The sequence below is a fragment of the Rhodococcus sp. NPDC019050 genome, from assembly GCF_055664235.1.
In genome coordinates this window covers 1-115,086 of the sequence record NZ_JBVOON010000004.1, presented here as the reverse complement: position 1 = coordinate 115,086, position 115,086 = coordinate 1, and the positions used below count along the sequence as shown (strand labels likewise).

Here is a 115,086-nt window from a genome sequence, read left to right as displayed (position 1 = left end):
CGACGAACCCCACGATGAATCCCGGGAACATCAGCGACGTCACGGTCATCCCCGTGGGCTCGGGTGCGTCCGGCAGCACGTGCACTGCCACTCCCGCCATGCCGGTGTAGTGCAGCGCGACCACCGCGGTGGCCATGACCGCCGCGGCCACGCTGCGCATCGCCGCGCTTTCCGTCGAACCGGACAGCCACAGGGCCGTGAGCGAGGCGACCACCCCGATCGCCACCGATCCCGCGATGTAGGGACTCTGCTGTTCGAGTTCTCCCTGTACCCGCACCGCCGACATGCCGGTGTAGTGCATGGCGGCGACCGCGAGACCCATCACCACGCCTCCCACGGACAGTCGTTCACCCGGCGACCACGACCGCAGCAGCCGCACGTTCGCCTGGAGGATCCACAGCCCGAACCAGGTCGCGCCGACCGCCAATGCGACGGAGAGCAGGGTAGGCGCCAGCGCGTAGCGGACCGGCGATCCCGGAACCGAGAAGCCCATCATTTCGATGAAGTGCATCAGCCAGACGCCTATGCCGCCGATCGCCACGCTCGCGAGGAAGGTCCAGCGGGCCCGAGACTCGGCGATCCGGGTGGCGTGGCGGGCGCATGTCAGACCCGCGTAACACCCCACGGCAGACGCGAACCAACCGAGGGCGAAGAGCCACATTCCCATGGAGAAGTGGTGGAGTTCGTGCGACATACGTCCCTTGCGGATGGCGGCACGTAACCCTCCACGGCATGCAGGGGTTACGTGCCGCGGATGGAATCAACAGTGCGACAGCGACCCCGACAGTCTCGAAGAGAATAGGTCACAAATACCCACGCCGATAGGCTGGAAGTCCCGTGGCGTGGTGTGGAACCCGTCGCGGTGCGCACAAGACGGAAGGCCCCCGCACCGACGACGCGGTGGGGGGCCTCCCGAGAAGTGCTGGTGTTACTTGAGTTCGGCGAGAACCGTGCCCTGGGTGATGGCGGAACCCGGCTCGACCGTGAGGCCGGTGACGACGCCGGACTTGTGCGCCGTGACGGGGTTCTCCATCTTCATGGCCTCGAGGACCGCGATGAGATCGCCCTCGGCGACTTCCTGTCCCTCGGTCACAGCGACCTTGACCACGGTGCCCTGCATCGGCGCGGTGACCGCGTCGCCCGACGCCTTGCCGCCCTGGCCGCCACCACGCTTGCGCGGCTTCGGCTTCTTGCGGATGGCACCGGCAGCGCCGCCGCCACCGCCGAGCGAGAACTGACCGGGCAGCGACACCTCGACGCGACGTCCGCCGACCTCGACGACGACGTTCTGCCGGGGCAGACCCTCGTCCTCGTCCTCGACGGCACCGCCCGGGGTGAACGGCTCGATGGGGTTCTCCCAGTCGGTCTCGATCCACTTGGTATAGACGTCGAACTTCTCGCCGTCACCGATGAAGGCCGGGTTCTCGACGATGTGGCGGTGGAACGGGATGACGGTGGCCAGACCGTCGACCTCGAACTCGGCGAGGGCACGTGCGGCGCGCTGGAGCGCCTGCTCGCGGGTCTCACCGGTGACGATGAGCTTGGCGAGCATCGAGTCGAACTGGCCGCCGATGACGTCGCCCTGGACGACGCCGGAGTCGACACGCACGCCGGGGCCCGTGGGCTCGCGGTACACGGTGATCGGGCCGGGAGCGGGCATGAAGCCGCGGCCGGCGTCCTCACCGTTGATGCGGAACTCGAAGGAATGGCCGCGCGGAGTCGGATCTTCCTTGATCTCGAGTTCTTCGCCGTTGGCGATGCGGAACTGCTGCCGGACGAGGTCGATGCCGGAGGTTTCCTCGGTCACGGGGTGCTCGACCTGCAGGCGGGTGTTGACCTCGAGGAAGGAGACGGTGTCGCCCTGCACCAGGTACTCGACGGTGCCGGCGCCGTAGTAACCGGCCTCCTTGCAGATCGCCTTCGCCGATGCGTGGATGCGCGCACGCTGGTCGTCGGTCAGGAACGGCGCGGGCGCCTCCTCGACGAGCTTCTGGAAGCGCCGCTGCAGCGAGCAGTCGCGGGTGCCGGCGACGATGACGTTGCCGTGCTGGTCGGCGAGAACCTGCGCCTCGACGTGGCGTGCCTTGTCGAGGTACTGCTCGACGAAGCACTCGCCGCGACCGAAGGCGGCGATGGCCTCACGGGTGGCGGACTCGAAGAGCTCGGGGATCTCCTCGATGGTCTGCGCGACCTTCATGCCACGACCGCCGCCACCGAATGCAGCCTTGATCGCGACCGGGACGCCGTACTGCTTCGCGAACTCGACGACCTCGTCGGCGTTCTTGACGGGATCCTTGGTGCCGGCCGCCATCGGGGCCTTCGCGCGCTCGGCGATGTGCCGGGCGGTGACCTTGTCGCCGAGGTCGCGGATGGACTGGGGGGAGGGGCCGATCCAGATCAGGCCCGCGTCGATGACAGCCTGAGCGAAGTCGGCGTTCTCCGAGAGGAAGCCGTAACCGGGGTGGATCGCGTCGGCGCCGGACTTGGCCGCAGCGTCGAGGATCTTGTCGAACACCAGGTAGGACTCGGCGGAGGTGGTGCCGCCCAGCGCGAACGCCTCGTCTGCGAGCTTCACGAACTGTGCGTCGGCGTCGGGCTCAGCGTAGACAGCGACACTGCCGTACCCCGCATCCTTCGCCGCGCGGATGACCCGCACAGCGATTTCGCCGCGGTTCGCGACGAGCACCTTCGTGATCTGCGCGCTGGCATGACTGGGCACGGAGCCTCCTGCTATCGATCGTTAGGTTATTTCCGTCAAGCGGCAGTCTAAGCACCAATCCGCTAGACGATGTAACCGGATGGCGTCTACACATTACGGTGCGCCCTCGAGCTTGCAACGCTACTCGCCGGTAGGTGAGACCCCCGGATCCGGGCCTCCGGCGGCCCGTGGCGGGGATGCCACCACGTCGGACATCAGTTCACGGGTCCGGTGAAGGAAGCGGAGTACGTTCGCCGCCGCGACGGGATTGTCGGGGAAACGAGCCGACATGTTCACGCCCTCCGGCGTCCGGTTGATCCAGATGTAGACGTCGTGGGCGAAGCTGCGGCTGCGGAGCGCTCGCGCGTTCCATTCCGGCCACTGCGCAGCCATCGGCACGAACCGAACGTCCATGTAGGACACGACGAATCTCGGCCTGATCGGCACGCCGAGCAACTCCCCGATCCGGTCGAACGGCACGAGCGCACCGGCACGGGTGCGACGGAGTTCGCGCGCGGCGCGAGCAGTCAGGATGACGAAATCCGTTGTCCCCGTGAGGTCGAGGTCGACCGGACGCAGGCCGACGAACCACCCCAGCGCGCCCGCCCACATCGGTCCCGTCCGGGTGTGGGAGGGCGCGATGACACGGAAATTGTCCACACCCGCCAGTTCGCGCGTCGCCGCACCGAGGCACGCGAGTACGCCGGCGAAGAACCCGGCGCCCGCGTCGCGGCACCGCGCCGCGAACACCGACGCCTGCGCGTCGTCGAACCAGCGTTCCGCCGCGCGTTGCTGCGGGAACGGGTGCGCGGGACGGGGTCCGATGGGTAGCGGGAACGACGGTGCGTGGCCGCCGCACACCTTCAGCGTGTGCTGCCAGATCCGCGCGGCTTCGTGCTTGTCGTCGAGTCGTTCGGACCCGTCGCGTTCGGCGGCGCCGAAATCGATGTAACTGCCGACCGGGAACAGCGCCGCGGGCCGGCCGGTTCGTTCCTCTTCGTACAAAGCGGTGATCTCGTGGGCGACGAGCACGATCGAGTAGCCGTCGATGATGGAGTGATCCGCGCCGAAGAACACGGTGAAACACGGTGCGGGGCCGGGCCGTTCGAGCGTCGCGAACACGTACGCGGGCCAGTGGTGCGGGGTGGTGTAGTCGTCGAACAGTCCGTGCAGGTGGTCGCGGATGGTGTCGGGGTCGCTCGGATCATGACGGATGCAGCGGACCGAGATCTTGCCCGGCGGCACGGTCCGGCGCACGAGCGGGCTGTCCGCCCGATCGGGGTCGGAGAGGCTCGTGTGGCTGCGCAGGGGTTCGTGCCGATCGATCCAGCGCTGTAGTGCGACGCGGAACTTCTCGGGGTCGATCTCGCCGTCGATCTCGAACGCGGTGCCGAGCCACGATTCCCGGCCGCCTCCGTAACGGGCACCGCTGGAACGCCTCAAATGAGCTTCGTGGATATAGGAGGCCGGTCGGCTGTCCTGCTTCCACGCGTCTTCGGGTGCGCACGGCAGCCATTCCGTCAGGACTCCTGCCGCAATGGGGTAGTCGGCCAACTCGGTGAACTGCATCGGACCCGGACTACCGCGGGCTCAAGCGCGCAGGTGGCGCTTGATGCGCGCCAGCATGGCGCTCATGCCGCGCAACCGCAGCGGGCTGACGGCGTCGGCCAGGCCCAGCGCGGAGTAGAAGTCGTCCGGAACCTCGAGGATCTCCTTCGCGCTGAGCCCGTCGAGTCCCTGGTGCAGGATCGACGCGAATCCGCGCGTGGTGGGAGCCTCGGCGGGAGCACTGAAATGCAGTGTCACGCTGCCGGGGTCGGCCGCGTCGACCGAGAGGAACAGCGGCGACTGGCACTCGGGCACGGGCTCCATCGCCGCCTCCTCCAGTTCGGGAGGCAGCGGCGGCAGTTCGCGGCTGAACTCGAGGAGCAGCTGGAGTTTGTCCTGACCGTCGACGGCAGCGAAGTCGTCGACGATCTCTGCGAGGGGTGCGGGAATGCTCATGCGACCGCTGCTGTTCCCGGCTCGTCGCCCCGGACGATGGGCACGCGCACCGCGTTGCCCCACTCCGTCCACGAACCGTCGTAGTTGCGCACATGCGGGTATCCGAGCAGGTGCGTGAGCACGAACCAGGTGTGGCTGGACCGCTCGCCGATCCGGCAGTACGCGATGACATCGGCGTTCTTGTCCACACCCGAGTAGATCTCGTCGAGTTCGGCGCGCGAGCGGAAACGTCCGTCCGGAGCAGCGGCCTTCGCCCACGGAATGGAGATCGCCGTCGGGATGTGACCGCCGCGCAGGGCGCCTTCCTCGGGGTAGTCCGGCATGTGGGTGCGCTCGCCCGTGTACTCCTGCGGCGAGCGGACGTCCACGAGCGGAACCTCACCGAGGTGCGCGAGCACGTCGTCCTTGAAGGCGCGGATCGGAGTGTCGTTGCGTTCGACGACGGGATAGCCGCTCGCCGTCGACGACGGGATCTCCAGGGTGGTGTCGCGGTTCTCCGAGATCCACGCGTCGCGCCCGCCGTCGAGGAGCCGGACGTCCTCGTGACCGAAGAGAGTGAACACCCACAGCGCGTACGCGGCCCACCAGTTCGACTTGTCGCCGTAGATCACCACGGTGTCGGTGCGGCGGATGCCCTTGCGATCCATCAGCGCGGCGAACTGTTCGCCGTCGATGTAGTCGCGGGTCACCGGATCGTTGAGGTCGAGATGCCAGTCGATCTTCACGGCGCCCGGAATGTGCCCGACGTCGTAGAGCAGCACGTCTTCGTCGGATTCGACGACCTTCATCTCGGGATGCCCGAGGTGGGCCGAGAGCCACTCGGTCGACACGAGACGAGCGGGATCCGCGTAGGCGGCGAACGACGAGTTGCTATCGGGTGCGACGGGCACTAAGAGCTCCTGGGGCAGTGGTGGCAGGTGCGCAGTCGATTCTAGGCGGTAGCGTTCGAGGACGTGACGCGCAGTCGATCCCCCCGCCCGGATCTCCGCTGTCGCGCCGACATCGACGTCCTGGTGCGACGGTTCTACGAGCGGGCCCTCGGGGATCAGGTCCTTGCGCCGGTGTTCGACGTACTTGCTGTCGTCGGGCTCGACGAGCACCTGGTCACCGTCGGCGACTTCTGGGAACAGATCCTGTTCCGCACCACCCGGTACGACGGTGCCTTCCTGCCGGTGCACCGGGCACTGCACGCCCATCACGGACTCGGCCCGGATCGCATCGCGCGCTGGCTGGAGTTGTGGACCGAGACGGTCGACGCGCACTTCGAGGGAGTCCATGCCGAACGCGCCAAGTCGAAGGCGGCGGCCATGGCCCGCTCGCTCGGGCGCTCCCTCCGCAGCTCGTTCGGGCACGACCGGCAGGTCAGACCGCGGTAGGCGCCTTCAGCTGCATCCACGCGAGGACGTGGAGTACCCGCAGCGCCGACACCGACTCCGGGAGCCCGGCCAGGTCACGCAACCCGACGAGACGCCGATGGAGCGCGCCGTCGTTGTCCCGCAACGCTTGCCGAAGAGGTTCGACGTGGGCTTTCTTCGTATCCAGCACCTCGCCGACCACGCGGTCGTAGACGGGGTACAGGCGTGGACGCTTCCGCGCGATCAGCTTGGACGCGACAGTGCGCCCGACACCCGGCACAGTCCACATCGCCGTTTCGAGTTGCACCGCAGGAGATTGCGGCGTCATCTCGTCGGCCTGGTCGACCAGATCCCGGTCGGGGCCCACGGCTGCGAGCAGCGCGGCGAACTCGTCGCGTCGTTCCCGCAGCAGGACGTCGGCACCGTCGGGCGGTACCTCGACCGAGAGAAAGGTGACGGCGACGAGGTCGTCGGAGGTGAAGACGTCGACGTCGCGGCCTCTGGTGCCGGAGGGATCCCACTCGTCCCACAGTGCGCCGCTCCGGAGCCGTCCGGTCTTCGGCAGCGGCACACGGAAATAGCGGTCGAGCACGTCGAGTGCCGCCGCGTCGTCCGCGGTTGCCAGCACCTTCGGGAGCCGGATCGTCATGTCAGCCCTCTGCGATGACTTCGAGGATGTGCTGCGCGAACCAGCGGTTGTGATACTCCTCATACGGGCCGGAGCCCTGCGCGGCGAGACGCTCGGCCAACGGGCCGATGGTGGTCTCGTCGAGCGGAAGCGCGAAGAACTGCTCGTCGGCGCCCTCGTCGCTGAGGAACCAGTCGATGACGACTGCGTCGCCGTCCGTCGCCACGTTGTCCGACTCGTGGAACTTCAGCAGGGGATACCGCATCGACAATGCGTCCGGAGACGACCCGGTCTGCTGGGTCAGCGCGGACGTGGACGTGGTCAGCACCGTGCGGTAGTCGACGGTCCGGCCGTCCTCCATGTATCGCTCGATGTAGAGCACTTCGACCGGACCGACGGCCAGCGTGAACAGCCGCTGATGGTCCGCGGTGCGGCCGGCCGCCGGGAGGCAGGTCAATGTCCACCCGGACACCTCGCACTCCGCCGGATCCACGAAGGCGGACACGAGATATCCGGCCACCAGGTCGACGACCACGTCGAAGAAGGGGTCCTGGCTCAGCAACACGAAGCTTTCTCGCGTCGCGGACCCCGCAATGTCATTCATGGCAGTCCTCGGATTCGGTGGTGGGGATGCTCCGGAACCCGATCAGTTTTCGAGAGCTTCGATTGGAATGGCCGCGTTCTCGGTCCACAACTGCGCCACCGAGATGTCGACCTGGGCGAGCAGTCGGCGCACCAACGGCAAGCCGATGCCCACCACGGACGACGGGTCGCCTTCGATGCTGTCGACGAACCAGCCGCCGAGACCGTCGAGCGTGAACGCGCCCGCGACCTCCAGCGGCTCGCCGCTCTCGAGATAGCTCTCGAGTTCCTCTTCGGTCGGTGTACCGAAATGCACGACGGTGCCGCTGTGCGCGGATGCCTCGGCGACCTGCTCGCCGTCCGCGACCCGGAGCACGCTGTGCCCGGTGAGCAATTCGGCGCTTCGTCCCGCCATCGTCCGCCAGCGTTCGCGCGCAACCTCGGCCGTGCCGGGCTTGCCCTGCAACACGCCGTCGACGAGCAGCATCGAGTCGCACCCGATGATCACCGCGTCCTTCAAGCCGCTCTCGTAGAGTGCCGGAAGGACGGCCAGGGCCTTCTCCCGGGCGAGCGCCGTGACGACCGCCTCGGGTGCGGTTCCGGACTCGAGTGCTGCCACGACGGCATCCTCGTCGACTCCGGATACCTGAACGAGCGGCTTGACTCCTGCTGCGTGCAGTACCGACAGGCGTGCGGGAGAAGCCGATGCCAACACCAGGCGGGGCATTTCAGCCTCTGTTCGGATACGAGTACGGGGAGAACGGTGCCCACTGGCGGTGCATCCGCGTCGGATCGCCCCACGTCTCGGGCGGCTTGCCGTCGCCCTCGGGTGCCGCGGACCCTGCGGCCGCCGCGAGCACCGACACGAGGGCTGCGATCTCCTCGTCGGACGGGTTGCCCTTGACGATCCGCAACGCAACGGCGAGCTCATCGGCCGAATCCGCCGCCTCGGCCGCGGGTTCCGGCTCGGCCGGTGCAGTGACCTGCCCGTTTCCGGAGGTCACCGGCACGGCGTCGGTCGCTTCGATCTCCGTGTCGGTGATGATCTTGTCCTCTGCCGTCGCCGTCACTGCGCGCCACCCGTGTGCGACGTCGCGAACTGGGTCGCTGTCATGTGGATCCCTCTCGTTGAGGTCACAGGGGAATGTTTCCATGCTTCTTCGGCGGAAGCGAAACCATCTTCCGCTCGAGCAGCCGCAGCGCGGAGACGATCTGACCGCGCGTGTGCGACGGCGGGATCACCGCGTCGACATACCCGCGCTCGGCAGCGATATACGGATTGACGAGGGTGTCCTCGTACTCGTTCTGCAACTGCAGGCGCAACGCGTCGACATCTTCGCCGGCGGCGGCCGCGTCCTTGAGCTGCTTGCGGTAGACGAAGCCCACGGCTCCGGATGCACCCATGACGGCGATCTGCGCGGTCGGCCATGCCAGATTGACGTCGGCGCCCATGTGCTTGGAGCCCATGACGTCGTAGGCGCCGCCGTACGCCTTGCGGGTGATGACGGTGATCTTGCCGACCGTCGCCTCGCCGTACGCGTACAGCAACTTCGCGCCGCGGCGGATGATGCCGTTGAACTCCTGCTCGGTGCCGGGCAGGAAGCCGGGCACGTCGACGAGGGTCACGATGGGCACGTTGAACGCGTCGCACGTCCGCACGAAGCGGGCGGCCTTCTCGGAGGCGTCGATGTCGAGGCAGCCGGCGAACTGCGTCGGCTGGTTCGCGACGATGCCGACGCTGCGGCCGTCGATGCGACCGAAGCCGATGATGATGTTGCGGGCGCGCTCCGCCTGGACCTCGAGGAACTCGTCGTCGTCGAGGAGACGGCGGATGACCTCGTGCATGTCGTAGGGCTGGTTCGCGGAGTCGGGGATGATCGTGTCGAGCTCGAGGTCTTCCTCGGTGAGCGAATCCTCGATAGCCCCGTCGATCGGATCGGTCGGCGCGGTGCGCGGCGCAGCGGCCTGATTGTTGCTCGGCAGGTACGACAGCAGGTCGCGGACGTAGTCGAGCGCGTCCTGCTCACCTTCTGCGACGTAGTGCGCGACACCGGACTTGACCATGTGCGTGTGCGCGCCGCCGAGGTCCTCCATCGTCACGTCTTCGCCCGTGACCGTCTTGATGACGTCGGGGCCGGTGACGAACATCTGGCTGGTCTGATCGACCATGACGACGAAGTCCGTGAGGGCGGGGGAGTAGACGTGACCACCGGCGGCGGGGCCCATGATGAGCGAGATCTGGGGGATGACGCCGGATGCCTGCACGTTGCGGTGGAAGATCTCGCCGTAGAGACCGAGCGAGACGACACCTTCCTGGATACGCGCGCCGGCACCTTCGTTGATACCCACCAGCGGGCGCCCGGTGCGCACCGCGAGATCCATGACCTTGACGATCTTCTCGCCGTAGACCTCACCGAGGCTTCCGCCGAAGACCGTGGCGTCCTGCGAGAAGACGCAGACGTCGCGACCGTCGATGGTGCCGTACCCGGTGACGACGCCGTCTCCGACGGGACGGTTCTCGGCCAGGCCGAAGTTGGTGCTGCGGTGGCGGGCGAGGGCATCGAGCTCCACGAAAGAGCCTTCGTCGAGCAATGCGTTGATGCGCTCACGGGCGGTCAGCTTGCCCTTGGCGTGCACCTTCTCGATGGCGGCCTCACCGACGGGAGCCTGAGCCTTGGCCTGACGATTGCGCAGGTCGGCGAGCTTGCCGGCGGTGGTGTGAATATCGGGCGTACTCGCCGCCTCGGACGCGGAGGGCTCCTGGACAGTGGTCATGGCCAGTCAGCTTAGCGAGCGTCACATACCTGTGCCGCGCCGGTCCCGGTTGTGTTGAATTATTGAACTGAAGCTACCGGCGGATAGGACGGATCACGCGAGCCTAGTCTGAGCGCATGGCCGGATCCCACGAATCGACAGATGTCGCCGCCCTGCGCGTATCCCTCGACGCCGATCGACTGCAGAGGGCACTCTCGTCGCAGGAAAACGCAGCGTTCTACACACAAGTGGAGGTCGTGGAGGAGACCGGCTCGACCAACGCGGACCTGCTCGCCCTCGCGGCCACCGGCGCCGACCGCCGGGTGCTGCTCGCCGAATTCCAGAGCGGCGGCCGCGGCCGGCACTCACGAACCTGGAACGGTGTCCCGGCGGCGCAGGTCATCGCGTCGGTGCTGTTGCGCCTGCCCGGGTGCCCCCTGAGCGACCTGGGATGGCTGCCGCTCGTCGCCGGGATCGCCACTGTCGACGCCGTGCGATCCGTCGGGGGAGTCCCGGCGCAGCTCAAATGGCCGAACGACGTGCTGGTGGACGGCCGCAAGCTCGCCGGGATCCTGGTGGAGGTCGCGTCGACCTCCCCGGAACCCGTTGTCGTGGTCGGGGTGGGGCTCAACGTGAGTCTCACCGCCGAAGAACTCCCGGTTCCCACAGCCACGTCGCTGCTGCTCGAGAACGCGACCGACCTCGATCGGACGCTGCTCGCGGAAACCCTGCTCACGGCGTTCGCCGAGCGCATCCGCGCGTGGGGACGTGCGGGATGGAACACCGCAGGACCTGCTGCCGCGTACCGCGAGCGGTGCGGCACGATCGGTCAGCGGGTACGCGCAGTGCTGCCCGGCGACACCGAACTCCACGGCATCGCCGTGGACGTCGACGACCTGGGCCGGCTCGTGATCCGGCCCGACGGCGGCGGGGAACCGGTGGCCGTGGCGGCGGGCGACATCACGCACCTTCGTCCCGCCTGACGACGACGGGGACGAACGGTCCGGCACCGGCGTGTGCCATCGTGGGCGCCATGGGATATCCCGACGACGCGCTCGCACCCGGGGAAGAGCTGCTGCTCCACCGTCATCCGCACTGGAAGGCACTGATCGTTCCGGCAGCGATCCTCCTCGCAGCGACCCCGCTCGCCGGATTCCTGCTCGGGGTGGTGCAGGCGCAACTCGACGGAGCTGCCGCAACCGTCCTGAGTGTCGCCATCCTGCTGTTGTGGGCCGTACTGGTCGGGTGGCGCTGCCTCATCCCCCTCGTCGGCTGGCTCAGCACCCACTTCATCGTCACCGACCGGCGGGTGCTGGTGCGCACCGGCGTCCTTACCCACACCGGCATCGACATTCCGATGGGCCGGATCAGCAACGTGCAGTTCCGGCACGGTCTCGTCGACCGGATGCTGCGCACCGGAACCCTGGTGGTGGTCTCGGCCGCCGACGACCCGCTCGAGTTCGACGACATTCCCGACGTGCAGCAGGTCCACGCCCTGCTCTACCAGCAGGCGTTCGACGCGCACGACCGCAACGACGGGGAACGACACGGCCTGCGGCATCCACACGAAGGGGACACCCGGCGCAAAGCGTGGTAATCCCGACAAGCGCGCCAATCGTCCGTACGCTGAACCCGTGACTGCCGTTCTACTCGCCGAAGACGACGAAGCCATCGCGGCACCGCTGTCGCGCGCCCTCGGCCGCGAGGGATACGAGGTGACGGTCGAACACAGCGGACCGGTGGCTCTCGAGCGCGCCCTCTCGGGCGACTACGACCTCCTCATCCTCGATCTGGGCCTGCCCGGGATGGACGGCCTGGAGGTGTGCCGACAGATCCGTGCCGACCGCTCCGAACTCGCCGTACTGATGCTCACCGCCCGCACCGACGAAGTCGACTTCGTCGTAGGGCTCGACGCCGGCGCCGACGACTACGTCGGCAAACCGTTCCGGCTCGCCGAATTGATGGCACGGGTGCGCGCACTGCTGCGGCGCCGAGGTTCCGGCGAACAGGAAGACGTAGTCGACGTGTCCGGGATCCGGCTCGAGCGCGCCGCCCGGCGCGTTCTGGTCGAGGGGTCCGAGGTGGCGCTGGCCAACAAGGAATACGAACTGCTGCGGGTATTGCTCGAACACGCCGGACAGGTGGTCTCGCGCGACGTCATCCTCGAAGAGGTATGGGGCGACACCGACCTCCGCGGGTCCAAGACCCTCGACATGCACATGTCGTGGCTGCGCCGGAAGATCGGCGACGAGGGCCCCGCGGGGGAACGACGCATCGCGACGGTGCGCGGCGTCGGATTCCGTCTGAACACCGACTAGCGGCCCGCTCACGTGCGAAGTCGCATCCTCAATGCGGTGATGGCCACCGTCCTGCTCGTCGCCTTGCTGCTCGGTGTCCCGCTGGCGTACACCGCCTACCTCTTCGTGGAGGACACCGCGCGCCGCGACCTGCAGGCCCGCCTCGGGCGGATGGCCGACGAGATCATCGCCCAGGAAGGCACCGCCGGCCTGATCGTCGGCGGGCTCGACACCAGTTCTCTCCGGCTGCTCGTGCCGGCGGACGGCCGGGTCGTGGTGGTCTACCCCACCCCGGAGAACATCGCGGCCCGCCTCGACATCGGCGCGCCCGTCGTGGAGTCCCCGATCGTGGAATCGCTGTCGATGGGCACGTCGGGGTCGTTGCGGATCGAGGTGCCCTCGGAAAGCCTGCGCACGCTCCAGCAGCAGGTGCTCGCGGCGGTGACGTTGCTGGTGCTGCTCTCGGTTGCCGTCGGCGCGCTGGTCGCGGTCGCGACCGCACGCCGGCTCGCAGACCCGCTCCGGGACGTCGCGGGTCGCGCTGCCCGGCTGGGCGAGGGAGACTTCCGGCCCGTGCCGCGCCGGCACGGCATTCCCGAACTCGACCGGGTCTCCGATGTGCTCGACGCCGCGGCCGTGGAGATCTCCAATCGGCTCCAGCGCGAACACGGACTGGTCGGCGACGTCTCCCATCAGTTGCGGTCGCGCATGACGGCGGTCCGGCTGCGTCTCGACGAACTGTCCACCCACGACGATCCCGCGGTCGTCGAGGAAGCCGAGGAAGCGATGGCCCAGGTGGACCGGCTCACCAGCGCGATCACCGACCTGGTCCGGCAGTCGCGCAACAGCGCGGCCGAACTCCGGACGGAGGTCTCGGTGGTGGGCGACCTCACCGGCGTGATCGCGGACTGGCGCGGCCCGTTCCAGGAGGCAGGCCGAGAACTGGTGCTGAGCGGCGACCCGGCACTTCGCTCACCGGTGACCGGATCCCGTTTGCGTGAGGCCGTGGCCGTACTCGTCGACAATGCGCTCGTCCACGGCGGCGGGACGTGCACCGTGTCGGTGAGGTACGTGGCCACGCGCGGTGACGCGACGGTGTGCGTGGAGGTCAGCGACGAGGGTGAGGGCGTGTCCGACGACCTGGCACCGCACATCTTCGAGCGCGGATTCTCCGGTGGCGGCTCGACCGGATTGGGTCTCGCACTCGCCCGGGCGCTCGTCGAAGCGGACGGCGGCCGGCTCGAACTTCAGCGTCGCAGGCCGGCACTGTTCGCGTTGTTCCTGGGCGCAAGCAAAGATCGCGAAACACCGGAGGCCGGTGCCGCGCGGGAACCGAGATGAGTGCGGCGCGTTCCCGCGCCGGAGACGTCAGGTCCGCGGGTCGTCGGTGAGTTCGCCGGGCACGTCGTCGGGGGTCATCTCCTCGGGGAAGACGAACCGCCGGAAGCAGTAGAAGCGGAACATCATCTGCAGCAGATTGCCGATGATGTACGCGCTGAAGAAGTCGGCGATGTTCTCGACCGTGAGGCTCACTTCGGGAACCCGCAGGTTGAACACGTAACTCGAGATGTACAGCGGGATGAAGGAAAGGACCACCCCGATGCCGCTGACGAAGAAGAACAGGAACGCCTCGTGCGTGCGCTCGCGGCCGCCACGATTCTTGAACGACCACTCCCGGTTGAGGATGTAGGAGCAGAGCACCGCCACGACACCGGCGATGATCTTGGCGGTCACGGGCTTCTCCGACAGGACCGTGAGCTTGAGGGTGTAGAAGATCGTGGAGTCGATGACGAACGTGGTCCCGCCGACGATCGCGAACTTGACCAGCTCGCGGTGACGAACCAACAAGTCCCGAAGGGGCTGCGGAACTCTGTTCAGGGTTTCATCAACGAATGACACTCGGAGAAGTCTACGAAACATTTGCGTGAATCCACGAACCTTGCGAGAAACTATCAGCCACGCCACAGGTTCACCGGGTGCCCGCGGGAGGTGACCGCGCCCTCCGCGCGGCGGTGCTCGCGCAGCGCCCGCGACGTGCTGTGACACCGCTGCAAGAAGCGCTCGACGTGCTGTGACAACATGGATAGCCGTGACCGGCAGACCCGAATCGTCCCCCAGATCCGACGCTCCTCGCGCGCGCACCGGCGGTATGCCGGTCGTCACCATGATCGGTGGGGGCCAGCTCGCCCGGATGACCCATCAGGCCGCGATCGCCCTCGGCCAGACCCTGCGCGTTCTCTCCGGCACCGCGGACGAGCCCGCGGCCCAGGTCAGCCCGGACGTCGTCCTGGGGAGCCACAACGATCTCGACGCTCTGCGCCGCGCCGCGACCGGCGCCCATGCCCTCACGTTCGACCACGAGGGTGTGCCCACCGAGCATCTCGAGGTGCTGCAGCGGGAAGGCGTGAACGTGCTGCCGCCGCCGCAGGCGCTGATCTTCGCCCAGGACAAGATCGCGATGCGTAAGCGACTCGGCGCGCTCGGCGCCCCGATGCCGAAGTTCGCGGAGATCACCTCCGTCGACGATGCGCTCGCCGCGACCGAGACCCTCGGTCACCCGTACGTACTCAAGGCCGCCCGCGGCGGATACGACGGGCGTGGCGTGTGGATTCTCGACGATCACGCCGAACTCGAGCGTGTCGTCGCCGAACAACTCGCTGCCGGTGTGCCGCTTCTCGCCGAAGAGAAGATCGAGTGGAAGCGCGAACTGTCCGCCATGGTCGCCCGCTCACCGTTCGGCCAGGGCGCGTCGTGGCCCGTGGTCGAGACGGTCCAGCGCGACGGGCAGTGTGCCGTCGTCATCGCACCCGCACCCGATCTGCCCGCCGACGTCGCGACGGCGGCCGAACAACTCGCCCTGCGCATCGCGGGCGAACTGGGTGTCGCCGGTGTCATGGCCGTCGAACTGTTCGAGACGCGCTCCGGCGAACTGATCGTCAACGAACTCGCGATGCGCCCGCACAACTCGGGCCACTGGGGAATGGACGGTGCGCGCACCGGCCAGTTCGAACAGCATCTGCGCGCAGTCCTCGACTACCCACTCGGCGACACCACGCCCCTCGCGCCCGTCACGGTCATGGCCAACGTCCTCGGCGCCGCCGAGGCTCCGGAGATGAGCATGGACGAGCGTCTGCACCACCTGTTCGCCCGGATGCCCGACGCGAGGGTCCACCTCTACGGCAAGGGTGAGCGCAAGGACCGCAAGATCGGGCACGTCAACCTGCTCGGCGATCCGAACGGATCGATCGACGACCCGGCGTACGTCGCGGCTGTGCGTGAGCGCGCCGAACGGGCGGCGCACTGGCTTTCGCACGCGGTCTGGACCGACGGCTGGAACGAACACACGGGAGAGAACGGTGAGTGACGTGTCGCAGGGCGCACAAGTCGGGCTGATCATGGGCAGCGACTCCGACTGGCCGACGATGGAAGCGGCCGCCGAAGCGCTCGCCGAATTCGGCGTCCGGTTCGAGGTGGGCGTGATCTCCGCGCACCGCACGCCGCAACGCATGCTGGACTACGCCGCGAATGCGGCCGGCCGGGGAATCAAGGTGATCATCGCCGGTGCCGGCGGTGCGGCACATCTGCCCGGCATGGTCGCGTCGGCGACGCCGCTGCCGGTGATCGGTGTTCCGGTGCCGCTGAAGTACCTCGACGGCATGGATTCGCTGCTGTCGATCGTGCAGATGCCCGCGGGTGTCCCCGTCGCGACGGTCTCCATCGGGGGAGCGCGCAACGCCGGTCTGCTCGCGACGCGCATCCTCGGTGCTTCCGATCCCGCGCTGCGCGCGCAGATGGAGCGGTTCCAGTCCGGGCTCGAGGAGATGGTGCTCGAAAAGGACGACGCGCTGCGCCGCAAGCTGCTCGGCTGACAGGCCACACCGTGCGGACGACGCCGCTGGCGGAACGGTGGAATCGCTGGTCCCGGTCCCATGTAGGGACGATCGACGCGCTGCTCGCCCTGCCGGTGATCCTGTTCGCCGTCACCACGGCCCTGGCCGTGGACGAGAGTTCCCCGACGGTCGTGGCGATCGCCGTCGCGATGTCCGTCCCGCTGGTGTGGCGGCGCCGGTATCCGGTCGCTGCAGGCGGGATCGTCACTGCCGCCGCGTGCGTACATCTCGTGATCCTGCCGGACCTGGGTCCTGCGCCCGTGGTCGCAGTTCCCATAGCGGTGTACACGCTCGCCGCCTACGCCCCGCGCTGGGCGGCGAACACCGCCCTCGTCGCCGCGCTCGCCGGAGGTGCCGGTGCCGGGGCGCGCTATCTGGCCCCGCCCGGCAGCACACGGCTCGACATCGCTGTCATGGTGGTGCTGGGCGCGGTCTTCCTGGGCGGGATCTGGGCGTTCGGGCGCGTGCGTGGCCTGCGCCTGCGCGAGGTGACGTCGCTGACCGAACGGAACCGGCTGCTCGAACTCGAGCGGCTCAAGGAAGCGGAACTCGCCGCCACCCAGGAACGCACCCGGATCGCGCGGGAGATGCACGACATCGTCGCCCATTCGCTGACCGCGATCATCGCGCAGGCGGACGGGGGACGGTATGCCGCCGCGCAGCGCCCGGAGGCGGCCGCGGAGGTGCTCGCCACCATCTCCGAGACGGGCCGCAGCGCCCTGACGGACATGCGGTCGTTGCTGTCGGTCCTGCGCGAGGACTCGCGCCGCGAGTTCACCACGACGCCGGGCCTCGGCGATCTCGGCGCCCTGATCGACCGGATGGGCGCCAGTGGCCTCGACGTTACGTTCACCGAGACCGGAACGCCCCGCGAGGTGTCCGACGGGCTCGGCCTGTCCGTGTACCGCATCGTTCAGGAGTCGCTGACGAACGTGCTCAAACACGCCGGACCGAGCGCACACGCCGACGTGACCCTGGACTGGCACCCAGACCGCCTCGTCGTGGAGATCGTCGACGACGGCCGGGGCGCGGCCGCGCTCGTCGAGTCTCGGCCCGGAGGCCAGGGGCTCACCGGCATCGACGAGCGGGCACGGTTGCACGGAGGCACTGCCGTGGCCGGGCCGCGCGTGCGAGACGGTGGTGGGTACCGTGTCCGCGTCACACTCCCGACCTAGGCTGATCGACGTGTCCCATCCCGCAGTACCGATCCGCGTCTCGCTCGTCGACGACCAGCAACTCGTCCGCGCGGGGTTCCGCATGGTCCTCGAATCGCAGCCCGACATCGAAGTGGTGGCCGAGGCGTCCGACGGCGCGGCGGCCGTGGCCGAACTCGCCCGGGTGCACGCCGACGTCGTCCTGATGGACGTGCAGATGCCCCGGGTCGACGGGATCTCGGCAACCCGGACGTTGCTCGCCGAACCGGAACCACCGAAGGTGGTCGTACTCACCACTTTCGACAACGACGAATACGTCGTGCAGGCGATCGCTGCCGGAGCCAGCGGATTCCTGCTCAAGGACGCGCCTCCCGAGGACCTGCTCGACGCGGTGCGGACGGTGTACCGGGGTGACGCGATCATGGCCCCCCGCGCGACGCGGCGGTTGCTCCGGCACATCTCTCCGATCCTCGACGGATCAGCCCAGCCGACTACGCGGACGGAGGTTCCCGACGACCTGACGCCCCGTGAACTCGAGGTCCTCGTGGCGATGGCGCACGGGCTGACCAACGGCGAGATCGCCGATCGGTTCGTGCTGTCGGAGGCAACAGTGAAAACCCATGTGGGCCGGGTGCTCGCGAAGACACGCTCCCGCGACCGGGTGCAAGCGGTGCTGTTTGCGTTCCGGGCCGGTCTGGTGCGTCCCGACGAATTGCTCGACGCGAGCGAGTAGGCCCACGGTCGGACCCGGCGCGGCGGTGTGTCCTACCGTGGCATGACCCCGGTCCGCATGAGGATGGTGCCGCGCTCCGATGTGCCGGCGGCGGCGTATTCCTACGGTCGAACCATGACAACATCCGATCCTTTTCCGCCGGCGTGTTCGGCGCACGACGTTGTGCGTGTGTACGGTCGCGGCGACGCCGAAGTGCGTGCCCTCGACGGGGTTTCCGTCACCTTCGAACGCGGCCGGTTCACCGCGATCATGGGTCCGTCCGGATCCGGTAAGTCCACTCTCATGCACGCGCTCGCCGGCCTGGACGAGGTCGACGCGGGGCGTGTGATCCTGCACGGCGACGGGAATCGGAGCGACGTCGAGATCAGCGCCGCGTCGGATGCGGTCCTGACCGCGTTGCGGCGGGACCGCATCGGGTTCGTCTTCCAGGCGTTCAACCTTCTCCCCGTACTCACCGCCCGCGACAACGTGCTGCTGCCGATGCGTCTGGCCGGAACCCGCCCGGCGCCCGACTGGTTCGACGAGGTGATCGGCCGTCTCGGTCTCACCGAACGACTGGACCATCTACCGCACGAGATGTCGGGCGGGCAACAGCAACGGGTCGCGGTCGCGCGGGCGTTGCTCGCGAAGCCCGACGTCATTTTCGCCGACGAACCGACCGGCAACCTCGATTCCCAGTCGGGAGCCGAGGTGCTGTCGCTGCTGAGGTCGAGTGTGCGCGACACCGGGCAGACCGTCGTGATGGTGACCCACGATCCGGTCGCCGCGTCGTACTCCGACCGCGTCGTCCTCCTGTCCGACGGCCGACTCGCCGGTGAAATCTCCGATCCCACAGCGGATTCCGTCCTGGAAACGATGCGCGATCTGAGCGTGGGCCCGGTGTCGGTCGGATGAGGCACCTCGTTCTCGCCCAAGCGCGGGCGCACCGCGGCAGATACGTTGCATCCGCCCTTGCCGTCGTTGTCGCGGTGGCCTTCGTCGTCGCCACTCTCGTCCTCGGCAGCACCGTCGACGCCGCGATCACCAAATTCACCGCCGCGCAGTACGAGGGCGTCGCCGCGGTCGTCACCGAATCCGGGTCCGATCTCGACCCCGAAGGGGTGCTCACCGCGATCTCGGCAGTCCCCGGCGTGGAGTCGTCCTCTCTCGATGTATCGGGTCCCGTCCGGATCACCGGCTGGGACAGCGGCAGTTTCAGCACCGCATCGACGCTGGCCCGCGACCCGTCTCTGCGCTGGCAGCAACTCGCCGACGGCCGCTGGCCGACGGAAGCCGACGAGGTCGTGGTGGGCGCGACCGCCGGCGCCGCCATCGGTGACACCTTGACGCTCACCCGGATCGACGGCGACCCCGTGCCCACGCAAGTCGAGGTGGTGGGCACCATCGACCTCGCCGGATCACCCTGGGCGCTGGATCCACGTCTCGTGTTCGGCGACTCCACACAGGTCCGGGCCTGGGTAGGGGAGTACATCGACTGGGAGGTGAGGGTCGCCGGCCAGGGAGGCTCCGCGCTCACGGACGCACTCGCTGCGGCGATTCCCGGTGCCGAGATCTCGACCGGTGCCGACCGGGCGAGCGCTGTAGCCGGAAGCTACGTCGGCGACATCGAACTTCTACGCAACGTTCTGCTGTGTTTCGCTGCCATCGCCGTGGTGGTCGCCGGAATGGTCATCGCCAACACCTTCGCGGTCGTGCTCGCGGCCCGGACGCGCGAGTTCGCCCTGATGCGCTGTGTCGGTGTCACTTCGGCGCAGGTTCGCCGCAGTGTGGGCGCGGAGTCCGTGATCGTCGGCTTCGTCTCCGCGATCCTCGGTGTGCTGGCCGGATACGGTCTCGCCGCGATGGTCGTCGTGGGGGCGCGTGCGGCGGAGGTGCCGATTCCCCTCACCTCCGTCGCGGTGAGGCCCGGCACGATCGGCCTGGGCCTGGTCGTCGGCACCGTGATGACAGCGGTGGCCGCGTACGGTCCCGCGCGGGCCGCGACGCGCGTGTCCGCGATGGCCGCGTTGCATCCGCTCGAAACGCAATCGGAACCGGTCCGCGACTCCTGGATCCGCAGGGCGTGTGGGTTCCTTGCCCTCGTCGGTGGTTCGGCGCTCCTCGCGATCGGAGTTGCGACCGTCAACGTGCTGATCGCGTGTCCGGGTGGGTTGCTGCTGTTCGTAGGCGTCATCCTCTCCTCGCGCCGCATCGTCCCCGCGCTGGTCGGGGCAGCGGGGCAGGCACTTGCACGGTTCGGCGGTCCGGTTGCCGCGCTCGCCGCAGGTAACGCACGCCGCAACCCGCGGCGCACCGCGTCGACCGCGACCGCACTGTTCATCGGCGTGACACTGACCTCCACGATCGTGGTGGGCATCGGCACGCTCGAGGCGGGAGCGCCGATGGTGATCGACGAGAACCTTCCTGTCGACTTCGCGGTGACGCCTGTGCCCGACGCATCGGGCGGTGCGGTGGACCGGTTCGTCGCGCTCGACGGCATTCGCTCGGGTACCACGGTCGCCCGCACGACCGTCGACCTCGGCGACACCGAATTCTCCGTGCTGGGAGTGGATCCGGCGACAATCGCCTCAGCTGTCCGAATCGACATCCGGTTGCCGGAGCCCGGAACGATCACGCTCGGGCGTTCGGCCGCCGAGACCCTCGGAGTGGGCGACGGTGAGGCGATCACGGTCCGAGGCGACGTCGGGGCACGCGAACTGACCGTCGCGGTGACCGATGCCGGTGTGCCCGAACTGGTCACGCTCGCCGACCTCGAGACCGTCGCCACCGCGACCGCCGACACCGTGTGGCTGCGTTCGGACGACGGTCTGACGGACGACGGACTCGTCGCCCTGTCGGAGGAGGTCGAGCGGGCGGCGACCGAGATCGCACCCGGCAGCGAGGTCTCGGGTGCAGTGGCGAACAGGCAGATGCTCGGGAAGGTGTTCGACACGATGTTGCTGATCGTGGGCGGCCTGCTGTCGATCGCGGTCCTGATCGCGATCATCGGTGTCGGAAACACCATGGCGTTGTCCGTGCTGGAACGACGCCGTGAGACCGGGATGTTGCGCGCGCTGGGCCTGTCCCGCGCCGGGGTGCGGAGTCTGCTGATCCGGGAAGGCCTGATCATCGCGGGCGTCGCGTCGGTGCTGGGGGTCGCGCTGGGTCTGCTGCTCGGTGCCGCCGGAACCGCGTCCGTGATCGGGGCGGGTCATCTCACGCCGGGCGGCGTGCCGTGGGGGCAACTGTTCGCCGTTGTGGCGGCCGGCGGCATTGCGGGTGTGGTTGCGTCGCTGATCCCCGCACACCGCGCCGGACGGGTGTCTCCGGTGGCGGCCCTGAGCGGTTAGCGGCCCAGACCGGTTAGCGGCCCAGACCGGTTAGCGGCCCAGACCGGTTAGCGGCACTGATCGGTCAGCAGCACTGACCGGTTGGCAGCACTCCGGGTGGCCGATCCGCCCGATCGCTAGGCTCGGAACGTGCGTGACGAACGCGGGGTTCCGAGCCGAGCGGTGCGTGCATCGCGGGGTGTGCCGTCGGTGCGTATCGCCACCGCGGCGGCGCTGCGCTGGGCGAAACTGTGGGGCGGCACGGTGACCTTCGACGACGGGTACGGCATCTACGTCTGCACGGGAATGCGCGGCGGCTTCGCGCGCTCGGGTACGACCGTGGGCGGGGTGTTCCTCACCTGCGCCCGCCCGACCCGCCGGGTGGTGCGGCACGAGGCCGTACACGCCGACCAGTGGGCGCGCTACGGCCTCGCATTCGCGGTGCGGTACTGGTGGGAGGAAATCCGTAACCCCGGCTCCCGCAACAAGTTCGAGATCGAAGCCGGTCTCGCGGACGGCGGCTACCGGACCCGCGACGAACCGCCTTGCGACTAGCGGGCGCTCACCCGTCGAGACGTACGGTCACCTTCTCGCTCGCGACCCGCCGTTCCTCGGCGGCCGGGTCGGGGTTCGAGACCTGCACCAGCGACGCGCCTGCCGCGAGCACCGCGAGCAGGGTGGCGATCAGGTCGTCGGGCGTCTCCCACGACCGCGACGAGAGCACCCGGTCGCCGCCGCCGATCCCGGCGTTCGACGCAGCGAGTCGCGCCGCCGCGAGAACATCTGCGGCGGAACGGCCGTCGAGCGCGACGCCACCGTCACCCGCCGAGCGGAACTGGTCACCGTGCACGCGGACGTTCGTCGCGTAGTCGGTGACGCCTGCGGGCAGATCCTTGACCGGCGCGCCGAACGCGTCCAGCGACAGTGCCGCCACTTCCGCGACGTGGTCGACCTCGGAAAGACGCCCGGGAGTCACGAGCGCGACCTCCGCTTCGTCGGCGGGTTCGAGGACGACCTCGGCGCCCGCCCACCACGTGCCGAGAAGCACCGCTGCGGTCTGCCAGTGCGCGGGCAGAAGCACCGCCACGCGCGCGCCGGGCATTGTTCCGAATTCGTCACGCAGCAGGTTCGCGGTCTTCGCGGCCCAGTTCGCCAGCGTGATCGCCGACAGTTCGATCCGGCCTCCCGTTGCGTCGTCGTACCAGGTGATACGTGGCCCGGCAGGGTCGGACGAGAGGATCGGGTCGAGCAGAGCGTCGGTCAGGGTGGTCACATCTACCTCGTTCTTCGGGCGGTCGGAGTCTTCGTCGCGTGGGTGGGCGGCGGCGCGGTCAGTTCACGCACCGCGGGCCGTCCGATCCGGCGTCGATCGGAGGGGACGCCGGGGCAGGGGTGGCGGTGCCGCCCGCGGGGGTCAGACCCGCCGAGTTCGACGTGGTCGTCGAACTCGAACCAGACCCGGAACCGGTGAAGGACGACGTACCGGGCCCGGTGTAGTCACCGGCGAGCACGACGCGCACCGTGCCCGGGTCGAGCGTCGGATCGGTGTCGGTATCGAGGCCTCCGAGCGCAGCGGCCACCGCGAGTGTTTCGTCGGAATCGGCGTCGGCGCCGTAGACGACCGAGGACCGGACCGTCGCGCCGGTGTAGTTGCCGACCTCGCCCTCGAGGTAACCCTCGGACGAGAGTTCGGCCGAGACCACCGAGGCGAGACCGGCCACGTCGCCCGCATTGGTGACGTCGACGGTGACCGTGGACGGATCGATGTCCGGTGCCGGCTTCGCCGAGGTGGTGGCGTCGTCCTCGGAGCGGCGATCGTCGGGAGCGCGCCCGATGAGTCCCGCTACGAAGTCGCGTACCTCGTCGGGGTCGACCTGCACCACCGATTCGCCGTAGTCGGTCATCGCATTGATGTCTTCCACCGGGATCGTCGAGAACGTCACATCACCCCCGGCGAGGCCCTGCAACTGGGTCGCGAGATCCATGATGTCCCAATCGGAGTCGAGCACCACCGATCGCTGCACCGCCGCCGTCAGCTGACTCACCTTCGACGGGTTGCTCAGGGTCTTCGCGCTGAGGACCTTCTGGGCGAGCGAGGCCATGAACACCTGCTGGCGAACGATCCGATCGAGGTCACCGCGCGGCAGGTCGTGGCGTTGACGGACGAAGCTCAGCGCATCCGCGCCCTCGAGCGTCTGGGTACCGGCGTCGAACCGCGCGCCGGAGAGAGGTTCGTCGACGGCCGAGTTGAGGCACACGTCCACCCCGCCGACCGCGTCGGTCAGCAGCACGAAGCCGAGCAACCCGACTTCCACGTAATGGTCGACGGTGACGCCCGTCAGGTCGGCGACGGACTCGATGAGTGCTTCGCGTCCGGCTTTCGTCGAGTCGGTTTCCGCCTTCGCGTCGTCGGTGCCCGATTCGACCAACTCGAGGCGGGTCGTTTCCTTGGTTGCGCCGTACGCGGCATTGATCTTGGACATGCCAATATCGGGAACCTCGACGTACGTGTCGCGCGGGATGGACAACGCTGTCGCCGAACGACCGTCGTTCGGCACCCGGATCAAGATGATCGTGTCGGTGTTGTTGGCGACTTCCTCGCCGGCACGTAACGCGTCGAGTTCGCGTTGGGAGAGCGGATTGCCGTGAGCGTCGGTGCGGCTGTCGGTGCCCACCAACAGGATGTCGACGGCGCCGTCCTCGTCGCCGCCGCCGAGTCCGAGACCGCCGATCGCGGCCAGTGACGAGCGCAGTGAGTCGATCTGTTGCCAGGCGACACCCGTCACGACGAGTGCCAGGGCCGCGGCGACCGCGACGACGACCTGCAACGGACGCCCTGTGAAGACACGTGGAGCAGCAACAGCGGCGGCCGCAGGGGCCCGGCCGCGCCTTGCGCTCCCGCGGGGCCTGCGGGCGCGTCTGCCGGACTCCGCCGCCGGTTCGCCCCCGGCTGCGGGCGGCGGGCTCCCCGCGCGGTCGCGGCGTCCGGCCGTCGGGCGTCGCCCGCCGGTACGGCGGCGGGGCGGCTCTGGCGGCACCTGGTGCTCCTGTCGGTGTATCGCTGTCGGGTGGGCTGGTGGGGAGTGTCCGGGCTCTCCCTCCTTGAAGGCTACTGGGGCGGGTCCTCCCCGGGCCTACACCACTCCGTCGTGCCAGACTTCACAGCGTGCCTACCCTTCTCGTCACCGGATCCCACGGACAGTTGGGCAGTGCGCTCCGCGCGCGTGCCGCTGCGGCAGGGGTACCCATTCGAGGCCTCGATTCCACACAACTCGACATCACCGATCCGGCTGCCGCTGCGGCGGCTGTCGAGCCGGGTGCGGTGGTGATCAATTGCGCCGCCTACACCGCAGTCGATGCTGCGGAAACGGACGAGGACCGTGCCGCGGCCGTCAACGGGACGGGACCCGGGGTGCTCGCCGCCGCGTGCGCGGACAAGGGTGCGCATCTGATCCATGTCTCCACCGACTACGTGTTCGCCGGTGACGCCACCGAACCGTACGGCGTGGACGCCGCCACCGGTCCGCGCACCGCCTACGGACGCACCAAGCTCGCCGGGGAACATGCCGTGCTGAGCGCGCTGCCCTCGGCGCACGTGGTGCGCACCGCCTGGGTGTACACGGGAGAAGGTGCGGATTTCGTCGCCACCATGCGCCGGCTCGAGCGGGAACGCGAGACCGTGCGGGTCGTCGACGACCAGCGCGGCTCGCCGACCTATTCACACGACCTCGCCGACGCACTGCTCGAACTCGCCGGACGCACGCAACTTCCGGGTGGGGTGCTGCACGCCACCAACGGGGGCGACGCCACGTGGTTCGACGTCGCGCAGGCCGTGTTCGAGGAGGTCGGAGCCGATCCGGCCAGGGTGCAGCCGTGCGGGAGCGACGAGTTCGTGCGGCCCGCGCCGCGGCCCTCGTATTCGGTGCTCGCCGGTGACGCGTGGGCCGCCGCCGGCCTGACGCCTCTGCGGCCGTGGCGGGAGGCCCTGCACGCTGCCATCGAAGCGCTGGACACGCGCGGATGACATGCGGGTGCGCAACCTGTGTTTCGCCCCACACCGAGCAGGTCGCTATGGTTGCCCGCGTGGATTCGACGCTGGCCGTGGTGACGGTGACGTACTCGCCCGGCGAGCACCTCGAGAACTTCCTGACTTCGCTCGCCGGAGCGACCGAGCGCCCGACACGGGTGATCATGGCCGACAACGGGTCGACCGACGGCACGCCGGAGGCGGCGGCGGTCGCGCATCCGAACGTCGAGCTTCTGCGCACGGGCGGCAACATCGGTTACGGCGGCGCGGTCAACCGGGCCGTCGCCGAAATCGATTCGTCGGTCGAGTTCGTGGTGGTCGCCAACCCTGACGTCAGGTGGGAGCCGGGCTCTCTCGACGCGCTAATCGAGGCCGCCGGCCGGTGGCCGCGTGCGGGTTCGCTCGGTCCGCTGATCCACGAACCCGACGGCAGCATCTACCCGTCCGCCCGCACCGTCCCGACTTTGGTGTCGGGCGCCGGGCACGCGCTCCTCGGCACGGTGTGGCCCGCGAACCCGTGGACGCAGCGGTACCGCCAGGAGAACGAGGAGATCAGCGAGCGACCCGTGGGCTGGCTGTCCGGATCGTGTCTGCTGCTGCGACGCTCCGCGTTCGATGCCGTGGGCGGATTCGACTCGCGCTACTTCATGTACATGGAAGACGTGGACCTCGGCGACCGGCTGGGCCGCTCCGGATGGCTCAACGTCTTCGTGCCGTCGTCACACGTCACTCACGCGAAGGGACATGCCGCCGGGAGACATCCCGAACTCATGCTTCCCGCACATCACGAGAGCGCGTACCGGTTCCAGGCCGACCGGCACCCACACCGGTGGCAGGCGCCGCTGCGATGGGCACTGCGCGGCGGACTGTTCGTGCGCTCGAAGCTCGCCGTCGCGGCTGCGGTTCGTGAACGCACCAAGGAAAGCGCCGAGCCCGGCGCTGCGTCCGGCAACGACACGAAACAGGGGAGACGATGACCAGTGCTGCAGCACCGCATACCGATGCGGTGATTCTGGTGGGCGGCAAGGGAACACGCCTGCGTCCGCTCACGCTGTCGGCGCCGAAGCCGATGTTGCCGACCGCCGGGGTGCCGTTTCTCGTCCACCTGCTCGCACGGATCCGTGAGGCCGGGATCAAGCACGTGGTGCTGGGCACGTCGTTCAAGGCGGAGGTGTTCGAGGACCACTTCGGCGACGGATCGGACTTCGGGCTCGAGATCGAGTACGTGACCGAATCCGAGCCTCTCGGAACCGGCGGCGGTATCCGCAACGTACTGCCAAAGTTGCGCGGCGAACACGTCATGGTGTTCAACGGCGACGTCCTCGGAGGCACCGACCTCGGCGCCGTGCTCGACACCCACGTGCGCAACGAGGCGGACGTGACGATGCACCTGGTGCGGGTCGGCGATCCGCGCGCGTTCGGATGTGTGCCGACCGACGAAGACGGACGCGTGACGGCGTTCCTCGAGAAGACCCAGGATCCGCCGACGGACCAGATCAACGCCGGTTGCTACGTGTTCCGCCGGGAGATCATCGAGCAGATCCCGGAGGGACGGCCGGTTTCGGTGGAGCGGGAGGTCTTTCCGGCGCTGCTCACCGAGGGCAAGCGTGTCTTCGGGCACGTCGACGCCGCGTACTGGCGCGATATGGGAACTCCGGAGGATTTCGTGCGCGGTTCCGCCGACCTGGTGCGCGGGATCGCTCCGTCGCCGGCCCTGGAGGGGCCCCGTGGTGAGTCGCTGGTGCATCCGAGCGCCTCGGTCGGTCCCGGGGCACTGCTGATCGGTGGCACGGTCGTGGGCCGGGGAGCGGAGATCGGTGCGGGCGCACGACTGGATGGCGCGGTGATCTTCGACGGCGCCCGGATCGAAGCCGGTGCGGTGATCGAACGGACCATCATCGGCTTCGGCGTGCGCGTCGGCCCGCGGGCGTTGATCCGCGACGGTGTGATCGGTGACGGCGCCGACGTCGGGGCGAGATGCGAACTCCTGCGCGGTGCGCGGGTGTGGCCGGGGGTGAAACTCCCGGACGGGGGCATCCGGTTCAGCACGGACGTGTGAGGGTTTCCAAGTGGCATTCGAACGTTATGTGGCGCTGGGTGATTCGTTCACCGAAGGTGTCGGGGATCCGGATCCTTCCCGCCCCAACGGGTTGCGTGGCTGGGCCGATCTCGTGGCCGGGCAGCTTGCTCAGGGCAGCGAGGACTTCGGCTACGCCAATCTCGCGATCCGGGGACGGTTGCTGCGCCCCATCATCGACGAACAGGTCGAGACGGCCGTCGCGATGCGGCCCGATCTCGTCACCATCTACGCCGGTGGCAACAATCTGATGCGGCCCAAGGTCCATTTCGACGACCTCGCCGCCGATTACGACGAGGCGATCGGCAGGCTCGCCGCCACCGGTGCGCGGGTACTGATGTGGACGGCGTACGACGGCAGTTGGGCGCCGGTCTTCGGCGCATTGCGCGGCCGCTGGGCCGTGTACAACGAACTAGTCCGCGAGATCGCCGACCGGCACGGCGCGACCATCGTCGACTTCTGGCGGTTCTCCGAATACCGCGATCTGCGGATGTGGGACGCCGACCGGTTGCATCTGTCACCCGCCGGCCATCACAACATGGCGCTCCGGGTACTCGACATCCTCGGCGTCTCGCACACTCTGCCACTCGTGCACCTCGACGAACCCGTGCCCCTCACGCGCGCCGAGCAGCGGGCCGACGACCGGCGCTGGATGCGCGAATTCCTTATCCCGTGGGTGGGTCGCCGCGTGCGCGGACTCTCCTCCGGAGACGGCATCACGCCCAAGTACCCGACGCTCACCCCGCTCGGCGTATAGCCAGGGGCTGGGCGCCTTTCAGCGCCGCGCAGCCGCCAGCCGGACCAGGTGGTCGATCGTCTCGCGCTCGGCACCGGGCGGGAGAGCATCGACAGGCCACCACTGCAGGTCGGTCGACTCGTCGCTGCGTACCGGTTTCGCGCCGGTGGGCGCCGTCACCAGGAATCGCAGGTCGAGGTGACGGGTCGGTACGCCGAGTGAGCACGTGATCGGATGCGTGTGCGCCGACAGCAATTCGGCGTCGATTCGCAGGCCGGCGATTCCGGATTCTTCGGTGGCTTCGCGCAGCGCCGCGTCCACCACCGTCTCGTCGGACTCCTCACAGTGCCCGCCGAGCTGGATCCAGCGGCCCACGCGGGGGTGCAACGTGAGGAGCACGTTCCGATGGTCGGCGTCGAGAACGAGCGACGAGGCGGTGATGTGTCCCGGGACGTGCGCCCGCAGGCATCCGTCCGGGGCGGAGTCGAGGAACGCGAGCATCGTGTGCCGCAACGAGTCCGCGTCGGGGGAGTCGGGCTGCCACGCGGTGAGCACCTCGACCGCGGACCGGTGCAGGGAACGCGACGACATCGCTACAGCTCCACGAATGCGTGTCCGGGATCCGCGGGGTCCCGTGGCGTCGGCTCGTCGAGGGGATATCCCACCGCGACGGCGCCGAGCGGCGACCAATCGGCCGGCAGACCCAGTTCGTTGCGGACCACCTGGGGCGCGAAGATCGTCGACCCGATCCAGCAGCTCCCCAGCCCGCGGGTGGCGAGTGCGACGAGCAGGCCCTGAACGGCGGCGCCCGCCGCGACCGTGAACATCGTTGCCTCGGCCGCGGTTCGTTCCGCGTCGGGATAGTGGTGTGCGCCGTCGGGCACCCAGAACGGGACGACGATCTCCGGGGCGTCGTAGAGGATCGAGCCGCGCGAGAGCCGGCGTTCGATTGCGACCGGCTCGAGCCCGTCGCGTTCGAGATCGGCGGCCCACTGCTCGCGCATGGCGTCGAGCAGTCGTCGGCGGACCTGCTCGGTGCGCACCCACACGAAGCGCACCGGCCGGGTGTGGTGCGGAGCGGGTGCGGTGAGCGCGTCCGCGACGGCTTCGCGCAGATCCTCGGGATCGACCGGCTCCGAGGCGAATTCGCGTACGGAGCGTCGCAACAGCAATGCCTCGCGGCGTCCGCGTTCGAGGGCCTCGGCGGTGCCGAGCCAGAACAGGTCCTCGTCACCGCTGCGGATGAGTGCGCGGGCGTCGGATCCGTCGTCGGGGAGGTCGAGTCCGCGCACGACCGCCACGGGCACGCCACCGAGCTTGCCCTTCACGAGATCGCCCGCGGCGGCGATCTCGTCGGCGACGGCGACTGCCGTCACGAGAAGTTCGTTGCCCTGGCTGTCGCGCGAGCCGGCGTATTCGTGCAGGACCGGCAGGCCCGCGGAGCCGATCGCCGCGTCGGTCTGGCCGTTTCGCCAGGCGCGGCCCATGGTGTCGGTGACCACGACCGCGACGGTGACGCCGAGGAGCGCCGACAACCGGTCGCGCAGCGCCGCCGCACTCGCGTCGGGATGCTCGGGAAGCAGTGCGAGTTCCGCGTTGTCGACGTTGGAACCGTCGATCCCCGAAGCGGCCTGCACGATGCCGAGCCGGTTCTCGGTGATGAGGGTCCGGCCCTTGCTGGCGAGTACACGCACCGCTTCCTGATCGACGAGGCGCCGCCGCAGCGCATCGCGCGCGTCGGGATCCGTCGGCGCCGGGACGATCCGTCCTTCGACCTTGGAGATCACCTTGCTCGTGACGACGACGACGTCGCCGTCCACCAGCCAGGGGGCCGCTGCGGCAATCGCGCCGGCGAGGTCGTCCCCGGGCCGGAACTCCGGAAGTCCGGTCACCGGACGGATTTCGACGGGTCCGCCCGGAGCGTGGTCGCGAACCGACGTGTGGGGCGCGGTGTCGGGGGACATCACAGGTTCACTCCAGCGAGTTCCAGCGCGGCGCGCGCCATGCCGGCGGTCGCGTCGGGGTCGGTCATGAGGAGGGGGACGGAGCGGACCTCGACGCCGGGAACGTCGGCGCTGTCGGTGCTGTGCACCAGCCAGCCGTCGAGGATGCCCGTTCCGCTGCGGCTCCCGTAGTAGCGGCCGACTGCTTCGGCGGTGGTGTCGACGCCGATCACGTCGAGGCACGCATCGGCCATGCCGCGCAGCGGTTTGCCGCCGACGACGGGGGAGAGGCCGACGACTTTCGCCTTCGTGGTGCGCAGCGCGCCGCGCACACCGGGGACGGCCAGGATCGCGCCGACACTCACGACGGGATTCGACGGTGCAAGGATGACCGCATCCGCGTTCTCGATCGCTTCGAGTACTCCGGGTGCGGGCTTCGCCTCGTCGGCACCGATGTGCGCGAAACTGTGCGTGGGCACTTGCGCGCGGTGCCGGACCCACCACTCCTCGAAGTGGATCGCACGTTGCAGTCCGTCCGCGGGATCGGTGATGACCACGTGGGTTTCACTGCGGTCGTCGGTGACGGGCAGCAATGTGACACCGGGCTTCCACCGGGTGCACAGGGCCTCGGTCACCGCCGAGAGCGGATACCCGGTGCGCAGCATCTGGGTACGGATCAGGTGGGTCGCGATGTCGCGGTCGCCGAGGCCGAACCAGTCGGGAACGGCGCCGTAGGCGGCGAGTTCCTCCTTGGCATTCCATGTTTCGTCCACCCGGCCCCAGCCGCGTTCGGTGTCGATTCCGCCGCCGAGGGTGTACATGCAGGTGTCGAGGTCGGGGCAGATCCGCAGCCCGTGCATCCAGACGTCGTCACCCACGTTGACGATCGCGGTGATCCGGTGGAGCGCGTCCGGATTCGTGTCGGAGCCGGGGGAAATGCCGAGAAGTTGGCGCAGACCTGTGAGAAAACGGGCCCCGCCGACACCTCCGACCAATACAGTCACATTCACGGGACAAGCCTAGGGGGTGCGGCCCGTACCCGGTTCAGTGACGTCCCAAACCGGAAGTGGCAAAGTCGATGATGGTAAGCGACAAATGGTGCACAGCTTGACCGCGACACGCCCGACGTGTCTAATCACATACGTGTCATTCCGAGTTTTCGGATCGAGATCGATTGCGGGGACCCGCTTTCGAACGAAGGTTCGACGGGTGGCCGCGGGGGAGATCCCCGGTCCAAAGTTCGGCGCTGCAGTTGAGGAGGCGACCTATGGCCGACGTGCGCGAGGGATTCGAGATCGTTCGGATCGGAACTGCAGTCGAGGGTGTCTGTGACGAGCCGGACAGTGGGGCACCGATCCTGAATCTCGTTTCGGGATTCGGCGACCTCATGGAAGGCGACGAACAGTGGCAGGAGCGTGCGCTCTGCGCACAGACCGACCCGGAGGCATTCTTCCCCGAGAAGGGTGGTTCCACGCGGGAGGCCAAGCGCATCTGCCTGGGGTGTGAAGTTCGGGGCGAATGCCTCGAATACGCCCTCGCCAACGACGAACGGTTCGGAATCTGGGGCGGACTGTCGGAGAGGGAACGGCGGCGCCTCAAGCGCGGCATCATCTGACGGGGCAGGGTCCGGTACGGGGAGTTCGGGCCCGAGTCCGGTATTGCCGGAATGCCGTGTAACGAAAGCCGGGTTGCTCACGGGGTCGAGCAACCCGGCTTTCGCACGTCCGGGGTCATTCCTCGTCGTCGAATCCTCCGAGTTCGGGGTCGACGACTTCCGGTTCGATGCCCAGATAGGTCGCCACCTGGTGCACGAGGACGTCGTGGACCAGGTCCGCGAGGTCCTCGGGATCTTTCGCGCGGAGTTCGAGGGGACGCCGGAACAGCACGATGCGGGCCCGCGTGGCAGCACCGCGACGGTCGATACCCGCCGGCACGAGACGCGACAGCGGAACCGGTCCGTCCGCGACGACCTCGTCCGGCCAGTTGACCGTGTCGGGGTCGCGCGCACGGATCTTGGGCACTTCGTCCACCGCGATATCGAGTTTGGTCAGCCGCTTGTGCCACCGCGCGTCGATCGGGGCGAACGCGGTGAGCACGAGATGGTCGAATTTCTCGGCCCTCGATTTCCACACCGGCAATTCGTGCGGGAACACCGGCCCGCGAATTCCCCGGCCGCGGCGCGTCACGGAACGGGACGAGAGCGGACGGGAACGTCGTGCACGGGCCATGTAGTGGACAGTACGACACGAAAATTCCGTCGGTTCGAAACGGTGTGTCCGAATAGTCCCGGGGACCTCGGCGCGCTACGCTCCCTACCGTGAGAACACTGCGTCGATGCTGCCGGCCTGGGTGCAAGAACCCAGCTGTTGCGACGCTGACCTACGTGTACTCGGATTCCACCGCTGTCGTCGGTCCACTGGCCACCGTCGCCGAACCGCATTCGTGGGACCTGTGCGATACGCACGGTTCGCGTATCACCGCCCCCAAGGGGTGGGAACTCGTGCGGTACGAAGGTGCCTTCTCGTCGGGTACGCCCGACGAAGACGACCTCACAGCGCTGGCCGAGGCCGTGCGGGAAGCCGGACTCGGTGAGCGGGTGCGTGGCGAAACCGACCCCGCGCAATCCGACAGCTCCCCCCGCGTCGCCGTCGCGCCTACCGGGCGTACAGGACGCCGCGGCCACCTGCGGGTCCTTCCCGACCCCACGTCCTGACGGCTTCGCACTAGGCTGACCACGGGCCGTGTCACGCAGGATGGCGCGGCTCGAGTCGAGTAGCAGGAGCGGAACAAGTGGCGAGATCTGCCGAGTCGGTGTCAGCCGTGATCAAGGCGTACGACGTCCGTGGTGTTGTGGGTGAGCAGATCGACGAGGACTTCGTCCGCGAGGTCGGCGCCTCGTTCGCGCGGCTGATCCGCAGCGAGAAGGCCTCCGATCGGGTGGTCGTCGGTCACGACATGCGCGAATCGTCTCCGAAGTTGTCTCAGGCATTCGCCGACGGGGTCACCGCACAGGGCCTCGACGTCGTCCTGATCGGATTGGCCTCCACCGACCAGTTGTACTTCGCGTCCGGCTTGCTCGACGCGCCCGGCGCGATGTTCACCGCGAGCCACAATCCGGCCGCCTACAACGGCATCAAGCTGTGCCGCGCGGGTGCGAAGCCGGTCGGTCAGGAGACCGGTCTGGCGACCATCTCCGCCGAACTCGTCGACGGCGTACCCGAGTACGACGGTGCCCCCGGGTCCGTGACCACGCGCGACGTGCTCGACGACTACGCCTCGTTCCTCCGCGGCCTGGTGGACCTGTCGCAGATGCGGCCCCTCAAGGTTGCGGTCGACGCCGGCAACGGCATGGGCGGGCACACCGTACCGGCGGTGTTCGCTCCGTTGCCCATCGAACTCGTCCCCCTGTACTTCGAACTCGACGGCACGTTCCCCAATCACGAGGCGAACCCGCTCGACCCCGCCAATCTCGTCGACCTGCAGCGTCTCGTCGTCGAGTCGGGCGCCGATGTCGGTCTGGCGTTCGACGGCGACGCCGACCGGTGCTTCGTCGTCGACGAGCGCGGCGAACCCGTCACTCCGTCGGCCGTGACGGCCCTGGTCGCCTCCCGTGAACTGGCCAAGGAGCCGGGCGCGACGATCATCCACAACCTCATCACGTCGCGGATCGTGCCCGAACTCGTCGCAGAGCAGGGCGGGGTCCCGCTGCGTACCCGGGTGGGGCATTCGTTCATCAAGCAGCAGATGGCCGAGACCGGCGCCATCTTCGGCGGCGAACATTCGGCGCACTACTACTTCCGTGATTTCTGGGGTGCCGATTCCGGCATGCTCGCGGCTCTGCACGTGCTCGCGGCACTCGCAGGGCACGACGGCACGCTCTCCGACCTCATGGCGTCCTACAACCGGTACGCGGCATCGGGGGAGATCAACTCCACCGTGGCCGACGCGGCGGAACGGACCGAAGCCGTCATCGCCGCGTTCGCCGACCGCGCCGAGTCGGTCGATCGGCTCGACGGCGTGACGGTGGACCTCCCGGATCATGCGTGGTTCAATCTGCGCGCCTCGAACACCGAACCGCTGCTGCGGCTCAACGTCGAGGCCCGCACGGAGGCAGAAGTCGATGCGCTGGTGAAGGAGATCCTTGCTGTCGTGCGTGCGTGACATGGGGGGTCGCGCGGGGAATAATCGAGGTGCTCGGCATCGGGGTGGGGCCGGGCCGGCGGAAGGAAGGTGACGCGGTCGTGACGGCTCCCTTGCCGCTGTTCGACTTCGACGATGCCGACGGGTTGATCGCAGCAGACATCGACGGTGTCCTGCGCAGCGCCGCGCTCGGCGGGGCGCAGATCCGTGCGGTGGCAACCGCCGTCGACGAACGGGCTCTCGACAGCCTCGTCGACGTTCGTCCGCGCAGCATCGTGTTCGTGGGCACCGACTCGCGCTCGAGCCGGGCGGCCGATCTCGTGCTGTCGCTGTTCGCAGAGCATTCGGCGACCCCGCTGGTGCAGGCCTCGGAGACACCTCCGTGGGTGGGTGCGCTCGATGTCGTCGTGGTGGCCGGGAACGACGCCGGCGATCCGGCGCTCGCCGGATCCATCGATGCCGCACTGCGGCGCAGCGCGGAAGTGATCGTCGACGCGCCCGACGAAGGACCGGTGCGGGCAGTGACCGCCGGCCGGGCGGTGCTCCTGCCGCCTCGGGTGCAGGTGCCGACGCGATTCGCGCTGGCCCGGCACGTCGCCGTGTTCTACGCGGTACTCGCGGTCATGCGCGACGTGTTGCGCGGGGACGCTGCGGGGGTGGACCTCGCCCGACTCGCCGACGCGGTCGACCAGGAGGCGCTGCGCGACCATCCGTCGAACGAGGTGTTCCACAACCCCGCGAAGTCCCTCGCGGTACGGATGCAGTCGCGCCGGGTGATCCTTGCCGGGGACCGGCCCGCAACGCTGGCGCTGGCACGACATGCGTCGGAGTCGTTGTTGCAGAGCGCAGGTGTCGTGACCTCCGCGGCGGCGGTGGCCGACGTGCTGGTCGCGCGGGACCGGCTCATCGAGGTCCTCACGGCCGCCGGCGAACATTACGATCCGTTGTTCCACGACGAGGAACTGGACGGGCCCGCTCCGCTGCCACCCGCACGAGTGTTCGTGTTGAGCACGGACGCCGACCGGTTTGCTGCACAACGCCGCATCGCTGCGCTACCCGACGCCGAACTGGTGTCGGTGGTCGGCGAATTCGAATCCGACACCGTTCCTCCCGTGCTCGAACAGATTGCGGTGCTGATGGTGCGAATCGAAATGGCAGCGGCGTATCTGAGACTGGCCGGGGGCCGATAGTGCATTCACTCGAGGGGGCGGTGCGCTCGTACGCGTGGGGGTCGCGCACCGCGATCGCGACGCTCTGCGGCCGGAAGGTGCCGTCGGACCATCCCGAGGCCGAACTCTGGCTCGGAGCCCACCCGGCGGACCCCGCGCGGGTGGTCCTCCCCACCGACGGCACGGTCTCACTGCTCGAGGTGCTCGATTCCGACCCGCACGGTCATCTGGGATCTCCCACCGTCGAGCGGTTCGGCGGCCGGTTGCCGTTCCTGCTCAAACTGCTCGCAGCCGAGGAACCGTTGTCGTTGCAGGCGCACCCGAGCGCCCGGCAGGCGGCCGAGGGTTTCGCTCGCGAAGAAGCCCTGGGTCTGCCGATCGACTCGCCGATCCGCAACTACAAGGACGCGAGCCACAAGCCCGAACTGGTGGTCGCCCTGACCCGCTTCGAGGCGCTCGCGGGGTTCCGTGACGCGCACCGCACCGTCGCTCTCCTCGAGGCGTTGCACGTGCCCGAACTCGAGCCGTATCTCGGCTTGCTTGCCGGGCAACCCGATTCCGGCGGCCTGCGGGCGTTGTTCACCACGTGGATCACCCTGCCGCCCACGGCGCTGCTGGCGCTCCTGCCCCGGGTGCTCGACGGGTGCGTCGCGTACCTGACCGGACCCGAGAACGGGCGGGAGTTCGTCGAGGAGGTGCGCACCACGCTCCAACTCGCCGAGTTCTACCCGGGCGACGCCGGGGTGCTGGCGTCGTTGCTGCTCAACCGGATCACTCTCGAGCCCGGTGACGGCCTCTACCTCGCGGCCGGCAACCTGCACGCCTACCTGCACGGTATGGGTGTGGAGATCATGGCGAACTCGGACAACGTGCTCCGCGGCGGGTTGACGCCCAAGCACGTCGACGTGCCGGAGTTGCTGCGCGTTCTCGATTTCGGTGCGGCATCCGTCCCGATCCTGGGCGCAGAACCCGCCGGGCCGTTCGAGTGGCGGTACGCCACGCCGGCGCCGGAATTCGGGTTGTCGCGCGTGGAACTCGGCCCGGGCGACGAGGCCGTGCTCGCCCCCGGCGGCCCGCAGATCCTGCTGTGCACGAACGGGGCGGTGAGCGTCGACTGCGGTGGCAGCACCGTTGACCTGGATTCCGGTGATTCGGTGTGGCTGTCGCATTCCGATCCGGAGTCGGTCGTGCGCGGCCGCACTGACGGCGCACAGGTGTTCCGTGCGCGCCTCGGGGATCTGCGCGACGACGCCCTCCGCTGAGTCCCCTCCGGACCGGTCGGCATGTCGCTCGCCGTCCACCGAAATGTCACCCTGGCGCTCGGCGCTGCGCCAGGACTCTTTACAAAATGGGACGAATGTCTAGACCTCTGACGCCAGACGCCCTATAGTCCACCTCGTAGTGATACACATCACTTATGCGATGGGGTGGCCGCGGCGGCCACCGAGCGACGAGGAGATCGGCATGAGTACGGACTCGGCGGCGGGACCACGGGACACCCCGGACCTGCAATGGCGTGACCGCAAGAAGAGACTGTGGCTGCTCGGCCTCGTCCCGCCCACCGCCCTCTTCCTCGCCACCGCGCTCATCTGGGCAGGGAACTCGATGGGCTGGCAGGCGGTGACTCCGGCGCTGTGGTGGATCGGCCCGTTGCTGGTCTACGTGATGGTCCCGACCCTCGACCTGTTCGTCGGACCCGACGGCGAGAACCCACCGGACGAACTCGTCGAAGCACTAGAGAACGACCGCTACTACCGGTACTGCACCTACATCTACCTGCCGTTCCAATTCGCCAGCCTCGTATTCGCCTGCTATCTCTGGTCGGCCGACAATCTCTCGTGGCTCGGCATCGACGGCGGTCTCGGTGTCGTGTCGAAGATCGGCCTCGCCGTCTCCTTGGGTGTCGTCGCCGGGATCGGTATCAACACCGCGCACGAAATGGGCCACAAGAAGGTCGAGTTGGAGCGGCGCCTGTCCAGAATCGCCCTCGCGCAATCGTTCTACGGCCACTTCTACATCGAGCACAACCGAGGACACCACGTACGCGTCGCGACGCCGGAGGACCCGGCATCCGCTCGCTTCGGGGAGAGCTTCTGGGCCTTCCTCCCGCGGACGGTCATCGGCAGCGTGCGCTCGGCGTGGCAGCTCGAACGGGCCCGCCTCGAGCGACTCGGCAAACCCGTGTGGAGCCTGCGGAACGACGTGCTGAGCGCGTGGGCACTCTCGGTGGTGCTCTTCGGCGGACTCATCGCCGTGTTCGGACTCGAGATCGCGCCGTATCTGCTGCTCCAGGCGGTCTTCGGCTTCGCACTGCTCGAAGCCGTCAACTACCTCGAGCACTACGGTCTGCTCCGGCAGCGCACCGCCAACGGCCGGTACGAACGGTGCAGCCCCGCACACAGCTGGAACAGCGACCACCTCGTGACCAACATCTTCCTCTACCACCTGCAGCGGCACAGCGACCATCACGCCAACCCCACGCGCCGCTACCAGACCCTGCGGAGCATGGAGATGTCGCCGAACCTGCCGGCGGGCTACGCCACGATGATCGGGCTCGCCTACATCCCGCCGCTGTGGCGCAAGGTCATGGACCACCGGGTGCTCGACCACTACGACGGCGACATCACGCGCGTGAACATCCAGCCGAGCAAGCGCGAGGCGATCCTCGCCCGCTACGGCGCCGCCGATCAGGAAGGAAACTGATCCCAGATGACTGCGTACCGCTGCCCGGTGTGCGATTTCGTCTACGACGAAGCGCTCGGCGCTCCCCGCGAGGGATTTCCCGCCGGCACTACCTGGGACGTCCTCCCCGACGACTGGTGCTGCCCCGACTGTGGGGTCCGGGAGAAGATCGATTTCGAGGAGGCTGCGCGATGAGCACCGAGTTCCGGCTGTTCCGTTGCGTGGTCTGCGGTTTCGAGTACGACGAGAAGCTGGGCTGGCCCGACGAAGGCATCGAGCCGGGCACGCGCTGGGAGGACATCGACGACGACTGGTCGTGCCCCGACTGCGGGGCGGCCAAGGCCGACTTCGAAATGGTCGAGATCGTCCGCCGATGAACAGCGGTCACCGGGACCTCCCGCTCGGCTTTGACGCGCACGCGGAGCCGTGAGAGCGTCACGGCCATGGCGAGGACGCAACCCGGGAACGGGGTCGGTAGTGCTGCGACCGCGGCCTCCGCACGAGTGCTGTTCCACGAGGCGAGCCGGGTCCTTCTGCGTTCGACGATTCTTGACGCGATGCGGGATCTGCTCGCCGACCGGGACTGGTCCGCCGTCACCATGAGTGACGTTGCGCGCGCCGCGGGAATCAGCAGGCAGACGCTGTACAAGGAGTTCTCGTCGCGCCAGGGGCTCGCGCAGGGATATGCGCTGCGCCTGGTGGACGAGTTCACCGAGGCCGTCGCCGACTCGGTATATGCGCACGTCGGGGACGCGCGGGCCGCTCTCGTCGGAGGATTCACGTCGTTCTTCGCGGCGTCGGCGGCCGACCCGCTGGTGCGGTCGCTGCTCGACGGCGACGCCAAGCCCGACCTGTTGCGCCTGATCACCACCGATGTCGCGCCGATCCTCGAGCGGGGCTCGGTCCGGCTGGCGGACACCTTCGAGCACAGTTGGGTCTCGGCGTCCGGTACCGACGCCGGCATCCTGGCCCGCGCCATCGTGCGTGTCGCGCTCAGCTTCATCTCCATGCCGCCGGAATCGGGCAACGATGTCGCTGCCGACCTCGCCGACCTGCTCGTTCCCTTCGTCGAAAAGGCCGCACTCACGGGCTGACGGCCACCGGGCCGCTCGTACCGGGCGTACCGTGACGCCGCAGGTTGTATAGCCTGGATGCAACTGCTTTGTTCGAAGAATTGTCTGCCGACAGGAAGAGGCATCTACACGTGTCTGACACAACGCTCGTCGCCGACCGGATCAACGGTCTCGATTTCAAGGTCGCCGATCTGTCCCTCGCCGAGTTCGGGCGCAAGGAGATCCGCCTCGCGGAACACGAGATGCCGGGGCTGATGTCGTTGCGTCGCGAATACGCCGAAGTGCAGCCGCTCAAGGGCGCGCGCATCTCGGGCTCGCTGCACATGACGGTGCAGACCGCAGTGCTGATCGAGACGCTCGTGTCGCTCGGCGCTCAGGTCCGCTGGGCCTCGTGCAACATCTTCTCCACCCAGGATCACGCCGCGGCCGCGATCGTCGTGGGACCGCACGGCACCCCGGAAGAGCCCAAGGGCGTCCCGGTGTTCGCGTGGAAGGGCGAGTCCCTCGAGGAGTACTGGTGGGCCGCCGAGCAGATGCTCACCTGGCCCGGGGAACCCGCCAACATGATTCTCGACGACGGTGGCGACGCCACGATGCTCGTGCTCAAGGGCGCGCAGTTCGAGAAGGCCGGCGTGGTCCCGCCCGTCGACGAGGAGCACGACTCCGCCGAGTACAAGGTCTTCCTGCAGTTGCTGCGCAACTCGCTCGAAGCCGACGCCGGCAAGTGGTCCGCGATCGCCGCCTCGGTGCAGGGTGTCACCGAGGAGACCACCACCGGTGTGCTGCGGCTCTACCAGCTCGCGGCAGCCGGTGAACTGACGTTCCCCGCGATCAACGTCAACGACTCCGTCACCAAGAGCAAGTTCGACAACAAGTACGGCACGCGGCACTCGCTGCTCGACGGCATCAACCGCGGCACCGACGTGCTCATCGGCGGCAAGACCGCGCTGGTCTGCGGTTACGGCGACGTGGGCAAGGGTTGCGCCGAGGCGCTCCGCGGCCAGGGCGCCCGCGTGTCGATCACCGAGATCGACCCGATCAACGCGCTCCAGGCGCTCATGGACGGCTACGACGTCGTGACCGTCGAGGACTTCATCGGCCAGGCCGACATCGTCATCACGTCGACCGGCAACAAGGACATCATCACCTTCGAGAACATGAAGGCGATGAAGCACCAGGCGATCCTCGGCAACATCGGCCACTTCGACAACGAGATCGACATGGCCGGCCTCGAGCGGTCCGCCGACGTCACGCGGATCAACATCAAGCCGCAGGTCGACGAGTTCACCTTCGCCGACGGACATTCGATCATCGTGCTGTCCGAAGGACGTCTGCTCAACCTCGGCAACGCGACGGGCCACCCGTCGTTCGTGATGAGCAACTCCTTCGCGAACCAGGTCATCGCGCAGATCGAACTGTGGACGAAGCCGGACGAGTACGACAACGAGGTCTACCGCCTTCCCAAGCACCTCGACGAGAAGGTCGCCAAGATCCACGTCGAGGCGCTCGGCGGCAAGCTGACGAAGCTGACCAAGGAACAGGCCGAGTACATCGGCGTGGACGTCGAGGGCCCGTACAAGTCCGAGCACTACCGCTACTGATTCCGGGATCGACGGCGAGAAACGCAGCAGCATGGGTGGTCTGATTGTCGTCGAGGGTCTCGACGGGGCCGGAAAACGGACGTTGTCCGCCGGCCTCGTCGAGGCGTGGCGTGCCGAGGGAGCGCGTGTGGCAACGCTCGCGTTTCCCCGGTACGGCCGGTCCATCCACGCTGATCTGGGCGCCGAGGCGCTGCGCGGGCAGCACGGCGACACCGCCTCGAGTGTCGAAGCGATGGCGTTGCTGTGGGCACTCGATCGCCGCGACGCCGCCGACGAACTGCGGAAATTGCTCGCCGCCAACGACATCGTGCTCCTCGATCGTTATGTCGCCTCCAACGCGGCGTACACGGCCGCTCGGCACCACGAAGACGCCGCGGGGTCGTCCGTCGACTGGATAGAGCACCTCGAGTACGAGCGGTTCGCGCTGCCCGTGCCCGACCTGCAGGTTTTGTTGCGAGTGCCCGTCGCGTTGGCCGCGGAACGGGCGAGAAGCCGCGCCGAGTCCGACGCGGCCCGGGAACGCGACGCGTACGAACGCGACGGCGACCTCCAGCACCGGACCGGAGAGGTGTACGACGGCCTGGCACAGCGGCACTGGATGTCACGGTGGATGGTGGCGGGCGCCGAGCCCGATGCGCAACAACTCGCCGTTCGCATCTCAAATCTGCTTCGCGAAGGTGAAGGGGTGACACGATAGAGGTTATGAAGCCGAGGATTCTGGTAGTCGATGACGATGCAGCACTCGCCGAAATGCTCACAATCGTGCTGCGCGGCGAAGGATTCGAGCCTTTCGTGGTGGGCGACGGCACGCAGGCGCTCGGTGCCGTGCGTGAGATCCGCCCCGACCTCGTGTTGCTCGATCTCATGCTTCCGGGCATGAACGGCATCGACGTCTGCCGTGTGCTCCGCGCCGACTCGGGTGTGCCCATCGTGATGCTCACTGCCAAATCCGACACCGTCGACGTGGTTCTCGGACTCGAGTCCGGTGCCGACGACTACATGGTCAAGCCGTTTAAGCCGAAGGAACTGGTCGCCAGGGTGCGCGCGCGGTTGCGTCGCACCGAGCAGGAACCGGCCGAAGTCCTGTCCATCGGCGACATCTCGATCGACGTTCCGGCGCACAAGGTCACCCGCGGGGACGAATTGATCTCGCTCACCCCGCTCGAATTCGATCTGCTGGTGGCCCTCGCGCGCAAGCCGCGCCAGGTGTTCACCCGCGAGGTTCTCCTGGAACAGGTCTGGGGCTACCGCCACGCAGCCGACACCCGTCTGGTGAACGTTCACGTCCAGCGCCTGCGGGCGAAGGTCGAGAAGGATCCCGAGAATCCCGAAGCGGTGCTGACGGTGCGGGGGGTCGGCTACAAGGCCGGACCGCCGTGACCCGTGGTCTCCGTCTGCGGCGGCGAATCGCACGAAGATCGCTGCCGCTCGTAAGGTGGTCGCGGGCCATGAGCAGCAGGCTCGCGCACACCTGGCGACGATCGCTCCAATTGCGGGTCGTCGTATCGACTCTCACCCTGTCGCTGATCGTGATGCTCGTGCTCGGCGTGGTTCTCATCAGCCAGATCACCGACCGGCTGCTGGAAGTCAAGATCGACGCCGCGACCGAGGAGATGGAACGCTCCCGCGCGCTGGTCGAGGGCCAACTCGCGGGAGCCGACGACTCCGGCTCGCTGGCGGTCCGGCTCGACGGCGCCGCAGCGACTCTCACCAGCCGCGGTAGCGACGGTGGCCAGGACACCGGCGTCGCCGGCACCTTCGACCCGGTACTCATCGTCCCCGGCGACGGCCCGCGCGCGCCGACCGCGAGCGGCCCGGCCGAACAGATCCCGCAGAACCTGCGCGCGTTCGTGCAGAACGGGCAGGTCGCGTACCAGTTCGCGACGGTCTCGAACCCCAACGGATACACCGGTCCGGTGCTGATCATCGGCAGTCCCACGGACTCTGCCATTTCCACCCTCGAGCTCTATCTGTTGTTCCCCCTCGGCGGTGAGGAACGCACACTCGCGCTCGTGCGGGGCACGCTCGTAGTCGGCGCGGGGGTGCTGCTCGTGCTGCTCGCCGCGATCTCGATGATCGTCGCGCGCCAGGTGGTCCTGCCGATCCGCTCCGCCTCCCGGATCGCGGTGCGCTTCGCCGACGGCCGCCTCAAGGAACGCATGCCGGTCCGAGGCGAGGACGACATGGCGCGTCTCGCCATGTCGTTCAACGAAATGGCCGAGAGCCTGTCGCGGCAGATCACCCAGCTCGAGGAGTACGGCAACCTCCAGAAGCGGTTCACCTCCGACGTCAGCCACGAGCTACGCACCCCGCTCACCACGGTCCGGATGGCGGCGGATCTGATCCACGACGGCAGCGACGAGCTGGATCCGTCACTCAAGCGCGCGTCCGAGTTGCTCGTCGCCGAACTCGACCGCTTCGAAGGCTTGCTGGGCGACCTCCTCGAAATCAGCCGCCACGACGCGGGTGTCGCAGAACTCGCGTCGGAGCGCCTCGACGTGCGGATGTGCGCGCGGGCCGCGGTGTCCACGGTGCGCCATCTTGCCCGCGAAACGGCGACCGAGTTGATCGTCGATCTGCCCGACGAGCCCGTCGAGGCCGAGGTCGATCCGCGTCGCGTGGAGCGGATCCTGCGAAACCTGCTCGCCAATGCGATCGACCACGGCGAGGGCAAACCGATCCTGCTGCGTCTGCGCGCCGACGAGAACGCGGTGGCGTTCGTCGTCCGCGACCAGGGCATCGGGCTGCGCCCGGGCGAGGAGAAGCTGGTGTTCAACCGTTTCTGGCGCTCCGATCCGTCCCGGGTGCGCCGTTCCGGTGGCACCGGCCTGGGCCTGGCGATCAGCGTGGAGGACGCCAATCTGCACAATGGAAAACTGGAGGCGTGGGGCGAGCCCGGCCGGGGCGCGAGCTTCCGGCTGACGCTGCCGCGCGAGCGAGGCCGGAAGGTCGGCCGCAGCCCCGTCCCGCTCGTACCGGGTGCCGCCCACGCGGTACAGGGCAAGCCGCCGCATTCGCCCGCCGAACCGGGGGAGAGCAGTTCGGCTGCCCCCGCGTTGCCGGACGCGCCGGACTCTCCGCAGGGCCCCGCGGAGAACCCGACGCCCCCGTCCTCGGAAGGAGCGCCGACATGACCCGCACCGCACGCATCCGGGCCGCGCTCACCGTCGTGATGAGCGTGGTGGCACTGGTTCTCTCGGGCTGCGCGACCCTGCCCGATTCCTCGTCTCCGCAGGCGATCGGCACCATCGATCCCACGCCCGCGACCACCGAGGTCGCCGCGCCCGTCCCAGGACGCGAACCCGATCTGCTTCTCCGCGACTTCCTGCAGGCCAGCACCGAACCCACGAACCGGCACGTCGCGGCCCGGCAGTTCGTCACTGCCGAGATGTCCGCGAACTGGGACGACGCGGCCAGCGCGACGATCGTCGACAAGGTCGACGTCCTCGCCGAGAGCCGCAACAGCGATCGCGCGACGTACGTGGTCCGCGCCAACATCGTCGGCTACCTCGAACAGGGCGGCGTCTACCGGGCCGCCGACGGCGACTTCGAAGCGAAGTTCACGCTGGTGCGGACCGACGGTGAATGGCGGATCGACGAGATGCCCGACGGGGTCATCATGGACCGTCCCCGATTCCTCAACAGCTACGAGCGGCGCTCGCTGTACTTCGTCGAACCCTCCGGGGAGACGGTCGTTCCGGATCCGCGATGGATCACCGGGACTCCGGAACAAACCGCGGCCCAGCTGATCGGGTTGCTGGTGGAGGGGCCGAAGGCGTCCCTGGCACCCGCGGTGCGCAACCTCCTCGAAGGCGTCAACGTGATCGGTCCCGCCACCAAAGCGGACGGCCGGACCGGCCAGGTCGGCGTCGGTCTCGGCGGCATCCGCGTCGACTTCCAGGGCATCGGGTCGATGAGCAAGGAAGACCGGGAGCTTCTCGCCGCGCAGGTCGTGTGGACGCTCGCCAATGCCGACATCTCGGGACCGTACGTGCTGCTGGCAGATCACCAGCCCCTCGACGAACGATTCCCCAACGGCTGGACGACCGCCGACGTGGCGTCGATGAACCCGCTCGCCACATCCAGCGCCACCATCGGCCTGCATGCGCTGTTGCGCGGCGGGCTGGTGGGTGTCGCCGAGACGGGCGTGACCCCCGTGCCCGGATTTTTCGGGTCCGCCGGCAACCTCCAGTCGATCGCCCTGTCGCGCGACGGTGAACTCGTGGCGGCGGTCGCCGAGACCGGGGGAGTCGCGCCCGAGCCCACCACCCAGCTGATCGTCGGTGCGTACGGCGCCGACGTGGCCGAGCCCGCGGTCGACGGGCAGTCGATCACCCGTCCCACCTGGTCTCCGGACGACACCTCGGTCTGGGCAGCGGTGAACGGCATGGCGGTGGTCAGAGCCGTTCGCGAACCGGGAACCGGCCGAGTGACCGTCGTGGGGGTCGAAGCCGGCGCACTCCGCGCGGTAGGCGGGCGGATCACGGAGCTCCGGCTGTCGCGCGACGGGGTGCGCGCCGCCCTCATCATCGACGGACGCGTGTACGTCGCGACCGTCGTGCAGACGCCCAACAGTGAGTTCTCGCTCACCAATCCGCGGGAGATCGGGTTCGGGCTCGGCGGCCCGGCGCTCTCGCTCGACTGGAGCACCCCCGACACCGTGGTGGTCTCGCGGGCAGCCTCGGACATGCCGGTCGTGCAGATCGCAGTCGACGGCTCCCGGATGGATGCACTGCCGAGCCGTAACCTGACGCCACCGGTGATCGCTGTCGAGGCCTCCACCACCGCCGAGTTCGTCGCCGATTCGCGCGCGGTGTTCCAGCTCAACAATCGAGACCCTGCCGACGACCGCTACTGGCGGGAAGTTCCGGGACTGGCCGGACTGACCGCGATTCCGGTGTTGCCCGGCTGATCTCCGGTCTGCCGGTGGTGTCGGTGCGATACGTCACACTGCGCGGGTGCTGTCGTCGCTTCTCGACCTCGTGCTCCCGCTCGCCTGTGGCGGGTGCGGCGCGCCCGCGACAGCGTGGTGCCACGCGTGCGCGCGGGCGCTGAACGATCCGCCCGCGCCCGTTCGGCTGCGCGGAGACCCCGGCGTGCCCGTGTGGAGTCTGGGCCCGTACTCGGGCCCTCGCAGACGTGCGGTGGTCGCCGCGAAGGAGCGCGGCCGTCGGGATCTCGCCGTGCCGCTCGGACTCTCCTGGGCGGTGGCGGTGGCACGTTTGCGGCGATGGGGCGAACTGGTGCCCGGCCCGATCACCGTGGTGCCGGCGCCGACCCGCGCGCGGGCGGCGCGCTCACGCGGCGGCGATCCGGTGACCCGTACCGCGCGTGTCGCGGCCGGCCACGACCCGAGTCTGTCCGTGCATCCATTGCTCGTTCCCGCTCGGGGTGTCCGCGATTCGGTGGGCCTGTCCGCAGTGGAGCGGCGCCGCAATCTCGCGGGTCGGATCCGGGTCCGGGAGTCGGGTGTCCCCCGCGCGAGACAGGTGCTGGTGGTCGACGACATCGTCACCACCGGAGCCACCGCTGCGGAGTCGATCCGGGTGTTGCGCGAGGCGGGTTTTCAACCCGCGGGCGTGCTCGTGATAGCACACGCATGAGGCTGCCGGGGTAACGGCGGGTGTCGAAAAAGGTGAATTGGACCGCAAGGGTGGCATGCGTCCCGGATACCGACTACCGTCGCCATCAGACCCGGAAACATAAAGGTAGAAGGGTGTAACTACCCATTCTTCTGCTTCCGGGCGAGCGCTTCGCGCTCATCGACATGCTGGCGCGCAGTCGGTGCCGGCCGATACTCGGGAGGTACTTGTGACGACCCCTTCGAAGACCCAGGTTTCCGTTGCTGAGGCAGATGCCACCACGGAAGGCCCCCAGGCCGAGATCGTCGTGAAAGGCCGCAACGTAGAGGTGCCGGATCACTTCCGGATCTACGTGTCCGAGAAAATTGCTCGAATCGAACGGTTCGATCCGACGATTTTCCACTTCGACGTGGAGTTGCAGCACGAGCGCAACCGTCGTCAGAAGAAGAGCTGTCAGCGGGTCGAGATCACGGCACGCGGCAAGGGACCGGTCGCTCGCGCGGAAGCCTCCGCGGACAGCTTCTATGCGGCATTCGAGTCGGTGATCGCCAAGCTCGAATCCCGTCTGCGGCGAACGAAGGAACGTCGGAAGGTCTCGTACGGGGAGAAGACCCCGGTCTCCGTGGCCGAAGCCACTGCGAGCCTCGCCCAGGACGACGATCTGGCGATCTCGCCGGATCTCTCGCTCGACGGCCAGGACCAGGAACCCGAGGGTCCCGGCAGGATCGTCCGCGTCAAGGAGCACAAGGCCGAGCCGATGACCGTCGACGACGCTCTCTACGAGATGGAACTGGTCGGGCACGACTTCTATCTGTTCCACGACAAGGAGACCGACAAGCCGTCCGTGGTGTATCGGCGTCATGCCTTCGACTACGGTCTGATCAAGCTCGTGTGAGCAGTACCCGGAGCGGTCGCGGCGCAACACCGTCGCAGCAACTCCGGTAGAACGCCTACCATGGAATCCGGCCGGGGTCCGCAAGGCCTCGGCCGGATTTTCTTGTCCGTGCAGGTACCCGAGATTGAGGACGAACACACCAGTGCTGTCGCTGACGAAGCTGCTCCGGATCGGTGAAGGTCGCATGGTCAAGCGGCTCAAGCACATCTCCGAGCATGTCGAATCCCTCGCCCCGGAGTTCGAGGCCCTGACCGACGCCGAACTGCGGGCCAAGACGGACGAGTTCCGTCACCGCTACCAGGACGGGGAATCGCTCGACGAGTTGCTTCCCGAGGCCTTCGCCACCGCGCGCGAGGCATCGTTCCGCGTGCTCGGCCAGAAGCACTACGGCGTCCAGATCATGGGTGGCGCAGCCCTGCACTTCGGCAACATCGCCGAGATGAAGACCGGTGAGGGCAAGACCCTGACCTGTGTACTGCCCGCGTACCTCAACGCGATCTCGAGCGACGGCGTGCATGTCGTGACGGTCAACGACTACCTCGCCAAGCGTGACTCCGAGTGGATGGGGCGTGTGCACCGCTTCCTCGGACTCGAGACCGACGTGATCCTGTCCGGCATGACCCCGGCCCAGCGCCGCGCGGCCTACAACGCCGACATCACGTACGGCACGAACAACGAGTTCGGCTTCGACTACCTGCGCGACAACATGACGCACTCGCTCGACGACCTCGTGCAGCGCGGCCACAACTACGCGATCGTCGACGAGGTCGACTCGATCCTCATCGACGAAGCGCGTACGCCGCTCATCATCTCGGGCCCCGCGGACGCGTCGAGCAAGTGGTACGCCGAGTTCGCGCGGATCGCGCCGCTGTTGAAGAAGGACGTCCACTACGAGGTCGACATCCGTAAGCGCACGGTCGGCGTGCACGAGGCGGGCGTCGAATTCGTCGAGGACCAGCTCGGCATCGACAACCTGTACGAGGCGGCGAATTCGCCGCTGGTGAGCTACCTGAACAACGCCATCAAGGCCAAGGAGCTCTACACCAAGGACAAGGACTACATCGTCCGCGACGGCGAGGTCGTCATCGTCGACGAGTTCACCGGCCGTGTGCTCTCGGGCCGTCGCTACAACGAGGGCATGCACCAGTCGATCGAGGCCAAGGAACACGTCGAGATCAAGGCCGAGAACCAGACCCTCGCCACGATCACGCTGCAGAACTACTTCCGCCTCTACGACAAGCTCTCGGGTATGACCGGTACCGCCGAGACCGAGGCCGCCGAGCTGCACCAGATCTACGACCTCGGCGTCATCCCGATTCCGACGAACCGGCCGATGGTCCGCGTGGACCAGGGCGACCTGATCTACAAGACGGAAGAAGCGAAGTTCGCGGCCGTCGTCGACGACGTCGTCGAACGGCACGAGAAGGGCCAGCCGGTCCTGATCGGTACGACGAGCGTCGAACGTTCGGAGTACCTGTCGCGGCAGTTCACCAAGCGGGGCGTCCCCCACAACGTCCTCAACGCGAAGTTCCACGAGAAGGAAGCGCAGATCATCGCGGAGGCCGGGCGCACCGGTGCGGTGACCGTCGCGACCAACATGGCCGGTCGTGGTACCGACGTCGTGCTCGGCGGCAACCCCGACATCATCACCGACACGCTGCTGCGCAAGCGCGGTCTCGATCCCGTCGAGACCTCGGAGGAGTACGAGGCCGCCTGGGACGAGACCCTCGCCGCGGTGCAGCAGCAGGTCAAGGAAGACGCGGAACGCGTGCGTGAGGCCGGCGGCCTGTACGTGCTGGGCACCGAGCGCCACGAATCCCGCCGTATCGACAATCAGTTGCGCGGCCGTTCCGGCCGTCAGGGTGATCCCGGCGAGTCCCGCTTCTACCTCTCGCTCGGCGACGAGTTGATGCGGCGCTTCAACGGCGCCGCGCTCGAGTCGATCATGACCCGGCTCAACCTGCCCGACGACGTGCCGATCGAGGCGAAGATGGTCTCGAAGGCCATCAAGAGCGCGCAGACGCAGGTCGAGCAGCAGAACTACGAGATCCGCAAGAACGTCCTCAAGTACGACGAGGTGATGAACCAGCAGCGCACCGTCATCTACGCGGAGCGCCGCCGCATCCTCCGCGGCGAGGACCTCGAAGGCCAGGTGCAGCACATGCTCACCGACGTGGTCAGCGCCTACGTCGACGGCGCGACTGCCGACGGCTACGTCGAGGACTGGGATCTCGAGCAGCTGTGGACCGCGTTGAAGACGCTCTACCCGGTCGGTATCGACTACAAGACACTGATCGCCGAGAACGAGGATCTCGACCGCAACGACCTGCGGGAGGCGCTGCTCGAAGACGCCCGCGCGGCGTACGAGCGGCGTGAGGCCGAGCTCCGGTCGCTGGCCGGTGAGAACGCGATGCGCGAACTCGAGCGTCGGGTCCTGCTCTCCGTGCTGGACCGCAAGTGGCGTGAGCACCTCTACGAGATGGACTACCTCAAGGAGGGCATCGGCCTGCGTGCGATGGCGCAGCGCGACCCGCTCGTCGAGTACCAGCGCGAGGGCTTCGACATGTTCACGGCCATGCTCGAAGGGTTGAAGGAGGAGTCGGTCGGATTCCTGTTCAACCTCAAGGTCGAAGCGGCACAGCCGCAGCCGGCAGGTAACGGAGTGTCGGTGACACCGGCCTCCGCCGCAGCGGCGGCGCGTACGGCGCCTCCCGTCGGGCAGCCTGCTCCGCCCCGGACTCCGGTACAGCCGACGGTCGCTCCGGCTCCCGCCGTGCTCCGGGCACAGGGCCTGGACGAGGGGGAGCGTCGCCTGACCTACAGCGGCCCCGCCGAGGACGGTCGTGCGCACGTGGCGCGTCGCAGCGGTGGGGACGGCGCGTCGCCGACTCCCGCGGCTGCTGCCAGCCGCAAGGAACGTCGTGCGGCTGCGCGACGCGACGCGAAGTCCGGCCGTCGGCACTGATCTTCGAGAGGCACTGATCTTCGAGAGGCGCTGACCTTCGAGACGTCCTGACCGTCGAGAACCAACTCACGACCCTGTGGCTCATCCGAGCCACAGGGTCGTGATCGTCCAGGGGTGTGGCGCTCGGGGCTTGGGTGTCCTCCGCGCGATCCGGCCCGCCACCGCGCGGACCCGCTCGCCCCGGGCGTAGATGCCCGACAATTCGGCAGTGTCCGCATCGACCGGGTGCACGCGAATGCGGAGCAGCACCGCCGTACCCACCACGGAGTCCGATTGTCGTGCGACGACCGCTGTGACGAGTGTCGGCTCGAGCACCGCGGCGAGTTGCGCTACCGGACGCCGCCCGTCGACCACCTCGAGGACGAGGCGTACCGCCGTGTCGGCGAACCGGACGGCAGTGGGATCGGGAGGCGGCGCCGGCGACGGGGGCGTCGCGGCCGGGCGCCGCGACCGCCCGTCGTGCGGCGACGTGCGGGGTGCGGCATGGGACCGGTGCAGCGCGCACCGTTCCTGCGCGGGTGGCTCGAAAGGCGGCACTGGGCGCACGTATCGGCCGGTGCGGAGATGTGTCATACGGGGTCCTTCCCGGGACATGGACGGTACCGGCGCGGGGCCGGTGCGACGAGGTCCGGGAGAGGACGAACCGCAGTCATGGTGCCACACCGGCAGGGTGTGTGCTCGGAACGCGCCGCGAGCGGCAGCCGCCGTAGAGTGGTGCGATGTTGCGCGGATTGGTGCTCGATTTCGGGGGCGTCCTGGCCGGTCCGGGAACGGACCCCGAGGCGATCTCGGCGGCGGTGTCCGCGCTGCGACGGCAAGGGGTGCGCACCGCGATCCTCAGCAACGATCCCGGAGGCCCGCACGGGCAGTGGCTGCGCGACCTCGCTGGAACGCTGGTCGACGAGGTCGTCCTCTCGGGGGACGTGGGGGTCGCCAAGCCCGACGCCGCGTCCTACCGGCTCGCCGCAGAGCGTCTCGGCCTCGAGCCCGCCGAATGCGTGTTCGTCGACGACCTCACGGGAAATGTGCGCGGCGCGGTGGCTGCGGGGATGGTCGGTGTCCACCATGATGGTCCCGACACCGTACTGGCGGAACTCGCTGTTCTCTTCGACAGCACGGCAGGACGATCCCGGCCACCCGGGGGTGAGGGGGACTATCCGCAATGACGAGCCGGATGACGTCGCAGGATGCGTCGTACTACTACCTGGAGACGAGCAACACGCCGATGCACATCGGCTCGCTCGCGATTCTCGAGCCGCCCGAGGGAGGCGTCCACTACGACCGGGTGCTCCGCCTGGTCGAACAGCGTCTCGCGGAAGTCCCGCGGTACCGGCAGAAGGTGCGGGAGGTTGCTTTCGGGCTCTCGCGACCGGTGTGGATCGACGACCGGGACTTCGACATCACCTACCACGTGCGCAGATCCGCCGTCCCGCGGCCGGGATCGGACGATCAGTTGCACGACCTCATCGCCCGGCTGATCTCGAGGCCACTCGACCGCACCCGTCCGCTGTGGGAGATGTACGTCGTGGAAGGGCTCGTCGGCGACCGGTGCGCGGTGTTCACCAAATCGCATTCGGCACTCGTGGACGGTGAGAAGTCCCTCGAGATCGGTCAGGTCCTGTTCGACAGGGACCCCGATCCCCGTGAGGTACCCGAAGAGTTGTGGATGCCGGAGCAGGCACCGTCGGAATCGGCGCTGCTCGTCGGTGCCCTCGCCGAACTGGTGGCCAGGCCGGGCGAAGGCGTGACGGCCGTGCGGTCGGCCGTCGGAAACCTCGCGTCCACGCTCACCGGAACCGTGGATGTGATCGGGCGGCTCGCCCGTACCGCGGCGCAGTCGGCACCCGATTCCCCGTTGAACGCGACGATCTCCCGCAGCCGGCGGTTCGCCGTCGTGGAATCCGATCTCGAGCCGTACCGGAAGATCCGCACGCGGTACGGCTGCACCGTCAACGATGTTGTCCTCGCCGTGATCTCGGGTGCCCTGCGGTACTGGTTGCTCTCGCGCGGCGAACCGCTGACCGAGGCCACGGTCGTCCGGGCGATGGTGCCGATGTCGGTTTACGTGGATGCCGCCGCGGGAGCCGACGAGACGATCCAGGTGCACCCTCAGGGCGAGGTGTCGTCGTTCCTCGTCGACCTGCCGGTGGGCGAACCCAACGCCGTCGTACGGCTGTCGCACATCGCGCACGCCGGCGAAGCGTACGCACGTGAGCGCAGGCGGGTGGCGGCGCAGTCCATGATGCGGCTGTCGGGGTTCGCACCGGCGACCATGCACGCCGTCGGTACGCGAGTCGCGTCGAGTTTCTCGCAACGCGTGTTCAACGTCATGATCACCAACGCTCCGGGACCGCAGTACCCGCTGTATCTGGGCGGGGCACGCCTGGTGGGGATGTATCCGGTCTCGCCGTTGCTCAAGAATCAGGCCTTGAGTGTCGCGCTGACGTCCTACGACGGAAAGATCTACTACGGTTTGAATGCGGACCGCGACGCCATGCCCGACGTGCATGTGCTCACGTCGCTGCTGCACGAATCGCTCGAGGAGTTGTCGGATGCCAGTAGGTGAGAAGTGACGCGTGTCTATGTACCGGCGACGCTCGCGATGTTGCAGCGTCTCGTGGCCGAGAACGAGTTGGACGCCGTAGGGCGCACCGCGTTCTCGGTGACGCCCACCCTGCGAGAGGCCTACACGGCGGGTGACGACGACGAACTCGCCGAGGTCGCCATGGGCGAAGCCGCACGCGCCTCGCTGCGACTGCTCGCGGCCGAGGATTCCGGGGCGGAGACGTTCGGGACCCGGCGCGTGGTGGTCGCGGCGGATGTCGACGAGACAACTCCTAGGCCCGACCTCGACGATGCGGTGGTCCGGCTCGCCGGTTCGGTGCCGATGAGTGCGATCGCGTCCGTCCATGTGGACCTGAAGGATGCGGAAGCGGACGTCGCGCGTGCGATGGAGGTCATCGACGCGGCGGACATGGGTGACGAGGAGGCCGAGTTCGTGCTCGGCGACGCCGAGGACCACGAACTCGCGTGGTACGCGGCCCAGGAACTGCCGTTCCTTCTCGAACTGCTCTGACACTCGAACTGCTCTGACACTCGAACTGCTCTGACACTCGAACTGCTCTGAGACCCGAACTGCTCTGGGGGCCGGAGAGATGCCGGTTTCCGGCTTTCCTGAGCCCGGAATCACGCGCCGCGCACATTGCTCCGCAGGACCGGAGCGAGGATCGTTGGGGGTGGAACGTCCGCGTAACCTACGGGACCGTAACCTCTGATAGCCTACGCGGTCGTAGTCCCAGCGTGAGGAGAACCGGTCGGATGGGTTTCAAGGAATGGATCGAAAGGCCGGCAGCCGATGTCGCACCGGGTGAGCGATCTCTGTCCAACGTGGTGCGAGGCGCGGTCGCGCGACTCACGACCCCATTGTTGCCCGACGATTATCTGCATCTGATCAACCCGTTGTGGTCGGCGCGTGAGCTTCGTGGGCGCATCGTCGAGGTCCGTTCCGAGACCCCCGACTCTGCAACCATCGTCATCAGGCCGGGCTGGGGATTCGATTTCGGGTACTTGCCCGGTCAGTACATCGGCATCGGCCTGCATATCGACGGCAAGTGGCATTGGCGGTCGTACTCGCTGACCTCCACCCCGATCCGCACCGACAAAGTCATCTCGATCGCGGTGAAGGCGATGCCGGAGGGGTTCCTGTCGAGCCATCTCGTCGGTGGTGTGCCGGAAGGCACAATCGTGCGTCTCGCGGCTCCGCAGGGCGACTTCGTTCTTCCTGATCCACCACCCCAGAAGATCCTGTTCCTGACGGCCGGCAGCGGCGTCACGCCGGTCATGTCGATGCTCCGCACCCTCGACAGGCGTGCAGTCGAGCGCGGTGTCGACCTTGCCGACGTCGTGCATGTGCACTCGGCGCCCACCGCCGAGGACGTGATGTTCCGGTCCGAACTCGAGCAGTTCGACGCCACACACGACCGCTACCGCTGCCACCTGCAATACACGCGTGAACAGGGCAAATTCGCCCTGTCGCAGCTAGACGAGGTATGTCCGGACTGGCGGGAGCGTCAGACCTGGGCGTGCGGACCGCAGCAGATGCTCGCCGATATCAGCGCTCACTGGGAGAAGGCGGGCCTCGAAGATCGCGTGCATCTCGAGCGCTTCGCGGTCACACGGGCCGATACCTCCGGAGCCGGGGGAACGATCACGTTCGCGAAATCCGGCAAGACGGTGACCGCCGACGGTGCCACCACCGTTCTCGAGGCGGGGGAGAGCGCAGGAGCGCTCATGCCCTTCGGTTGCCGGATGGGTATCTGTCAAACTTGTGTGGTGCCGCTCCAAAAGGGGTATGTGGTAGATCTCCGGTCGGGCGAGGAGCACGGTGAGGGCGAGCGAGTCCAGACGTGCATCTCTGCCGCTGCCGGAGACTGCACCATCGACGCCTGAGGGCACAGCCACGAACGACGAGAGGGACCCCGCTTGGCCATCACCGACATCCGCGAGTTCGCGCATCTGACCGACGCCGATATCGACGCTTTGGCAACAGAGTTCGATGCCATCCGGCGCGACGTCGAGAATTCGCGTGGGCCGCGTGACGCGCGGTACATCCACAACACGATTCGGCTGCAGCGAACGCTCGAGATCGTCGGCCGGATCGTGCTGCTCGGCTCGCGGCGGCGCTCACGCTGGCTGCTCGGCACGACCGCGTTGTCGCTCGCGAAGATCATCGAGAACATGGAGCTCGGGCACAACGTGATGCACGGGCAGTGGGACTGGATGAACGATCCGGAAATCCACTCCACGTCGTGGGAATGGGACCAGACCGGCCCGTCCGCTCATTGGAAGCGCGCCCACAACTACGAGCACCACACGTACACGAACATCGTGGGGATGGACGAGGACGTCGGATTCGGCATCCTGCGCATGACTCGCGACGAGAAGTGGCGCCCGATCAACCTGCTGCAGCCGGTCGCGAACGTGGTCCTCGCGCTGACATTCGAGTGGGGTATCGCGCTGCACGATCTGACGGCGCAGCGGATCGCGTGGGAGAAACAACTCGGTGACGGTCCGCGGCCCAGGATGTCCGGGCCCGACCGCGAGTTCGTGGCGAAGGCCGGCCGCCAGGTGTTCAAGGACCTGGTGCTGTTCCCCGCCGCGACCGGACCGGCATGGCGCAGCACGCTCACGGCGAACCTGACGGCCAATGTCGTGCGCAATATCTGGGCGTACCTGGTGATTTTCTGCGGACACTTCCCGGACGGCGCCGAAAAGTTCACGGTCGAGCAGTTCGAGGACGAGTCGCGCGGTCAGTGGTACCTGCGGCAGTTGCTCGGTAGCGCGAACATCACCGGTGGCCGGGTCATGGACTTCATGACCGGCAACCTCAGCTACCAGATCGAGCACCACCTCTTTCCGGACCTGCCGAGCAATCGCTACCGGGAGATCGCGGCCCGGGTCCGTGCGCTGTGCGGCAAGTACGACCTGCCGTACACGACCGGACCGATCGGACGGCAGTACATGCTGGCACTGCGCACCATCCACAAACTGGCGTTGCCGGACACCCTTCTGCGGGCGACGTCCGACGATGCGCCGGAGACGTCGTCGGAGCGTAAGTTCGAGCGACTCCGTGCTGCCGCAGCACTTCCGGCTCTCACCGAGGACCCCGTCACGGGACGTCGCCGTGGGTTGCTGACCGCGCTGCGCTCGCATGCCGAGCACACGGTGGCGGTGCGACGTGCGCGTCGCCGGAATCGGCAGTAATCGACGCCGCCCGTCCGTGGGTGATTCCGATCACACGTCCGAAATCGGCTAACCTACGGAGCCGTAACCTACGGTAGGGTAGCCGCCATGGCGATATCGGACATCAAGGAATACGCGCACCTTACGGAGGCGGACGTCGAGGCCATCGGCCGCGAGCTCGACGCAATCCGGCGCGATATCGAGGAGTCGCGCGGAGAGCGCGACGCCCGGTACGTCCGCAACACGATCCGGCTGCAGCGCAGTCTCGAGGTCGGCGGACGCTTGGTCCTGTTCGGTTCCAAGAAGCGCGCGTTGTGGTGGCTGGGCACCGGAATGCTCTCGTTGTCGAAGATCATCGAGAACATGGAGCTCGGGCACAACGTGATGCACGGGCAGTGGGACTGGATGAACGATCCCGAGGTCCACTCCGCCAACTGGGAGTGGGACAACGTCGACCCCTCGGCGCACTGGAAGATCACCCACAACCACCTGCACCACAAGTTCACCAACATCCTCGGCATGGACGACGACGTGGGATACGGGCTGCTCCGTGTCACTCGCGACCAGCGGTGGAAGCCGTTCTACCTCGGCAACATCGCCTACAACGCGATCCTGGCGTCGCTGTTCCAGTACGGCATCGCGATCCAGTTGCTCGAGCTCGGCAAGGTCATCCAGGGTCGCGACGACCGTGAGGTCACCAAGAAGAACGGCGCCGAGGTGCTGGCGAAGATCGCGCGGCAGGACCTGCGCGACTACGTCGTCTACCCGGCTCTGACCGGCAAGTCGTGGAAGTCCACGATCACCGCGAACGCGACGGCGAACTTCGTCCGCAACATCTGGACCAACGCCGTCATCTTCTGCGGGCACTTCCCGGACGGTGCGGAGAAGTTCACGAAGCAGGACGTCGAGAACGAGACGCACGCCGAGTGGTACCTCCGCCAGATGCTCGGGTCCGCGAACATCTCGGGCGGCAAGATCATGGACTTCATGACCGGCAACCTGAGCTACCAGATCGAGCACCATATCTATCCGGATCTGCCGTCGAACCGGTATGCGGAGATCGCCGTGCGCGTCCGGCAGTTGTGCGACAAGTACGACCTGCCGTACACCACCGGTCCGCTGGCCGTGCAGTACTGGAAGTCCTGGCGCACCATCGCCAAGCTCTCGCTGCCCGACAAGTTCCTCAAGGACGATCGCGACGCCGCGCCCGAAACCGCCTCGGAGCGGGGCTTCGGTGGCCCGGCCGAGATCGATCCGGTCACCGGCCGCCGGCGTGGGCTGGCCACGACCATCGAACGGACTCGCAAGCGCGGTCTCGTGCGCAGAATCCTCGGTATGCGCTGATTCTCCACACGGACGAACGATCGAACCCCCGGCACCCTGGTGCCGGGGGTTCGCTTCGTCCGGTCACCAGGAGTCGTTCGACGCCAGCGAGGTGAGCAGTTCGCGCACGGCCATCGCACGTCGCAGTGACTTGCCCTCGAGCGTGTCGAGACCGCACTCCGGGTCGGCGGGCGGCCCGAGATGCGTGCAACCACGCGGACAGTCCGCCACCGCGGCGGCGAGGTCGGTGAAGGCGGCGACGACGTCGTCGGGCTGGATGTGAGCGAGGCCGAACGACCGGATGCCGGGAGTGTCGACCACCCAGCCACCGGACGGCAACGGCAGCGCAACGGACTGGGTGGACGTGTGCCGGCCCTTCCCGACGCCCGAGACCACACCGGTGGCGCGGTCGGCGTCCGGTACGAGGCGGTTCACGAGGGTCGATTTGCCGACGCCGGAGTGGCCGATCAATGCCGTGACCCGGCCGGTGAGGCGCTCGGTGAGATCGGTGAGGTCGTTCTCCTGGCCGACGGCGAGCACCGGAATGTCGAGATCGGCGAATTGCGAGGCGAATTCGTCGGGGTCGGCGAGATCGCTCTTGGTCAGTCCCAGCATCGGTGTGAGACCGCCCGCGAAAGCGGCGACGAGCGCGCGCTCGACGAGCCCGGTCCGCGGTGGCGGATCGGCGAGTGCGACGACGATCAGCAACTGTGATGCGTTCGCCACCACGATCCGCTCGAACGGGTCGGTGTCGTCGGCGGTGCGGCGCAGCACCGTCGTGCGTTCCTCGACCCGCACGATCCGAGACAGGCTGTCGGGACGTCCGGACAGGTCGCCGACGACCCCCACCCGGTCCCCGACGACGATCGGGGTGCGGCCGAGTTCGCGGGCCCGCATCGCGACGACGGGCCGGCGCGGGTCACCGCCGAGCACGACGCCCCAGCGACCCCGGTCGACGGAAAACACCATGCCCTCCACCGCGTCGAGGTGGGCGGGACGATCCTTGGTACGCGGTCTCGAACTCTTTCCCGGACGGACCCGGACGTCGGACTCGTCGTAGTGCCGGCGGCTCAGGAGCGTGCTCCCGTCAACATCGAGGCCCACAGGTCCTCGAACCCGGGCAGCGTCTTCGCGGTGGTGCCGATGTCCTCGACTTCGAGGCCGTCGACGACGAGACCGAGGATGGCTCCGGCGGTCGCCATGCGGTGGTCGGCGTACGAGTGCCACACGGCGCCGCGCAGCGGGGCGGGCCTGATGTCGAGTCCGTCGTCGGTCTCGGTGGCGGTACCACCGAGCCGTCCGATCTCGGCGGCGAGTGCGGCGAGCCGGTCCGTCTCGTGCCCCCGCAGGTGGGCGATACCGCGCAGACGCGACGGGGTCGACGCGAGGGCGGCCATCGCCGCGACCGTGGGGGTCAGTTCGCCGACGTCGCGGAGATCGATGTCGATGCCGGTCAGCGTCGCCGGACCGCGCACCGTCAAGGTGCCGTCCGACAGCGACACCGTCGCACCCATTTGTTCGAGGATGCCCCGGATGGCGTCTCCGGCCTGCGTGGTCTTCTCCGGCCAGTGGGGGACCGAGACGGTGCCCCCGGTGACCGCGGCGGCGGCGAGGAACGGGGTCGCATTCGAGAGATCCGGTTCGACGACCACGTCGTGGGCGGCGATCGGGCCGGGCTCGACCCGCCACGTGTTCGCCTCCGAGGTGTCGACCTGCACGCCCGCGTCCCGGAGCATGTCGACCGTCATGTCGATGTGGGGTGTGGACGGAACGGGCTTGCCGTCGTGGTGCACGGTGACGCCCTCGTCGAACCTCGCAGCCGAGAGCAGCAGACCGGACACGAACTGCGACGACCCGGACGCATCGATCGTCACGGTGCCGCCGCGGACCCCGGCGTGGCCGTGGACCGTGAAGGGCAGGGTGTCGCCGTCGATGTCGGCACCGAGCACCCGGAGTGCGTCGAGCACCGTGCCCATGGGCCGCGACCGTGCCTGCTCGTCGCCGTCGAAGCGCACGTCCCCGTCGGCGAGCGCCGCGACCGGCGGCAGGAACCGCATGACCGTGCCGGCGAGGCCGCACTCCACCGACCCGGCGCGCACGGGTCCGGGCTCGACGTCCAGGGTGGTGCCGCCGTCACGCTCGGTGATCGTCGCACCGAGGGACCGGAGTGCGGAGATCATCAGGTCGGTGTCGCGACTGCGCAACGCTCCGGTCACGGTGGAGGGACCGACCGCCAGAGCGGCCAGCACCAGGGCCCGGTTGGTGATGGATTTGGATCCCGGCAGCGTCACGGACGCATCGACGGGGGATACGGCGCGGGGTGCTTTCCACAGGCTCACCCACCCATCTTCGCCCATCGCGCGCCCGGGCATCGACTCCCACCCGCGCACGCGTCCGCTGTGCGCGGTGTCGGCGGTCGGTGCCACACTCGTCGGCATGTGCGGCAGGTATGCATCCACGGCCGATCCGGCGACCCTCGCGGTGGAACTCGACGCGCTCGACGAGACGGGCGACGACGGCTTCGTGCCCGACTACAACGTCGCTCCCACCACTGGCGTGCTCACCGTGGTGGCCCGGCACGACGACCAGGATTCCGACGCGCCGGCCCGCCGCCGTATCCGGCGGATGCGCTGGGGACTGGTGCCGCCGTTCGCGAAGGAAGTGGGCAAGAGCGCCCCTCTGATCAATGCCAGGTCCGAGTCGGTGGCGACCAAGCCCTCGTTCGCGCAGTCGCTCCGCTACAAGCGGTGTCTCGTCCCGATGGACGGCTGGTACGAGTGGCAGGTCGAACCGGCGCCGGACGGAAAGACCCGGAAGGTGCCGTACTTCATGGCGCCCGCCGACGGTTCGCGGATCTGTATGGCGGGCTTGTGGGCCGTGTGGCGCGATCCGCGCGACCCCGAGGCGTCACCGTTGGTGAGCACCACGATCCTGACTGCGGATTCGGTTGCGCAACTGAGCAATGTGCACCCACGGATGCCGTTGATCCTGCCGCCGGAGCGGTGGGACGCGTGGCTCGATCCCGACAGTCTCGGACACCCGGACCTCATCGTGCCGAGCGAGGACGCCGTATCGCGGATCGCGATTCGCAGGGTGTCGGACAAGGTCAACAGCGTGCGCAACAACGGTCCGGACCTGCTCGTGCCCGACGACGGGTCCGGGCACCGGATGGCGCTGCTGTAGCGGCAGGTCGTGCGCTCAGCGGCAGGGTGGTGCAGTCAGCGGCCCGCCGCTACGGGCGCGACCACGGCTCCGGTCAGGCGAATCAGATCGGCGGGTGCGAGTTCGATTTCGAGGCCGCGCCGGCCCGCGCTGCACAGCACCTTGTCCCACTGTCCCGCCGACGCGTCGATCACCGTCGGTAGCCGTTTGCGCTGTCCGAGCGGGGAGATCCCGCCGAGGACGTAGCCGGTCGCGCGTTCCGCGTCGGTGCGCTCGGCCATCGCCGCCTTGCCGCCGCCGAGCGCCGCCGAGGCCGCTTTGAGCGACAGTGTCTCGGGGACGGGGATCACCGCGACTCCCAGTTTGCCGCCCGGGAGGGCGATCACGAGGGTCTTGAAGATCTGGGCGGGTTCCACACCGAGACGCTCCGCCAACGCGTCGACCGCCTCGGATCCGAATGAGCCCGACCGGGGATCGTGGGGGTATTCGTGCACGAGGTGGGGCACATTCTCGCGCGTGAGAAGCGTGGTGGCGGGGGTCGAGGTCGAGGCCATGTGCCCACCTTAGGTAACAGTGCCTCTACTGTCGCAGGGCCTCTGCCGCGGCCGCCCCGGTGTTTGCTGCGTCGTCGCGGGATCTGCGCGCATAGGCCCGCGCGGCCCTCACGCGGTCGCCGCAGCGGGTACTGCACCAGTGCCGTCGTGCGTGGGTTCGCAGCAGGAAGCGGTCGCACGGGGTTGCGGGGCAGCGAGAAAGCGCATCGGCACTGTCGCCGGTCAGCAGTGCGGCAGCGTCCTCGGCGATCTGCACCATGGCGTGTTCGAGGATCTGCGTCGTCGGATGGATCGGCACCCGGCGCAGTCCCACGGTCTCGTCATAGCTCAGGAGCAGCGCGCTGGGAACAGCGGTGAGTGCCCGGTTGATACCGTCGAGGGCCGACGGGTCGGGAACGCTGCCGTCGACATGGGCGGCGAACACCGCCCGCAGGTCCGTTCGCAGCCCGACGAGCTGGCTCCGGCAGTACGCCAGCAGTTCGGTGTTCCGGGGAGCCAGGCCGTGAGCGATCAGCCATTCGGCGGCTCGCGCGGTCGCGAGCACCGAGGTGTGGACGGAGGCCGTGTCGTCGGGCACCGCCCTTCCGAAGGACAATCTCGTCACGTCCGCGATCGAAGGAAGAAACGCCTTCAGCTGACCCCGGTCCTCCGGACGGGGCTCAGGACGTTCGGGACGGACGAGAGCGGGCGTCGCACACCTCGGTGTGCGGCGCCCGCTGTGCACGCAGCGGGGGCGCACTCGGCTCCAGGAGTGCAGGCCCCGGGCGCAGCGGCAGGTGCAACGTCATGAAGACGCTGTGGGGATCCTCCCGGTAATCCCCGAAGGGTCCACAGACGGTGAAGCCCGCACCGGCATACAGTGCGCGCGCCGGAGCGAAGAACTCCGTGCTTCCCGTCTCCAGTGAGAGCTGCCGGACACCCCGGGAAGCGCCGTCGTCCAGCAGGTGGCGCAGCATCAGCCGGCCCACCCCCTGTCCTCTCAGGCGAGGGTCCGTCCGCATGGACTTCAGCTCTTCGTGCCCTGGGCCGAGTGCGGCGAGAGCACCTGTCGCTGCGATGCCCTCATCGCCCTCGCCGACCCAGAGCCGTACCCCCGGCCGCTGGAGACCGGAGAGGTCGAGGGCGTGCCGGCTCTCCGGGGGTGCCGTCGGGGCGAGTTCGTCGAGATGGGCCTGGAGGAATGCGGCCAGCCCGGGATCGGAGAAATCTGCACGACGGATGCGGAGGGTCACGGCGAAAGCGTAGCCAGCAGGCACCGGCGGTTGCGTGTCGAGCGGGCTGTCGGGAACAAGTCCGGTATGCGGCGTGTTGACTCTTTCGCACGTGCCGCCCGGCGCGACTGCCTGCGTTCGAGGATCGGAGACCCGTTGGCAATCCTTTGCCCGCCCCGTCCGGCTACGACAGGACCGGTAGCCTTCACGGAGAACGTCGGTGAAGGGATCGGTGTGGTCGAGGAGTCTGTCGAACAACTGGCCGAACGGTTCGAGCGTGAGGCATTGCCCCTGCTCGACCAGCTCTACGGTGCGGCGTTGCGGATGACCCGCAATCCTGCCGACGCCGAAGACCTCGTCCAGGAGACGTACATCAAGGCGTTTTCCGCCTTCGCTTCTTTCCGCGAAGGCACGAACATCAAGGCCTGGCTGTACCGCATCCTGACGAACACGTACATCAACTCGTACCGGAAACGACAGCGGCAACCCGCGCAGTACCCGACGGACGAGATCACCGACTGGCAACTCGCGGCGACAGCCGAGCATTCGTCGACGGGGTTACGGTCGGCCGAGGTCGAGGCGCTGGACACACTGCCCGACGACGACATCAAGGCGGCACTGCAGGAACTGCCCGAGGAGTTCCGTATGGCGGTGTACTACGCCGACGTCGAGGGCTTCCCGTACAAGGACATCGCGGAGATCATGGGCACTCCCATCGGCACCGTGATGTCGCGACTGCACCGCGGACGCAAGCAACTGCGCGGCCTGCTCGGCGACGTGGCACGTGAGCGCGGCTTCAATCGCGGCGGTGCAATCGACGCCGCGACGGGCGTGGCCCCGGGCGCGGGTGATCCGACCGACAAGAGCAAGAACAGGAAGGGAGTCTCGCAGTGAGCGAGCCGACAGACGACGAGCGGGTGGACTGCTCTGCGGTCATTGCGGACGTGTATCTGTTGCTGGATTCCGAGTGTGACGACGACGCGCGAGCCAGACTCCAGACGCACCTCGACGACTGCGGGGCCTGCCTCGAGGCCTACGGCATCGAGGAGAAGATCAAATCCCTCCTGAACCGCAAGTGCGGCGGCGAGCACGCACCCGCGGGACTGCGCGAGAGACTCGTGCTGGAAATCCGGCGCAACGTCGTGGTTCGCGGCCCGGACAGCCTCCACTGAGGTCTCCACCCTCGAACTTCTCCCGAATGCAGAAGGACCGGAAAGCTCACGCTTTCCGGTCCTTCCGTGTCTTCGCGAGCGTCAGGCGTTGGGACGCTTGCCGTGGTTGGCGGCGTTCCCCTTGCGGCTGCGCTTCTTGCGGCCTCGCTTACCCATGGTTGGATCTCCTTTCTCTTTCATTACAGTGTTTCACGTGCGGTCGAGTGGTCCTGTCGGCAGGTCCACCGTCCGGTTCGCGGAATGAGGTGTTCGATGGCAGAGGACGTACGGGCCGAGATGGTATCCACGGTCTTCGAGGTGGTCGTGACCGAGGGACAGGTCGTCGCGGAAGGCGACACCCTGGTGATCCTCGAGTCGATGAAGATGGAGATACCGGTCCTGGCGGAGTCGTCCGGCACCGTGACCTCGGTCGGGGTGAAGGTGGGCGACGTGATCCAGCAGGGCGATCTCATCGCGGTCATCTCCTGAACAAGAAGGCGCCCTCCGTGTCCACCCTCAGTGCACTCCTCGCGACCCACACCGATCTTCCCGGTGCCGCCGTCGATCATCTGCAGCGTGTCGTCGGGGAGTGGCAACTGCTCGCCGACCTGTCCTTCGCGGACGTATTGCTGTGGGTGGACGCCGAGCCCGGCGGCATCGTCTGTGTAGCGCAGTGCCGTCCCACCACCGCCTCGACCGTCATCCCCGAGGATGCCGTGGGAATTGTCGTCTCTGCCGACGAACACCCTTACGTGCGAAAGGCTTTCGAGTCGGGGGATATCGTCACGGTCCGTCGCGGCTCCAGCGATTCCATACATCTGCGTCAAGCGGTGCCGGTGCGGTGGGACGGAAAGGTCGTCGCCGTACTCAGCCGTGACGCTGCCCGGGTGTCCCGACGCTCCGCGAGTGCGCTCGAGACGGCGTACCTCGAGTGTGCCGACGCGCTGTACCGGATGATCAGCGAGGGAACCTTCCCGACGCCGGAAGCGCGGTCCGACACCAAGTCGAGTCCTCGTGCCGGTGACGGCTTCATCAGGCTCGACCGCGAGGGCCGGGTCGTCTACGCCAGCCCCAACGCGCTGTCCGCGTACCACCGGATGGGATTCAATTCCGATCTTCTCGGGCAGGACCTCGTCGAAACGACCCGGGGTCTCGTCACGGACCCGTTCGAGAGCGAGGACGTCTCCGAGTATCTCCGCGGTGCGGTGCACGGCCGGCTGGGACAGCGTATGGAGGTCGAGGCGCGGGGGGCGACAGTGCTCATCCGTGCCCTCGTACTGACGCCGGGTGGCCGCATCGAGGGTGCCGCCGTGGTGATCCGCGACGTCACCGAGGTCAAACGACGAGACCGCGCGCTCCTCAGCAAGGACGCAACGATCCGCGAGATCCATCACCGGGTCAAGAACAACCTGCAGACGGTCGCGGCACTGTTGAGGCTCCAGGCGCGGCGCACCGGCAACGTGGAGGCCAAGGAGGCACTCGGGGAGGCGGTGCGCCGGGTGACGTCCATCGCGCTGGTGCACGAGGCGCTGTCGATGTCCGTCGACGAAGAAGTCGACCTCGACGGAGTCTTCGATCAGTTGATCCCCATCGTCGTGGATGTCTCGGCCGTGGGCAGCCAGATCCAGGTGCGACGAGAAGGCAACCTCGGGGTGTTCCCCGCGGATCGGGCGACCCCACTCGTGATGGTGCTGACCGAACTCGTGCAGAACGCGGTGGAGCATGCCTTCGATCCCGGCGTTCACGGCACCGTGACCGTGATGGCCAAGCGGTCCGCCCGCTGGCTCGACGTCGTGGTCCGGGACGAGGGCAAGGGACTTCCCGAAGGTTTCCGCCTCGAGGATTCCGATCGTCTCGGGTTGCAGATCGTGCGGACGCTCGCTGCCGCCGAACTCGGTGGCGCACTGGAACTTGCGGCCAACGAGACCGGCGGAACCGATGCGCGCCTGCGACTTCCGCTCGGCAAGGTCGGCGGGGCCTGATCCACGCCGTGACGACGCTGGTCGGGCGGGCGGAACGCCTTCCGACGTAACGAAGGCCCGGTCCCCTCGGGGGCCGGGCCTTCGTTACAGGTCGTGATCGTCAGACCGTGGTGCGAGCCCGGGTGCGGGCGTTGCGGCGCTTGAGTGCGCGACGCTCGTCTTCGCTCATGCCGCCCCATACGCCCGCGTCCTGACCGGATTCGAGGGCCCACGAGAGGCACTCGGCGGTGACGGGGCAACGGTTGCACACGAGCTTGGCATCGGCGATCTGCGCGAGAGCCGGGCCGCTGTTACCTACCGGGAAGAACAGCTCCGGATCTTCGTCGCGGCAGATGGCTTCGTGGCGCCAGTCCATGCTTCTACTCTCCTTCGATGGTGCTGTGCACCGGATGATTGTCTGTGCGTGTTCACGCTTGCGGCGCGAAGTATTTCCGCGCGGTTACTTGTGAATGCTTTCACGAACGAGCGTGAAGTCAAGAGAATGGACCGCGACCGTGTGGAAGCTCACGCCGACAAGGGGGGCGAAGCATTCGTCAATCCTTCTTTCTACACCTGTTTAGACGAGAAGTAATAAAAATCACAGAATTTGCGTCTCCCGGTCACTGTGCAGGAGCGACAACTTCGAGTATCGAAGGCACCGATACGAACTCCACATCGGTGCGAAGTCCCAGGTAGTCGCCGTCCACCTGGAGCCCGATCGGGCGTGTCGACCGTGCGCGCACGCGCGTGACGTCATCTGCGCGCAACAAATGAGGCGACGACGGATCACCGTTCCGGGCGAGCAACTGCCGGACGACACGCAAGCTCGGCAGGACCCGCATCGTCGCCATCGCGAATACCCCGAGACCCGTCCCGAAAGACGTGCCCGGATTCGTATGTACCGGGCGGGTATCGAGAAACGTCCACGGACTCGAGTTGGACACGAAGGCGTAGTACACCCCCGTGACGGGTTCCTCGCCGGGCAGTTCGAGCGTGAGTGCGGGTTCGATCCGTCTCGAGGCGAAGAACTGTGTGATCGAGTGCCGCACATAGCGCGCGGTCGTCACCTTCTTGCCGGACAGGCGGCTCAGGTCGATCGCTTCGCAGACCTGGGCGTCGAGTCCGAGGCCGGCGTTGAACACGAACCAGCGCCCGTCGCAGTGGCCGAGCCCGATCCGGCGGGACGTGCCTTCGGCGAGCAACGACACCAGTTGTTCGGTCGCTTCCATCGGGTCCGCCGCGATCCCGAGAGAGCGAGCGAACACGTTCGCCGAACCGCCGGGCACCACCGCGAGACGGGGCAGCGACGGATCGAGAGCACGATCGGGGGAGGGGCCGAGCAGTCCGTTGACGATCTCGTTCACCGTGCCGTCGCCGCCGTGCGCGATGACGACGTCCATCCCGTCCGCGTGCGCGGAACGGGCCAGTTCGGCGGCGTGCCCGCGGTGCGTCGTATGCGCGACCGTCAGGTGGGTTCTGCTCGACAACGCGTGAGCCAGCCGGTCACGACCGGCCGGGGTGGTGGTCGTCGCATTCGGGTTCACGATCAGCAGGGCACGCACGGAGGATCAGCCTAAGTGCTATCGCGCCGGTCCACTACGCTGGTCGGGTGCCCACTGAAACACCCCGCACCCGTATTCCGTCGACCGTCCGGGTTGCCGGGTCGCTCGTCGTGCTCGAAGGCGTCATCGCAATCGCGTTCGCGGTGTACTCGGTGATCCGGGCGGTGTCGGGCGACCACGACCAGTCGGTGAGCAACGGCTACGGCCTCGCGCTGTGGCTGTCGATCCTGTTCGGCGGTGTCCTGGCCGCCGGAATCGGGCTGCTGCGCGGCGCCCACTGGGGTCGCGCGATCGCAATCGTCGCGCAACTCCTGCTGCTCCCCGTCGTGTGGTCGCTGCTCACCGATTCGAACCAGTTGGTGCTCGGTCTGCTGATGGGGCTGATCGTCGTGCCCACGCTGGTGTTGCTCTTCGCTCCGGCCACCACGCAGTGGCTCGCCGAGGACTATCCCGGGGACGACGACGACAACTGAGCCCGGCGACGGCGTGCCGGGCGGTCAGGCACCCAGTTCGCGCAACGCCTCGCCGCTGAGACGGAACGTCGTCCACTCGTCCTGAGCGACCGCACCCAGCGACCGGTAGACACCGATGGACGGCTCGTTCCAGTTCAGCACGGACCAACTCAGGCGGGTGTAACCGCGCTCCACACACTCGTGGGCCAGCGCCGCGAGCAGCGCACGGCCGTGTCCCGCGCCGCGGTGCTCCGGGCGCACGAACAAATCTTCGAGATACACGCCGTGCACCCCGTCCCACGTCGAGAAGTTCCGGAACCACAGCGCGACGCCGACGACGGTGCCGTCCTGCTCCTCCGCCACGTGTGCGAACACCGACGGGTCGGGACCGAACAGCGCGGACCCTAACTGATCCGGCGTCACGGTGCACTCGTCGCGGGCCTTCTCGTACTCCGCGAGGTCGTAGATCAGGCCGGTGACGGCATCGACATCGTCGGGACGGACTCTGCGGATCACGATCGACACGCCTTTCGGGGGACTGAGGGACAACGATGCCCGGTTCGCCGGAAAACGCCGCGTCGTTACCGCACACGGGCGCGCCGAATACGCGAGGATCGAGCAGTGACAACCGTACTTGCAGTGGCAAACCAGAAGGGTGGCGTCGCCAAGACGACCACCGTCGCGTCGCTGGGCGCCGCCCTGTCCGCACTGGGACAGCGGGTGTTGCTCGTCGACCTCGATCCCCAGGGATGTCTCACGTTCTCGCTGGGCCACAAGCCCGACCGGCTCGACAAATCGGTACACGACGTACTGGTGGGCGAGACGAAGGTACGGGAAGTGCTGGTCGAGGCAGGCGAGGGCATCACACTCATGCCCGCGACCATCGACCTGGCCGGCGCCGAGGCGATGTTGCTGATGAAGCCCGGCCGCGAGTACACGCTCAAGCGCGCGCTCGCGACCGTCGCAACCGACTTCGACGTCGTCATCGTCGATTGTCCGCCGTCGCTGGGGGTTCTCACCCTCAACGGCCTCACGGCGGCCGATTCGGTGCTCGTGCCGTTGCAGTGCGAGACGCTTGCGCACCGCGGTGTCGGTCAGTTGCTGCGGACGGTGGACGAGATCAAGCAGATCACCAATCCCGACCTCGAACTCCTCGGCGCGCTCCCCACGCTGTACGACGCGCGGACCACGCACAGCCGTGACGTGCTCGCCGATGTGTCGGACCGGTACGACCTGCCCGTGCTTGCGCCGCCCATTCCGCGCACCGTCCGGTTCGCCGAGGCGTCCGCGTCGGGGTCCACCGTCCTCGCCGGTCGCAAGAACAAGGGCGCCGAGGCCTACCGCGAACTGGCGCGGAATCTGCTGGCGTCCTGGACGAAGGGCACACCGCTGAGCACGCTGGACTGACGCCGGGCACTCTGCCGGCCCTCAGGCCCCGTCAGCGCAGCGCGACGACCTGGTCTCCGCGTTGTTCGAGCACCAGGTCACCGGCGACAGCGACGTCCACCTCCGCGGCGTCGCCGCGATCGACCGGGATGCGCTGCCGGATGGCGCCGGACGCCGGATCGACGGCTGCCACGGCGTCGTCGACGGGCAGAAGCAACGTTCCGGCCATCGGGGCCCCGGTTCCGAGAGTGTTCTCGACGGTCCACTCCGGGGTGAAATCGTCCGGGGACAATGCCACCGTGTCGACGCCCGTCCACCACACGAGCACACCCTCGTGTTCGGTGGCGGGCGCGGGACTGTCGCCCGCTGCCCGCGGGAGATCGTGGGTTTCGAGGAGCGCGCCGGCCCCGTCGTACACGGCGATGCGCGGGCCTCCGCCGTCGCCCGGCGGCATGTACACCGCGGTGCGTTCGCCGAGTACGGCGACGATGCGCGCCCCGGCGCCCGGTTCTGCTTCCGGCAGCACCGACGAGGCGAACTGCTCGGGCTTCTGGTTGTCCTCCGGTGAGGGGTCGAGCAGGGTGAGGCGGTTGGCGGGTTCGTTCGGACACTGCTCGAGTACCGCGAGACGACTGCTGCCCGCGTCCGCGGAGATGAGCGTGCAACCGGATCGTGGCTGGGCACGCGGATTGACGGGAGCGTCGACGTAGCCGTATTCGACGGTCCGCACGAGGTCGGACCGCCACATCTCGAGGCGGGTATCGCCGAGGGCGAGCACGTACGACCCGGCGTCGAAGAGCCGGATCTCGTCGTCGGCGTCACTCGTTCGTTGCGCGTTCCGCGAGCCGCTGTCTGCTTCGAGCGCGCTGACCTGCCCGCATCCGCGCGCGTCCCGGTAGACCGAGACCACCGAACCCCACGCGCCTGTTACGGCACACAGCGGGCGGTTGCGTTCGTACCGCCAGCGCTCGTCACCGGTGAGCGGATCCCGGCCCACCACCGTGCCTTCGTCGGCGGTCGCGACGGTGCCGCCGAGAGCGACGGGGACCGACGTCGCGGCGCTCGGCGCCTGCCACGCCTCGGTGAGCGCATCCGGCAGCGCGCGGGCGACGGGGAGAGCGGAGACGGGTTCGTCCCACGTGATCGAGGTGGTGCCACGCGCATCGGACCGAAACCAGACCACACTCGCCGCCACCAGGACGGTGGCGACGAGTGTGGCGGCTATGAGCAGATCCGTGCGTGTGCGGCGCTCGGGCGCGAGCACGGGTGCTACTGAGCGGACGAGGCCGCGACGGTGTCCGAATTCGCGGCATCCTGCTTCGGCGCGTCGTGACCGGCGGCGCCGTTGCCCGCGGGGCTACGACGACGGCGACGACGACGTGCCGGAGACGCGGCCTTCTCGGAACCGGCCTTTTCGGAACCGGACTCCGATGCGGTGGACGCCGGTGTCCCGGACGCTGTCTGCTCGGGCGCGTCGGTGCCGGAGACGGCGGTCACGTCGCCCTCGGCGGCCTTGCCGCGCACGGTGCGACGGCGAACCCGGTTGCGCTTGGGACGTGACGCGGTCTCCTCACGGTCGCCGCGCGTGCTGCGGCGCTCCGCGGATTCCTGCTCGGGAGCGCGCGCCGGAGCCTGCTTCCGGACCTGGCCCTTGGTGCCGGCCGGAATGCCGAGTTCCTCGAACAGGTGCGGCGAGCTGGAGTAGGTCTCGACCGGATCCGGCATACCGAGCCCGAGAGCCTTGTCGATGAGCTGCCAGCGGGGAATGTCGTCCCAGTCGACGAGGGTGATCGCAATACCGGTGCGACCCGCGCGACCGGTACGGCCGATGCGGTGCACGTACGTCTTCTCGTCTTCGGGGCACTGGTAGTTGATGACGTGGGTGACGTCGTCGATGTCGATGCCGCGAGCCGCGACATCGGTCGCGACGAGCACGTCGATCTTGCCGGCGCGGAACTTGTCGAGTGCCTTCTCACGCGCGATCTGGCCCAGGTCACCGTGCACGGCGCCGCACGCGAAGCCCCGCTCGACGAGATCGTCGGCGACCTTCTGTGCGGTGCGCTTGGTGCGGGTGAAGATCATGGTCGCGCCGCGGCCCTCGGCCTGCAGCACACGTGCGACGAGTTCGGCCTTGTCGAGCGCGTGGGCACGGTAGACGTGCTGCTGGGTGCGCTCGTGCACGGCCGACGACTCGGCCTCCTCGGCGCGGATGTGCGTCGGGCGGTTCAGGAACGTCCGCGCGAGCGTGATGATCGGTCCCGGCATGGTCGCCGAGAACAGCATCGTCTGACGCTTGTCCGGCACCATCGACAGGATGCGCTCGATGTCGGGGAGGAAGCCGAGATCGAGCATCTCGTCGGCCTCGTCCATGACGAGGACACCGATCTTGCCGAGGATCAGATGACCCTGGTTGGCGAGATCGAGGAGTCGTCCCGGGGTGCCGACGACGACGTCGACGCCCTTCTGCAACTGGGCGATCTGCTGCTCGTACGGGCGTCCGCCGTAGATCGACAGGACCTCGAGGCCCTTCTTGCCGCTACCGGGCAGGTACTTCGCGGCGTTCACGAGGTCGCCGGTCACCTGGACACACAGCTCGCGCGTCGGGACGATCACGAGCGCGCGGGGGGTGCCGTCGAGGGTCGTGGTGCCCGAGCCGTCGGTGGTGATGCGGTTGAGCAGGGGGACACCGAAGCCGAAGGTCTTGCCCATACCCGTGCGGGCCTGGCCGATGAGATCGTCGCCGGCGAGCGCGAGGGGGAGCGTGAGCTCCTGGATGGCGAAGGTGCGTTCGATGCCCACCTCGGAGAGTGCCCGGACGATTTCGTCGCGGACGCCGAGCTCACCGAAAGTGGGGGGTACGTGGGTGGAGTCGAGTTGTGCGGAGACGGTCGATTCGGTCGCGTCGTCTTCGTGGTCGATTGTGATCTTGCTCAGGGGTCCGGCCTTCCTGGTCTCGGCACGCACGCACGAGGTTGGGCAGGGGACCGGCCTGCGCCTCAGCGCGAGCATCTCAGCTCGGCGAAGCGCGGCGATCCGCGGTCGGGTGCGCGCACATTATCGGTAAAGCTCGCGGGCCACGTTCAGCGGCTCGAAGCGCGAACTTCAAGAACCATTGTACCGGTTCGGGCGGATTTGCCGAGGTAGTACTACGCTTTGTCGTCATGGGAGCCGAATCGTCGCCGTCCACAGCATCATCCAGCCCGACCCTCGTCCCCGCCGACCATCCCGGTGTCGCCGAGTTGTTCGCGGTGATCGCCTACGGCGAGATCGCCGCGTTCTACCGGCTCGCGGACGATGCGAAGTTCTCCCCGTCGGTGCGGGGTCGTGTCGCCCTCGCGAGCATGGCGGCGGCCGAGATGAGCCACTTCGAAGCCCTGCACGCGGCGCTCGCCGACCGGGGCGTGGAGATCTACGCGGCGATGGAGCCGTATCGGCAGGCCCTCGACGCCTACCACGCATCCACCACCCCCTCGACGTGGCTCGAATCTCTCGTCAAGGCGTATGTGGGCGACGGCATCGCCGCCGACTTCTACTGTGAGATCGCCGACCGGCTGGACCCGGAGGTCGCGGCGGTCGTGCGCGACGTGCTCGCCGAGACCGGGCACTCCGAATTCGTCGTCCGGGAAGTGCGCGAGGTCGTGGAGCGGAGCCCGCTCCAGAAGGACCGCCTGATGTTGTGGGGGCGCCGACTGCTGGGCGAAGCGATCACGCAGGCCCAGTACGTGCTCGCCCAGAACGAGGAGCTCGCCGAACTGGTGATTCTGACCTCCGGCGACCTCGCCGGCATTGCCGCCCTGTTCGACCGTATGCAGGTCGAGCACACCAAACGGATGGCAGTGCTGGGACTGCATTAGCCTGGCGGTGACAAGCAGTACAGCCTGAGATTTCGGAGGTCCCCAGTGGAGGTCAAGATCGGCGTTGCGGACAGCCCGCGTGAACTCGTCCTCGTCAGCGACCAGACGCACGACGAGGTGGAAAAGCTTGTGACCGACGCGCTGAGCGGCAACGGCAGCGGTGTGCTCGCTCTCATCGACGAAAAGGGCCGCAAGGTCCTCGTGCAGGCGGCGAAGATCGCATACGTGGAGATCGGCCCCTCCACCATCGGAAAGGTCGGCTTCGCAGCCCTCTGACCGCGGGACCGATTACGGCGAGAGGCCGGGGCGCATTGCCCCGGCCTCTCGCCGTTTCACGGGAACGTCCGGCACAGAAGTGCTGCCGGAAGAAGTCAGCGCAACCGAAGCTCGGGCTGCAGCGGGACGTGCTTGAGGCCACCCCACGCCAACGCGACCGTCGTATCGACCGCATCCTCCTTCTGGATGGGCCGGGCGGCGTCGAGCCAGTAGCGAGCCGTGAACTGGCTGGTGCCCACCAGCCCGACCGCGAGAATGCGCGCCCGGTAGGGGTCGAGACCGGAATCGTGACTGACCAGGTCGAAGACGGCGTCCACGCACGCTTCCGTCGCCTGCTCCACGCGCCGGGAAACCTCCGGCTCACCCATGAGGTCCGACTCGAAGACCAACCGGAAACCCTGGCTGTCGTTGTCGACGAAGTCGAAGAACGCCTGAACCGCGGCCCGAACACGCTGACGGTTGTCGGTAGTGGAGCGCAGCGCCTGACGGACACCGTTGATAAGCACGTCCACGTAGTTCTGGAGGACCGCGCAGTACAACTCGAGCTTGCCGGGGAAGTGCTGATAGAGCACCGGCTTGCTCACACCCGCGCATTCCGCGATCTCGTCCATACCGGCGGAGTGGTAACCGCGTGTGACGAAAACTTCACTCGCGGCTTCGAGCAACTGGGCACGACGTTCGTCCCGGGGCATCCGGGCACCCCGCTTGTTGCTGCCGCGGCCGGAGGCCCGGTCGGCGAGTTCGGTCATGCTTGCTCCAGTCTGCGCACTTCGCCGAAAGTGAGCAGCGCCACTTCGGCCTCGATCGTTCTTGCAGGTTACAGGCCGCACCGCTTTTCTCCTGGTCGGCCCTCTGTCGAGTATCCGCTTTTATCGTCCCGCCCCGACCCGTCTGCGACGAGTCCGGGTCGCATTCACCGGGATGTGACATCCTTTCACCGTGATCGAGCGAGGAGGAGTGCGCCCGAGCGGGTCTACGGAGGACTCCCCCCGGACCCCGCCGCCCGGTCCTCCGGCACAGCGTCAGCCTTCCGAACCGCGACGGCCTTCGGGCGCGTCGCGGGTCCCGAAGCGCGACGCGTACCAGCCGTTGCGAGCCCAGTGGGATCCGGTGGCCGGCGACGACCCCGCGCGCGAACCCCGTCGGCCGCGTCCCGTCCGGGACGTGCGCAAGCAGAGTCCGCTCGGCAGGTTCGTCGCGACGTACGGATGGCGCGCCTACGTGGTGCCCGTGCTCGTCGTCGTGACGGTCATCGTGCTGTGGGACGCCGCCCGGGGAGCAGGTGACGGCGGCGGAGCCGTGGAGCAGAGCACCGTGGGATCGGACGAGATCTTCGCGGAGGCGCCTCCCGCCGACGGGGAGTTTCCGCCCGATGTCGCGTCCGGCACCCTGCCGGAGGGCGGCCCGTTCACCGTGCGCGGTGCGCAGCGGTGGAGGGTGCTGCCCGGGACGACCGAGCGCGTCGGTGCCGCGGCAGGACGCACCTTCACCTACACGGTCGAAATCGAGGACGGTATCGACACCGCGGGTTACGGCGGTGACGACGCCTTCGCTCTCATGGTCGACCGAACACTGGCAGATCCGCGCAGCTGGATCGGCAGCCCCGAATTCGCCTTCCGCCGGATCGACGTCGGCACCCCCGACTTCCGCATCTCCCTGACGTCCCAGATGACCATCAGGCAGGGATGCGGTTACGAAATCCGGCTCGAAGGGTCCTGCTACAACGCGTCGCTCGGCCGGGTGCTGCTCAACGAGGCGCGCTGGGTTCGCGGGGCGGTCGCCTTCCAGGGAGACATCGGTTCCTACCGGCAGTACCAGATCAACCACGAGGTCGGACATGCCCTCGGTTTCGCCCAGCACGAGCGGTGCACGGCGCCGGACGGACTCGCCCCGATCATGATGCAGCAGACCTTCGGAACCGACAACGACGACATCGCGCGGCTCGATCCCGGTGGCGTCGTCCCGGCCGACGGGCTGCGATGCCGTTTCAATCCGTGGCCGTACCCGAGGGCGTGAGCACTCGGCGCAACTGCGCTCGTGTGAGCGGCGGAACAGTGCTGCTGTGAGCGGTGGAACAATGGACACCACCCCGTACCGCCGCCCGAGGAGAATCCGTGACCGTAACGCCACCCTCCGTGGAGACGGGTGCATTGCCGCCCCTCGTCGAGCCGGCCGCCGACCTCGACCATGACGAGGTCGCCCGCTACAGCCGTCACCTGATCGTCCCGAACGTCGGCGTCACGGGCCAGAAGCGGCTCAAGAACGCGAAGGTGCTGTGCATCGGCGCGGGCGGACTCGGATCCCCGGTGCTGCTGTACCTGGCCGCAGCCGGCGTCGGCACCCTCGGCATCGTCGAATTCGACGAGGTGGACATGTCGAACCTCCAGCGGCAGGTCGTCCACGGCCGGTCCGACGTGGGCCGGGCGAAGGGCGAAAGCGCCCGCGACAGCATCGAAGCGATCAACGAGCACGTCGACGTGCGACTGCATCCGGTCCGTCTCGACTCCGGGAACGCGGTGGCGCTGTTCGAGGAGTACGACCTGATCGTCGACGGCACCGACAACTTCGCTACCCGCTACCTCGTGAACGACGCCGCGGTACTCGCCGGAAAGCCGTACGTGTGGGGATCGATCTTCCGCTTCGAAGGCCAGGTGTCGGTCTTCTGGGAGGACGCACCCGGCGGGCGGGGCCTGAACTACCGCGACCTGTATCCCGAGGCACCGCCTCCGGGCATGGTGCCGTCGTGCGCGGAGGGCGGCGTCCTCGGCGTGCTGCCCGGAACCGTGGGCACGATCATGGCAACCGAGGCCATCAAGCTGATCACCGGGATCGGTGAGCCGCTGCTGGGACGGCTGATGATCTACGACGCGCTGGCGATGTCGTTCCGCACCGTGACGCTGCGGCGTGACCCCGGACGAGTGCCGGTCACCGAACTGATCGACTACGACGCCTTCTGCGGCGTCATTCCCGACGACGCGGCCGCGGCGGCCGACGCGACGATCACACCGGGCGAGTTGCGCAGGATGCTCGACGAGGGCCGCGACATCGAACTCGTCGACGTGCGGGAACCGGTGGAGTGGGACATCGTCCGTATCGACGGTGCCCGGCTCGTTCCCAAGGGGCGGATCCTGTCGGGTGAGGCGCTCGCCGAACTGCCGCAGAACCGGCCGATCGTCCTCTACTGCAAGACGGGCATCCGATCGGCGGAGGCGCTTGCGGTGCTCGCCCGCGCCGGATTCTCCGACGCCACGCATCTTCGCGGTGGGGTGCTCGCGTGGGCGCAACAGGTGGATCCCTCGCTGCCCGTCTACTGATCCGCCGGGGTGTTTTTCGCGGGATTACGGCGGGTTGTCGCCCACCTGTGATCAGAAACCAGCGGAGTGCCTCCCGGGGACGAGAGGGACGCGCCGGTACCGTGATGGCGTGAGCTCACTCGAACCACCGCAGCACGTGTGCTCCACGTTCGGCCTCCGCGACGTCGAACCGGTCGCCCTCGGTGCCGACTGGGACGGGGGCTTCCGGTGTGGAGACGTGGTCCTGTCCAGGGTCGCGGACCACGCCCGCGCCGCGTGGTCCGCCAAGATCAGGGAGACCCTGACCGTCGACGGAGTTCGCCTCGCCCGGCCCGTCCGGTCGACCGACGGACGTTACGTGGTCTCCGGTTGGCGTGCCGACACCTACATCGTCGGAACATCCGAACCCCGGCACGACGAGGTCGTGTCGTTGTCGCTGCGCCTGCATGTCGCGACCTCGCAACTCGAGCGCCCCCGCTTTCTGCTGCAACCTCCGGTGGCGCCGTGGCAGGACGTCGACGTCTTCGTGGCCGCCGACCGCGCGGCGTGGGAAACGGTGCCCTTGCGTACGGCGCGCGCTGCCGGTGCTCCCGAGACGGTCACTCCCGACGGCCGCAAGAGCCTCGATCTCATCGGGCAACTCGCCACGTTCCGGAAACCGGTGCACCTGCCCGATCAACTCGTGCACGGAGACCTCTTCGGCACCGTGTTGTTCGCGGGACGGGCGGCCCCCGGCCTGACCGACATCACTCCCTACTGGCGTCCCGCCTCCTGGGCCGCGGCCGTCACCGTCGTCGACGCGTTGTCGTGGGGCGGCGCCGACGACGCCCTCATCACCCGCTGGGAAGACCTTCCGGAGTGGCCGCAGATGCTGTTGCGGGCCGTGATCTTCCGGCTCGCGGTGCATGCACTGCACCCGCGTTCCACCGAAGAGGCCTTTCCCGGGCTGGCGCACACCGCCGACCTGGTCCGATTCCTTCTCTGACTCCGGTTACATCCGTCTCACACCGCGGCGCACCGCCGGGTGAGCATCTCTTGACGCGACGGTCACCGCGTGCAGCACCATCGCAACACCGGTTGCCTACCTTGAGGTCATCACAGACCTGAGAAGGGTGGCCGGCATGGTGGATACGGTCCGAACCGAAACTCTCCGACAGAGATTCGCACGCAAGCACTACATCGACAGCTGGGACGCCGAGGATGTCGAGGCGTGGGAGAACGGCGGCAAGGACGTCGCCAAGCGGAACCTGATCTGGTCGGTGATCGCCGAACACGTCGGGTTCTCCGTATGGTCCGTGTGGTCGGTGATGGTGCTGTTCATGCCCACCGACGTCTACGGCATCGACGCCGCGGGCAAGTTCTTCCTCGTCGCGGTCCCCACCCTCGTCGGCGCACTGCTGCGCATCCCGTACACGGTGGCCACGGCACGATTCGGCGGCCGTAACTGGACGGTCTTCAGCGCTCTGGTGCTGCTGGTGCCGCTGCTCGGCGCGCTGTATCTGATGCTCAACCCCGGGCACTCGTACACGACGTTCATGCTGGTCGCCGCGCTGGCCGGCGTCGGTGGCGGCAACTTCGCCTCGTCGATGACCAACATCAACGCCTTCTACCCGCAGCGGCTCAAGGGTTGGGCACTCGGGCTCAACGCCGGTGGCGGCAACATCGGCGTACCGGCCATCCAGTTGGTCGGCCTGCTGGTGATCGCGACGGTCGGCAACACGGAACCGTGGATCGTCTGCGCGGCCTACCTAGTCCTCTGCGGCGTTGCCGCGGTCGGTGCCGCACTGTTCATGGACAACCTCGGCGACCAGAAAGCGGACCTGCGCGCGATGGGCCGGGCGCTGAAGTTCAGTGACTCGTGGGTCATCTCGTTCCTGTACATCGGCACGTTCGGATCGTTCATCGGGTTCAGCTTCGCGTTCGGCCAGGTCCTGCAGATCAACTTCCTCGCCGGCGGCGACACCGCGGCCCAGGCGTCGTTGCACGCAGCCCAGATCGCGTTCATCGGACCGCTGCTCGGCTCGATCTCCCGTCCCCTCGGCGGCAAACTCGCCGACCGTATCGGCGGCGGCAAGATCACCATGTACACGTTCGTCGGTATGGCACTCGCCGCTGCGGTGCTCATCGTCGCGGGCACCCTCGACGACGCGAGTGCCGGCGCAGCCAGCGGGGGTGTCTTCATCGCCATGGTGCTCGGATTCATCGCACTGTTCCTGCTGTCCGGTGTGGGCAACGGCTCGGTGTACAAGATGATCCCGTCGATCTTCGAAGCGAAGGCCCAGGGACTCCCCGGTGCCGATCGCGCCGAGAAGGCGGCGTGGTCGCGCAGCATGTCGGGCGCCCTGATCGGGTTCGCTGGTGCCATCGGCGGCCTCGGCGGTGTGGGCATCAACCTGGTCTTCCGCGGCTCCTACGGCGGCGAGGCGCAGTCCGCGACGATGGCCTTCTGGGTGTTCGCGATCTTCTACCTCGTGTGCATCGCGGTGACCTGGTTCGTATTCCTCCGTCGCCCGCAGCCCACCGTCACGCCGGCACCCGCACCGGCATCGGCGACACCGCTGTCCGACGCCACCGTCTGACTTCTTTCCCCTGCACGAAACAGAGAGAGATTTCCATGAGCCGCAAGAACGTGAGCCGCAAGAACGTTGTCGTCGTCGGACACGGAATGGTCGGACACCGCTTCGTTGAGGCATTGCGTGCCCGCGACGAGCAGGACGCATGGAAGATCACGGTGCTCTGCGAAGAACCGGACCCCGCATACGACCGCGTGGGACTGTCGTCCTACGTCGACACTTGGGACCGCAAAGAACTTGCGCTCGCCGGAAACGACTATGCGGCAGACACTCTCGTCAATCTCCGGGTCTCGACCCGCGTCGTGTCCGTCGACCGGGCCGCGCGGGTCGTGACCACCGATTCCGGTGACGCCCTGCCGTACGACGCGCTCGTTCTCGCCACCGGTTCGTACCCGTTCGTGCCCCCGATCCCGGGCAAGGATCTGCCGGGTTGTTTCGTGTACCGCACCCTCGACGATCTCGACGGCATCCGGGCGGCGGCAGAGTCGTCGGCCGCCCGCGGCGAGACGCCGGTCGGCGTCGTCGTCGGCGGTGGACTGCTCGGTCTGGAAGCCGCGAACGCGCTCCGCAGGCTCGGAATGGCACCGCACGTCGTGGAATTCGCACCGCGCCTGATGCCGTTGCAGGTCGACGAGGGCGGCGGCCGGGTACTCGAACGCCTCGTCACCGACCTCGGACTCACCGTGCACACCGGCGTCGGGACAGCCGGAATCACCGAGACCGCAGAGGGTCTCGTCGTCGAACTGTCCGACGGTTCGACGATCGACGCATCGGTGCTGGTGTTCTCCGCGGGAGTCCGGCCGCAGGACGCGCTGGCCCGCGACGCCGGTCTCGACCTCGGCGCTCGCGGTGGCGTTCTCACCGATCTCGGGTGCCGCAGCACCACGGACGACGCGATCTACGCGATCGGGGAGTGCGCCGCGATCGAGGGCACGTGTTACGGGCTCGTCGCTCCCGGATACAGCACCGCGGAGGTGGTGGCCGACCGACTGCTCGGCGGCGCTGCGGAGTTCCCCGGCGCGGACCTGTCGACAAAACTCAAGTTGCTCGGGGTGGACGTCGCGAGTTTCGGCGACGCGCACGGCACGACGCCGGGGGCACTCGAGGTGGTGTTGTCCGACTCGGCGAAGGGCACCTACGCGAAGCTGGTCGTGTCGGACGACGCGAAGACACTGCTCGGCGGAATTCTCGTCGGCGACGCATCGGCCTACGGCACGCTGAGACCCCTCGTCGGCCGGGAACTTCCCGGCGACCCGGCGACACTGATCTCGCCCGCGGGTGAGAAGCCCGGTGTGGGTGCACTTCCCGACGACGCCGAGGTGTGCTCGTGCAACGGCGTCACCAAAGACGCGATCTGCGGCGCGATTGCGGACGGTGCCTGCGACATCGCGCAGGTCAAGGCGTGCACCAACGCGGGCACCACGTGCGGCGGGTGCCTGCCGACGGTCAAGCAACTGCTCAGCAGTTCCGGCGTGCCGATGTCGAAGGCGCTGTGCGAGCACTTCGAGCAGTCGCGCGCCGAATTGTTCGAGATCGTGCGTGCCACCGAGATCCGTACGTTCTCGGCACTGATCGCGCGGTACGGCACGGGCCGGGGCTGCGACATCTGCAAGCCCGTCGTGGCGTCGATCCTCGCGTCCACCGACTCCGATCACATCCTGCACCGCCAGCAGGCGGGCCTGCAGGACACCAACGACCACTTCCTCGCCAACATCCAGAAGAACGGCACCTACTCGGTGGTGCCGCGGATGCCCGGTGGCGAATGCACACCCGAACAGCTCATCGTCATCGGCGAGGTCGCCCGGGATTTCGGGTTGTACGTGAAGATGACGGGTGGTCAGCGCATCGACATGTTCGGTGCCCGGGTGGAACAACTTCCCCTGATCTGGAAGCGGCTCGTCGACGCCGGGATGGAATCCGGTCAGGCGTACGGCAAATCGCTGCGCACCGTGAAGAGTTGTGTCGGTTCGACCTGGTGCCGGTACGGCGTGCAGGACTCGGTCGGGATGGCGGTGGACCTCGAACTGCGCTACCGCGGGCTGAGGGCGCCGCACAAATTCAAGTTCGGTGTCTCCGGTTGTGCCCGCGAGTGCGCCGAAGCGCGTGGCAAGGACGTCGGCGTGATCGCCACCGAGAACGGCTGGAACCTCTACGTCTGCGGCAACGGCGGGCAGTCGCCGAAGCACGCGCAGTTGCTGGCCGGCGGACTCGACGACAAGACCCTGGTGCGGTACATCGACAGGTTCCTGATGTTCTACATCCGGACCGCCGACCGCTTGCAGCGCACGGCGCCGTGGCTCGACGCCCTCGACGGTGGGCTCGAGCACCTCGAGGACGTCGTGTGCAACGACAGTCTCGGCATCGCCGCCGAACTCGAGGCCGCGATGGCCAAGCACGTTGTCGGGTACAAGGACGAGTGGGCCGGGGTGCTCGAGGATCCCGAACTGCTCGCGCGATTCGTGTCCTTCGTCAACGCGCCCGACCAGCCCGACCCGACCGTCCGATTCGACGATTCCGGGAAGCGGAAGGTGCCCGTTCTGGTCGGCATGCCGAAGATCGGCCGGGATGCACCCGCGTGACGTCCCTGCTTACGTGGAGGGAATCGGTGGGTAACGCACGCGAAACACCGTGGCCACAGAATGCCAGGACGGCAGTTTCAAGGAGGGACCATCAATGACCGTCATCGAGTCGCATACCGCTGAGGGTTCGACGCGTGCGAGCGTGTTCGACGGACGCCTGGAGTGGACGTCGGCGTGTCCGCTCAGTCACCTGATCCCCGGCCGCGGAGTAGCCGTCCTGCTGCGCGGGGGCGAACAGGTCGCGGTCTTCCTGCTCGACGACGGCACCCTGCGCGCCGTCGGCAACTTCGATCCCTTCGGCCGCGCCGCGGTGATGTCCCGGGGCATCGTGGGTGACCGCGGGGGCGAACCCACCGTCGCCTCACCCCTTCTCAAGCAGGTGTTCTCGCTCGACGACGGTCGATGCCTCGACGACCCGTCGGTGCGTCTGCCGGTCTACGACGTCCGCGTGTGGGCGGGCGTGGTGCAGGTCCACAGCCACCTCACCGGTGCGCGTGCCGACGGCGGTCCGGCGACCGACGCCGAGCTTTCGTGAACCAGGACAACATGCCGCTGCGCGGTTTCACCGTCGGGGTCACGGCGGCGCGTCGCGCGGACGAGTTCGCCACGTTGCTCACGCGGCGAGGCGCAGAAGTGGTGCACGCACCGGCCATCCGGATCATCCCGTTGTCGGACGACACCGAACTCGAACGGGTCACCCGCAGCATCGTCGCCTGTCCACCGGACATCACCGTCGCGACGACCGCGATCGGATTCCGCGGCTGGATGGGCGCTGCGGACGGATGGGGTCTTTCCGACGAGTTGGCGCGTTCTCTCGCGGGAAGCCGCATCCTGGCCCGGGGACCGAAGGTCACCGGTGCGATCCGTGCCGCCGAGTTGCGTGAGGAGTGGTCGCCGGCGTCGGAATCGTCTGCCGAAGTCCTCGAACATCTGCTCGCCGAGGGAGTTCGGGGCCGCCGGATCGCGGTGCAGTTGCACGGTGAGCGCACCGAGTGGGAGCCCGGAACCGACGTCTGTGAGGCCCTGCGCGCTGCGGGCGCGGACGTCGTCGCCGTCCCCGTCTACCGGTGGACCCCGCCCGACGACTCCGCCGCCCTCGACCGCATGATCGAGCAGATCGCGGACTACGGGCTCGATGCGGTGAGCTTCACGAGTGCTCCCGCGGTCGCATCGATGCTGATGCGCGCCAAGGAAACCGGGATGCTCGGACTGATGCTGCGAGGGTTGCGCACCGGTGTCGCCGCCGTGTGCGTCGGACCCGTCACCGCCGCGCCTTTCGTCGCTCTCGAGGTGCCGGTGACGATGCCGTCGCGTGCGCGTCTCGGGTCGCTCGCACGGCATCTCGCCGAGGAACTGCCACGCCGTGCCGTGCGCATCGAAGCCGGTGGGCACGTGCTCGGCATGCGGGGACGGTGCGTGATGGTCGACGACACCACCCGCTGCCTCGCCCCCGCGGGTATGGCATTGATCCGGACGCTGGCCGCGCGGCCCGGACGCGTCGTGTCCCGCGAAGAACTCCTCGCCGCGCTTCCCGGAGGCGGCGGAGACACCCATGCCGTCGAAACAGCCGTCGCGAGACTGCGTTCGGCGCTCGGCGCACCGTCGATCGTGCAGACCGTGGTCAAACGCGGCTACCGCTTGGCGGTCGATCCGGAAGGACTCTGAGCCATGACCGACCCCGCACTGCTGCTCGTCGCACACGGCACCCGCAATCCGCGCGGAGTCGAGATGATCGCCCGGCTCGCCGATGCGGTCGCAGGCCGGGTCGGTCCCACGCGCGTCGCGTTCGTGGACGTGCTCGGTCCGTCACCCGCCGAGGCGCTGCGGGAGATCCGCGGTCCGGTGGTGCTGGTGCCGGCGTTTCTGGCCTCCGGGTACCACGTGCACAACGATGTTCCCCGTGAGGTCGCCGAGAGCGGTCACGGCGACGTGGTGGTCACGCGGGCGCTGGGTCCCGACCCGGTGCTGGCGGGGGTGCTCGCGCATCGGTTGCGGGAGGCAGGTTGGCGACCGGGAGACGCGATCGTTCTCGCCGCCGCCGGTTCATCCGACGCGCGGGCCCTGCGAGACGTGCAACGGGCGGCCGACATGCTGTCGGCTCTGACGCGCACGACCGTGCGAATCGGTTACGTCGCGACCGGGGAACCCCGGGTGCCGCAGGTGGTCGCGGAGTTGCGCGAGCAGGGTGCGCGGGTGTTCGTCGCGTCGTACCTGCTGGCCGAAGGACTGTTCCATTCGAGGCTGTCCGATGCCGGCGCCGACGGCGCCGCGGCACCGCTCGGCGTCACCGAGCCTGTCGTCGACCTGGTCGCCCGGCGGTATCGCGCGGCCGTCCCCGCGCTGCGGGCAGGCGCAGGAGCGCGGCCGACCCGCTGACACGCGCCGGGGCACGTCACCGGGGAAGCGGCAGCAGTTCGACGACGTCACCGTCCGAGGCACGCGGAGGCACCAGGGCGATCGCAGTCCGTCCGATCAGCCCGGCCAGATGCGCGGTGCGTACGGCGTTGTCGCACAACCACTGTCCGTCGGCCCGCTGCCGCGCGGGCAGGAGCCGAGTCCGGTCGCCCTCGACGTCCGAGGCGTTCGCCAGAGCGCCGAGGAAACGCGGCGGCGGGGTGCGGCCGGTACGACCGTCGACGACCGCCGGAAGCATGACGAGAAGTGTGGACAACGCCGCAACCGGATTGCCCGGAAGACCCAGGACGGCACGGCCGTCGGGCAGCACCGCAGCGACCTGCGAACCGCCCGGCTTGCACCGCACCCGTTCGACGACGACGTGTGCGCCGGCCCGGTCGAGGGCCCCGCGCAGTTGGTCGGCAGCACCGCCACCGGTGGCGCCGACGATCACCAGGGCATCGGTGTCGAGGGTTTCGGGGAAGAGCGCGTCGAAACCGCCCGGGGTGTCGCGCAGATGGGTCTCGCCGACAGGTTCGGCACCGCACCAGCGGACGAAGCGGGGGAGCACCGGGCCCAGGGAATCCCGGGTCTGGCCCACCTGAAGGGGACCGTGACGCCGGATCTCGTCGCCGCTCACCACCACATGCACCCGCAGCGGGCCGCGCACGTCGATCTCGGCGACTTCACCGCTCAGTGCAGCCGACACGACGGCAGGAGTCACGTGCTCGCCGCTCGCCGCCAGCACGAATCCGGGATCCCAGTCCTCGCCGCGGCGACGCGTGTCGTCGCGCACCGGACACTCGGGAAGGCGGTACAGGCTGCTGCCCTCGACCCGGACGAATTCGTCCCGGATGACCGCGGTGGCGCCCGCGGGGAGATGCGCGCCTGTGGCGATCCGGGCGGCTTCACCGTCGCGCAGGGTCAGTCCCGCCCGATCACCCGCCTGCCGGACTTCGGGACGCAGGGTCCACGGGCCGCGACCCGCGACCGCGTAACCGTCCATCGCCGACGACGCTACGGCGGGCAGAGCCTCGGCCGCGACGAGCGGGGCGGCCAGGGTGGTGCCCTCCGCTGCACCGGGAGACACGCGCCGAACGGGTAACGGCAACAGGGCCTCTCGGACGAGGGCGCGCGCCTCGTCCGGGTCGGTGGCGGTGCGGCCCGGACCGTGGGCGACACGCGCGCGATGCAACTCGGCGGGCGTATCGCAGTCGGCGGTGCCGGGCACGGTGACCGAGACGTACCGGTCCGGGAACAGCGCTTTCATCGGCCGGCCGGACATCTCCGCGCCGAGCCCGGCCAGTCGTGCGGAGAGCGCGGGACCGCGCCAGACCGCGAGGAGATACTGCACCCGGCCGTCGTCGTCCACCGCGAAGGCGGCATCCGCGCCCGGATCGGTGTCGAGCGCCTCGAGCAGGGTCGCCACGACGTCCGCGGTGAGAAAGGGCAGGTCCGCCGCGAGAGTCACCACGACATCGGACGCGGGGTCCGCTGCGGCGAGTGCCGCGACCGGACCCGCACCGGCCGGTGACTCCTGCACCTGCACGATTGCCGGATCGAGGTCGTCGCGCCGAGGGCCCACCACGGTGATGCGAGCACAACCGGCGACGGATGCGAGGGCGGTGTCGAGGAGGCGTCGGCCGCCGACCGTCAGGGCGGGTTTGTCGACGCCGCCCAAGCGGGTCGCGCGGCCGCCCGCCACGATCACTGCCTCGACATCGGTCAGTCCGCTCATGTCTTCATGCTGCCCCATGACGCGGCAGCTTTCGCGGGGGCCGCCCGACCTGCGTGTGTCGTTCAGTAGTTCTTGGGCATCGAGCTCAACCGGGCGAGCAGAGGCGCTGCGTCGATCAGTGTGCGTGCCTCGGCCGGAGTCAAGGTATCGACCAGGTCGTGTACGCCTTTGGTCCACATCGCGTCGATCAGTTCGTTGTTGTGCCGGGCCAGGTCGGTCTGGTGAATCCGGTGTGACCGCCGGTCGTTGGGATCGGCGCGTCGCTCGAGTAGTCCCCGTTCGACGAGGCGGCTCACGGTGGTGCTGACGTTGCTGTTCTGCAGGTCGAGTGCGCGCGCGAGTTCCGACACCGAGCTTCCGGGCCGCTCCGCCACCGTTCGCAGGACCTCGATCTCCGAGTTCGGCATCGCCGACAGGCCGGCCTCACGTTCGCCGAACCTCCGGAGCGCCCACACCAGGGACCGAGCCGTCCGGGCGAGATTCTCGACGTCACTTTCGCTTACGGCCTGCGGATTCATAGTGCTACGATACTAGCTCGCAAATCTATATATAAATATAGATATAAATCTGTACCGAAAGGCGAGCATGCCCCCGCAACCCCCCGCGACCTCCGAGACGCTGGAAACCTCCGGCCACATCGAGACCGACGCAGAAACCGGCACTCCGTTCCCGGGCAAACTGATCGCGGTCCTGGCGCTCCTCGCAGCCGTGGCGCCGCTGGCAATCGACATGTACCTGCCGGCCTTCCCCGCGATGGCCGAGGAATTCGGCACCAGCGCGTCGGCGATCCAGCTGACCCTCACGACCTTCCTGCTCGGCATGGCCATCGGTCAGCTCGTGTTCGGGCCGTTGTCCGACCGGTTCGGCCGCCGGCCGCTGCTGCTCATCGGCGCACTGGCATGCGCGGTGTTCAGCGCGGCGAGCGCACTCGCACCGACCATCGAACTGCTCGCGGGAGCAAGGTTCGTGCAGGGCTTCGCCGGTGCCGCCGGCATCGTGCTGGGACGCGCGGTCATCTCCGACCGTGCGAAGGGTGTCGCAGCAGCGAAACTGTTCGGCCTGCTTGTCGTGATCAACGCGGTGGCCCCCATCGTCGCGCCCCTCGTCGGCGGCGTGATCGTGACCAATCTCGGCTGGCGTGCTGTCTACTGGGTGCTCGCCGGGTTGTCCTTGCTCATGTTCCTGGCCGTGCTGTTCCTCGTCCCCGAAACTCACCCCGTCGAGCGTCGCACCCAGGGCGGTGCCTCCGCGATGCTGCGTGACGCGCGCGAAGTTCTGCGGAACCGCCGCTACGTCGGCTACACCCTCGCCTACGCCTTCGCCTTCGGCGTGATGTTCGCCTACATCTCCGCGTCGCCGTTCGTGCTGCAGAACGTCCACGGCATGTCCACCGGCTGGTACACGGTGGCCTTCACCGCCAACGCGCTCGGCCTGGTCATCGGCAGCGTCGCGAACGACAACATCGTCCGCCGCATCGGCTCGGGCCGGACACTGCGGATCGGACTGACGATCCTCGCCTCGATGTCGGTGCTGATGCTGATCAACAGCCTTGCCGGACCGGCGATGTGGGTGACGCTCGTTCTGCTGTGGTGCACGATGACCAGCCTCGGCCTCATTATCGCGAACGCCACCACCCTGGCCCTCGGCCAGGCTCAGCGTGCGGCAGGCACCGGTTCCGCGCTGCTCGGCGCACTCCAGTTCCTGCTCGCGGCAGCGATCGCGCCGCTCGTCGGCATCGGCGGAGAGGAGACCGCCGTCCCCATGGCCGTCGCGATGGTCGTCAGCGGTGTCATCGCACTGGGTGCGATGGCGCTGACCAAACCGGCACGCGCCTGACGCTCGGCCGTATCACTCCTCGTCGCCGGGTGGGTCCGGAAGTCCGGACCCACCCGGCGCGGGCCGTTTCGGGGACGATGCGAAACGGTGTCGGGCCCGGGCCAGGTCGACGCGATCACCGTGCAGGGGTGTGCCTTCGAGCGCAAGCTTCGCCAGTTGCCGGTGGGCGAGGTGGGCCGCCGGCCGCCCCGACGCCGGTACGACCCGATGCCACGGGAGGTCGGCCGTGTCGGTGCGCATGATCCACCCGACCGTGCGCGGGCTGGAAAGCTCCGCGGCATCGGCGATGTCGCCGTAGGTGGCGACGCGCCCCGACGGGATCGCGGCGACGAGCGCACGCACGTGCTCGATCTGGTCGTCGGTGGTCGCGGCCATCTACAGCACCCGGGCGATGAGAGCGGCGGTCTCGGCGGGACGAGCCTGCTCGATCATGTGGTCGCAGTCGATCTCGACCTCGGTCAGGTTCGATCCGAGCCGCTCGGCGAGGGCGGCGCGGAACTCGGGAGAGGTGTACCCGGGTTGCACCTTCCCGGCCCGCGCGAACACGGTCGGGATGTGCGCCGGCGGCAGCACGTAGTCCCGGGCCAGTTCGCTCCACGACGTCACCGACGCGGGGAGGCACACCCGCCAGGCAACGCGTCCCGAGTCCAGCTTCACCAGGTGCTCGTCGATCTCCGCGTCGAGCAGTTCCGGCGCGACCTCCGCCCAATCGGCATGGACTTTCTCGGCGCGCGCTTCGGCCTCGTCGGTGTAATCCGGGTAGCGGGCCGTGGAGTCGGCGACCTCGAGCATCTGCTCCGGCGGCAGGGCGATGGCGGGATCGAGCAGTACGAGCGAGCGGACCCGTTCGGGCGCCGCAGCGGCGAGGTACAGCGCGAGTGCACCCCCGAACGAATGGCCCACGACCGTCACCGGGCCCGAGGCATGCGTGTCGAGCACGTCGAGCAGATCCGCGACGTGCCGCTCGAACGTCCACGGCGGTGTCCACGGCGAGTGGCCGTGGCCGCGCAGGTCCGGTGCGATGAACCGGGCCCGGGGAAGATGACGGTTCGCCACGTTCCGCCACCGGAGACCGTGACCGGTGAGTCCGTGCAGCGCGAGGATCTGCGGTCCGTCGGCGGGGCCGAACAAGTGGGTGTGGAGGTTCTCGGCAGCGCTCACCCCGCCCACTATGGCACCCGGGCTAGCGGTAGTAGACGGCCAGTCGGCCGTTGGGCCCGTCGACGCACGTCACCGGGGTGTCGAACACGCGCGAGAGCGTGTCGTCGACGAGGATCTCCTCGGGAGTGCCGAACTCCACCACGCGGCCGTCCTTCACGGCGCAGATCCGGTCCGCGTAATGGGCGGCGAAGTTGATGTCGTGCAGGACGATCACCACCGTCCGCCCGAGTTCGTCGGCGGCCCGGCGCAGGTGCTGCATCATCAGCACCGAGTGCCGCATGTCGAGGTTGTTGAGCGGCTCGTCGAGGAGCACGTAATCGGTCTCCTGGCACAACACCATCGCGACGTAGGCGCGCTGGCGCTGACCACCGGAAAGCTGGTCCAGATAACGGTTCTCGAGCGGACCCAGGTCGAAGAACTCGATCGCGCGGCTGATGATCTCCTGATCGTGCCGGGTGATGCGGCCCTTCGAATGGGGAAATCTGCCGAAACCGACGAGCTGACGGACCGTCAACCGGGTGACGAAGTGGTTCTCCTGCCGCAGAATCGAGACGATCTTCGCGAGGTCCTTCGAGGCGGTCCGCGCGATGTTGTATCCGGCGATCTCGATGGTGCCCGAATCCGCGCCGAGCAGACGCCCGATGATCGTCAGCAACGTCGACTTTCCGGCACCGTTGGGGCCGACCAGTGCGGTGATGCCCCCGGCAGGGATCTGCAGGTCGACGGGGCCGATCGACACCTCGTCGCCGTAATCCTTACGGACACCTTTGAGTTCGATCACAGTCTGCCCTTTCGGAGGAGGACGTAGAGGAAGACCGAACCGCCGACGGCCTCGATGATGATGGACACGGCGCCTTCGGCGTAGAAGATGTTCTTGAGAACGAAGTAGGCGCCCGTGAGGACGACGAACCCGGTGAGCACGGCGACCGGGAACACGTACCGGTGGTCGTACGTGTTGGCCAATTGGTAGGCGAGGGTGGCCACCAGGAAGCCCAGGAAGGTCATGGGACCGATGAGGGCGGTGGAGACAGCCATCAGGACCGAGACCAGGAACAGCACGATCATGATCTCGCGGCGGTGGTTCAGGCCGAGGTTGGTCGTGATGTCGCGACCCAGGGCCACCAGGTTGAGCTTGCGGGCACGCCACCACAGCGCCACCGCGGCGGCCACGCACAGCGGGATGGCGACGGGAAGGTAGGACACGTCCGCGTTGGAGACAGACCCGAACAACCGGGCGGTGAGAATGTCGAATTCGCTCGGGGTGAGCAGACGCTGCATGAAGGTCGAGATCGAGCCGAGTCCGCCGCCCAGGATGATGCCCACGAGCAGCATCACCTGCAGGTTGCCGTACTTGCCCGACAGCAACCACCCGTAGAGCAGCAGCGAGAAGAAGACCATCAGCGCGATCTGCAGCAGGAACTGCGGAGTGCCCCGGAGCGCGGCGACTCCCACCGAACCGATGAAGTACACCGCCGCGGTGGAGATCGCGACGTAGAGCGCCTCGAACCCCATGATCGACGGCGTGATGATCCGGTTGTTCGTCACGGTCTGGAACGACACCGTGGCGGTGGCCTGGCAGACCACCACGATCACGATGACCACCAGGCTGGTCGCGCGCATCTCGGTGATCCGCCAGAAGCCCGAGGTCCCGAACGGCATCGGGTTGTTCCACATCAGCGTTCCGGCCGCGAAGAGAAGCGCGAGCACCGCCAGTGCGGCGAGCAGAATCCAGTAGCGGCGGCGGGCCTTCGCATTCGGAAAGGAATCGGACCCGGGCGATTCCGCGAGGGCCGGTGCGCCGATCGCCGGAGTCGGGATTGGGGAGAGAGTCTCAGGCATGGCGGCGGCTCCGCAGCAGGAGGGCGATGAACACGACGGCGCCGACCACGCCGAGGATGAGGGAGACCGGTACCTCGAACGGCGCGATGATCGTCCGTCCGATGAGGTCGCACACCGTCACGATCGCGATACCCAGCAGGCAGACCCAGGGCAGGTTGCTGCGCAGGTCGTCGCCCCGGAACATCGAGACGATGTTGGGGACGATGAGGCCGATGAACGGCAGATTGCCCACGACGACGGTGACGACTCCGGTGGCAATGGCGATCAGGCCCGTCCCCAGGAAGATGAGGCGGGTGTAGTTCAAGCCGACGTTGGTCGCCAAGTCCTCGCCGAGTCCCGCCACGGTGAACCGGTCTGCCACCAGAAACACCGCGACCGCAACGGCCGCCACGATCCACAGCACCTCGTACTGTCCCCGCAGGACCGAGGTGAAACTGCCGGCGAACCAGACGCCGAGGCTCTGCAGCATGTCGGTGGCCAGAGCCAGATACGTGGTGATCGAGCCGACCACCGCGCCGAGCATGATGCCCACAATGGGCACGATGAGCGAGGACGACAGCGTCACCCGGCGCAGGAACAGGAAGAAGATCATCGTGCCGATGAACGCGGCGACCACGGCCCCGATCATCCGGGGCACCAGACCCGACGCCGGCGCGACGATCATCATCACGATGAGCCCGAGGCCTGCCCATTCCGTGGTTCCCGCGGTGGTGGGTTCCACGAAGCGGTTCTGGGTGAGCAACTGCATCACCAGTCCGGACATTGCCATCGCGGCGCCCGCCAGGACGAGCGCGATGGTGCGGGGGATACGGGTGATCTCGAACATCTCCCACCCGTTGTCCCCACCGAAGATGTCGTAGACGCCGGTGAACAGGGACATGGTCAGCAGTGCGCAGACTCCGAGGATTCCGAGCAGAAGCTTCCAGTCGAACAGTCTCCCCTTGGCAGGAGGGGCCGCAGTCGGTGCGCTCATGTGGGTACTGCCGTCTCTCGTGAAGCTTTCGATGGCTGTGCCCCGCGGGGATGTACCCGCGGGGCTACAGGGTCAAGAGGTCAGGACTTCTGCTGCTCGAGCAGGTCTGCGAGCGAGTTGAAGAACTCCGTGTACGTCTGGATGCTCTCGTTGGTGTAGGTGTCGGTCGGCAGGAAGATGACCTTGCCGTCCTTGACCGCGGTGACGGACTTCAGCGCTTCGGCGTCCTGGATGATGTTCGCCGCGGGCACGAAGCCCTCGCCGCCGCCGTTGGCGGTTCCGGCGTCGCGGTCCATGACGATGATCAGGTCGGGGTTCGACGCCGCGATGGCCTCGACGGAGATGTCGTCGCCCTGATGGTTGTCGGAGCTCTCCGGAACCTCGAGCGACGGCGTGAAGCCGAAGATGTCGAACATGGGGCCGATCGTGCGGCCGTTGCTCGGCGCCACGTAGCCGATCTCACCGCCGGAGGTGATCACGCCCATCACCGACGTGTCGGGGGAGTACGCAGCCTTCACCCGCGCGATGGAGGCGTCGAACGCGTCGTTGAGTTCCTGGGCTTCGGCCTGCTTGCCGAAGATCTCACCGAGGGCCGTGGTGCCGCGCTTGAGTTCGGCGTCGAACGGCTGGTCGTCACGCGGTGTGACCTCGACGATCGCGGCGTCGGGTGCGAGGCGGGTGAAGTCCTCGCGGAACTCGGCGAAACGGCCGCCGTTGAGAATGAGGTCCGGCTCGGCTGCGACGATCGCTTCGAGGTTGGGCTCGCGGTGGGTGCCGAGGTCGACGATGCTGTCGTCCTGCTTGTAGCCGATCGTGTTCGGCATCAGGCTCACGGACGCCGCGGACAGCGTCACGCCCCACGAGTCGAGGGTCTCGAAGTAGGCGTTGTCGGTGGCCACCACGGATTTCGGAGGAATCGTGACGGACTGCTCGCCGAAGTTGTCCTCGATCGTGACGGTTTCCGTTGCCGCAGCGGCACCGGCGTCGTCGGTCGTGGAGGTGGAGCACCCGGCCAGGGCGATGACGGCCAGCGCGCCGATCGCGGCGCGCCGGTAGTTTCGGATGGCGTTCATTGCTGTGATCCTCGTTCTGCTTCGACGGGTCGGCGGCGCGGTGCCGCAGCCAGGGCAGAGCTTAACCTAGCCTTACCTTCACTTTGTCTTCGGTACCGCTCAGCGGACACAGAGCCGCGCGTCAGGACCGACACGACGAACTGTCGTACCGGTCTGATGGGATGCCGGTATGCCCGACTCCGACCTCCGCGTGACCGACCGGCCGCGTCGCCCCGCCGCCCGACTGGTCCGGCGACCGGCGGTCGCGCCGGCGGTGCGGACGTGGCCCGAGGATGTGCGGGCCGTCTTCGCCGACGCGCCGCCCGCGCCACGGTGGCGTCCGTGGCAGGTGCTCGGTGGGCCGGGTACCGGCAAGACGTCGCTGCTGGTCGATCTTGTGGTCCATCGCATCGCTTCCGGCGCCGACCCCGAATCCGTTCTCGTTCTCACCCACTCCCGGCGTGCGGCCACAGCGCTGCGTGAGGCGGTGACCGCGGGGTTGCTCGGTGCCGGAGCGCGCGCCACCCGCGAACCACTCGTGCGGACGGTCCACTCGTACGCATTCGCTGTCCTTCGCCTCCAGGCGGCCGCGCACGGTAACCCGCCTCCTCGGCTGATCACCGGAGCCGAGCAGGACGCCGTCCTCCGCGAACTGCTTCGCGGCGACATCGACGACGGCGCCGGGATGTGGCCCGAAAGACTCCGGCCCGCGCTCGGCATGACCGGCTTCGCCGTCGAACTGCGCGACCTGATGTTGCGCGCCAACGAACGCGGCCTCGGTCCCGAAGACCTCGTCGAGCTCGGCGAACGACGCGACCGTCCCGAGTGGGTCGCGGCCGGGCTCTTTGCACAGCGGTACGAGCACGTCATGCTCTTGCGCGGAGCTGTGGGGCTGGAGGCACCCGAGGCCACCGCGCCGGCCCTCGACGCGGCCGAACTGGTCGGCGCTGCCCTGGCGGCGTTCGCGACGGACCCCGACCTGCTCGCGTCCGAACGCACGCGGATCCGTCATCTGCTCGTCGACGACGCGCAGCATCTCGATCCGCAGGCGGCTCAGCTTGTTCGCGTAGTCGGTGCGGGCACGCGCACGAGCACCGTCGCGGGCGACCCCGACCAGAGCGTGTTCGGCTTCCGCGGCGCCGATCCCACATTCCTCGAACGGCTCGCCGAAGACGACCCGGCCCGCCGGATCGTGCTGGGCACCAACCACCGGGCGGCCCCCGAAGTGGCGGCGGTGACCGACCGCGTGGCACGCAGACTGCCCGGACTGCCCCCGCACCGTGGCGCTGCACCCGCGTCCGGCGACGAGCCCGGCAGAGTGCGGGTGGCGGTGCAGCCGTCACAGGCGAAGGAGGCCGCGCTCGTCGCCGACACGCTGCGCCGAGCCCACCTGGTGGACGGAGTGCCGTGGTCTCGCATGGCGATCGTCGTGCGCTCGGTGCCGCGTGTCCTCGCGCCGTTGCGCCGCGCGTTGCTCGCCGCCGGGGTCCCCATGACAACCGCCGCGTCCGAACTCCCGCTGGCCCGGCAGCACAGCGTGGCCGGTCTGCTGCTGGTGTTGCGGGCCGTCTCCGGTCGCCGGTTCGGCGGTGAGGAAGCACTCGCGCTGTTGTCGGGTCCGATCGGCGGTGCCGAGCCCGTCGCTCTGCGCCGCCTGCGACGTGGCCTCCGGCGCGTCGAACTGGCATCCGGTCGCGATCGCGACTCGGCAGAACTGCTGCGCCTGCTGCTCACCGACGGCAACAGCGGTGACAACGCCGACGGCGACAACAACGGCGACAACGAGACGGCACATCTCGTCCGCGGCCTGACCGAGGTCGAATCCGCCCCACTGCGAAAGGTTCTCGGCGTCCTGCGCAAGGCCCGATCCGCGGCGCTGCGGGGCGGTGGCCTCGAAGACGTGCTGTGGGAGGCCTGGCAGGCCACCGGTCTCGAACGACGCTGGGCCGCAGCGTCGGCCCGTGGCGGACCGGTCGGCGCCCAGGCGGACCGCGACCTCGACGCCGTCGTCGCCCTCTTCGACGCCGCCGCCGACTACGTCGACCGTCTTCCCCGCGCGCAGATCGCCGGATTCGTGGATTACCTGACCGAGCAGGAGATCCCCGGCACCGTGCGCACGCGGTTGGTCGCCGAAACCGAAGCAGTGACGGTGGTCAGCGCCCATTCCGCCGCGGGCCGGGAATGGGATGTCGTGGTGGCCGCCGGGGTGCAGGAAGGACTGTGGCCGAGCCTGCGGGCGCGCGGCACACTGCTCGGCATCGAATCGCTCCTCGACGCGGTGTCGGGCGCCGACGGCGGTGAGGAAGCATCGGTGCGGTTGTCGCGCACCGCGCCGTTGCTCGCCGACGAGCGGCGCCTCTTCCTCGTCGCGTGCAGTCGCGCGCGTAAGCACCTACTGGTCACCGCGGTCGACTCGGTGAGCGGCGACACCGAACTCGTGCGCTCGCGATTCGTCGACGAACTGCTCGCCGGGGATGTCTCCGGCGACGACGTGCCCGATGTCGAGGAGGTCCCCGAAGCCGCCCGCATCCGGGTGCTCGCGTTGCCGGCGCTCGTCGCGGAACTGCGCAGCGTGGTGTGCGATCCGCTGGTCGCCGAACACGAACCCGAGCGACAGCGCAGGGCCGCCGAACAACTGTCCCGGCTCGCACGTGCCGGTGTCCGCGGCGCGCACCCGAACGACTGGTACGGGACCTCCGATCCGAGTACCGCCGCGCCGCTGTGGGATCCGGAGGACGACGCGGTCCGCTTGTCGCCGTCCACCGTCGAACAACTCGTCACCTGCCCGCTGCGATGGATGTTCGAGCGGCACGGGGGCGCCGACGGCGAGACCAGCCACGCCGTCACCGGCACGCTCGTCCACACCCTCGTGCAGGCGCTGGCCGGACGTATCCCACCGGAGCGCGTCGACCAAGCACTGGAGAAGGCCTGGGACGGTGTGGATCTGGGGTCCGACTGGTTCGCACGCCGCGAGCTCGAACGCACCCGTCGCATGCTCGACACCTTCTCGACCTGGCTTCAGGGCACCCGTGGCGACCTCACCGAGATCGGCGTCGAGGTCAGCGTGGACGGCATCCTCGAACCGCTGTCCGACGACCAGCCGCGCGTGCGCCTGAAGGGTCGTATCGACCGCCTCGAACGCGACCCCGACGGACGGCCCGTCGTGGTCGACGTCAAGACCGCGAAGAACCCCGTCTCGAAGGACGCCGCGCGCGACCACGCGCAGCTCGCCGCCTACCAGGTGGCGGCTGCCGCCGGAGCGATCGAAGGTCTGCCGGCGACGCCGCCCGGCGGAGCTCGCCTGGTGTTCGTGGCCAAACCCCACAACAAGGAAGGCGCGGCCCAGCGACTGCAGCCGCCGCTCGACGAGGACGGTCTCGCACATTGGCGAGAGGTGATCCACGAGGCGGCCGCGGCGACACAGGGGCCGCAGTTCCTCGCGCGGGTCAACGACGGATGCCGGCACTGCCCGGTGCTGTCCAGTTGCCCGGCACACGACGAAGGAAGGCAGGTGACGGACGGATGACCTCGCCCAGAGTGAGTGCGGCCCGGCTGGCCGAGGCACTCGGACAGCATCCGCCGACCCCCGAGCAGGCAGCCGTCATCGAGGCTCCGATGAGCCCGGTACTGGTCGTGGCCGGTGCCGGCGCCGGTAAGACGGAAACGATGGCCGCACGGGTGGTGTGGCTGGTCGCCAACGGTCTCGTCGAGCCGGAACAGGTGCTCGGCCTGACCTTCACACGCAAAGCGGCCCAGCAGCTCACCGCCCGCATCCGGACCCGGCTCGCCAAGCTCGCGGGCTCGGCACTGGTCCGCGACCTCGATCCGGAAGGCGGTCTGCGGGCCCGGATCCTCTCGGGCGAACCCGAGGTGGGGACGTACCACGCATACGCCGGCCGGTTGCTCGCCGAGCACGGGTTGCTGCTGCCGATCGAGCCCACGGCCGCGCTCCTGTCCGAGACCGAACTGTGGCAGGTGGCGCACCGGGTGGTGAGCGCGTGGGACGGCGAACTCGACACCGACCGCAACCCCGCATCGGTGACCGAAGCCGTACTCGCCCTCTCCGGCCAGCTCGCCGAACACCTCGTCGAGCCCGAAGACCTCCGCGAGGCGCACACCGAACTCGACAAGCTGATCCATGCGCTCCCGGCGGGACCGGGCCAGCGCGGCGGACCGTCGAAAACCCTTCTCGGATATCTCGAGACGCAGGAGTCGCGGCTGCAGTTGCTTCCGCTCGTCCAGCGACTCGCCGACACGCTTCGCCGTGAAGGCGCGCTCGACTTCGGCAGCCAGATGTCGCTCGCCGCGCGCGTCGCCCGCGACCATCACGAAGTGGGCGCCGGTGAACGCGAGCGGTTCCGGGTCGTGCTGCTCGACGAATACCAGGACACCGGCCACGCACAGCGGGTTCTGCTCGCCTCGCTGTTCGGCGGCGCCCAGGACCCGGATCTCGCCGTCACCGCAGTCGGCGACCCCATGCAGTCGATCTACGGCTGGCGCGGCGCCTCGGCAGCGAACCTGCCGCGGTTCGTCGCGGACTTCCCGCTCCCCGGCGGACGTCTCGCGCCCACCCTCGAACTGCTGACCAGCTGGCGTAATCCGCCCGAGGCGCTCGACCTCGCGAATCTCTCCTCCGAACCGCTGCGAGATCGGGGCGTGGCGGTCAGCCGTTTGCGGCCCCGGCCCGATGCCGTCGCAGGCGACGTGCGTCTCGCGCTGCACACCGATGTCGAAGCCGAACGCAACTGGGTGGCCGACCGCATCGCAGCGGAGTATGCGGCCGCGCGTGAGGCCGGTAATCGACCACCGAGCGCGGCCGTGCTGGTACGGCGCAACGCCGACGCCGCCCCGATCGCGGAAGCCCTGCGCGCCCGGGACCTTCCGGTGGAGGTCGTGGGGATCGGGGGCCTTCTGCATACCCCCGAGGTCGCCGACCTGCTCGCGATGTTGCGGCTCGCGGCAGACCCGTCCGCCGGTAGTGCGGCGGTGCGTGTGCTCACCGGTGCCCGGTGGCAGATCGGCGCGGCGGATCTGAAGGCGCTGTGGCGTCGCGCGCAAACGCTCGCCATCGCGGGCCGGTACGGCGTGGCCGGTGTCGTCACCGACCCGGAGGCTCTCGACGAGGCACTCGATTCGGCGTTACCCGGTGAATACGCCGACCAGGCAGGCCTCGCGGACGCCATCTCCGACCCCGGCGATCCCGGTCAGTACTCCGAATTCGGATTCGCACGCATCACCGCACTGGCCCGTGAACTCGCTTCGCTGCGGGAGCGACTCGGTCAGCCGCTGACCGAACTCGTCGCCGAGGTCGAGCGTGTCCTCGGGATCGGCATCGAGGCAGAAGCGCGAGTGGGTGGCCGCGGCGGAGTCGCCGGTCGCGAGCATCTCGACGCGTTCGCCGACGTCGTCGCGTCGTACGCGGCGCGCACCCACGCGACCCTCTCCGGACTGCTCGGTTACCTCGCGGCCGCGGAGGAGATCGAGAAGGGACTCGCGCCGGGCGAGGTCGAGGTGGATCCCGAACGGGTGCAGGTGCTCACGGTCCATTCGGCGAAGGGGCTCGAATGGGAGGTCGTCGCGGTGCCGCACGTCACCGCGGGGGTCTTCCCGTCCTCGTCCGCCGCTGCGACCTGGCTGGGATCCGTCACCGAACTGCCTCCTCAGCTTCGCGGCGACCGCGCGCTGCCCGGTGACGACGCCGGGTCGAGCACCGACGGAGTGCCGGTGCTCGAACTCGACGACATCTTCGACCGCAAGATGCTCGAGAACGCCATCGACCGTCACAAGACCGCTCTCAAGAACCGCAAGCTCGACGAGGACCGCCGGCTGTTCTATGTCGCGCTCACCCGTACCGAACGTGCGCTGTTCGTGTCGGGTCACCACTGGGGAGACACCGGGTCGGAACCGCGGGGCCCCTCCGATTTCCTGCAGGAACTGCACGAACTGGTCACCGCGCGAAGTGATCTGGGGCGCATCGAGGTCTGGGAGCCGGGTGAACAGAACCCCATGACCGAGTCACCCCGCAGTGCCACCTGGCCGCGGGACCCGCTCGGTGCGCGGCGACCCGACGTCGAGCGGGGAGCGGCAGCGGTTCTCGCGGCGCTCGACGCGGGCGAGCCCGAGGCACCGCGGGGCATCGACGACGACCCGGACGGGTGGGCCGCCGACGTCGATGCGTTGCTCGCCGAACGGGAACAACGCTTCGAGCGGGCCGCCGAGGTAATGCTCCCGGCACAACTGTCGGTCAGTCAGCTCGTCGACCTGGCGACCGATCCGCAGGGGCTCGCGGCGCGTCTGCGGCGCCCGCTGCCGTTCCGTCCGAACCCGTTGGCGCGCAGGGGAACCGCATTCCACGCGTGGCTCGAGCGCCGATTCGGCGCCACCCGTCTGCTCGACCTCGACGAGCTTCCCGGCGCGGACGACGACGACGGCGACGAATCGCACTTCGACCGGCTACAGGAGGCCTTCCTGCGCTCGCCGTGGGCTGCACGCAACCCGGTCGAGGTGGAAGTCCCCTTCGAAACGTCCCTCGCGGGCACGGTGATCCGCGGCCGCATCGACGCGGTGTTCGAGGATCCCGACGGCGGATGGACCGTCATCGACTGGAAGACCGGCGCGGAACCGGACGCGGACAAACTCGCGTCGGTGGGGTTGCAACTCGCGGCGTACCGCCTGGCGTGGGCGCAGCTCATGGCGGCCCGCACCACGCGGATCACCGGGCGACCGGCCGAACTGCCGCTCGACAAGGTGCGTGCGGCGTTCCACTACGTCCGAACCGGCCGCACCGTGGCGCCCGAGGATCTGCCGGGTGCTCGCGCGCTGGAACAGTTGGTGCGCGGCGCGGGGAGCGACTCAGCCGGGGAGGTAGGACAGGCGGGGGAGGCAGGACAGCCGGGGGAGTCGGTGCCGCAGTCCGACGACTGAACGCGCCTTCGGGAGCGTCACACGTCGTTAGCATTGTGGGCACTGTCCACCGAAGGAGCGCGCGATGTCGACATTCGTGCTGTTGCCCGGTGCCGGCTCGGACTCGTGGTACTGGCACCTGGTGGTGCCGCTGCTCGAGGCGCGCGGCCACGACGTCCTCGCCGTCGACCTTCCGTATGCCGACGAGAACGCCGGGCAGGACGACTACGCCGATCTGGTCGTGGCGGGGCTCGGCGATGTGCGCAGGCCGCTGATCGTGGTCGCGCAATCGATGTCCGCCTTCACCGCGGTGCGTATCGCGGAGCGGTGCGCCGTGGACGAACTCGTCCTGGTAGCGCCGATGATTCCCGCGCCCGGTGAGTCGCCGGCGCAGTGGTGGGGAGATGTCGGGCACGAGGAGGCTCAGCGAGCCCAGGCGGTCGCTGAGGGGCGGGATCCGGATGCGCCGCTCGATATCCGGGAGTTGTTCTTCCACGACATCTCGGACTCAGTCACCGCGGAGGCGTTCGCCCACGAGGAATCGGGTCTGTCGGACGCGGCGTTCGAACCGCCCTGGGATGCCGAGCGCTGGCCCGAGGTGCCGGTGCGTGTCGTCGCAGGCGCGCGCGACCGGTTGTTTCCGCTGCCGTTCCTCACGGAACTGGCCCGTGCGCGGATCGGCGCGGAGCCCCTGGTCGTCGACTCGGGACATCTTGTGGCACTTGCGCGCCCGGCCGAACTCGCCGACATCCTGCTCGACTCCGAGGCGCAGGCACCCGGACGGCTCTAACGGCGGTGCGCGCCCGGTGCGAGGCGACGGACTTTCAGGGCCTCGGTGACGAGAGGAATCTGCAGCGGCAGACGTGCCACGGCGACGGCTTTCGCCGCAGACGAGGTCCGGTTGCCGCGCAGCCATGCGACGGCCATCTGTGCGTTCGCCGGGAACACCGCAAGGAACAGGGCCGCGGCGAGCGCGCCACCGGTCCGCCGGGTACGCGGAACCACGAGTGCGAGGCCGACCGCGATCTCGGCGACTCCCGACACGTAGGTGTAGGTGCGGGCGTCGCCGGGAAGTACCCGGGGGACGATGCCGTCGAACGGTTGCGGCCGGATGAAATGCATCGTGCCCGCGCCGAGAAGCAGCGCGGCGAGTCGCAGCGCGGGCCGGCGGGAGGAGTGGGTGGTGGACATGGGCGCCACAGTAGCGGGCGGCGCGTAGGCTGCGATCCGAATCGATGGCCGCCCGGGCATCGATACGGTGTAGGTGTGGTTCCCCCACGGGGACCGAGACGAGGTGGAGTAAGCGCGATGCCCGGTAGATTGCGCGCGAGGTTCAGTCGCTCCGATCAGCTCACCGAGCGCCCGGACTTCGCGCTGGTCGGTGTCCTCCGCGTACCCGAGGAGCAGACGAGTCCCGGTATCGCGATCGCGCGTCGCATCGGTTACGCGTTCGCCGCGCTGGCGTTCGCGGTGGTGATCGTCTACCTCGACCGCGACGGGTATCGCGACGCGCAAGGCGACGCGCTGTCGCTGCTGGACTGCGTCTACTACGCGACCGTGTCGCTGTCGACCACCGGCTACGGTGACATCACCCCGTTCACGCCCGAAGCGCGACTGATCAACGTTCTCGTGATCACGCCGCTGCGGGTCTTCTTCCTCATCGTGCTGGTCGGGACGACGTTGTCGGCCCTGACCGCAAGTTCCCGGCAAGCATTCAAGATCCAACGATGGAGGCGCCGCGTGCGTAATCACACCGTCGTCATCGGCTACGGCACCAAGGGCCGCACCGCCGTCGACGCCATGCTGGGCGACGGGGTCGCCCCGTCCGACATCGTGGTGGTGGACACCGATCCTGTCGTCCTCGAGGCGGCGGCGGGTCAGGGACTCGTGACCGTCCAGGGTTCGGCCACCAAGTCGGACGTGCTTCGCCTCGCCGGCGTGCAGCACGCGGCCGCGGTGATCGTCGCCGCGAACCGCGACGACACCGCCGTCCTCGTCACCCTCAGTGCCCGCGAGATCGCGCCCAAGGCAAAGATCGTCGCCGCCATTCGTGAATCCGAGAACACCCACCTGCTGCGGCAGTCCGGTGCCGATTCGGTGGTCATCTCGTCCGAAACCGCAGGCCGTCTCCTGGGCATCGCCACGACGACACCCAACGTCGTCGAGATGATCGAGGACCTGCTCACCCCCGAAGCCGGATTCGCCATCGCCGAGCGCGACGTCGAACCGTCGGAGATCGGTGGTTCGCCGCGACACCTCAAGGACATCGTCCTCGCCGTGGTGCGCGACGGGCGTATGTGGCGGATCGGTTCACCCGAGGTGGACGCGGTGGAGGCCGGCGACAAGCTGCTCTACATCCGCCTCGTGGGGACGCAACCCGGCGCGATGCGCGGCTAGTGTGCTCGAAGTGACCAGTTTCTCTCTGTCCGGTACCCCACTCCTGTCGCGCACCGTCGTCGAGCGCGCCGAAGAACTGCGCTCCGACGAGGACGCGCTGCGTGCGGGGTGGGCCGACGCGAAACTGCTGAAGGTGGACCGGCGGGGGCAGGTCCCGGTGGCGGACGGGTCGCTGGTGTTCCATGCCGCTGCCGACCTGGGCCCCGATCCGGTGTCCGGCGCGGTCTTCCTGGGTGTGCGCGACGACCGGCACGTGTGGGCGATCCGCGTGCTCGCACAGACGGGAGAGGTCGCGGACCTGCGCCGGGTCGGCGACAAACTCGACGACGCGGACGCGGACCTGATGGTCAGTGCGGTGGCCTTGCTCAACTGGCACGACCGGGCGAAGTTCAGCGCCGTCGACGGGTCCGCCAGCGAACCCACGATCTCCGGATGGTCGCGGATCAGTTCCGAGACCGGGCACGAGGAATTCCCGCGCACCGACCCCGCCGTCATCTGCCTGGTGCACGACGGCGGCGATCAGGTTCTGCTGGCACGGCAGCCGGTGTGGCCGGAGCGGCGATTCTCGGTCCTCGCGGGATTCGTCGAGGCCGGCGAGTCGCTGGAATCGTGTGTGGTGCGGGAGATTCGCGAAGAAGTGGGCGTCGACGTGCGGGACATCCGCTACCTCGGCAGCCAGCCGTGGCCGTTCCCGCGGTCGCTGATGCTCGGGTTCGCGGCCGTCGCCAACCCCGCTCAGCCCCTGGAGTTCAGGGACGGCGAGATCGGCGAGGCGCGGTGGTTCACACGCGACGAGGTACGTGCCGCGCTCGAGGTGGGCGACTGGGCGTCGGCCGACGACGTGCCCCTCCTGCTGCCCGGCTCGATTTCCATCGCGCGGGGCATGCTCGAGGGCTGGGCACGAGGCTGACCCGGGTTACAGACCCAGCGCGCGCTTGACCGCAGACAGCGGGGGATTGGTGGCGGTGCTGCCGTCCGCGTACTTGACGGTCGGCACGATGTGGTTGCCGTTGTTGACGCTGCCGACGAACTCGGCCGCCGAGGGATCGGCCTCGATGTCGATCTCGGTGTAGGCGATGCCGTTCTCGTCCAGCTGCTTCTTGAGGCGCTTGCAGTAGCCGCACCACGTGGTGGAGTAGACGGTCAAGGCGGATGCATCGGTGGTGGTCATGACTTCGAGAACATCACAACGGTTCCGATCTGTTCCAGCCGGTCCCCGAATGTGGTCCCGCACACAGTCTGCGCGCCGACGAGCCGAGCGGGCGGTCGTGATGTCGGTTCGCACTGTCATGATGGAACCCATGCGTGTGGATGCGGTAACGGACGGCCTGGACCCTCAGCAGGCGGCAGCCGTACGGGCGCCGCGTGGCCCCGTGTGTGTGCTGGCCGGCGCAGGGACCGGCAAGACCCGCACCATCACCCGCCGCATTGCCCACCTCGTCTCCGACGGGCACGTCGCCGCGGGACAGGTGCTCGCAGTCACCTTCACCGCACGGGCCGCCGGGGAGATGCGCTCCCGGCTGCGCGAACTGGGGGTCGGTGCGCCCGGACCGTCCGTGCAGGCGCGCACGTTCCACGCCGCAGCGCTGCGTCAACTGCGGTATTTCTGGCCGCAGGTCGTGGGCGACACACCGTGGCAGTTGCTCGACCGCAAGTTCGCGGTCGTCTCGCAGGCCGCACACCGGTGCGGCTTCCCGACCGACACCGACACCGTGCGCGACCTGCTCTCCGAGATCGAGTGGTCCAAGGGATCGCTGATCGCGCCGGAGGACTACCCGGCCACCGTGGCGCGGGTCCGCCGCGAACCGCCTGCCGCCGCCGAGCGCGTGGCAGCGGTGTACGAGATGTACGAGTCGCTGAAGTACCGGGGCGACGAAGGGTTCTACCTCGATTTCGACGACCTGCTGCTGCACACGGCCGCGGCCCTCGAGGACAACACGGCTGTCGCGGAGGAGTTCCGCGACCGCTACCGCTGTTTCGTCGTCGACGAATACCAGGACGTGACGCCGCTGCAGCAGCGCGTGCTCGACGCCTGGGTCGGCGACCGCGACGACCTCACCGTCGTCGGGGACGCCAACCAGACGATCTACTCGTTCACCGGCGCCTCGCCCAAATACCTGCTCGATTTCTCGCGCCGGTTCCCCGACGCCACCGTCGTCAGGCTCGAACGCGACTACCGCTCCACACCCCAGGTGGTGAAACTGGCCAACCGCGTGATCGGCGAGGCGCGCGGACGGATCGCCGGCACCCGGCTCAAGTTGATCGGGCAGCGCCCGCCCGGGCCCGAACCCACCTTCGCCGAGTACGACGACGAACCGGCCGAGGCGAAGGCCACGGCCAAAGCGATCGCCAAACTGTTGCGCGACGGCGTGCCGGCCTCGGAAATCGCTGTGCTGTACCGGATCAACGCGCAGTCGGAGGTCTACGAGCAGGCCTTCACCGAGACCGGGATCCCGTACCAGGTGCGCGGCGGCGAGGGGTTTTTCAACCGCGCCGAAGTGCGCCAGGCCGTCAACGCACTCCGGCAGGTGGACGCCCGCAACGACCTTCCCGAGGGCGCCGATCGCGGCTCCCATCTCGTCACGCTCGTGCGCGCCACGCTGGTGCCGCTGGGCCTGACCGACACCGAACCCACCGGTGCGCAGGCCCGCGAACGGTGGTCCTCGCTCACGGCGCTGGTCCAGCTCACCGAGGAACTGCTCGAGCACGAACCCGACCTGACGCTCAACGGTCTGCTGCGCGACCTCGCGGCCCGCGCCGAGTCGCGCCAGCCACCCACGGTTCAGGGCGTGACGCTGGCGTCGCTGCATGCGGCGAAGGGGCTCGAGTGGGATGCGGTGTTCCTCGTCGGGCTCACCGACGGCACCCTGCCGATCACGCACGTCACCGGCGACAAGGACACCCCTCCGGACGAAGCCGGCATCGAGGAGGAACGGCGTCTGCTCTACGTCGGGGTCACCCGCGCCCGGGTGCATCTCGCGTTGTCGTGGGCGTTGTCGCGCACCGAAGGTGGCCGCCGCTCGCGTCGCCGTTCGCGGTTCCTGCACGGGTTGATCCCCGACAGTTCCCCGGCATCGAAGATCGCCGAGCCGCCGTCACCGAAGAAGAAGCGACCGCAGTGCCGGATCTGCGGCAAGGCACTGCTGGGCACAACCTCGACGATGCTGGGCCGGTGCGAGAACTGCCCGTCCGACCTCGACGAGGATCTGCTCGTCGCGCTCAAGGAGTGGCGACGTGAGCGGTCCAAGGAGCTGAAGGTTCCCGCCTACGTCGTGTTCAGCGACAACACCCTGGTGGCGATTGCCGAACAACAGCCGCGCGACGACCGCGCACTCGTGTCGATCCCCGGCATCGGCGCGAAGAAACTCGAGCAGTACGGCGCCGACGTGCTCGCGCTCGTTCGCGGCGAACGTGCGGCGGCAACGCTCGATCTCTAGCGTTCGATCTCCGACTCTGCGGCCTATTGCGCGCAGAGGCAGAAGTGGTGCCCCGCCGGGTCTCGATACACCCGGAAGTTGCGGTCGCTCGACGGATCGTCGACTCGGGCCGCGCCGAGTTCGAGAGCGATGCGTTCGGCGTCGTCGAGATCGGGGACGTAGAAATCGAGATGGACGTGCACGCTCTCGGAGGGCCAGCGCGCGGGCGTGAAGTCCGGAGCGCGCTGGAATGCGAGCGCGTTGTCGTCGTCGCGCGCGAGTTCGACCCAGTGGTCGTCGTCCTGCGAGAATGTCCACCCGAGCAGGTCCCGGTAGAAGCTCGCGAGCGCGCGGGGATCGGGGCAATCGAGCACCGACACGAATTTGGTCGTCGAGATTGGCATGACGCGGAGTCTAGGTGCGCGTGAGCGTGCGAGCAGCGGATCGGCACAGGCGCAAGAAATATCGGCAAAACCCCAGCTAGAAAATAACTTGTGCGGATCGCAGCACCATTACTATTGTGTACTGCATTGCCACGGGAGAAGCCCGGGCGTGACGACGAAAGCGAGGCAGTCCGTGATGGTCACCATCAATCTTTGCGCGGCCGCCTATCTCGTCGTGGCGCGCGGCGCATTTGCCGCTGCACCGCGCACATGGCGTCGGCGCGCAGCTGCCCTCTCGTCCGTGGCCGGACGGTTCTCCGGGATACCTACCCGGTAGACCCTTCCGATTCCAGGCCACGGACACCGCCCAGCGGACCGTGGCCTTTCTCGTTTCCGGCCGAAGTTCGCATCGCATCTCTTTTCGATCGAATCTTTAGGAGCCCCCGTGCCGAGCGAAAACCCTTCGACCGCAATAGGTTCAGACGACAACTTCATCAGCACGGGCATCGACGCCCTGCCCTGCCACGGCGACGATCCCGACCTGTGGTTTGCCGAGGCACCGGCAGATCTGGAACTGGCGAAATCGCTGTGCGCCGGCTGTCCCGTGCGCGCGCGCTGCCTCGCGTCAGCACTGGCCCGCGAAGAACCGTGGGGCGTGTGGGGCGGTGAAATCATCAACCAGGGCACGATCGTCGCCCGCAAGCGCCCCCGTGGGCGACCGCGCAAGACGGTCGTCTCCGAGCCGCGAAAAGAATTGGTGTGCGCCTGAATCGGCTGCCCGGCCCCGGCTATTCCTCGGTGAAGCCGGGCAGCCATTCGGAGAGAATCGCCATGTAGGGGGCCTGCGCGTCGAGTTGCGCGCAGATACCTACCGAACCGAGCAGAACCCGGAAGATGCTGGCGTATTCCGGGGGCAGATTCAGCGTTCTCGCCGTGCGGAACTGAGCACTCGAGAAATCCGTCGCGGTGCCGGCGACCTTCTGCAACCATGCCCGGGTGAAATGGAACGATTCGGTCTGAATCGGGTCGGTGAAGGGCCGGAGATAATCCGCGATCTCCTGGTCGGTGACGGTGCGGCCGGGAAGAACGAACTTCTCGTCGTAGAGCAGGGCGGTCAGTTCGTCGAAGCGTTCCTCGACGGCGAGCCGCACCATCCGCCCGAGTACCGGCGGGAATCCGTTCGGCAGCGCGACGGTGGCCCCGAAGTCGATCACACCCAGACGCCCGTCCTCGAGCAGCATGAAATTGCCGGGGTGCGGGTCGCAGTGCAGCAGTCCCGCCTTCACCGGGCTGCAGAAGTGGAATTCGGCGAGGAGCGCGCCCGCGCGGTCGCGTTGCTCCCGGGTGCCCTCACTGATGATCACCGACAGCGGTGTGGCGGAAAGCCATTCCGTCACCATCACTTTCGGTGCACTCGCCACGACGCGGGGGATGAGGAACTTGTCGTCGCCCTCGAAGGCCCGCGCGAACGCCCGCTGGCTGTCGGCTTCGGTGCGATAGTCGAGTTCTTCTTCGGTGCGCGCGGTCAGTTCGTCGAGCAGCGCACGGACATCGGCACCGGGCATCATGGTCGCGAACACTCCCGCGAACCGCGACAACGTCCGCAGGTCGGCTCGCAGGGCTTCGTCGGCACCGGGGTACTGCACCTTCACCGCGACGTCCCGTCCGTCGGACCACACGGCACGGTGAACCTGCCCGATGCTCGCCGACGCGGCGGGCACGTCGTCGAACGAGATGAACCGTTCGCGCCACCGGGTGCCCAGTTGCTGATCGAGTACGCGATGCACCGCCTTCGCCGGAAGGGGAGGGGCTTCGGCTTGCAGCTTGGTGAGAGCTTCCCGGTACGGCTCGGCGAATTCTTCCGGAACCGCGGCTTCCATGACGCTCAGGGCCTGCCCGAACTTCATGGCCCCGCCCTTGAGTTCTCCGAGCACGGTGAACAACTGCTCAGCAGCCTTCGCGGTCATCTCGGCATCGATCTCGTCGCGGTCACCACCTGCGAGACGCCGGCCGAAACCGACGGCGGCGCGTCCGGCGATGCCCAGCGGGATGCTCGCGAGTTTGGCGGTACGCGAAGAGCTTCTGCGTGGGATGTCTGACACGCCCCCATCATGCCTGAACGGAGGGTCGGATAGTCGAGCAGTCGCAGTCGGGGTGACGGCGCCAACGGCGGGTGACGAGCCGGGTGCTGCGCAGATCCCACTCGACGGTGCGGTCCAGAGCGAGGGCATCCTCCCGGGGCAGTCCCGGGACCGGTGTGGTTCTCGTGAAGAAGAGGTCCAGTTGGGCGATTGCCGCGGCAACGGTGGCGGCAATCACGGCGCGGTCGGCACGGCCCTCTCGTCTGGACAACTGAGCCGCGAGCCTGGGCCACGACGGATCGGCGTCGGTGCGGGCGAGGTCGGCGCATCGCAGGCAACTGGTGCGGCCCGGAACGACGAACGGGCCGATCACGCCGCGGCCGTCGCGGACGCGCACCAGCAGATGTGGAACCCGGAGGCGCATCGCGGCCTGCACGAGGCGGGGATCGGGCACCTGGGTGTCGGCGAGGACGACACAATCCGGGACGCGGGTTGCGAGACCTGCGTCGTCGATGCGCGGGGGCGACCGGAACCACCGCGTGTCCCACAACGACAGATGCGGAACGAGCGCGTGCGCGAGTGGCCCCGACCCGAACAGGCGAACGCAGGGCGGTGAGGCGGCGCCGACGGCACCGGCGCGAGACGTGCCGGTTCGTACCGACCCGGCCTCGACCAGTTCGTCGAGCAGCGCCTGCACCGCCTCGGCCGATAAGCCACGCGCGGCGGCCGCGACGAGGACATGCTCGTACGACAGGCTGCCGTCCAGCAGCCCGAGCAGGACGCGGATCTCGAACGCGTCCATGCCGTCGGGCGGCACGATCACCGTCGCGGTGTCGGGACCCCACCCGAGTTGCACCGAACCGTCGAGGCGGTCGAGCACGAGCACATCAGGATCGAGGAGGAGACCGCCGGCCGCCGCTGTGAGCGAAATCATGCCGGGAGCATCGCAGGTGTCCAACCCGCCGCAGTCGTGCGGCGGCGGGTTGTCCACAGGGCTACACCGTGGCGTACCAGCGGCGACGTGCCGTCAGGAGTTCTTCCCGGAATCGTCGTCCGGTTCGCGGTCGGTGGTGTCGTCGGCCTTCTGGTCCGGCCGATCCCGCTCCGCTTGTTCGCGTTCCATCGTCTCGCGCAACTGGGCGATCGGATCTTCGAAGACACCGGTTCCGCCACCGATGACGCGGTCGACGAACGCTGCCGGATTGTCGAGATCCGACGCATCGGGAAGCAGATCGGGGTGCTCCCACACGCCGTCACGGGCATCCATGCCCGCGTCGGTGGTGAGCTTGCGCCACAGTGCGGCGGCCTCACGCAGCTTCCGCGGACGGAGTTCGAGACCGACCAGCGTCGCGAACGTCTGCTCGGCGGGACCACCGGTGGCCCGGCGGCGACGCAGGGTCTCGCTCAGCGCCGACACTCCGGGCAGACGATCACCGAGGGCATCGATCACGACAGTCTCGACCCAGCCCTCGACGAGCGCGAGCATCGTCTCGAGCCGCTCGAGCGCAGCGATCTGTTCGGGAGTGGTCTGGGGTTCGAAAGCTCCCTGCTTGAGGATTTCCTCGAGCTTCGACGGGTCGCTCAGCGCGGACGGATCGAGGCCCTGCGCGAGATCTTCGATCGACGACATGTCCATCCGGATCCCGCGCGCGTATTCCTCGACGATGGCGAGCAGCCGTTGCCGCAGCCACGGCACGTGGCTGTACAGACGATGGTGTGCCGCTTCGCGGGCGGCGACGAAGACGAGAATCTCCTGTGCAGGCTCTTCGAGGCCCTCACCGAACGTCTCGATCGCGGCAGGCAGGAGAGCCGCCGTGCCGGCCGGACCCAGGGGCAGGCCGATGTCGGTGGAGGTCAGCACCTCTTTCGAGAGCTGGCCGAGAGCCTGACCGAGTTGGGATCCGAACGCGACCCCGCCCATCTGGGAGAACATGCCCATCATCGGGCCGGCCATCGCGCGGGCCTCTTCCGGCAGACCTTGGAGCATCATGCCGCTGACCTGCTCGGCGATCGGGTCGCACAGTCGCTTCCAGGTTTCGAGGGTGTTCTCGAGCCAGTCGACCGGAGTCCAGGCCACCGTCTTGGTAGCACCCGCGGGCAGCGTGGTCGCGGCGTCGAGCCAGAGTTCCGCGAGCCGCGACGCGTCGCGCACCGCGTCGGCCGTGCCCGAAGAGACGGGAGTGACCGAGCCGATCTGCTGGCGTGCCAGCTTGGACGCGATCTCGTAGTTGACCGGGCCGGCGCCGCCGCCGGTGCCCATCGCACTGCCCATTCCGGAGAGCATCTGCCCGAACTGGCTCAGCATCTGCCCGAACTGCGCGGGATCGAACCCCTGCGCGCCGAACGGATTGTCGCCACCGGGAAGGCCGAAGCCGAACGGGTTCCCACCCCCGCTTCCGGAACCCTCGTCCTTCTTGCGGTCGGGGTCGTCGTCGGGATTCGAGAATCCGAAGGGCGTGTCACTCATGTTCCCAACGGTACAAGGCGCGCTGCCGGAGCACGGGCATCGTGGTCACGCTGACCGCGAACACGCCCCGCCCGATACTCTGGCCGGGTGAATCGACGCTTCGTGATGCCAATCGCCGTGCTGCTCCCGGTTCTCACGCTCGTCGTGATCGCATTCAATCTCAAGGTTCCCTACGTCGCGCTCGGTCCCGGCCCGACCTTCGACACGCTCGGCGAAGTCGAGGACAAGCCCGTCATCGAACTCGAAGGCGTCGAATCGGACGAGACCACGGGAAGCCTCGTGATGACGACCGTCGGCGTCACCGACAACCTCAACCTTGCTCAGACGGTGACCGCGTGGCTCAGCGGCCGCTACGGGCTCGCGCCGCGCGAACAGGTGTATCCGCCGAACCGCAGCAAGGACGAGGTGCGGGCCGTCGACCAGGCCCAGTTCGCGCAGTCGGAGCGCAGCGCCGAACTCGCCGCCCTGCACTACCTGGACCTGCCCGTCACTCTCCGGGTCGCCGAGGTCGGGGAGGGCGCCCCCGCGTCGGGTCTGTTGGAGGTGGGCGACCGGATCGTCGCGATCGCCGGTGAACCGGTGGAAACCGCCGGGCAGGTGCAGCGTGCCGTCGGTGCGGTCGCACCCGGCGAGAGCGTCGCGATCACCGTCCTGCGCGGTGACACCGAAGAAACCGTCGACGTCGTCGTGGGGGAACGCCCGGGTGACGACGGCGCCGGATTCCTCGGCATCGCGACGGAGGAGGTCCCCGAGGTGCCGTTCGAGGTGGTCTTCAACCTCGCCGACATCGGTGGTCCGTCGGCAGGGCTGATGTTCAGTCTCGCGCTCGTCGACAAGCTCAGCCCCGGCGAGATCAACGGGGGGCTCGACGTCGCGGGTACCGGCACGATCGACTCCGACGGCATGGTCGGGCCCATCGGCGGCATCACCCACAAGCTCACCGCTGCGGCCGAGGGCGGCGCCGAGGTGTTCCTCGTCCCCGCCGACAACTGCGCCGAGGCGCTCACCAACCAGCAGGACGGCATGCGGCTGGTCAAGGTCGAGACCCTCGAGGGCGCGGCCGATGCGCTCGAGTCGATCGCGGCGGGCGGGGACGCGCCCACCTGCTAGTCCGGGTCAGTCGTCCTCTTCGGCGTCGAGCGTCGCGTAGAGCGCGGCGGCCACCTCGGGAGCGAGGTTCTCGTAGGTGCGCAGTTCCGCGCCGGCGAACGGGTCGTCGTCGTCGGTGGGACGGAGTTGCAGCAGCGTCATCGCCGGGCCGTCCCGCAGCACCGCGCTGATCAGCCGCGCCCGGCGGCTGTCGGGGTGGGCGTACGCGGCGTAGCGCGCGGCGTCGTCGACGGCGTGGGCGTCGGTGACGAGCGGAACCGGTGCGTCGTCGAGATCCGCTCCGGCATTGGGCGGCAGGACCACGATCTCCTGGACCAGCGCACACCCCGCGACGGACGACGGCCAGCTGGTCGTGGCAAGGAACTCGCCGAGGGCGGGGCTGCCACCCTGCACGTCGTCGGGAAATGGTTCCTGTGCGATCGGTGTGTACTCGTGCCCCTCGTCGAGCTGGTCGCTGAGGCTGGGCTCGGACGCCGCCAGCAATACGGTCGGCACCAGCGCGAACATGATGGGAGGCTGATCCCACCCCTCTGCGTCGACGTAGTCGATGATCTCGTGCACGGTGCGCGCGAGAGCGGCTTCGGAAGGGACGGGAAGGTGCTGATTCACATGCCTATCCTGTCATTGGTAGGTCCGGCAGGTGTCGGCTGTGGTGCCCCGCCCGGCAACTCCGGATCGACGACCGCGTACGTGTCCTGGGCGAAGTCCGTAGAGTGGGGCGAAACGGTCACGCGGTGTGGCGCACGATGTGTAGATACGCGGCGTTCTTCGCGCCGCCGGATGATTGGGAGCGTGGCACGTGGGCATGAGGCCCCCGACCGGAGTACCGACCTTGTCGAGACGGAGCAAAGTCCTGCTGGTCTTCGCACTGGCGGCCGCTGTGCTGCTGTTGCTGGGACCGCGGCTGGTGGATACGTACACCAACTGGCTCTGGTTCGGCGAGGTCGATTTCCGCGACGTCTACATCAAGGTTCTTCTGACCCGAGTCGTCCTCTTCTTCGCGGTGGGTCTCTTCGTCGGCCTGGTCGTGTGGCTGGCGATGCTGCTCGCGTACCGCTCGCGGCCGGTATTCGTCCCCACCACCGGTCCCAACGACCCGGTGGCCCGGTACCGCACGAGCGTGCTGACCCGCCTGCGTGCTTTCGGGCTCGGCATCCCGATCGTGCTGGGTGTGCTGTCCGGGCTCGTCGCCCAGGGGAGCTGGGTGACCGTGCAGATGTTCTTCAACGGCGGTGACTTCGGCACGACCGACCCGCAGTTCGGACTCGACGTCGGCTTCTACGCCTTCGACCTGCCGTTCTACCGATTCCTGCTCAACTGGCTGTTCGTCGCCGTCGTACTGGCGTTCTTCGCGAACCTCGTCACGCAGTACATCTTCGGTGGCATCCGGCTCGCGGGACGCGGCGGAAGCGTGTCGACGGCCGCCCGTGTCCAGCTCGCCGTTCTCGCCGGTGTCTTCGTCGCGCTCAAGGCCGTGGCGTACTGGCTCGACCGGTACGAACTGCTGTGGAGCGCACGCAAGGAACCGACGTTCACCGGTCCGGGCTTCACCGACATCAACGCGGTGCTTCCCGCGAAGCTGATTCTTCTCGCGATCGCCGTCATCTGTGCGATCGCCTTCTTCGCCGCGATCTTCCTGCGCGACCTGCGAATTCCGGCCCTCGCGACCGCGCTGCTGGTGCTCTCGTCGATCCTGGTGGGTGCTGTGTACCCGCTGATGGTGGAGCAGTTCTCCGTTCGCCCGAACGCGGCCGACAAGGAGAGCGAGTACATCGAACGCAACATCGCTGCCACGCGGGTCGCGTACGGGATCACCGACGACAAGGTCGAGTACGAGGATTACCCCGGAGTCGGCACCACGTCCCCGGAGGACGTCCCGGCCGACATCACGACGATCGCGAACACGCGTCTGCTCGACCCCAACGTTTTGCCGCGTACCTTCACGCAGCAGACCCAGCTCAAGAACTTCTACGGCTACCCGGAGTCGCTCGACATCGACCGGTACGAGGTCGACGGGAAGGTCGAGGACTACATCGTCGCCGCTCGTGAGCTCGCACCCACGAGCTTGACGGGTAACCAGACCGACTGGATCAACCGCCACACCGTGTACACCCACGGCAACGGCCTGGTCGCCGCTCCGGCGAACCGGGTCAACGCTGCGGCGAGCGCGTCGGCGGAAGAGGCCGCGAACAGCAACAGCGGTTACCCGGTCTACATGATCAGCGACCTCGCGTCGCTGGCCGCCGAGAACCAGGTCATCCCCGTCGAGCAGCCTCGCATCTACTTCGGTGAGGTCATCGCCGAGGCGGATCCCGACTACGCGATCGTCGGCAACAGCGCCGATGCCTCCGGGCCGCGTGAGTACGACACCGACACCGAGAAGTACACGTACACCGGTAGCGGTGGCGTCGGGATCGGCAACTGGTTCAACCGGCTCGCGTTCGCCGCGAAGTACGCCGAGCGCAACATCCTGTTCTCGAGCGCTATCGGCGAGAACTCGAAGATCCTGTTCAACCGCGACCCGCGTGAGCGTGTGACCAACGTTGCACCGTGGCTCACCGCGGACGGCGACGCCTACCCGGCCGCCGTCGACGGACGCATCGTGTGGATCGTCGACGCGTACACCACGCTCGACGACTACCCGTACGCCCAGCGTTCCTCCCTCGAGGGACTGGTCGAGGACAGTGTCGATCAGAACACCGGCCGCCTGCTGCCGCGCAAGGAAGTTTCCTACATCCGTAACTCGGTGAAGGCGACGGTCGACGCGTACGACGGCACGGTCACCCTGTACCAGGTCGACGACGAGGACCCCGTTCTCGACGCGTGGATGGGTGTGTTCCCCGGTGCGGTGACGCCTCAGGATCAGATCTCCGACGAACTGCGTTCGCACTTCCGGTACCCGGAGGATCTGTTCAAGGTCCAGCGCGAGATGCTCGCGAAGTACCACGTGGACGACCCGCGTGAGTTCTTCACCAACAACGCGTTCTGGTCGGTGCCGGCTGATCCCACCGTGGACACCAGTGCCAACCAGCCGCCGTACTACCTGCTCACCGGCAACCAGGAGAATGCCGAACCGGCATTCAGGCTGACGTCGGCGATGGTGGGCTACAACCGGCAGTTCCTCTCCGCGTACATCTCGGTGGAGGCAGACCCGGAGAACTACGGCAAGTTCAAGATTTTGCAGTTGCCCACGGACACACAGACTTTCGGTCCGGAGCAGACGCAGAACGCGATGATCTCCGACACGCGAGTCGCATCGGAACGGACCCTGCTCGAGAGATCGAACCGGATCCAGTACGGCAACCTGCTCACGTTGCCGATCGCGCAGGGCGGCATCCTGTACGTGCAGCCGATGTACACCGAACGTAATCCGACGGCAGGCAGCACCTCGACGTTCCCGCAGCTTTCGCGGGTGCTCGTGAGCTACCGCGAGCCGGGGACCGGTGGCGGCGTGAAGATCGGCTACGCGCCGACTTTGGCGGCAGCGCTGGACCAGGTGTTCGGTGCAGGTGTCGGCGATGCTGCCACCGCACCCGGTGGCGTGGCCGTCCCGACAGCCGAAGTCGACGACGAGGCGCGGGCGGAAGCGGTCGAGGGCAGTGCCGAACCCGCACCCGGTGATGGCCAGGCGACCCCGCCGGCACCGATCCCGGCGGGACGCGACGCTGCGGTCGCCGAACTCGACGCGGCACTCCAGGAACTGGCGGACGCGCAGAGCAGCGGAGACTTCGCCGCATACGGACGCGCATTGGAACGGTTGCAGCGTGCGACCGACGCGTACGAGTCCAGCGGAGGCTGATCTCCGAGGCCGGTGAACGGCCCCGTTCAGGCGGGTGCTGACGACAAAGAAGCGGGGCCCCGCGGTTTCTGGCGGGTTCACATGATCGTCGCAACACTCTCAACGAGAGGTTGCGACGATCATGTCGTTTCAGGAGGACTGCGACCGATTCGGTAACCAACTCAC

111 protein-coding genes (1 of these 111 only partly in view) are annotated in these 115,086 nt (G+C 68.2%); 66 read left to right on the top strand and 45 right to left on the bottom strand.

Features of this window, described 5'->3' with window-relative positions; translation table 11 throughout:
• The 5 genes from AC0B44_RS06845 to AC0B44_RS06825 all read right to left on the bottom strand — a co-directional run.
• Positions 1-694: the 5' portion of an MHYT domain-containing protein gene (locus AC0B44_RS06845; RefSeq protein WP_471902179.1), read on the bottom strand. It extends 116 nt beyond the left edge of the window; the window shows 694 of its 810 coding nt (coding positions 1-694); the start codon lies at positions 692-694; its stop codon lies off the left edge, out of view.
• Positions 695-928: 234 nt separating this feature from the next.
• Positions 929-2,719 carry an acetyl/propionyl/methylcrotonyl-CoA carboxylase subunit alpha gene (locus tag AC0B44_RS06840; protein ID WP_471902178.1) on the bottom strand — a complete coding sequence of 597 codons (1,791 nt, stop codon included), beginning with the start codon at positions 2,717-2,719 and terminating at the stop codon, positions 929-931.
• Positions 2,720-2,839: 120 nt separating this feature from the next.
• Positions 2,840-4,267, bottom strand: a complete 1,428-nt coding sequence (locus tag AC0B44_RS06835; RefSeq protein WP_471902177.1) for a condensation domain-containing protein — start codon at positions 4,265-4,267, stop codon at positions 2,840-2,842.
• 21 nt (positions 4,268-4,288) lie between these two features.
• Positions 4,289-4,702, bottom strand: a complete 414-nt coding sequence (locus AC0B44_RS06830; protein ID WP_471902176.1) for a SufE family protein — start codon at positions 4,700-4,702, stop codon at positions 4,289-4,291.
• The gene (locus AC0B44_RS06825) at positions 4,699-5,592 is read right to left on the bottom strand and encodes a sulfurtransferase (RefSeq protein WP_471902175.1); all 894 of its coding nucleotides are present in this window, start codon (positions 5,590-5,592) and stop codon (positions 4,699-4,701) included. The genes AC0B44_RS06830 and AC0B44_RS06825 overlap by 4 nt, the downstream gene beginning before the upstream one ends.
• A gap of 63 nt (positions 5,593-5,655) precedes the next feature.
• On the opposite strand from AC0B44_RS06825, the gene AC0B44_RS06820 reads away from it, so the two are divergent.
• A complete protein-coding gene (locus AC0B44_RS06820) occupies positions 5,656-6,078 on the top strand; it encodes a group III truncated hemoglobin (protein ID WP_471902174.1) in 423 nt (140 codons plus the stop codon).
• On the opposite strand, the gene AC0B44_RS06815 is transcribed toward AC0B44_RS06820, so the two are convergent.
• The 5 genes from AC0B44_RS06815 to AC0B44_RS06795 form a co-directional block, all read right to left on the bottom strand.
• Entirely contained in the window at positions 6,065-6,706 is a 642-nt protein-coding gene (locus tag AC0B44_RS06815; RefSeq protein ID WP_471902173.1) for a DUF6308 family protein, read from the bottom strand. The two genes, AC0B44_RS06820 and AC0B44_RS06815, sit on opposite strands and share 14 nt — an antisense overlap.
• A 1-nt stretch (position 6,707) precedes the next feature.
• Positions 6,708-7,289: a hypothetical protein gene (locus tag AC0B44_RS06810; protein WP_471902172.1), complete on the bottom strand. Its 582-nt coding sequence runs from the start codon at positions 7,287-7,289 to the stop codon at positions 6,708-6,710.
• Between the two features lie 42 nt (positions 7,290-7,331).
• Positions 7,332-7,994 (bottom strand): Maf family protein, encoded by a 663-nt coding sequence (locus AC0B44_RS06805; RefSeq protein ID WP_471902171.1) that lies wholly within the window; start codon positions 7,992-7,994, stop codon positions 7,332-7,334.
• Position 7,995: 1 nt separating this feature from the next.
• Complete coding sequence (locus tag AC0B44_RS06800; RefSeq protein WP_471902170.1) at positions 7,996-8,337, bottom strand: acyl-CoA carboxylase subunit epsilon; 342 nt, start codon at positions 8,335-8,337, stop codon at positions 7,996-7,998.
• A 64-nt stretch (positions 8,338-8,401) separates the two neighbouring features.
• Positions 8,402-10,042: an acyl-CoA carboxylase subunit beta gene (locus AC0B44_RS06795; RefSeq protein ID WP_471902169.1), complete on the bottom strand. Its 1,641-nt coding sequence runs from the start codon at positions 10,040-10,042 to the stop codon at positions 8,402-8,404.
• Positions 10,043-10,158: 116 nt separating this feature from the next.
• Here AC0B44_RS06795 and AC0B44_RS06790 point away from each other — a divergent pair, with 116 nt between their 5' ends.
• The 4 genes from AC0B44_RS06790 to AC0B44_RS06775 are packed head-to-tail and all read left to right on the top strand — an operon-like array spanning position 10,159 to position 13,659.
• Entirely contained in the window at positions 10,159-11,004 is an 846-nt protein-coding gene (locus tag AC0B44_RS06790) for a biotin--[acetyl-CoA-carboxylase] ligase (RefSeq protein ID WP_471902168.1), read from the top strand.
• Positions 11,005-11,054: 50 nt separating this feature from the next.
• Positions 11,055-11,618: a PH domain-containing protein gene (locus tag AC0B44_RS06785; protein WP_471902167.1), complete on the top strand. Its 564-nt coding sequence runs from the start codon at positions 11,055-11,057 to the stop codon at positions 11,616-11,618.
• Between the two features lie 37 nt (positions 11,619-11,655).
• On the top strand, positions 11,656-12,339 hold the full coding sequence (locus AC0B44_RS06780) for a response regulator transcription factor (protein WP_471902166.1): 684 nt from the start codon (positions 11,656-11,658) through the stop codon (positions 12,337-12,339).
• Between the two features lie 12 nt (positions 12,340-12,351).
• On the top strand, positions 12,352-13,659 hold the full coding sequence (locus tag AC0B44_RS06775; RefSeq protein ID WP_471902165.1) for a sensor histidine kinase: 1,308 nt from the start codon (positions 12,352-12,354) through the stop codon (positions 13,657-13,659).
• Between the two features lie 27 nt (positions 13,660-13,686).
• Here the strand turns inward: AC0B44_RS06775 and AC0B44_RS06770 are convergent, their stop codons facing one another.
• Positions 13,687-14,217: a GtrA family protein gene (locus tag AC0B44_RS06770; RefSeq protein WP_471902164.1), complete on the bottom strand. Its 531-nt coding sequence runs from the start codon at positions 14,215-14,217 to the stop codon at positions 13,687-13,689.
• Positions 14,218-14,407: 190 nt separating this feature from the next.
• Here AC0B44_RS06770 and AC0B44_RS06765 point away from each other — a divergent pair, with 190 nt between their 5' ends.
• The 7 genes from AC0B44_RS06765 (at position 14,408) to AC0B44_RS06735 (ending at position 21,958) form a co-directional block, all read left to right on the top strand.
• Complete coding sequence (locus AC0B44_RS06765; protein WP_471902163.1) at positions 14,408-15,682, top strand: 5-(carboxyamino)imidazole ribonucleotide synthase; 1,275 nt, start codon at positions 14,408-14,410, stop codon at positions 15,680-15,682.
• Entirely contained in the window at positions 15,675-16,187 is a 513-nt protein-coding gene (gene purE, locus AC0B44_RS06760) for a 5-(carboxyamino)imidazole ribonucleotide mutase (RefSeq protein WP_471902162.1), read from the top strand. Before AC0B44_RS06765 ends, purE begins: the two co-directional genes overlap by 8 nt.
• Before the next feature lie 11 nt (positions 16,188-16,198).
• Positions 16,199-17,383 (top strand): sensor histidine kinase, encoded by a 1,185-nt coding sequence (locus tag AC0B44_RS06755; protein WP_471902161.1) that lies wholly within the window; start codon positions 16,199-16,201, stop codon positions 17,381-17,383.
• A 1-nt stretch (position 17,384) separates the two neighbouring features.
• On the top strand, positions 17,385-18,095 hold the full coding sequence (locus tag AC0B44_RS06750; protein WP_471902318.1) for a response regulator transcription factor: 711 nt from the start codon (positions 17,385-17,387) through the stop codon (positions 18,093-18,095).
• Between the two features lie 114 nt (positions 18,096-18,209).
• Positions 18,210-18,989 carry an ABC transporter ATP-binding protein gene (locus tag AC0B44_RS06745; RefSeq protein ID WP_471902160.1) on the top strand — a complete coding sequence of 260 codons (780 nt, stop codon included), beginning with the start codon at positions 18,210-18,212 and terminating at the stop codon, positions 18,987-18,989.
• Positions 18,986-21,424 (top strand): ABC transporter permease, encoded by a 2,439-nt coding sequence (locus AC0B44_RS06740; RefSeq protein WP_471902159.1) that lies wholly within the window; start codon positions 18,986-18,988, stop codon positions 21,422-21,424. Before AC0B44_RS06745 ends, AC0B44_RS06740 begins: the two co-directional genes overlap by 4 nt.
• A gap of 129 nt (positions 21,425-21,553) precedes the next feature.
• Positions 21,554-21,958 carry a hypothetical protein gene (locus tag AC0B44_RS06735; protein WP_471902158.1) on the top strand — a complete coding sequence of 135 codons (405 nt, stop codon included), beginning with the start codon at positions 21,554-21,556 and terminating at the stop codon, positions 21,956-21,958.
• Between the two features lie 7 nt (positions 21,959-21,965).
• Here the strand turns inward: AC0B44_RS06735 and AC0B44_RS06730 are convergent, their stop codons facing one another.
• A complete protein-coding gene (locus AC0B44_RS06730; protein WP_471902157.1) occupies positions 21,966-22,676 on the bottom strand; it encodes a TIGR03089 family protein in 711 nt (236 codons plus the stop codon).
• A gap of 58 nt (positions 22,677-22,734) precedes the next feature.
• The gene (locus AC0B44_RS06725; RefSeq protein ID WP_471902156.1) at positions 22,735-24,231 is read right to left on the bottom strand and encodes an LCP family protein; all 1,497 of its coding nucleotides are present in this window, start codon (positions 24,229-24,231) and stop codon (positions 22,735-22,737) included.
• A gap of 338 nt (positions 24,232-24,569) precedes the next feature.
• Between AC0B44_RS06725 and rfbD the strand changes: the two genes are divergently transcribed.
• The 4 genes from rfbD to AC0B44_RS06705 are packed head-to-tail and all read left to right on the top strand — an operon-like array spanning position 24,570 to position 28,264.
• A complete protein-coding gene (gene rfbD, locus AC0B44_RS06720; RefSeq protein WP_471902155.1) occupies positions 24,570-25,427 on the top strand; it encodes a dTDP-4-dehydrorhamnose reductase in 858 nt (285 codons plus the stop codon).
• Positions 25,428-25,486: 59 nt separating this feature from the next.
• Complete coding sequence (locus AC0B44_RS06715) at positions 25,487-26,407, top strand: glycosyltransferase family 2 protein (protein WP_471902154.1); 921 nt, start codon at positions 25,487-25,489, stop codon at positions 26,405-26,407.
• Positions 26,404-27,489: a mannose-1-phosphate guanylyltransferase gene (gene manB / locus AC0B44_RS06710; protein ID WP_471902153.1), complete on the top strand. Its 1,086-nt coding sequence runs from the start codon at positions 26,404-26,406 to the stop codon at positions 27,487-27,489. The genes AC0B44_RS06715 and manB overlap by 4 nt, the downstream gene beginning before the upstream one ends.
• 10 nt (positions 27,490-27,499) lie before the next feature.
• Positions 27,500-28,264: an SGNH/GDSL hydrolase family protein gene (locus AC0B44_RS06705; RefSeq protein WP_471902152.1), complete on the top strand. Its 765-nt coding sequence runs from the start codon at positions 27,500-27,502 to the stop codon at positions 28,262-28,264.
• A gap of 18 nt (positions 28,265-28,282) precedes the next feature.
• On the opposite strand, the gene AC0B44_RS06700 is transcribed toward AC0B44_RS06705, so the two are convergent.
• From AC0B44_RS06700 to cofD, 3 genes are read right to left on the bottom strand one after another with little or no spacing between them, the layout of a single operon-like run.
• A complete protein-coding gene (locus AC0B44_RS06700) occupies positions 28,283-28,834 on the bottom strand; it encodes an NUDIX hydrolase (RefSeq protein ID WP_471902151.1) in 552 nt (183 codons plus the stop codon).
• 2 nt (positions 28,835-28,836) lie between these two features.
• Complete coding sequence (locus AC0B44_RS06695) at positions 28,837-30,207, bottom strand: coenzyme F420-0:L-glutamate ligase (protein ID WP_471902150.1); 1,371 nt, start codon at positions 30,205-30,207, stop codon at positions 28,837-28,839.
• The gene (gene cofD, locus AC0B44_RS06690; RefSeq protein WP_471902149.1) at positions 30,207-31,196 is read right to left on the bottom strand and encodes a 2-phospho-L-lactate transferase; all 990 of its coding nucleotides are present in this window, start codon (positions 31,194-31,196) and stop codon (positions 30,207-30,209) included. The genes AC0B44_RS06695 and cofD overlap by 1 nt, the downstream gene beginning before the upstream one ends.
• A 377-nt stretch (positions 31,197-31,573) precedes the next feature.
• On the opposite strand from cofD, the gene AC0B44_RS06685 reads away from it, so the two are divergent.
• Positions 31,574-31,801 (top strand): WhiB family transcriptional regulator, encoded by a 228-nt coding sequence (locus tag AC0B44_RS06685; protein ID WP_169848857.1) that lies wholly within the window; start codon positions 31,574-31,576, stop codon positions 31,799-31,801.
• 115 nt (positions 31,802-31,916) lie between these two features.
• Here AC0B44_RS06685 and AC0B44_RS06680 read toward each other — a convergent pair whose 3' ends face one another.
• The gene (locus tag AC0B44_RS06680; RefSeq protein ID WP_471902148.1) at positions 31,917-32,414 is read right to left on the bottom strand and encodes a metallopeptidase family protein; all 498 of its coding nucleotides are present in this window, start codon (positions 32,412-32,414) and stop codon (positions 31,917-31,919) included.
• 89 nt (positions 32,415-32,503) lie between these two features.
• On the opposite strand from AC0B44_RS06680, the gene AC0B44_RS06675 reads away from it, so the two are divergent.
• The 16 genes from AC0B44_RS06675 (at position 32,504) to secA (ending at position 50,293) form a co-directional block, all read left to right on the top strand.
• Positions 32,504-32,899 carry a DUF3499 domain-containing protein gene (locus AC0B44_RS06675; RefSeq protein WP_471902147.1) on the top strand — a complete coding sequence of 132 codons (396 nt, stop codon included), beginning with the start codon at positions 32,504-32,506 and terminating at the stop codon, positions 32,897-32,899.
• Positions 32,900-32,976: 77 nt separating this feature from the next.
• Positions 32,977-34,347 carry a phosphomannomutase/phosphoglucomutase gene (locus AC0B44_RS06670; protein ID WP_471902146.1) on the top strand — a complete coding sequence of 457 codons (1,371 nt, stop codon included), beginning with the start codon at positions 32,977-32,979 and terminating at the stop codon, positions 34,345-34,347.
• Between the two features lie 80 nt (positions 34,348-34,427).
• On the top strand, positions 34,428-35,516 hold the full coding sequence (locus tag AC0B44_RS06665; protein WP_471902317.1) for a tobH protein: 1,089 nt from the start codon (positions 34,428-34,430) through the stop codon (positions 35,514-35,516).
• Positions 35,516-36,757 carry a mannose-6-phosphate isomerase, class I gene (gene manA / locus AC0B44_RS06660; protein WP_471902145.1) on the top strand — a complete coding sequence of 414 codons (1,242 nt, stop codon included), beginning with the start codon at positions 35,516-35,518 and terminating at the stop codon, positions 36,755-36,757. Before AC0B44_RS06665 ends, manA begins: the two co-directional genes overlap by 1 nt.
• A 202-nt stretch (positions 36,758-36,959) precedes the next feature.
• Positions 36,960-38,198, top strand: coding sequence for an alkane 1-monooxygenase (locus AC0B44_RS06655; RefSeq protein WP_471902144.1), 1,239 nt, complete (start codon positions 36,960-36,962; stop codon positions 38,196-38,198).
• A 6-nt stretch (positions 38,199-38,204) separates the two neighbouring features.
• Positions 38,205-38,372, top strand: a complete 168-nt coding sequence (locus tag AC0B44_RS06650) for a rubredoxin (protein ID WP_471902143.1) — start codon at positions 38,205-38,207, stop codon at positions 38,370-38,372.
• Positions 38,369-38,554: a rubredoxin gene (locus AC0B44_RS06645; RefSeq protein WP_471902142.1), complete on the top strand. Its 186-nt coding sequence runs from the start codon at positions 38,369-38,371 to the stop codon at positions 38,552-38,554. The genes AC0B44_RS06650 and AC0B44_RS06645 overlap by 4 nt, the downstream gene beginning before the upstream one ends.
• A 66-nt stretch (positions 38,555-38,620) precedes the next feature.
• Positions 38,621-39,271 carry a TetR/AcrR family transcriptional regulator gene (locus AC0B44_RS06640; RefSeq protein ID WP_471902141.1) on the top strand — a complete coding sequence of 217 codons (651 nt, stop codon included), beginning with the start codon at positions 38,621-38,623 and terminating at the stop codon, positions 39,269-39,271.
• 110 nt (positions 39,272-39,381) lie between these two features.
• Positions 39,382-40,851, top strand: coding sequence for an adenosylhomocysteinase (ahcY, locus tag AC0B44_RS06635; protein ID WP_471902140.1), 1,470 nt, complete (start codon positions 39,382-39,384; stop codon positions 40,849-40,851).
• A 31-nt stretch (positions 40,852-40,882) separates the two neighbouring features.
• A complete protein-coding gene (locus AC0B44_RS06630) occupies positions 40,883-41,548 on the top strand; it encodes a dTMP kinase (RefSeq protein WP_471902139.1) in 666 nt (221 codons plus the stop codon).
• Between the two features lie 5 nt (positions 41,549-41,553).
• On the top strand, positions 41,554-42,231 hold the full coding sequence (gene mtrA, locus AC0B44_RS06625) for an MtrAB system response regulator MtrA (protein WP_471902138.1): 678 nt from the start codon (positions 41,554-41,556) through the stop codon (positions 42,229-42,231).
• A 68-nt stretch (positions 42,232-42,299) separates the two neighbouring features.
• The gene (gene mtrB, locus AC0B44_RS06620) at positions 42,300-43,985 is read left to right on the top strand and encodes an MtrAB system histidine kinase MtrB (RefSeq protein ID WP_471902137.1); all 1,686 of its coding nucleotides are present in this window, start codon (positions 42,300-42,302) and stop codon (positions 43,983-43,985) included.
• Entirely contained in the window at positions 43,982-45,763 is a 1,782-nt protein-coding gene (lpqB, locus tag AC0B44_RS06615) for an MtrAB system accessory lipoprotein LpqB (RefSeq protein ID WP_471902136.1), read from the top strand. The genes mtrB and lpqB overlap by 4 nt, the downstream gene beginning before the upstream one ends.
• Positions 45,764-45,809: 46 nt before the next feature.
• Complete coding sequence (locus AC0B44_RS06610; protein WP_471902135.1) at positions 45,810-46,454, top strand: ComF family protein; 645 nt, start codon at positions 45,810-45,812, stop codon at positions 46,452-46,454.
• Positions 46,455-46,662: 208 nt separating this feature from the next.
• The gene (gene hpf, locus AC0B44_RS06605; RefSeq protein ID WP_471902134.1) at positions 46,663-47,328 is read left to right on the top strand and encodes a ribosome hibernation-promoting factor, HPF/YfiA family; all 666 of its coding nucleotides are present in this window, start codon (positions 46,663-46,665) and stop codon (positions 47,326-47,328) included.
• Between the two features lie 184 nt (positions 47,329-47,512).
• Positions 47,513-50,293 (top strand): preprotein translocase subunit SecA, encoded by a 2,781-nt coding sequence (gene secA, locus AC0B44_RS06600; RefSeq protein WP_471902316.1) that lies wholly within the window; start codon positions 47,513-47,515, stop codon positions 50,291-50,293.
• 81 nt (positions 50,294-50,374) lie between these two features.
• Here secA and AC0B44_RS06595 read toward each other — a convergent pair whose 3' ends face one another.
• Positions 50,375-50,866 carry an Rv3235 family protein gene (locus AC0B44_RS06595; RefSeq protein WP_471902133.1) on the bottom strand — a complete coding sequence of 164 codons (492 nt, stop codon included), beginning with the start codon at positions 50,864-50,866 and terminating at the stop codon, positions 50,375-50,377.
• 149 nt (positions 50,867-51,015) lie between these two features.
• Here AC0B44_RS06595 and AC0B44_RS06590 point away from each other — a divergent pair, with 149 nt between their 5' ends.
• From AC0B44_RS06590 to AC0B44_RS06565, 6 genes are all read left to right on the top strand, one after another.
• A complete protein-coding gene (locus AC0B44_RS06590; protein WP_471902315.1) occupies positions 51,016-51,459 on the top strand; it encodes an HAD family hydrolase in 444 nt (147 codons plus the stop codon).
• The gene (locus AC0B44_RS06585) at positions 51,456-52,859 is read left to right on the top strand and encodes a WS/DGAT/MGAT family O-acyltransferase (protein ID WP_471902132.1); all 1,404 of its coding nucleotides are present in this window, start codon (positions 51,456-51,458) and stop codon (positions 52,857-52,859) included. Before AC0B44_RS06590 ends, AC0B44_RS06585 begins: the two co-directional genes overlap by 4 nt.
• Before the next feature lie 3 nt (positions 52,860-52,862).
• The gene (locus tag AC0B44_RS06580) at positions 52,863-53,369 is read left to right on the top strand and encodes a DUF6912 family protein (protein ID WP_471902131.1); all 507 of its coding nucleotides are present in this window, start codon (positions 52,863-52,865) and stop codon (positions 53,367-53,369) included.
• A 242-nt stretch (positions 53,370-53,611) separates the two neighbouring features.
• The gene (locus tag AC0B44_RS06575; RefSeq protein ID WP_471902130.1) at positions 53,612-54,742 is read left to right on the top strand and encodes a ferredoxin reductase; all 1,131 of its coding nucleotides are present in this window, start codon (positions 53,612-53,614) and stop codon (positions 54,740-54,742) included.
• 33 nt (positions 54,743-54,775) lie between these two features.
• A complete protein-coding gene (locus AC0B44_RS06570; RefSeq protein WP_471902129.1) occupies positions 54,776-56,056 on the top strand; it encodes a fatty acid desaturase family protein in 1,281 nt (426 codons plus the stop codon).
• Positions 56,057-56,143: 87 nt separating this feature from the next.
• Positions 56,144-57,379: a fatty acid desaturase family protein gene (locus tag AC0B44_RS06565; RefSeq protein ID WP_471902128.1), complete on the top strand. Its 1,236-nt coding sequence runs from the start codon at positions 56,144-56,146 to the stop codon at positions 57,377-57,379.
• 63 nt (positions 57,380-57,442) lie between these two features.
• On the opposite strand, the gene rsgA is transcribed toward AC0B44_RS06565, so the two are convergent.
• Entirely contained in the window at positions 57,443-58,462 is a 1,020-nt protein-coding gene (rsgA, locus tag AC0B44_RS06560; RefSeq protein ID WP_471902127.1) for a ribosome small subunit-dependent GTPase A, read from the bottom strand.
• On the bottom strand, positions 58,429-59,715 hold the full coding sequence (aroA, locus tag AC0B44_RS06555) for a 3-phosphoshikimate 1-carboxyvinyltransferase (RefSeq protein WP_471902314.1): 1,287 nt from the start codon (positions 59,713-59,715) through the stop codon (positions 58,429-58,431). The genes rsgA and aroA overlap by 34 nt, the downstream gene beginning before the upstream one ends.
• A gap of 79 nt (positions 59,716-59,794) precedes the next feature.
• Here aroA and AC0B44_RS06550 point away from each other — a divergent pair, with 79 nt between their 5' ends.
• Complete coding sequence (locus AC0B44_RS06550; RefSeq protein WP_471902126.1) at positions 59,795-60,541, top strand: SOS response-associated peptidase; 747 nt, start codon at positions 59,795-59,797, stop codon at positions 60,539-60,541.
• Between the two features lie 35 nt (positions 60,542-60,576).
• Here the strand turns inward: AC0B44_RS06550 and ybaK are convergent, their stop codons facing one another.
• The 3 genes from ybaK to AC0B44_RS06535 are packed head-to-tail and all read right to left on the bottom strand — an operon-like array spanning position 60,577 to position 62,306.
• The gene (gene ybaK / locus AC0B44_RS06545) at positions 60,577-61,074 is read right to left on the bottom strand and encodes a Cys-tRNA(Pro) deacylase (protein WP_471902125.1); all 498 of its coding nucleotides are present in this window, start codon (positions 61,072-61,074) and stop codon (positions 60,577-60,579) included.
• A 25-nt stretch (positions 61,075-61,099) separates the two neighbouring features.
• The gene (locus AC0B44_RS06540; RefSeq protein WP_471902124.1) at positions 61,100-61,678 is read right to left on the bottom strand and encodes an ABATE domain-containing protein; all 579 of its coding nucleotides are present in this window, start codon (positions 61,676-61,678) and stop codon (positions 61,100-61,102) included.
• Positions 61,679-61,733: 55 nt separating this feature from the next.
• Positions 61,734-62,306, bottom strand: coding sequence for a GNAT family N-acetyltransferase (locus AC0B44_RS06535; RefSeq protein WP_471902123.1), 573 nt, complete (start codon positions 62,304-62,306; stop codon positions 61,734-61,736).
• Positions 62,307-62,519: 213 nt separating this feature from the next.
• Here AC0B44_RS06535 and AC0B44_RS06530 point away from each other — a divergent pair, with 213 nt between their 5' ends.
• Together AC0B44_RS06530 and rsrA are read left to right on the top strand one after the other, a co-directional pair.
• A complete protein-coding gene (locus AC0B44_RS06530; RefSeq protein ID WP_471902122.1) occupies positions 62,520-63,179 on the top strand; it encodes a sigma-70 family RNA polymerase sigma factor in 660 nt (219 codons plus the stop codon).
• The gene (gene rsrA / locus AC0B44_RS06525) at positions 63,176-63,457 is read left to right on the top strand and encodes a mycothiol system anti-sigma-R factor (RefSeq protein WP_471902121.1); all 282 of its coding nucleotides are present in this window, start codon (positions 63,176-63,178) and stop codon (positions 63,455-63,457) included. The genes AC0B44_RS06530 and rsrA overlap by 4 nt, the downstream gene beginning before the upstream one ends.
• An 81-nt stretch (positions 63,458-63,538) precedes the next feature.
• Here rsrA and AC0B44_RS06520 read toward each other — a convergent pair whose 3' ends face one another.
• On the bottom strand, positions 63,539-63,613 hold the full coding sequence (locus AC0B44_RS06520; protein WP_022597109.1) for a 50S ribosomal protein bL37: 75 nt from the start codon (positions 63,611-63,613) through the stop codon (positions 63,539-63,541).
• A 96-nt stretch (positions 63,614-63,709) separates the two neighbouring features.
• Between AC0B44_RS06520 and AC0B44_RS06515 the strand changes: the two genes are divergently transcribed.
• Positions 63,710-63,925 (top strand): biotin/lipoyl-binding carrier protein, encoded by a 216-nt coding sequence (locus AC0B44_RS06515; RefSeq protein WP_471902120.1) that lies wholly within the window; start codon positions 63,710-63,712, stop codon positions 63,923-63,925.
• Between the two features lie 17 nt (positions 63,926-63,942).
• Entirely contained in the window at positions 63,943-65,418 is a 1,476-nt protein-coding gene (locus AC0B44_RS06510; protein ID WP_471902119.1) for a sensor histidine kinase, read from the top strand.
• Between the two features lie 100 nt (positions 65,419-65,518).
• Here the strand turns inward: AC0B44_RS06510 and AC0B44_RS06505 are convergent, their stop codons facing one another.
• Both AC0B44_RS06505 and AC0B44_RS06500 read right to left on the bottom strand, forming a co-directional pair.
• The gene (locus AC0B44_RS06505; RefSeq protein WP_072699424.1) at positions 65,519-65,773 is read right to left on the bottom strand and encodes a WhiB family transcriptional regulator; all 255 of its coding nucleotides are present in this window, start codon (positions 65,771-65,773) and stop codon (positions 65,519-65,521) included.
• A gap of 244 nt (positions 65,774-66,017) precedes the next feature.
• Complete coding sequence (locus AC0B44_RS06500) at positions 66,018-66,959, bottom strand: diacylglycerol/lipid kinase family protein (protein ID WP_471902118.1); 942 nt, start codon at positions 66,957-66,959, stop codon at positions 66,018-66,020.
• A 47-nt stretch (positions 66,960-67,006) separates the two neighbouring features.
• On the opposite strand from AC0B44_RS06500, the gene AC0B44_RS06495 reads away from it, so the two are divergent.
• A complete protein-coding gene (locus AC0B44_RS06495; protein ID WP_471902117.1) occupies positions 67,007-67,432 on the top strand; it encodes a hypothetical protein in 426 nt (141 codons plus the stop codon).
• Positions 67,433-67,456: 24 nt separating this feature from the next.
• On the opposite strand, the gene AC0B44_RS06490 is transcribed toward AC0B44_RS06495, so the two are convergent.
• Positions 67,457-67,927: a GNAT family N-acetyltransferase gene (locus tag AC0B44_RS06490; RefSeq protein ID WP_471902116.1), complete on the bottom strand. Its 471-nt coding sequence runs from the start codon at positions 67,925-67,927 to the stop codon at positions 67,457-67,459.
• A 105-nt stretch (positions 67,928-68,032) separates the two neighbouring features.
• Between AC0B44_RS06490 and AC0B44_RS06485 the strand changes: the two genes are divergently transcribed.
• Complete coding sequence (locus AC0B44_RS06485) at positions 68,033-68,818, top strand: ParA family protein (protein WP_471902115.1); 786 nt, start codon at positions 68,033-68,035, stop codon at positions 68,816-68,818.
• 31 nt (positions 68,819-68,849) lie between these two features.
• Here AC0B44_RS06485 and AC0B44_RS06480 read toward each other — a convergent pair whose 3' ends face one another.
• Both AC0B44_RS06480 and AC0B44_RS06475 read right to left on the bottom strand, forming a co-directional pair.
• The gene (locus AC0B44_RS06480) at positions 68,850-70,061 is read right to left on the bottom strand and encodes an Rv3212 family protein (protein ID WP_471902114.1); all 1,212 of its coding nucleotides are present in this window, start codon (positions 70,059-70,061) and stop codon (positions 68,850-68,852) included.
• 5 nt (positions 70,062-70,066) lie between these two features.
• Positions 70,067-71,761, bottom strand: a complete 1,695-nt coding sequence (locus AC0B44_RS06475) for a DEAD/DEAH box helicase (RefSeq protein ID WP_471902113.1) — start codon at positions 71,759-71,761, stop codon at positions 70,067-70,069.
• 197 nt (positions 71,762-71,958) lie between these two features.
• On the opposite strand from AC0B44_RS06475, the gene AC0B44_RS06470 reads away from it, so the two are divergent.
• Both AC0B44_RS06470 and AC0B44_RS06465 read left to right on the top strand, forming a co-directional pair.
• Complete coding sequence (locus AC0B44_RS06470; RefSeq protein WP_471902112.1) at positions 71,959-72,651, top strand: ferritin-like fold-containing protein; 693 nt, start codon at positions 71,959-71,961, stop codon at positions 72,649-72,651.
• A gap of 45 nt (positions 72,652-72,696) precedes the next feature.
• The gene (locus tag AC0B44_RS06465; RefSeq protein WP_471902111.1) at positions 72,697-72,927 is read left to right on the top strand and encodes a DUF3107 domain-containing protein; all 231 of its coding nucleotides are present in this window, start codon (positions 72,697-72,699) and stop codon (positions 72,925-72,927) included.
• Between the two features lie 95 nt (positions 72,928-73,022).
• Here the strand turns inward: AC0B44_RS06465 and AC0B44_RS06460 are convergent, their stop codons facing one another.
• On the bottom strand, positions 73,023-73,676 hold the full coding sequence (locus AC0B44_RS06460) for a TetR/AcrR family transcriptional regulator (RefSeq protein WP_471902110.1): 654 nt from the start codon (positions 73,674-73,676) through the stop codon (positions 73,023-73,025).
• A 190-nt stretch (positions 73,677-73,866) separates the two neighbouring features.
• On the opposite strand from AC0B44_RS06460, the gene AC0B44_RS06455 reads away from it, so the two are divergent.
• From AC0B44_RS06455 to AC0B44_RS06420, 8 genes are all read left to right on the top strand, one after another.
• A complete protein-coding gene (locus AC0B44_RS06455) occupies positions 73,867-74,943 on the top strand; it encodes a DUF3152 domain-containing protein (protein WP_471902109.1) in 1,077 nt (358 codons plus the stop codon).
• A 98-nt stretch (positions 74,944-75,041) separates the two neighbouring features.
• Positions 75,042-76,241, top strand: coding sequence for an adenylyltransferase/sulfurtransferase MoeZ (gene moeZ, locus AC0B44_RS06450; RefSeq protein WP_471902108.1), 1,200 nt, complete (start codon positions 75,042-75,044; stop codon positions 76,239-76,241).
• 109 nt (positions 76,242-76,350) lie between these two features.
• The gene (locus tag AC0B44_RS06445) at positions 76,351-77,205 is read left to right on the top strand and encodes a TIGR02569 family protein (protein WP_471902107.1); all 855 of its coding nucleotides are present in this window, start codon (positions 76,351-76,353) and stop codon (positions 77,203-77,205) included.
• A gap of 136 nt (positions 77,206-77,341) precedes the next feature.
• On the top strand, positions 77,342-78,799 hold the full coding sequence (locus tag AC0B44_RS06440) for an MFS transporter (RefSeq protein ID WP_471902106.1): 1,458 nt from the start codon (positions 77,342-77,344) through the stop codon (positions 78,797-78,799).
• A gap of 50 nt (positions 78,800-78,849) precedes the next feature.
• Positions 78,850-81,372 (top strand): nitrite reductase large subunit NirB, encoded by a 2,523-nt coding sequence (nirB, locus tag AC0B44_RS06435; protein WP_471902313.1) that lies wholly within the window; start codon positions 78,850-78,852, stop codon positions 81,370-81,372.
• Between the two features lie 94 nt (positions 81,373-81,466).
• A complete protein-coding gene (gene nirD, locus AC0B44_RS06430; protein ID WP_471902105.1) occupies positions 81,467-81,907 on the top strand; it encodes a nitrite reductase small subunit NirD in 441 nt (146 codons plus the stop codon).
• Positions 81,908-81,918: 11 nt separating this feature from the next.
• Positions 81,919-83,037, top strand: a complete 1,119-nt coding sequence (locus AC0B44_RS06425; protein ID WP_471902312.1) for a uroporphyrinogen-III synthase — start codon at positions 81,919-81,921, stop codon at positions 83,035-83,037.
• Positions 83,038-83,040: 3 nt separating this feature from the next.
• Entirely contained in the window at positions 83,041-83,748 is a 708-nt protein-coding gene (locus tag AC0B44_RS06420; RefSeq protein WP_471902104.1) for a sirohydrochlorin chelatase, read from the top strand.
• 16 nt (positions 83,749-83,764) lie between these two features.
• Here the strand turns inward: AC0B44_RS06420 and AC0B44_RS06415 are convergent, their stop codons facing one another.
• Both AC0B44_RS06415 and AC0B44_RS06410 read right to left on the bottom strand, forming a co-directional pair.
• Positions 83,765-85,504, bottom strand: coding sequence for an NTP transferase domain-containing protein (locus tag AC0B44_RS06415; RefSeq protein ID WP_471902103.1), 1,740 nt, complete (start codon positions 85,502-85,504; stop codon positions 83,765-83,767).
• 62 nt (positions 85,505-85,566) lie between these two features.
• Positions 85,567-86,022, bottom strand: coding sequence for a MarR family winged helix-turn-helix transcriptional regulator (locus tag AC0B44_RS06410; RefSeq protein ID WP_471902102.1), 456 nt, complete (start codon positions 86,020-86,022; stop codon positions 85,567-85,569).
• A gap of 67 nt (positions 86,023-86,089) precedes the next feature.
• Between AC0B44_RS06410 and AC0B44_RS06405 the strand changes: the two genes are divergently transcribed.
• A complete protein-coding gene (locus tag AC0B44_RS06405; protein ID WP_471902101.1) occupies positions 86,090-87,340 on the top strand; it encodes a multidrug effflux MFS transporter in 1,251 nt (416 codons plus the stop codon).
• Between the two features lie 12 nt (positions 87,341-87,352).
• Here AC0B44_RS06405 and AC0B44_RS06400 read toward each other — a convergent pair whose 3' ends face one another.
• The 6 genes from AC0B44_RS06400 to AC0B44_RS06375 form a co-directional block, all read right to left on the bottom strand.
• Complete coding sequence (locus AC0B44_RS06400; protein ID WP_471902100.1) at positions 87,353-87,715, bottom strand: MGMT family protein; 363 nt, start codon at positions 87,713-87,715, stop codon at positions 87,353-87,355.
• Positions 87,716-88,510 carry an alpha/beta fold hydrolase gene (locus AC0B44_RS06395; protein WP_471902099.1) on the bottom strand — a complete coding sequence of 265 codons (795 nt, stop codon included), beginning with the start codon at positions 88,508-88,510 and terminating at the stop codon, positions 87,716-87,718.
• 13 nt (positions 88,511-88,523) lie between these two features.
• Entirely contained in the window at positions 88,524-89,282 is a 759-nt protein-coding gene (locus AC0B44_RS06390; RefSeq protein ID WP_471902098.1) for an iron ABC transporter ATP-binding protein, read from the bottom strand.
• The gene (locus AC0B44_RS06385) at positions 89,279-90,340 is read right to left on the bottom strand and encodes an iron chelate uptake ABC transporter family permease subunit (protein ID WP_471902097.1); all 1,062 of its coding nucleotides are present in this window, start codon (positions 90,338-90,340) and stop codon (positions 89,279-89,281) included. The genes AC0B44_RS06390 and AC0B44_RS06385 overlap by 4 nt, the downstream gene beginning before the upstream one ends.
• Positions 90,333-91,313: an ABC transporter permease gene (locus AC0B44_RS06380; RefSeq protein WP_471902096.1), complete on the bottom strand. Its 981-nt coding sequence runs from the start codon at positions 91,311-91,313 to the stop codon at positions 90,333-90,335. The genes AC0B44_RS06385 and AC0B44_RS06380 overlap by 8 nt, the downstream gene beginning before the upstream one ends.
• Positions 91,314-91,393: 80 nt before the next feature.
• The gene (locus AC0B44_RS06375; protein WP_471902095.1) at positions 91,394-92,386 is read right to left on the bottom strand and encodes a siderophore ABC transporter substrate-binding protein; all 993 of its coding nucleotides are present in this window, start codon (positions 92,384-92,386) and stop codon (positions 91,394-91,396) included.
• 169 nt (positions 92,387-92,555) lie between these two features.
• Here AC0B44_RS06375 and AC0B44_RS06370 point away from each other — a divergent pair, with 169 nt between their 5' ends.
• The 3 genes from AC0B44_RS06370 to AC0B44_RS06360 all read left to right on the top strand — a co-directional run bounded on the left by AC0B44_RS06370 (position 92,556) and on the right by AC0B44_RS06360 (position 100,058).
• Positions 92,556-95,891 carry an ATP-dependent helicase gene (locus AC0B44_RS06370; RefSeq protein WP_471902094.1) on the top strand — a complete coding sequence of 1,112 codons (3,336 nt, stop codon included), beginning with the start codon at positions 92,556-92,558 and terminating at the stop codon, positions 95,889-95,891.
• A complete protein-coding gene (locus AC0B44_RS06365; protein WP_471902093.1) occupies positions 95,888-99,289 on the top strand; it encodes an ATP-dependent helicase in 3,402 nt (1,133 codons plus the stop codon). The genes AC0B44_RS06370 and AC0B44_RS06365 overlap by 4 nt, the downstream gene beginning before the upstream one ends.
• A gap of 64 nt (positions 99,290-99,353) precedes the next feature.
• Positions 99,354-100,058, top strand: a complete 705-nt coding sequence (locus tag AC0B44_RS06360; protein WP_471902092.1) for an alpha/beta fold hydrolase — start codon at positions 99,354-99,356, stop codon at positions 100,056-100,058.
• Here AC0B44_RS06360 and AC0B44_RS06355 read toward each other — a convergent pair.
• Positions 100,055-100,459: a DoxX family protein gene (locus tag AC0B44_RS06355; protein ID WP_471902091.1), complete on the bottom strand. Its 405-nt coding sequence runs from the start codon at positions 100,457-100,459 to the stop codon at positions 100,055-100,057. The genes AC0B44_RS06360 and AC0B44_RS06355 overlap by 4 nt on opposite strands.
• Positions 100,460-100,576: 117 nt before the next feature.
• Between AC0B44_RS06355 and AC0B44_RS06350 the strand changes: the two genes are divergently transcribed.
• Together AC0B44_RS06350 and nudC are read left to right on the top strand one after the other, a co-directional pair.
• Positions 100,577-101,665, top strand: a complete 1,089-nt coding sequence (locus AC0B44_RS06350; RefSeq protein WP_471902090.1) for a potassium channel family protein — start codon at positions 100,577-100,579, stop codon at positions 101,663-101,665.
• Between the two features lie 10 nt (positions 101,666-101,675).
• Positions 101,676-102,575 (top strand): NAD(+) diphosphatase, encoded by a 900-nt coding sequence (gene nudC, locus AC0B44_RS06345; RefSeq protein WP_471902089.1) that lies wholly within the window; start codon positions 101,676-101,678, stop codon positions 102,573-102,575.
• A 6-nt stretch (positions 102,576-102,581) separates the two neighbouring features.
• On the opposite strand, the gene AC0B44_RS06340 is transcribed toward nudC, so the two are convergent.
• Complete coding sequence (locus AC0B44_RS06340; protein ID WP_471902088.1) at positions 102,582-102,836, bottom strand: mycoredoxin; 255 nt, start codon at positions 102,834-102,836, stop codon at positions 102,582-102,584.
• Positions 102,837-102,966: 130 nt separating this feature from the next.
• Here AC0B44_RS06340 and AC0B44_RS06335 point away from each other — a divergent pair, with 130 nt between their 5' ends.
• On the top strand, positions 102,967-105,102 hold the full coding sequence (locus tag AC0B44_RS06335; protein WP_471902087.1) for an ATP-dependent DNA helicase UvrD2: 2,136 nt from the start codon (positions 102,967-102,969) through the stop codon (positions 105,100-105,102).
• A gap of 23 nt (positions 105,103-105,125) precedes the next feature.
• On the opposite strand, the gene AC0B44_RS06330 is transcribed toward AC0B44_RS06335, so the two are convergent.
• Complete coding sequence (locus AC0B44_RS06330) at positions 105,126-105,485, bottom strand: VOC family protein (RefSeq protein ID WP_471902086.1); 360 nt, start codon at positions 105,483-105,485, stop codon at positions 105,126-105,128.
• A 451-nt stretch (positions 105,486-105,936) separates the two neighbouring features.
• Here AC0B44_RS06330 and AC0B44_RS06325 point away from each other — a divergent pair, with 451 nt between their 5' ends.
• Positions 105,937-106,233, top strand: coding sequence for a WhiB family transcriptional regulator (locus tag AC0B44_RS06325; protein ID WP_471902311.1), 297 nt, complete (start codon positions 105,937-105,939; stop codon positions 106,231-106,233).
• A 19-nt stretch (positions 106,234-106,252) separates the two neighbouring features.
• Here AC0B44_RS06325 and AC0B44_RS06320 read toward each other — a convergent pair whose 3' ends face one another.
• The 3 genes from AC0B44_RS06320 to AC0B44_RS06310 all read right to left on the bottom strand — a co-directional run bounded on the left by AC0B44_RS06320 (position 106,253) and on the right by AC0B44_RS06310 (position 110,012).
• The gene (locus AC0B44_RS06320) at positions 106,253-107,566 is read right to left on the bottom strand and encodes an ABC1 kinase family protein (RefSeq protein WP_471902085.1); all 1,314 of its coding nucleotides are present in this window, start codon (positions 107,564-107,566) and stop codon (positions 106,253-106,255) included.
• A 7-nt stretch (positions 107,567-107,573) separates the two neighbouring features.
• A complete protein-coding gene (locus AC0B44_RS06315; protein ID WP_471902084.1) occupies positions 107,574-108,479 on the bottom strand; it encodes a hypothetical protein in 906 nt (301 codons plus the stop codon).
• A gap of 93 nt (positions 108,480-108,572) precedes the next feature.
• Positions 108,573-110,012 carry a zinc-dependent metalloprotease gene (locus AC0B44_RS06310; protein ID WP_471902083.1) on the bottom strand — a complete coding sequence of 480 codons (1,440 nt, stop codon included), beginning with the start codon at positions 110,010-110,012 and terminating at the stop codon, positions 108,573-108,575.
• 87 nt (positions 110,013-110,099) lie between these two features.
• Here AC0B44_RS06310 and AC0B44_RS06305 point away from each other — a divergent pair, with 87 nt between their 5' ends.
• Entirely contained in the window at positions 110,100-111,122 is a 1,023-nt protein-coding gene (locus AC0B44_RS06305; protein WP_471902082.1) for a YlbL family protein, read from the top strand.
• A 6-nt stretch (positions 111,123-111,128) separates the two neighbouring features.
• Here AC0B44_RS06305 and AC0B44_RS06300 read toward each other — a convergent pair whose 3' ends face one another.
• The gene (locus AC0B44_RS06300; protein WP_471902081.1) at positions 111,129-111,731 is read right to left on the bottom strand and encodes a PPA1309 family protein; all 603 of its coding nucleotides are present in this window, start codon (positions 111,729-111,731) and stop codon (positions 111,129-111,131) included.
• Positions 111,732-111,921: 190 nt separating this feature from the next.
• Here AC0B44_RS06300 and AC0B44_RS06295 point away from each other — a divergent pair, with 190 nt between their 5' ends.
• On the top strand, positions 111,922-114,921 hold the full coding sequence (locus AC0B44_RS06295) for a UPF0182 family protein (protein WP_471902080.1): 3,000 nt from the start codon (positions 111,922-111,924) through the stop codon (positions 114,919-114,921).
• The last annotated feature ends 165 nt before the right edge of the window (positions 114,922-115,086 follow it).

What these genes read in the sequence shown, in the direction of transcription:
- AC0B44_RS06835 (WP_471902177.1), bottom strand. Translation starts at nt 4,267, where the DNA reads ATGCAGTTCACCGAGTTGGCCGACTACCCCATTGCGGCAGGAGTCCTG.
- AC0B44_RS06830 (WP_471902176.1), bottom strand. Translation starts at nt 4,702, where the DNA reads ATGAGCATTCCCGCACCCCTCGCAGAGATCGTCGACGACTTCGCTGCC.
- AC0B44_RS06815 (WP_471902173.1), bottom strand. Translation starts at nt 6,706, where the DNA reads ATGACGATCCGGCTCCCGAAGGTGCTGGCAACCGCGGACGACGCGGCG.
- AC0B44_RS06810 (WP_471902172.1), bottom strand. Translation starts at nt 7,289, where the DNA reads ATGAATGACATTGCGGGGTCCGCGACGCGAGAAAGCTTCGTGTTGCTG.
- AC0B44_RS06805 (WP_471902171.1), bottom strand. Translation starts at nt 7,994, where the DNA reads ATGCCCCGCCTGGTGTTGGCATCGGCTTCTCCCGCACGCCTGTCGGTA.
- AC0B44_RS06795 (WP_471902169.1), bottom strand. Translation starts at nt 10,042, where the DNA reads ATGACCACTGTCCAGGAGCCCTCCGCGTCCGAGGCGGCGAGTACGCCC.
- AC0B44_RS06790 (WP_471902168.1), top strand. Translation starts at nt 10,159, where the DNA reads ATGGCCGGATCCCACGAATCGACAGATGTCGCCGCCCTGCGCGTATCC.
- AC0B44_RS06785 (WP_471902167.1), top strand. Translation starts at nt 11,055, where the DNA reads ATGGGATATCCCGACGACGCGCTCGCACCCGGGGAAGAGCTGCTGCTC.
- AC0B44_RS06745 (WP_471902160.1), top strand. Translation starts at nt 18,210, where the DNA reads ATGACAACATCCGATCCTTTTCCGCCGGCGTGTTCGGCGCACGACGTT.
- AC0B44_RS06740 (WP_471902159.1), top strand. Translation starts at nt 18,986, where the DNA reads ATGAGGCACCTCGTTCTCGCCCAAGCGCGGGCGCACCGCGGCAGATAC.
- manB (WP_471902153.1), top strand. Translation starts at nt 26,404, where the DNA reads ATGACCAGTGCTGCAGCACCGCATACCGATGCGGTGATTCTGGTGGGC.
- AC0B44_RS06700 (WP_471902151.1), bottom strand. Translation starts at nt 28,834, where the DNA reads ATGTCGTCGCGTTCCCTGCACCGGTCCGCGGTCGAGGTGCTCACCGCG.
- AC0B44_RS06695 (WP_471902150.1), bottom strand. Translation starts at nt 30,207, where the DNA reads ATGTCCCCCGACACCGCGCCCCACACGTCGGTTCGCGACCACGCTCCG.
- AC0B44_RS06685 (WP_169848857.1), top strand. Translation starts at nt 31,574, where the DNA reads ATGGAAGGCGACGAACAGTGGCAGGAGCGTGCGCTCTGCGCACAGACC.
- AC0B44_RS06680 (WP_471902148.1), bottom strand. Translation starts at nt 32,414, where the DNA reads ATGGCCCGTGCACGACGTTCCCGTCCGCTCTCGTCCCGTTCCGTGACG.
- AC0B44_RS06655 (WP_471902144.1), top strand. Translation starts at nt 36,960, where the DNA reads ATGAGTACGGACTCGGCGGCGGGACCACGGGACACCCCGGACCTGCAA.
- AC0B44_RS06650 (WP_471902143.1), top strand. Translation starts at nt 38,205, where the DNA reads ATGACTGCGTACCGCTGCCCGGTGTGCGATTTCGTCTACGACGAAGCG.
- AC0B44_RS06645 (WP_471902142.1), top strand. Translation starts at nt 38,369, where the DNA reads ATGAGCACCGAGTTCCGGCTGTTCCGTTGCGTGGTCTGCGGTTTCGAG.
- AC0B44_RS06640 (WP_471902141.1), top strand. Translation starts at nt 38,621, where the DNA reads ATGGCGAGGACGCAACCCGGGAACGGGGTCGGTAGTGCTGCGACCGCG.
- AC0B44_RS06630 (WP_471902139.1), top strand. Translation starts at nt 40,883, where the DNA reads ATGGGTGGTCTGATTGTCGTCGAGGGTCTCGACGGGGCCGGAAAACGG.
- mtrA (WP_471902138.1), top strand. Translation starts at nt 41,554, where the DNA reads ATGAAGCCGAGGATTCTGGTAGTCGATGACGATGCAGCACTCGCCGAA.
- mtrB (WP_471902137.1), top strand. Translation starts at nt 42,300, where the DNA reads ATGAGCAGCAGGCTCGCGCACACCTGGCGACGATCGCTCCAATTGCGG.
- lpqB (WP_471902136.1), top strand. Translation starts at nt 43,982, where the DNA reads ATGACCCGCACCGCACGCATCCGGGCCGCGCTCACCGTCGTGATGAGC.
- secA (WP_471902316.1), top strand. Translation starts at nt 47,513, where the DNA reads ATGGTCAAGCGGCTCAAGCACATCTCCGAGCATGTCGAATCCCTCGCC.
- AC0B44_RS06595 (WP_471902133.1), bottom strand. Translation starts at nt 50,866, where the DNA reads ATGACACATCTCCGCACCGGCCGATACGTGCGCCCAGTGCCGCCTTTC.
- AC0B44_RS06585 (WP_471902132.1), top strand. Translation starts at nt 51,456, where the DNA reads ATGACGAGCCGGATGACGTCGCAGGATGCGTCGTACTACTACCTGGAG.
- AC0B44_RS06575 (WP_471902130.1), top strand. Translation starts at nt 53,612, where the DNA reads ATGGGTTTCAAGGAATGGATCGAAAGGCCGGCAGCCGATGTCGCACCG.
- AC0B44_RS06565 (WP_471902128.1), top strand. Translation starts at nt 56,144, where the DNA reads ATGGCGATATCGGACATCAAGGAATACGCGCACCTTACGGAGGCGGAC.
- aroA (WP_471902314.1), bottom strand. Translation starts at nt 59,715, where the DNA reads ATGGGCGAAGATGGGTGGGTGAGCCTGTGGAAAGCACCCCGCGCCGTA.
- AC0B44_RS06550 (WP_471902126.1), top strand. Translation starts at nt 59,795, where the DNA reads ATGTGCGGCAGGTATGCATCCACGGCCGATCCGGCGACCCTCGCGGTG.
- ybaK (WP_471902125.1), bottom strand. Translation starts at nt 61,074, where the DNA reads ATGGCCTCGACCTCGACCCCCGCCACCACGCTTCTCACGCGCGAGAAT.
- AC0B44_RS06515 (WP_471902120.1), top strand. Translation starts at nt 63,710, where the DNA reads ATGGCAGAGGACGTACGGGCCGAGATGGTATCCACGGTCTTCGAGGTG.
- AC0B44_RS06505 (WP_072699424.1), bottom strand. Translation starts at nt 65,773, where the DNA reads ATGGACTGGCGCCACGAAGCCATCTGCCGCGACGAAGATCCGGAGCTG.
- AC0B44_RS06470 (WP_471902112.1), top strand. Translation starts at nt 71,959, where the DNA reads ATGGGAGCCGAATCGTCGCCGTCCACAGCATCATCCAGCCCGACCCTC.
- AC0B44_RS06460 (WP_471902110.1), bottom strand. Translation starts at nt 73,676, where the DNA reads ATGACCGAACTCGCCGACCGGGCCTCCGGCCGCGGCAGCAACAAGCGG.
- AC0B44_RS06440 (WP_471902106.1), top strand. Translation starts at nt 77,342, where the DNA reads ATGGTGGATACGGTCCGAACCGAAACTCTCCGACAGAGATTCGCACGC.
- nirD (WP_471902105.1), top strand. Translation starts at nt 81,467, where the DNA reads ATGACCGTCATCGAGTCGCATACCGCTGAGGGTTCGACGCGTGCGAGC.
- AC0B44_RS06425 (WP_471902312.1), top strand. Translation starts at nt 81,919, where the DNA reads ATGCCGCTGCGCGGTTTCACCGTCGGGGTCACGGCGGCGCGTCGCGCG.
- AC0B44_RS06420 (WP_471902104.1), top strand. Translation starts at nt 83,041, where the DNA reads ATGACCGACCCCGCACTGCTGCTCGTCGCACACGGCACCCGCAATCCG.
- AC0B44_RS06415 (WP_471902103.1), bottom strand. Translation starts at nt 85,504, where the DNA reads ATGAGCGGACTGACCGATGTCGAGGCAGTGATCGTGGCGGGCGGCCGC.
- AC0B44_RS06410 (WP_471902102.1), bottom strand. Translation starts at nt 86,022, where the DNA reads ATGAATCCGCAGGCCGTAAGCGAAAGTGACGTCGAGAATCTCGCCCGG.
- AC0B44_RS06405 (WP_471902101.1), top strand. Translation starts at nt 86,090, where the DNA reads ATGCCCCCGCAACCCCCCGCGACCTCCGAGACGCTGGAAACCTCCGGC.
- AC0B44_RS06400 (WP_471902100.1), bottom strand. Translation starts at nt 87,715, where the DNA reads ATGGCCGCGACCACCGACGACCAGATCGAGCACGTGCGTGCGCTCGTC.
- AC0B44_RS06385 (WP_471902097.1), bottom strand. Translation starts at nt 90,340, where the DNA reads ATGCCTGAGACTCTCTCCCCAATCCCGACTCCGGCGATCGGCGCACCG.
- AC0B44_RS06380 (WP_471902096.1), bottom strand. Translation starts at nt 91,313, where the DNA reads ATGAGCGCACCGACTGCGGCCCCTCCTGCCAAGGGGAGACTGTTCGAC.
- AC0B44_RS06375 (WP_471902095.1), bottom strand. Translation starts at nt 92,386, where the DNA reads ATGAACGCCATCCGAAACTACCGGCGCGCCGCGATCGGCGCGCTGGCC.
- AC0B44_RS06370 (WP_471902094.1), top strand. Translation starts at nt 92,556, where the DNA reads ATGCCCGACTCCGACCTCCGCGTGACCGACCGGCCGCGTCGCCCCGCC.
- AC0B44_RS06365 (WP_471902093.1), top strand. Translation starts at nt 95,888, where the DNA reads ATGACCTCGCCCAGAGTGAGTGCGGCCCGGCTGGCCGAGGCACTCGGA.
- AC0B44_RS06360 (WP_471902092.1), top strand. Translation starts at nt 99,354, where the DNA reads ATGTCGACATTCGTGCTGTTGCCCGGTGCCGGCTCGGACTCGTGGTAC.
- AC0B44_RS06355 (WP_471902091.1), bottom strand. Translation starts at nt 100,459, where the DNA reads ATGTCCACCACCCACTCCTCCCGCCGGCCCGCGCTGCGACTCGCCGCG.
- AC0B44_RS06350 (WP_471902090.1), top strand. Translation starts at nt 100,577, where the DNA reads ATGCCCGGTAGATTGCGCGCGAGGTTCAGTCGCTCCGATCAGCTCACC.
- AC0B44_RS06340 (WP_471902088.1), bottom strand. Translation starts at nt 102,836, where the DNA reads ATGACCACCACCGATGCATCCGCCTTGACCGTCTACTCCACCACGTGG.
- AC0B44_RS06335 (WP_471902087.1), top strand. Translation starts at nt 102,967, where the DNA reads ATGCGTGTGGATGCGGTAACGGACGGCCTGGACCCTCAGCAGGCGGCA.
- AC0B44_RS06330 (WP_471902086.1), bottom strand. Translation starts at nt 105,485, where the DNA reads ATGCCAATCTCGACGACCAAATTCGTGTCGGTGCTCGATTGCCCCGAT.
- AC0B44_RS06315 (WP_471902084.1), bottom strand. Translation starts at nt 108,479, where the DNA reads ATGATTTCGCTCACAGCGGCGGCCGGCGGTCTCCTCCTCGATCCTGAT.
- AC0B44_RS06310 (WP_471902083.1), bottom strand. Translation starts at nt 110,012, where the DNA reads ATGAGTGACACGCCCTTCGGATTCTCGAATCCCGACGACGACCCCGAC.